Origin of the sequence: Pseudomonas sp. DCB_BI (assembly GCF_026240995.1) — a bacterium.
Lineage (GTDB): Bacteria > Pseudomonadota > Gammaproteobacteria > Pseudomonadales > Pseudomonadaceae > Aquipseudomonas.
Window position 1 is genome coordinate 55,383 of the sequence record NZ_JAPFCG010000005.1, and the last position, 113,111, is coordinate 168,493.

General features: G+C 63.0%; 105 protein-coding genes, 3 pseudogenes and 1 riboswitch (2 of these 109 cut by a window edge). Of the genes and pseudogenes, 40 read left to right on the forward strand and 68 right to left on the reverse strand.

What is annotated here, in order from left to right:
* Positions 1–405, reverse strand: partial view of a VOC family protein gene (locus OO258_RS07135; RefSeq protein WP_110743035.1) — the 5' portion only. It extends 63 nt beyond the left edge of the window; 405 of the gene's 468 nt are visible here — the first part of the coding sequence; its start codon is at positions 403–405; its stop codon lies off the left edge, out of view.
* A 110-nt stretch (positions 406–515) separates the two neighbouring features.
* Complete coding sequence (locus OO258_RS07140) at positions 516–2,135, reverse strand: NADP-dependent glyceraldehyde-3-phosphate dehydrogenase (protein ID WP_110743034.1); 1,620 nt, start codon at positions 2,133–2,135, stop codon at positions 516–518.
* Between the two features lie 452 nt (positions 2,136–2,587).
* On the opposite strand from OO258_RS07140, the gene OO258_RS07145 reads away from it, so the two are divergent.
* The 3 genes from OO258_RS07145 to OO258_RS07155 all read left to right on the forward strand — a co-directional run bounded on the left by OO258_RS07145 (position 2,588) and on the right by OO258_RS07155 (position 5,827).
* Entirely contained in the window at positions 2,588–3,742 is a 1,155-nt protein-coding gene (locus OO258_RS07145; protein ID WP_266029452.1) for a hypothetical protein, read from the forward strand.
* A gap of 73 nt (positions 3,743–3,815) precedes the next feature.
* Complete coding sequence (locus OO258_RS07150; protein ID WP_266029454.1) at positions 3,816–4,934, forward strand: glycosyltransferase 61 family protein; 1,119 nt, start codon at positions 3,816–3,818, stop codon at positions 4,932–4,934.
* A gap of 44 nt (positions 4,935–4,978) precedes the next feature.
* Positions 4,979–5,827, forward strand: a complete 849-nt coding sequence (locus OO258_RS07155) for a helix-turn-helix transcriptional regulator (RefSeq protein WP_266029455.1) — start codon at positions 4,979–4,981, stop codon at positions 5,825–5,827.
* Here OO258_RS07155 and OO258_RS07160 read toward each other — a convergent pair.
* On the reverse strand, positions 5,792–6,373 hold the full coding sequence (locus OO258_RS07160) for a LysE family translocator (RefSeq protein ID WP_110743029.1): 582 nt from the start codon (positions 6,371–6,373) through the stop codon (positions 5,792–5,794). The genes OO258_RS07155 and OO258_RS07160 overlap by 36 nt on opposite strands.
* Positions 6,374–6,786: 413 nt before the next feature.
* On the opposite strand from OO258_RS07160, the gene OO258_RS07165 reads away from it, so the two are divergent.
* On the forward strand, positions 6,787–8,358 hold the full coding sequence (locus OO258_RS07165; protein WP_110743028.1) for a TerC family protein: 1,572 nt from the start codon (positions 6,787–6,789) through the stop codon (positions 8,356–8,358).
* On the opposite strand, the gene rarD is transcribed toward OO258_RS07165, so the two are convergent.
* Positions 8,321–9,208 (reverse strand): EamA family transporter RarD, encoded by an 888-nt coding sequence (gene rarD, locus OO258_RS07170; RefSeq protein ID WP_266029458.1) that lies wholly within the window; start codon positions 9,206–9,208, stop codon positions 8,321–8,323. The two genes, OO258_RS07165 and rarD, sit on opposite strands and share 38 nt — an antisense overlap.
* A 33-nt stretch (positions 9,209–9,241) precedes the next feature.
* Positions 9,242–10,828: an EAL domain-containing protein gene (locus OO258_RS07175; RefSeq protein WP_266029460.1), complete on the reverse strand. Its 1,587-nt coding sequence runs from the start codon at positions 10,826–10,828 to the stop codon at positions 9,242–9,244.
* Positions 10,829–11,128: 300 nt separating this feature from the next.
* Between OO258_RS07175 and hppD the strand changes: the two genes are divergently transcribed.
* Entirely contained in the window at positions 11,129–12,205 is a 1,077-nt protein-coding gene (gene hppD, locus OO258_RS07180; protein ID WP_110743025.1) for a 4-hydroxyphenylpyruvate dioxygenase, read from the forward strand.
* A gap of 22 nt (positions 12,206–12,227) precedes the next feature.
* Here hppD and OO258_RS07185 read toward each other — a convergent pair whose 3' ends face one another.
* Both OO258_RS07185 and OO258_RS07190 read right to left on the reverse strand, forming a co-directional pair.
* Complete coding sequence (locus OO258_RS07185) at positions 12,228–13,034, reverse strand: CSS-motif domain-containing protein (protein ID WP_266029463.1); 807 nt, start codon at positions 13,032–13,034, stop codon at positions 12,228–12,230.
* A gap of 131 nt (positions 13,035–13,165) precedes the next feature.
* Positions 13,166–13,852 carry a type 1 glutamine amidotransferase domain-containing protein gene (locus tag OO258_RS07190; RefSeq protein ID WP_110743023.1) on the reverse strand — a complete coding sequence of 229 codons (687 nt, stop codon included), beginning with the start codon at positions 13,850–13,852 and terminating at the stop codon, positions 13,166–13,168.
* Positions 13,853–14,047: 195 nt separating this feature from the next.
* Between OO258_RS07190 and OO258_RS07195 the strand changes: the two genes are divergently transcribed.
* On the forward strand, positions 14,048–16,114 hold the full coding sequence (locus tag OO258_RS07195) for an ATP-binding protein (protein ID WP_416309196.1): 2,067 nt from the start codon (positions 14,048–14,050) through the stop codon (positions 16,112–16,114).
* Between the two features lie 6 nt (positions 16,115–16,120).
* On the opposite strand, the gene OO258_RS07200 is transcribed toward OO258_RS07195, so the two are convergent.
* The 7 genes from OO258_RS07200 to gspG all read right to left on the reverse strand — a co-directional run bounded on the left by OO258_RS07200 (position 16,121) and on the right by gspG (position 26,775).
* Positions 16,121–17,737 (reverse strand): response regulator, encoded by a 1,617-nt coding sequence (locus OO258_RS07200; protein WP_266029467.1) that lies wholly within the window; start codon positions 17,735–17,737, stop codon positions 16,121–16,123.
* A 78-nt stretch (positions 17,738–17,815) separates the two neighbouring features.
* A complete protein-coding gene (locus tag OO258_RS07205; RefSeq protein WP_110743020.1) occupies positions 17,816–18,871 on the reverse strand; it encodes a HEAT repeat domain-containing protein in 1,056 nt (351 codons plus the stop codon).
* A 226-nt stretch (positions 18,872–19,097) separates the two neighbouring features.
* The gene (locus OO258_RS07210; RefSeq protein ID WP_110743019.1) at positions 19,098–20,513 is read right to left on the reverse strand and encodes an efflux transporter outer membrane subunit; all 1,416 of its coding nucleotides are present in this window, start codon (positions 20,511–20,513) and stop codon (positions 19,098–19,100) included.
* Positions 20,510–23,689, reverse strand: a complete 3,180-nt coding sequence (locus tag OO258_RS07215) for an efflux RND transporter permease subunit (protein ID WP_110743018.1) — start codon at positions 23,687–23,689, stop codon at positions 20,510–20,512. The genes OO258_RS07210 and OO258_RS07215 overlap by 4 nt, the downstream gene beginning before the upstream one ends.
* 12 nt (positions 23,690–23,701) lie before the next feature.
* Positions 23,702–24,943, reverse strand: a complete 1,242-nt coding sequence (gene mexE, locus OO258_RS07220; protein WP_266029469.1) for a multidrug efflux RND transporter periplasmic adaptor subunit MexE — start codon at positions 24,941–24,943, stop codon at positions 23,702–23,704.
* A 204-nt stretch (positions 24,944–25,147) separates the two neighbouring features.
* The gene (locus OO258_RS07225; RefSeq protein ID WP_266029473.1) at positions 25,148–26,338 is read right to left on the reverse strand and encodes a type II secretion system F family protein; all 1,191 of its coding nucleotides are present in this window, start codon (positions 26,336–26,338) and stop codon (positions 25,148–25,150) included.
* Positions 26,339–26,349: 11 nt separating this feature from the next.
* Positions 26,350–26,775 (reverse strand): type II secretion system major pseudopilin GspG, encoded by a 426-nt coding sequence (gene gspG / locus OO258_RS07230; protein ID WP_110743299.1) that lies wholly within the window; start codon positions 26,773–26,775, stop codon positions 26,350–26,352.
* Positions 26,776–26,960: 185 nt separating this feature from the next.
* Here gspG and OO258_RS07235 point away from each other — a divergent pair, with 185 nt between their 5' ends.
* The 4 genes from OO258_RS07235 (at position 26,961) to OO258_RS07250 (ending at position 32,321) form a co-directional block, all read left to right on the forward strand.
* The gene (locus OO258_RS07235) at positions 26,961–27,554 is read left to right on the forward strand and encodes a transglycosylase SLT domain-containing protein (protein ID WP_266029476.1); all 594 of its coding nucleotides are present in this window, start codon (positions 26,961–26,963) and stop codon (positions 27,552–27,554) included.
* Positions 27,555–27,677: 123 nt separating this feature from the next.
* On the forward strand, positions 27,678–29,138 hold the full coding sequence (locus tag OO258_RS07240) for a sensor histidine kinase (protein WP_266029478.1): 1,461 nt from the start codon (positions 27,678–27,680) through the stop codon (positions 29,136–29,138).
* A 293-nt stretch (positions 29,139–29,431) separates the two neighbouring features.
* Complete coding sequence (locus OO258_RS07245) at positions 29,432–30,925, forward strand: sensor histidine kinase (protein ID WP_266029481.1); 1,494 nt, start codon at positions 29,432–29,434, stop codon at positions 30,923–30,925.
* Positions 30,894–32,321 carry a sigma-54-dependent transcriptional regulator gene (locus tag OO258_RS07250; RefSeq protein ID WP_266029483.1) on the forward strand — a complete coding sequence of 476 codons (1,428 nt, stop codon included), beginning with the start codon at positions 30,894–30,896 and terminating at the stop codon, positions 32,319–32,321. The genes OO258_RS07245 and OO258_RS07250 overlap by 32 nt, the downstream gene beginning before the upstream one ends.
* 19 nt (positions 32,322–32,340) lie before the next feature.
* On the opposite strand, the gene OO258_RS07255 is transcribed toward OO258_RS07250, so the two are convergent.
* The 3 genes from OO258_RS07255 to OO258_RS07265 all read right to left on the reverse strand — a co-directional run bounded on the left by OO258_RS07255 (position 32,341) and on the right by OO258_RS07265 (position 34,734).
* Positions 32,341–32,646 (reverse strand): hypothetical protein, encoded by a 306-nt coding sequence (locus OO258_RS07255; RefSeq protein WP_266029485.1) that lies wholly within the window; start codon positions 32,644–32,646, stop codon positions 32,341–32,343.
* A gap of 84 nt (positions 32,647–32,730) precedes the next feature.
* A complete protein-coding gene (locus tag OO258_RS07260; RefSeq protein ID WP_003253832.1) occupies positions 32,731–34,083 on the reverse strand; it encodes a GntP family permease in 1,353 nt (450 codons plus the stop codon).
* A gap of 111 nt (positions 34,084–34,194) precedes the next feature.
* Positions 34,195–34,734: a gluconokinase gene (locus OO258_RS07265; protein WP_110743010.1), complete on the reverse strand. Its 540-nt coding sequence runs from the start codon at positions 34,732–34,734 to the stop codon at positions 34,195–34,197.
* A 207-nt stretch (positions 34,735–34,941) separates the two neighbouring features.
* Here OO258_RS07265 and OO258_RS07270 point away from each other — a divergent pair, with 207 nt between their 5' ends.
* The 3 genes and pseudogenes from OO258_RS07270 to OO258_RS27610 form a co-directional block, all read left to right on the forward strand.
* On the forward strand, positions 34,942–35,961 hold the full coding sequence (locus tag OO258_RS07270; RefSeq protein ID WP_266029487.1) for a LacI family DNA-binding transcriptional regulator: 1,020 nt from the start codon (positions 34,942–34,944) through the stop codon (positions 35,959–35,961).
* 145 nt (positions 35,962–36,106) lie between these two features.
* Positions 36,107–36,889 (forward strand): annotated as a pseudogene (locus tag OO258_RS27605) (PAS domain-containing protein); the annotation flags it as partial.
* Positions 36,890–36,994: 105 nt separating this feature from the next.
* Positions 36,995–37,426 (forward strand): annotated as a pseudogene (locus OO258_RS27610) (methyl-accepting chemotaxis protein); the annotation flags it as partial.
* Here OO258_RS27610 and OO258_RS07280 read toward each other — a convergent pair.
* From OO258_RS07280 to OO258_RS07315, 8 genes are all read right to left on the reverse strand, one after another.
* On the reverse strand, positions 37,401–40,670 hold the full coding sequence (locus OO258_RS07280; RefSeq protein ID WP_266029490.1) for a transporter substrate-binding domain-containing protein: 3,270 nt from the start codon (positions 40,668–40,670) through the stop codon (positions 37,401–37,403). The pseudogene OO258_RS27610 and the gene OO258_RS07280 sit on opposite strands and share 26 nt — an antisense overlap.
* A 12-nt stretch (positions 40,671–40,682) precedes the next feature.
* Positions 40,683–41,297, reverse strand: a complete 615-nt coding sequence (locus OO258_RS07285; protein ID WP_266029492.1) for a response regulator transcription factor — start codon at positions 41,295–41,297, stop codon at positions 40,683–40,685.
* 219 nt (positions 41,298–41,516) lie between these two features.
* Positions 41,517–41,759: a DUF1272 domain-containing protein gene (locus OO258_RS07290; RefSeq protein WP_266029494.1), complete on the reverse strand. Its 243-nt coding sequence runs from the start codon at positions 41,757–41,759 to the stop codon at positions 41,517–41,519.
* Between the two features lie 66 nt (positions 41,760–41,825).
* Positions 41,826–42,578: a precorrin-4 C(11)-methyltransferase gene (gene cobM / locus OO258_RS07295; RefSeq protein ID WP_110743004.1), complete on the reverse strand. Its 753-nt coding sequence runs from the start codon at positions 42,576–42,578 to the stop codon at positions 41,826–41,828.
* 35 nt (positions 42,579–42,613) lie between these two features.
* The gene (locus tag OO258_RS07300) at positions 42,614–43,000 is read right to left on the reverse strand and encodes a cobalamin biosynthesis protein (protein ID WP_266029495.1); all 387 of its coding nucleotides are present in this window, start codon (positions 42,998–43,000) and stop codon (positions 42,614–42,616) included.
* Positions 43,000–43,686: a CbtA family protein gene (locus OO258_RS07305; RefSeq protein WP_266029496.1), complete on the reverse strand. Its 687-nt coding sequence runs from the start codon at positions 43,684–43,686 to the stop codon at positions 43,000–43,002. Before OO258_RS07305 ends, OO258_RS07300 begins: the two co-directional genes overlap by 1 nt.
* Positions 43,687–43,699: 13 nt before the next feature.
* Positions 43,700–43,888, reverse strand: coding sequence for a CbtB domain-containing protein (locus OO258_RS07310; RefSeq protein ID WP_110742999.1), 189 nt, complete (start codon positions 43,886–43,888; stop codon positions 43,700–43,702).
* A 93-nt stretch (positions 43,889–43,981) separates the two neighbouring features.
* A riboswitch (cobalamin riboswitch) is annotated at positions 43,982–44,204 on the reverse strand.
* A 113-nt stretch (positions 44,205–44,317) separates the two neighbouring features.
* Complete coding sequence (locus OO258_RS07315; protein WP_266029498.1) at positions 44,318–44,797, reverse strand: GNAT family N-acetyltransferase; 480 nt, start codon at positions 44,795–44,797, stop codon at positions 44,318–44,320.
* 133 nt (positions 44,798–44,930) lie between these two features.
* On the opposite strand from OO258_RS07315, the gene OO258_RS07320 reads away from it, so the two are divergent.
* From OO258_RS07320 to OO258_RS07340, 5 genes are all read left to right on the forward strand, one after another.
* Positions 44,931–45,551: a LysE family translocator gene (locus tag OO258_RS07320; RefSeq protein WP_110742993.1), complete on the forward strand. Its 621-nt coding sequence runs from the start codon at positions 44,931–44,933 to the stop codon at positions 45,549–45,551.
* 21 nt (positions 45,552–45,572) lie between these two features.
* Positions 45,573–46,445: an alpha/beta fold hydrolase gene (locus OO258_RS07325; RefSeq protein ID WP_266029500.1), complete on the forward strand. Its 873-nt coding sequence runs from the start codon at positions 45,573–45,575 to the stop codon at positions 46,443–46,445.
* A 94-nt stretch (positions 46,446–46,539) separates the two neighbouring features.
* Positions 46,540–47,406 carry a pirin family protein gene (locus tag OO258_RS07330; RefSeq protein WP_266029501.1) on the forward strand — a complete coding sequence of 289 codons (867 nt, stop codon included), beginning with the start codon at positions 46,540–46,542 and terminating at the stop codon, positions 47,404–47,406.
* 129 nt (positions 47,407–47,535) lie between these two features.
* Positions 47,536–48,462, forward strand: coding sequence for a DNA-3-methyladenine glycosylase family protein (locus tag OO258_RS07335; protein WP_266029653.1), 927 nt, complete (start codon positions 47,536–47,538; stop codon positions 48,460–48,462).
* A 186-nt stretch (positions 48,463–48,648) separates the two neighbouring features.
* Positions 48,649–48,906, forward strand: a complete 258-nt coding sequence (locus OO258_RS07340; protein WP_266029503.1) for a DUF1652 domain-containing protein — start codon at positions 48,649–48,651, stop codon at positions 48,904–48,906.
* A gap of 17 nt (positions 48,907–48,923) precedes the next feature.
* Here OO258_RS07340 and OO258_RS07345 read toward each other — a convergent pair whose 3' ends face one another.
* From OO258_RS07345 to OO258_RS07385, 9 genes are all read right to left on the reverse strand, one after another.
* Positions 48,924–49,538 (reverse strand): Yip1 family protein, encoded by a 615-nt coding sequence (locus tag OO258_RS07345; protein ID WP_266029504.1) that lies wholly within the window; start codon positions 49,536–49,538, stop codon positions 48,924–48,926.
* A gap of 86 nt (positions 49,539–49,624) precedes the next feature.
* A complete protein-coding gene (locus OO258_RS07350; protein ID WP_266029505.1) occupies positions 49,625–49,912 on the reverse strand; it encodes a hypothetical protein in 288 nt (95 codons plus the stop codon).
* A gap of 169 nt (positions 49,913–50,081) precedes the next feature.
* A complete protein-coding gene (alkB, locus tag OO258_RS07355; RefSeq protein WP_266029506.1) occupies positions 50,082–50,729 on the reverse strand; it encodes a DNA oxidative demethylase AlkB in 648 nt (215 codons plus the stop codon).
* Positions 50,730–50,915: 186 nt separating this feature from the next.
* Positions 50,916–52,361 carry a curlin gene (locus OO258_RS07360; protein WP_266029507.1) on the reverse strand — a complete coding sequence of 482 codons (1,446 nt, stop codon included), beginning with the start codon at positions 52,359–52,361 and terminating at the stop codon, positions 50,916–50,918.
* 16 nt (positions 52,362–52,377) lie between these two features.
* On the reverse strand, positions 52,378–52,851 hold the full coding sequence (locus OO258_RS07365; RefSeq protein WP_266029508.1) for a curlin: 474 nt from the start codon (positions 52,849–52,851) through the stop codon (positions 52,378–52,380).
* A 15-nt stretch (positions 52,852–52,866) separates the two neighbouring features.
* Entirely contained in the window at positions 52,867–55,098 is a 2,232-nt protein-coding gene (locus tag OO258_RS07370) for an Ig-like domain-containing protein (protein ID WP_266029509.1), read from the reverse strand.
* Between the two features lie 32 nt (positions 55,099–55,130).
* A complete protein-coding gene (locus OO258_RS07375) occupies positions 55,131–56,459 on the reverse strand; it encodes a hypothetical protein (protein WP_266029510.1) in 1,329 nt (442 codons plus the stop codon).
* A 286-nt stretch (positions 56,460–56,745) separates the two neighbouring features.
* Positions 56,746–58,812 carry a maltose alpha-D-glucosyltransferase gene (gene treS, locus OO258_RS07380; RefSeq protein ID WP_266029511.1) on the reverse strand — a complete coding sequence of 689 codons (2,067 nt, stop codon included), beginning with the start codon at positions 58,810–58,812 and terminating at the stop codon, positions 56,746–56,748.
* A gap of 87 nt (positions 58,813–58,899) precedes the next feature.
* On the reverse strand, positions 58,900–59,826 hold the full coding sequence (locus OO258_RS07385) for a LysR substrate-binding domain-containing protein (protein WP_266029512.1): 927 nt from the start codon (positions 59,824–59,826) through the stop codon (positions 58,900–58,902).
* A 141-nt stretch (positions 59,827–59,967) separates the two neighbouring features.
* Here OO258_RS07385 and gtdA point away from each other — a divergent pair, with 141 nt between their 5' ends.
* The 5 genes from gtdA to OO258_RS07410 all read left to right on the forward strand — a co-directional run bounded on the left by gtdA (position 59,968) and on the right by OO258_RS07410 (position 65,055).
* Positions 59,968–61,023: a gentisate 1,2-dioxygenase gene (gene gtdA / locus OO258_RS07390; protein ID WP_266029515.1), complete on the forward strand. Its 1,056-nt coding sequence runs from the start codon at positions 59,968–59,970 to the stop codon at positions 61,021–61,023.
* Between the two features lie 16 nt (positions 61,024–61,039).
* Positions 61,040–61,738: a fumarylacetoacetate hydrolase family protein gene (locus OO258_RS07395; protein ID WP_110742960.1), complete on the forward strand. Its 699-nt coding sequence runs from the start codon at positions 61,040–61,042 to the stop codon at positions 61,736–61,738.
* An 81-nt stretch (positions 61,739–61,819) separates the two neighbouring features.
* Positions 61,820–63,172: an MFS transporter gene (locus tag OO258_RS07400; protein ID WP_266029517.1), complete on the forward strand. Its 1,353-nt coding sequence runs from the start codon at positions 61,820–61,822 to the stop codon at positions 63,170–63,172.
* 18 nt (positions 63,173–63,190) lie between these two features.
* A complete protein-coding gene (gene maiA / locus OO258_RS07405) occupies positions 63,191–63,832 on the forward strand; it encodes a maleylacetoacetate isomerase (protein WP_266029518.1) in 642 nt (213 codons plus the stop codon).
* A 29-nt stretch (positions 63,833–63,861) separates the two neighbouring features.
* Positions 63,862–65,055, forward strand: coding sequence for a 3-hydroxybenzoate 6-monooxygenase (locus OO258_RS07410; RefSeq protein ID WP_266029521.1), 1,194 nt, complete (start codon positions 63,862–63,864; stop codon positions 65,053–65,055).
* Positions 65,056–65,072: 17 nt separating this feature from the next.
* On the opposite strand, the gene OO258_RS07415 is transcribed toward OO258_RS07410, so the two are convergent.
* Positions 65,073–65,990: a LysR family transcriptional regulator gene (locus OO258_RS07415; RefSeq protein ID WP_266029522.1), complete on the reverse strand. Its 918-nt coding sequence runs from the start codon at positions 65,988–65,990 to the stop codon at positions 65,073–65,075.
* A 120-nt stretch (positions 65,991–66,110) separates the two neighbouring features.
* Between OO258_RS07415 and OO258_RS07420 the strand changes: the two genes are divergently transcribed.
* The 3 genes from OO258_RS07420 (at position 66,111) to OO258_RS07430 (ending at position 68,811) form a co-directional block, all read left to right on the forward strand.
* Positions 66,111–66,869 (forward strand): 5-oxoprolinase subunit PxpA, encoded by a 759-nt coding sequence (locus tag OO258_RS07420; protein WP_266029524.1) that lies wholly within the window; start codon positions 66,111–66,113, stop codon positions 66,867–66,869.
* Between the two features lie 86 nt (positions 66,870–66,955).
* On the forward strand, positions 66,956–67,843 hold the full coding sequence (locus OO258_RS07425; RefSeq protein ID WP_110742953.1) for a 5-oxoprolinase subunit B family protein: 888 nt from the start codon (positions 66,956–66,958) through the stop codon (positions 67,841–67,843).
* The gene (locus tag OO258_RS07430) at positions 67,840–68,811 is read left to right on the forward strand and encodes a biotin-dependent carboxyltransferase family protein (RefSeq protein ID WP_110742951.1); all 972 of its coding nucleotides are present in this window, start codon (positions 67,840–67,842) and stop codon (positions 68,809–68,811) included. Before OO258_RS07425 ends, OO258_RS07430 begins: the two co-directional genes overlap by 4 nt.
* Positions 68,812–68,852: 41 nt before the next feature.
* Here OO258_RS07430 and OO258_RS07435 read toward each other — a convergent pair whose 3' ends face one another.
* Complete coding sequence (locus OO258_RS07435) at positions 68,853–69,701, reverse strand: TIGR03915 family putative DNA repair protein (RefSeq protein ID WP_266029527.1); 849 nt, start codon at positions 69,699–69,701, stop codon at positions 68,853–68,855.
* A complete protein-coding gene (locus tag OO258_RS07440; RefSeq protein WP_266029528.1) occupies positions 69,692–70,912 on the reverse strand; it encodes a putative DNA modification/repair radical SAM protein in 1,221 nt (406 codons plus the stop codon). Before OO258_RS07440 ends, OO258_RS07435 begins: the two co-directional genes overlap by 10 nt.
* Before the next feature lie 142 nt (positions 70,913–71,054).
* On the opposite strand from OO258_RS07440, the gene mqo reads away from it, so the two are divergent.
* Positions 71,055–72,632, forward strand: coding sequence for a malate dehydrogenase (quinone) (gene mqo, locus OO258_RS07445; protein WP_266029531.1), 1,578 nt, complete (start codon positions 71,055–71,057; stop codon positions 72,630–72,632).
* Here the strand turns inward: mqo and OO258_RS07450 are convergent.
* The gene (locus tag OO258_RS07450; RefSeq protein WP_266029533.1) at positions 72,629–73,990 is read right to left on the reverse strand and encodes a UDP-glucose dehydrogenase family protein; all 1,362 of its coding nucleotides are present in this window, start codon (positions 73,988–73,990) and stop codon (positions 72,629–72,631) included. The two genes, mqo and OO258_RS07450, sit on opposite strands and share 4 nt — an antisense overlap.
* A gap of 244 nt (positions 73,991–74,234) precedes the next feature.
* Here OO258_RS07450 and OO258_RS07455 point away from each other — a divergent pair, with 244 nt between their 5' ends.
* Positions 74,235–75,281, forward strand: a complete 1,047-nt coding sequence (locus OO258_RS07455; protein ID WP_266029534.1) for a class I SAM-dependent methyltransferase — start codon at positions 74,235–74,237, stop codon at positions 75,279–75,281.
* Positions 75,282–75,356: 75 nt separating this feature from the next.
* Here the strand turns inward: OO258_RS07455 and OO258_RS07460 are convergent, their stop codons facing one another.
* Positions 75,357–76,601: a saccharopine dehydrogenase family protein gene (locus OO258_RS07460; RefSeq protein ID WP_003248123.1), complete on the reverse strand. Its 1,245-nt coding sequence runs from the start codon at positions 76,599–76,601 to the stop codon at positions 75,357–75,359.
* A 33-nt stretch (positions 76,602–76,634) separates the two neighbouring features.
* Positions 76,635–77,732 (reverse strand): carboxynorspermidine decarboxylase, encoded by a 1,098-nt coding sequence (locus OO258_RS07465; protein WP_266029535.1) that lies wholly within the window; start codon positions 77,730–77,732, stop codon positions 76,635–76,637.
* Positions 77,733–77,926: 194 nt separating this feature from the next.
* Here OO258_RS07465 and OO258_RS07470 point away from each other — a divergent pair, with 194 nt between their 5' ends.
* Complete coding sequence (locus OO258_RS07470) at positions 77,927–78,136, forward strand: DUF2945 domain-containing protein (protein ID WP_110742938.1); 210 nt, start codon at positions 77,927–77,929, stop codon at positions 78,134–78,136.
* A gap of 48 nt (positions 78,137–78,184) precedes the next feature.
* On the opposite strand, the gene OO258_RS07475 is transcribed toward OO258_RS07470, so the two are convergent.
* The 4 genes from OO258_RS07475 to yghU form a co-directional block, all read right to left on the reverse strand.
* Positions 78,185–79,102: a pyridoxal-phosphate dependent enzyme gene (locus OO258_RS07475; protein ID WP_266029537.1), complete on the reverse strand. Its 918-nt coding sequence runs from the start codon at positions 79,100–79,102 to the stop codon at positions 78,185–78,187.
* Positions 79,099–79,773 carry a helix-turn-helix transcriptional regulator gene (locus tag OO258_RS07480; RefSeq protein ID WP_266029539.1) on the reverse strand — a complete coding sequence of 225 codons (675 nt, stop codon included), beginning with the start codon at positions 79,771–79,773 and terminating at the stop codon, positions 79,099–79,101. Before OO258_RS07480 ends, OO258_RS07475 begins: the two co-directional genes overlap by 4 nt.
* Positions 79,774–79,879: 106 nt before the next feature.
* The gene (locus tag OO258_RS07485; protein WP_266029541.1) at positions 79,880–81,583 is read right to left on the reverse strand and encodes an amidase; all 1,704 of its coding nucleotides are present in this window, start codon (positions 81,581–81,583) and stop codon (positions 79,880–79,882) included.
* Between the two features lie 192 nt (positions 81,584–81,775).
* Positions 81,776–82,615, reverse strand: a complete 840-nt coding sequence (yghU, locus tag OO258_RS07490) for a glutathione-dependent disulfide-bond oxidoreductase (protein WP_266029542.1) — start codon at positions 82,613–82,615, stop codon at positions 81,776–81,778.
* Between the two features lie 200 nt (positions 82,616–82,815).
* Between yghU and OO258_RS07495 the strand changes: the two genes are divergently transcribed.
* Positions 82,816–83,862, forward strand: coding sequence for an alpha/beta hydrolase family protein (locus OO258_RS07495; RefSeq protein WP_266029544.1), 1,047 nt, complete (start codon positions 82,816–82,818; stop codon positions 83,860–83,862).
* On the opposite strand, the gene OO258_RS07500 is transcribed toward OO258_RS07495, so the two are convergent.
* The 4 genes and pseudogenes from OO258_RS07500 to OO258_RS07510 form a co-directional block, all read right to left on the reverse strand.
* Positions 83,824–85,017 (reverse strand): MFS transporter, encoded by a 1,194-nt coding sequence (locus OO258_RS07500; protein WP_266029546.1) that lies wholly within the window; start codon positions 85,015–85,017, stop codon positions 83,824–83,826. The two genes, OO258_RS07495 and OO258_RS07500, sit on opposite strands and share 39 nt — an antisense overlap.
* 182 nt (positions 85,018–85,199) lie before the next feature.
* On the reverse strand, positions 85,200–86,786 hold the full coding sequence (locus OO258_RS07505; protein ID WP_016715632.1) for an ABC-F family ATPase: 1,587 nt from the start codon (positions 86,784–86,786) through the stop codon (positions 85,200–85,202).
* Positions 86,787–86,818: 32 nt separating this feature from the next.
* Positions 86,819–87,183 (reverse strand): annotated as a pseudogene (locus tag OO258_RS27475) (integrase).
* A gap of 331 nt (positions 87,184–87,514) precedes the next feature.
* Positions 87,515–88,234 carry an SOS response-associated peptidase family protein gene (locus tag OO258_RS07510; RefSeq protein WP_266029654.1) on the reverse strand — a complete coding sequence of 240 codons (720 nt, stop codon included), beginning with the start codon at positions 88,232–88,234 and terminating at the stop codon, positions 87,515–87,517.
* A gap of 102 nt (positions 88,235–88,336) precedes the next feature.
* Here OO258_RS07510 and OO258_RS07515 point away from each other — a divergent pair, with 102 nt between their 5' ends.
* Both OO258_RS07515 and OO258_RS07520 read left to right on the forward strand, forming a co-directional pair.
* Positions 88,337–88,765, forward strand: coding sequence for a LexA family protein (locus OO258_RS07515; protein WP_266029548.1), 429 nt, complete (start codon positions 88,337–88,339; stop codon positions 88,763–88,765).
* Positions 88,755–90,029: a Y-family DNA polymerase gene (locus OO258_RS07520; protein WP_266029549.1), complete on the forward strand. Its 1,275-nt coding sequence runs from the start codon at positions 88,755–88,757 to the stop codon at positions 90,027–90,029. Before OO258_RS07515 ends, OO258_RS07520 begins: the two co-directional genes overlap by 11 nt.
* Positions 90,030–90,276: 247 nt before the next feature.
* On the opposite strand, the gene OO258_RS07525 is transcribed toward OO258_RS07520, so the two are convergent.
* The 6 genes from OO258_RS07525 to OO258_RS07550 all read right to left on the reverse strand — a co-directional run bounded on the left by OO258_RS07525 (position 90,277) and on the right by OO258_RS07550 (position 96,166).
* Positions 90,277–90,837, reverse strand: coding sequence for a hypothetical protein (locus OO258_RS07525; RefSeq protein ID WP_266029551.1), 561 nt, complete (start codon positions 90,835–90,837; stop codon positions 90,277–90,279).
* A gap of 47 nt (positions 90,838–90,884) precedes the next feature.
* Positions 90,885–91,433 (reverse strand): PqiC family protein, encoded by a 549-nt coding sequence (locus tag OO258_RS07530; RefSeq protein ID WP_266029552.1) that lies wholly within the window; start codon positions 91,431–91,433, stop codon positions 90,885–90,887.
* Positions 91,434–91,449: 16 nt separating this feature from the next.
* Positions 91,450–93,105 (reverse strand): intermembrane transport protein PqiB, encoded by a 1,656-nt coding sequence (locus OO258_RS07535; protein WP_266029553.1) that lies wholly within the window; start codon positions 93,103–93,105, stop codon positions 91,450–91,452.
* A complete protein-coding gene (locus OO258_RS07540; protein ID WP_110742918.1) occupies positions 93,086–93,730 on the reverse strand; it encodes a paraquat-inducible protein A in 645 nt (214 codons plus the stop codon). Before OO258_RS07540 ends, OO258_RS07535 begins: the two co-directional genes overlap by 20 nt.
* Positions 93,727–94,323, reverse strand: a complete 597-nt coding sequence (locus OO258_RS07545; RefSeq protein WP_266029554.1) for a paraquat-inducible protein A — start codon at positions 94,321–94,323, stop codon at positions 93,727–93,729. The genes OO258_RS07540 and OO258_RS07545 overlap by 4 nt, the downstream gene beginning before the upstream one ends.
* Positions 94,324–94,528: 205 nt before the next feature.
* Positions 94,529–96,166 carry a mechanosensitive ion channel family protein gene (locus tag OO258_RS07550; RefSeq protein WP_266029555.1) on the reverse strand — a complete coding sequence of 546 codons (1,638 nt, stop codon included), beginning with the start codon at positions 96,164–96,166 and terminating at the stop codon, positions 94,529–94,531.
* Between the two features lie 425 nt (positions 96,167–96,591).
* On the opposite strand from OO258_RS07550, the gene OO258_RS07555 reads away from it, so the two are divergent.
* Positions 96,592–98,103: a sensor domain-containing diguanylate cyclase gene (locus OO258_RS07555; protein ID WP_266029655.1), complete on the forward strand. Its 1,512-nt coding sequence runs from the start codon at positions 96,592–96,594 to the stop codon at positions 98,101–98,103.
* 309 nt (positions 98,104–98,412) lie between these two features.
* On the opposite strand, the gene OO258_RS07560 is transcribed toward OO258_RS07555, so the two are convergent.
* On the reverse strand, positions 98,413–98,970 hold the full coding sequence (locus OO258_RS07560; RefSeq protein ID WP_266029556.1) for a GNAT family N-acetyltransferase: 558 nt from the start codon (positions 98,968–98,970) through the stop codon (positions 98,413–98,415).
* 453 nt (positions 98,971–99,423) lie between these two features.
* On the opposite strand from OO258_RS07560, the gene OO258_RS07565 reads away from it, so the two are divergent.
* Together OO258_RS07565 and OO258_RS07570 are read left to right on the forward strand one after the other, a co-directional pair.
* Positions 99,424–99,792 carry a hypothetical protein gene (locus OO258_RS07565; protein WP_266029557.1) on the forward strand — a complete coding sequence of 123 codons (369 nt, stop codon included), beginning with the start codon at positions 99,424–99,426 and terminating at the stop codon, positions 99,790–99,792.
* Positions 99,793–99,969: 177 nt separating this feature from the next.
* On the forward strand, positions 99,970–100,278 hold the full coding sequence (locus OO258_RS07570; RefSeq protein WP_266029656.1) for a hypothetical protein: 309 nt from the start codon (positions 99,970–99,972) through the stop codon (positions 100,276–100,278).
* Positions 100,279–100,344: 66 nt separating this feature from the next.
* On the opposite strand, the gene OO258_RS07575 is transcribed toward OO258_RS07570, so the two are convergent.
* The 3 genes from OO258_RS07575 to OO258_RS07585 form a co-directional block, all read right to left on the reverse strand.
* Entirely contained in the window at positions 100,345–100,560 is a 216-nt protein-coding gene (locus OO258_RS07575) for a hypothetical protein (RefSeq protein ID WP_266029558.1), read from the reverse strand.
* 158 nt (positions 100,561–100,718) lie between these two features.
* Complete coding sequence (locus OO258_RS07580; RefSeq protein WP_266029559.1) at positions 100,719–100,931, reverse strand: hypothetical protein; 213 nt, start codon at positions 100,929–100,931, stop codon at positions 100,719–100,721.
* Between the two features lie 97 nt (positions 100,932–101,028).
* A complete protein-coding gene (locus OO258_RS07585; RefSeq protein WP_266029560.1) occupies positions 101,029–101,343 on the reverse strand; it encodes a hypothetical protein in 315 nt (104 codons plus the stop codon).
* A gap of 248 nt (positions 101,344–101,591) precedes the next feature.
* On the opposite strand from OO258_RS07585, the gene OO258_RS07590 reads away from it, so the two are divergent.
* Positions 101,592–101,951: a hypothetical protein gene (locus OO258_RS07590; protein ID WP_266029561.1), complete on the forward strand. Its 360-nt coding sequence runs from the start codon at positions 101,592–101,594 to the stop codon at positions 101,949–101,951.
* A 51-nt stretch (positions 101,952–102,002) separates the two neighbouring features.
* Here OO258_RS07590 and OO258_RS07595 read toward each other — a convergent pair whose 3' ends face one another.
* The gene (locus OO258_RS07595) at positions 102,003–103,238 is read right to left on the reverse strand and encodes an NADH:flavin oxidoreductase/NADH oxidase family protein (RefSeq protein WP_266029562.1); all 1,236 of its coding nucleotides are present in this window, start codon (positions 103,236–103,238) and stop codon (positions 102,003–102,005) included.
* 131 nt (positions 103,239–103,369) lie between these two features.
* The gene (locus OO258_RS07600) at positions 103,370–103,570 is read right to left on the reverse strand and encodes a hypothetical protein (protein WP_266029563.1); all 201 of its coding nucleotides are present in this window, start codon (positions 103,568–103,570) and stop codon (positions 103,370–103,372) included.
* Positions 103,571–103,906: 336 nt separating this feature from the next.
* On the opposite strand from OO258_RS07600, the gene OO258_RS07605 reads away from it, so the two are divergent.
* Together OO258_RS07605 and OO258_RS07610 are read left to right on the forward strand one after the other, a co-directional pair.
* Entirely contained in the window at positions 103,907–104,707 is an 801-nt protein-coding gene (locus tag OO258_RS07605) for a lipopolysaccharide biosynthesis protein (RefSeq protein WP_266029657.1), read from the forward strand.
* A gap of 71 nt (positions 104,708–104,778) precedes the next feature.
* Positions 104,779–105,279: a methylated-DNA--[protein]-cysteine S-methyltransferase gene (locus OO258_RS07610; RefSeq protein ID WP_266029564.1), complete on the forward strand. Its 501-nt coding sequence runs from the start codon at positions 104,779–104,781 to the stop codon at positions 105,277–105,279.
* Positions 105,280–105,283: 4 nt separating this feature from the next.
* On the opposite strand, the gene OO258_RS07615 is transcribed toward OO258_RS07610, so the two are convergent.
* From OO258_RS07615 to OO258_RS07625, 3 genes are all read right to left on the reverse strand, one after another.
* Positions 105,284–105,526 carry a hypothetical protein gene (locus OO258_RS07615; RefSeq protein ID WP_266029565.1) on the reverse strand — a complete coding sequence of 81 codons (243 nt, stop codon included), beginning with the start codon at positions 105,524–105,526 and terminating at the stop codon, positions 105,284–105,286.
* The gene (locus tag OO258_RS07620; protein WP_266029566.1) at positions 105,523–106,266 is read right to left on the reverse strand and encodes a carbon-nitrogen hydrolase family protein; all 744 of its coding nucleotides are present in this window, start codon (positions 106,264–106,266) and stop codon (positions 105,523–105,525) included. Before OO258_RS07620 ends, OO258_RS07615 begins: the two co-directional genes overlap by 4 nt.
* 75 nt (positions 106,267–106,341) lie before the next feature.
* Positions 106,342–106,857, reverse strand: a complete 516-nt coding sequence (locus tag OO258_RS07625) for a DUF3016 domain-containing protein (RefSeq protein WP_266029567.1) — start codon at positions 106,855–106,857, stop codon at positions 106,342–106,344.
* Between the two features lie 75 nt (positions 106,858–106,932).
* Here OO258_RS07625 and OO258_RS07630 point away from each other — a divergent pair, with 75 nt between their 5' ends.
* A complete protein-coding gene (locus OO258_RS07630; protein ID WP_266029568.1) occupies positions 106,933–107,658 on the forward strand; it encodes a metallophosphoesterase in 726 nt (241 codons plus the stop codon).
* On the opposite strand, the gene OO258_RS07635 is transcribed toward OO258_RS07630, so the two are convergent.
* Together OO258_RS07635 and OO258_RS07640 are read right to left on the reverse strand one after the other, a co-directional pair.
* Entirely contained in the window at positions 107,606–108,220 is a 615-nt protein-coding gene (locus OO258_RS07635) for a LysE family translocator (RefSeq protein ID WP_266029569.1), read from the reverse strand. The two genes, OO258_RS07630 and OO258_RS07635, sit on opposite strands and share 53 nt — an antisense overlap.
* 96 nt (positions 108,221–108,316) lie before the next feature.
* Entirely contained in the window at positions 108,317–109,132 is an 816-nt protein-coding gene (locus OO258_RS07640; protein WP_266029570.1) for a helix-turn-helix transcriptional regulator, read from the reverse strand.
* 130 nt (positions 109,133–109,262) lie between these two features.
* Here OO258_RS07640 and OO258_RS07645 point away from each other — a divergent pair, with 130 nt between their 5' ends.
* Positions 109,263–109,886 carry a LysE family translocator gene (locus OO258_RS07645; protein ID WP_266029571.1) on the forward strand — a complete coding sequence of 208 codons (624 nt, stop codon included), beginning with the start codon at positions 109,263–109,265 and terminating at the stop codon, positions 109,884–109,886.
* Here OO258_RS07645 and OO258_RS07650 read toward each other — a convergent pair.
* The 3 genes from OO258_RS07650 to eco form a co-directional block, all read right to left on the reverse strand.
* Positions 109,883–112,387, reverse strand: coding sequence for an autotransporter outer membrane beta-barrel domain-containing protein (locus OO258_RS07650; protein WP_266029573.1), 2,505 nt, complete (start codon positions 112,385–112,387; stop codon positions 109,883–109,885). The two genes, OO258_RS07645 and OO258_RS07650, sit on opposite strands and share 4 nt — an antisense overlap.
* A 112-nt stretch (positions 112,388–112,499) precedes the next feature.
* Positions 112,500–112,775, reverse strand: coding sequence for a peptidylprolyl isomerase (locus OO258_RS07655; protein WP_009686637.1), 276 nt, complete (start codon positions 112,773–112,775; stop codon positions 112,500–112,502).
* 155 nt (positions 112,776–112,930) lie between these two features.
* Positions 112,931–113,111 carry the 3' end of a serine protease inhibitor ecotin gene (eco, locus tag OO258_RS07660; RefSeq protein ID WP_266029574.1) on the reverse strand. The gene runs 299 nt beyond the window's last position, so the window shows 181 of its 480 coding nt (coding positions 300–480); the start codon falls outside the window, past its right edge — the gene reads right to left on this strand; it ends in the stop codon at positions 112,931–112,933.

The following is a 113,111-nucleotide window of genomic DNA, read 5'->3' on the forward strand; positions in this document are numbered from 1 at the left end:
GTGGGTGGAAACGAACCAGATATTGCCGAACGGGTCCTTCAGGGTGCCGCTACGGTCGCCATAGAACTGGTCGGTAAGGGGGTGCAACTGGGTACCGCCAGCGGCCAGCGCCTGGGCATAGACTTTGTCGCAATCTTCGACATACAGGTGCAGGCCCACGCCTGCGCCACTGAGCTTCTGGCTGGCGGTGAGGCCCCCCTCCATGTCGCAGGGGTCGCCCAGCATCAGCGATGAATCGCCTATTTTCAGCTCGGCGTGGCCCACCCGCCCGCCGGGGCCGTCAAGGCGGAACACCTCTTGCGCGCCAAAGGCCTGCTTGTAGAACTCGATGGCCTTGGCGGCATCATTGATGGCCAGGTATGGGGTCAGGCTATGCTGGCCCTCGGGAATGGGTTTGGCTGCCATGTTCGACGCTCCTGTGCAGAGGGCGCCGGCCGGCGCCCTGTTGCTTAGAGTCGTTTGCGCAGAGGGAAAATCGACAGCGGTGCTAGATCGATTCTCTATAAGCGCGGCGTTCAGAAGATGTAGTCGGTCGTCAGGAAGGTCGATTCACGGTTGCGGATGATCTCGCTGATCAGCTGCTTGTTGGCTTCCTGGAAGCGTGTGGCGACCAGGGTGCGGATCGAGAACACGCGCAGTGCGTCATGTACCGAAAGGGTGCCTTCGGCGCTGTTCTTGCGGCCGTTGAACGGGTAAGTGTCCGGGCCACGCTGGCATTGGGCGTTGATGTTGATGCGCCCGACCTGGTTGGCAAAGATGTCGACCAGGCTACCGATGGTTGCCGGGTCGTTGCCGAACAGGCTCAGTTGCTGGCCGTAGTCGGAGTCCAGCACATAATCGATCACCGTCTGCAGATCGCGATAGGGCACCACCGGCACCAGGGGGCCGAACTGCTCTTCATGGTACACGCGCATGTTGTGATTCACCGGGTAGAGCAACGCCGGGTAGAAGAACGAGCCGCGGCTGCTCCCGCCACCCTCGTTCAGTACGCGAGCACCTTTGGCCGTTGCATCGGTGACCAGGCCGTCGAGGTAGTCGACCTTGCCGGGTTCGGGCAGCGGTGTCAGCGCCACGCCAGGTTCCCATGGCATGCCCGGTTTGAGCGCGGCGAGCTTGCGCTGGAATTTGTCGAGGAACGCCTCGACCACGTCTTCGTGGACGAACAGGATCTTCAGTGCCGTGCAGCGCTGGCCATTGAACGACAGCGCCCCGGTAACGGCCTCTTCCACGGCGTTGTCGAGGTCGACCTGAGGCAGCACGATGCCTGGGTTCTTGGCATCCAGGCCCAGCGCAGCGCGCAGGCGATGCGGGCGCGGGTGCAGTTTTTTCAGGTCACTGGCCGCCTTGTGCGTGCCAATGAAGGCAAATACATCCACCTTGCCGCTGGCCATCAGTGCGCTCACGGTTTCGCGGCCACGGCCGTAGATGACGTTGATCACCCCCGGGGGGAAGCTGTCGCGGAATGCTTCCAGCAACGGGCGGATCAGCAACACGCCGAACTTGGCCGGCTTGAACACCACGGTGTTGCCCATGATCAGCGCCGGAATCAAGGTGGTGAAGGTTTCGTTGAGCGGGTAGTTGTACGGCCCCATGCACAGTGCCACGCCCAATGGCGCGCGGCGAATCTGGCCAAGCGTACCCTGTTCCAGTTCGAAACGGCTGGAGCGGCGGTCGAGGTCCTTGAGCGCGTTTATGGTGTCGACGATGTAGTCGCAGGTGCGGTCGAATTCCTTTTCCGAGTCCTTCAGGTTCTTGCCAATCTCCCACATCAGCAGCTTGACTACAGCCTGGCGCTGTTCACGCATGCGGGCGAGAAAGGTTTCAACGTGCTGGATACGCTCTGCCACGCGCATGTTCGGCCAGGCGCCGCGGCCCTTGTCGTAGGCTTGCACGGCGGCATCCAGCGCGGTCAGCGCAGTGTCGGCATCGAGCAGCGGGGCACTGCCCAGTACCACCTGGTGTTCTTCGCTGCCGCCCTTGAGCCAGACCGGGCTGCGTACCGTGGCCAAGGGGCCGTCCCAGCGCCTGAGCTCTCCGTTTACCAGGTAGTCGCGTTGTTCCAGCGGGGCCCCCAGGCGCCAGATTTCCGGGATGTCCCCGGCGCTTGGGAAAAGTGAATCGAGCAGACGGTCCATGGGTACTGCACCTCACATTACAGGGCGGGTTTACGGCCAGGTGAATCGCTTCAGCCTGGAGCATGCACCGCCTGCGGAAAAAACACCAGTCTGGCTCAGGATCGCGCCCCGTGCCTCCGGGGAGTTCACCATGCATGCCTGTGCGTTATGCAAAAGGGCAATCAAAATGAATGGGCAAATAGCGAAATTGTAATAGGGTGCTGTGGGGGCGGCATGTTTATAGCAATAACTTATCCAGGCACACATTGTTGAAGGGAATTTGACGCCATTAAACGTATTCAAAATGGCCGTGAAGTGTGCTTGCCAAAGGGTTTGCGGGCATCTTAAATTGTTACTGGATGTGAGATGAAAGTGCTGGGTTAGTTGATCATTATCAAAGCGTTAAGTGCGCTTGCTGAGTTTTTCTCTTTTTCCGGTAGACCTTAGGGCTTTAAAAGGACGTTGAGGAATAAATGAAAGCGACCTTGACTGCAGCGGCGCGAAAATTCATCTCGCCCTCTATGCGATACGAAATCAGGCAGCTGGCCAGCATAGTGCGTGAGGTGATGGCGCGTGCCTGTTTTTGGCGCTGGGAAGTGGCGAGGTTCCGGCTGCAACAGGAAAGCCCCTACGAAATTGTCTATATCGGCAGGAAACAGCAACGCGAAATGGCCAAGCTGCTGATTGGCGGCAAGGGGCAGGGGAGTGCGTCGATCGTTGACAGCGCAAGCTCCACGGCGCCAGCCGATCACAGGGTGCTGATCAGCGAAATGCCCACGACCGGCGCGTTGTCAGTGCCCCATTATCTGAGTGCGGTAGTACCACTGGGGCGTTCGCTGGAAGACATCACCGCGCGCTACGACAGCGAACTGCGGCGCAGCATTCGCAAGAACCGCCCGTTGTACCAGATGCGCCAAGCCCTTTCGGACGAAGAGATCGCCATGGCGGACCGCGCCCTGCTGCGCCCTTACGCCAGCGCCAGGCAGGGCATCCATGCCGCACAGTTTCCCACGGAAGAAGTGTTCCGCATCGCCAGGCAGGTTGGTCGGCTCGACCTGATTACCGTCGATGGCGAGGTGATCGGTTGCCACCTCGGCTGCGAAGTCGTGCGTGCTGGCAAGCGTTACTGGAGCACATTGCGTTTCGGCTACTGCGAAGCGGTGTTCAGCGATGCCAAAAAGCTGCGCGAGGTGAATTCGATTACCACCTACATGGCCCTCGAATGGGCGCTGCAGCAGGGTTTTGACTATTACGATATCGGCCTCTGCCTGGCCCGCCCGGACGATGGTCTGCTGAAATGGAAGCGCCGCCGCGGCGGCGATATCGACTCGCTGGGTAACCATGCCTATCTGTTTGTTCGCCTGCCCAAAACCGGCACGGCGAAGTTTCTCTGGGACACGCCGATGTTCGCGGTGGAAGGCGACAAGCTCACGTTGCACCTGGGCTTGCCCGAGGGGCCGAGCGACGAGGAAGTGGCCAGCCGATACCACGAAATGGTCTTCGGCGGCTTGCACAAGATCTACCTCTACGGAGGTAACGGTGCAGGTGAGCCGTTCGTCGAGAACCTGCGCAGTCGTTACGCCAGTCTGCAGTCGCCGCCCACGATGGAGCGGGTCACCTGCAGTTGAGTCGTTGCCAGGGAGGCCTTGATCTGGTGCCAGGCGCCAGGCTTCACACCTCGTCATCAAGGGGGAGCGCTTCATGGGAGGCGACATTTCGCAGTTCAGTGCATCGTCCGCCGCCAGGCGGCACACCTGGACCTTGGCCGCCTACCGCTACATGGCGCGCAAGCGGCTGGGCAAGAACACGGCCATCGATCTCAAGAGCATCGCCAGCAAAAGCTGGGACATTGCCCCGGGCGAGACCACCGTGTCGCCGCCGGCCATCTATTTGCCTGGCCAGCTGGAGCGGGTGACAGGCTGGGAAGGCAAGCGTTTCTACCCCTACGTGCACCCTGCGCGCACCATGGAAGGCGGCATCAGCACGCTGCAAGGGGCTACTCGCGGCTACCTGATCAAAGATGTGTGGCTGGTCGATGGGGCGCTGTACAAGGGCAAGGCCAGTCACTGGCTATCGCTGAAGCCGAGTACCTTTCCGAGGATTGCGGTCGATCACGAGATCGACCGCGCGGCGATCTACTGCACGCAAAATGGCAACTCGTGGTTCGGCACCTGGCTGATGGAGGATTGCCCCACTTATGCACTGGCCTGTAACGAAGGCATACCCGTGACCACCGCACCCTCGGCCAGGTACCCGCTGTTTACCCAGGCGCCGGCCTATGAGGACTGGCTGGACATGAAGCCGCTGCGCCTGCGCAGTGCGTTCTTTCGCGAGCTGGTGCTGTTCGATGACCAGAGCAACAACCGCAGCCGGCATGCCCGCTACCGGGCCATGGGTGACAAGCTGCTGTCGCATGTGCCGCATGCGCCACACCCCGGGGTGTTCCTGCTGCGCGGTGGTGATGGTGACCTGCGGCTGCTGCGCAACGAGCTCGAGCTTGCCGAGCACTTGCGCGTTACCCGTGGTTTTCGCATCGTCAACCCGTTGAAATCCGATGTGCCGAGTATTGTTGCAGCCTGCGCCGGGGCCAAGGTGGTCGTCGGGGTGGAGGGTAGCCAGTTGGTGCATGGCGTGAACGTGCTACAGCCCGGCGGCTGCCTGCTGACCTTGCAGCCGCCGAATCGCTTCGTCAGCTACTACAAGTACCTGACGGATCGGGACAACCAGCATTTCGGCTTCGTGGTGGGTATACCGGAAGGGGATGGCTTTCGGATGGATATCGGTGAAGTGGAGCGCACGTTGGACCTGTTCCCGCGGTAAGTGTGTAGTATCCACGCTCATGGTTGCGGCGGGCGGGGCATGGGATGATCGAGGTATCACGGTTCTGGCGCGACCCTGCGTTGCCGTTTGTCGAAGCCCGAAGGGTAGGGGACGGGCGGCAAGTCTGCTACGCCGCGCACTCCCATGAGTCCTTTTCAATCGGGGTGATCACGGGTGGGCGCAGCACCTACCTGAATGGTGACCAGCGCGTCGAGGTGGCGGCGGGCATCACTGTGCTGATGAATCCAGGCGTCGTACATACCTGCAACCCTGTTGCCGGGGAGCCGTGGTCCTACCTGATGCTGTTTGTCGACTTGCCGTGGTTGCAGGCGCAGGGGTTCGCCCTGCCGAGGCAGACCTACAGCACCTCGGCGGTGTTGTACCAGCGCTTGTTGCAGGCCTTTGCCGACCTGTTCGATCCCAGCCTGCATGATCGCGAGTCCCGTCTAGCGGCCCTGTTCAGGGGGATGCCGGCGTTACTGGACGATGTTGCCCCGGTGCATGATGAGGGCAACCCGCGGCTGGATGCAGCGGCAGCTTTCATACGCGCCCATCGCAGTGACCCACTCAGCCTCGAGGACATCTGCATGGCCTGTGGCCTGTCCCGTTCCTACCTGATTCGTGCTTTTCGCCAACGCTTCGGCCTGACGCCGCATGGCTACCTGCTGGACCAGCGCGTGCAGTTGGCCCGGGCGCAGTTGCGCCAGGGCCGGGCGATTGCTGAGGTTGCGCAGGAGGCGGGGTTCGCTGATCAGGCACACCTGCAGCGGGCATTCAAACAGCACCTTGCGGCGACACCCGGGCATTACAGAAATGCCGTTGCTAGCTTGGGCGCTCCTGCAGAAGCCGTGCATGCCTTAAAGCACCAGGTAAACCGCGCTGGCGACCAGTAACACGGCCAGGCTCCGATTGAGCATGCGCAGGTGATGTGGGTTGTGCAGGTACTGGCGAATCACGCTGCCGGCCCAGGCCCAGGAGGCCACCGAGATGAAACAGATTGGGCCATAGATCCAGGTAAACAGCCACAGCAAGTGCTGTTCACCGCCGGTGTAGGCGCCCACCCCGGCAACGGCTGCCAACCAGGCTTTGGGGTTGAGCCACTGCATTGCTGCGCCGTGCCAGGCTGAAGAGGGTCGGCCGGGCTGTGCGTTGTTCAGGTTACCGTCGTCACTGGCCAGCTTCCACGCCATATACAGCAGAAACGCCACCCCGCCCCAGTGCAACATCAGGCCCAGCAAAGGCCAGCGCAGCAGCAGTTGATGCAGGCCCAGCCCAACCAGCACCAGCAGCAGGCAGAAACCCAGCGTGGCACCGGCTACATGCGCCATGCTGGCGCGCAGGCCATGGCGGGCACCGCTGCCAAGGGCGACGATGTTGACCGGGCCGGGGGAGATAGAGGCCGCAAGGGCGAAGGCGGCCATGGACAGGGATAGGCTCATGAGGAAGATCCGGGTGATGTGGGGAGCCGTCATCCTCGCGTGCCTGGCGCTTTGATGTATTGAACAAAAGTACCTGCTTCCGCCCGCCGTCAGTGCCAGTTTGTCTCAGTCTTGTTTCAGTGAGGCGGCAGGGCCCCATGGCGTGACACAGGCAGGCACGGAAGAAGTGTCACGATTGACCTTCTGAATCGTAACGGGCAGCAACGCTGCGACGATGAATGTGGGGTGGCGATGGAGGGGTACAGGTTTTGTAATAGTTTTGCGCTACAACAGCAACCTGCTGTCCTTGTAGCATCACTGTCCCAATCTGTTATCAAGGTCTATATGAGCACCTTCGCGGAGCCCCCCAGTCTTCGGCTTTTCTGGCCATCCTTCCCCCGTCCCCGTGACGTTTCCCTCGTGAGTACCCGCTAATGGAATGGCTAGCCGACCCCACGGCCTGGCTGGGCCTGCTGACGCTTATCGTCCTCGAGCTGGTGCTGGGTATCGACAACCTGGTGTTCATCGCCATCCTCGCCGACAAGTTGCCGCCACACCAACGCGACCGCGCGCGGGTGATTGGCTTGAGCCTGGCGCTGATCATGCGCCTGGGCCTGTTGGCCAGTATTTCCTGGATGGTCACCCTGACCGCGCCGCTGTTCGAGGTATTGGGCAAGAGTTTCTCCGGCCGTGACCTGATCATGCTGTTCGGCGGCGTGTTCCTGTTGTTCAAGGCCACCATGGAATTGCACGAACGCCTGGAAGGTCACGTGACCCAGGCCAGTGGTACCCTGCGCCATGCCGCGTTCTGGCCGATCGTTGCCCAAATCGTGGTACTGGACGCAGTGTTCTCGCTGGATGCCGTGATCACGGCGGTGGGCATGGTCGATGAGCTGTCCGTGATGATGATCGCGGTGATCTTCTCGATCGGTATCATGATCGTTGCCAGCAAGCCGCTGACCCGCTTCGTCAACGCCCACCCCACAGTGATCATGTTGTGCCTGGGGTTCCTGATGATGATCGGTTTCAGCCTGACGGCGGAAGGCCTGGGCTTCCATATCCCGAAAGGTTACCTGTACGCGGCCATCGGCTTCTCGATCCTGATCGAGCTGTTCAACCAGCTGGCGCGCGCCCGTCGCAAGCGCAGCCTGCAACAGCACAAGCCGTTGCGTGAACGCACTGCACATGCCGTGCTGCGCCTGCTGGGCGGCCGTCGGGTCGAGGCTGACGAGGTCGGCGAGGAAATCGCCGACCTGGTCGAAGGTGGCGGGGAGCAGGTGCTGTTCGACCGCCGTGAACGGGTAATGATCAGTGGCGTGCTGAACCTGGCCGAGCGGCCAATTCGAACGGTGATGACCGCACGTGCCGAGGTTGACCTGATCGACCTCGCACAGCCGGCAGAGGCCATCACCCAGGCCTTGGCCAATTCGCCGTATTCGCGCCTGCCGCTGATTCGCGATGGCCGGGTCGATGAACCGTTGGGCTTCGTGCACAAGAAGGAGCTGCTCAAGGAATTGCTGTCGGGCAGTCAGCCCGACCTGGAGGACATGGCTCGCGTGCCGCTGAACCTGCTGGAGAGCTTCAGCATTCTCAACGCGCTGGAGCAGATGCGCGGCCAGTCGACCCACATCGCCTTTGTGGTCAACGAATTTGGTGACTTCACCGGCCTGCTGACCATGACCGACATCCTCGAGTCGATTGCCGGTGAACTGCCGGATGCCAGCGAAGTGGAAGGCCCAGGCATTGTCCAGGAGGGCGCTGGCTTTGTGGTCAGTGGCGCATTGAACCTGAGCCAGGTGCAGGCACGTACTGGCTTCTGTGCCCGTGCTACCGAGGACTACCAGACCCTTGCGGGGTTGGTGATGAGCCTTCTCGATCGGCTGCCGATGGTCGGCGACCAGCTGGCCTGGAATGGCTGGACGCTGACCGTGGAGGCGATTGAAGAGCGACGGGTGCGCCAGGTGCGCCTTATACCGACCGGCGACGCTGACGCAGCAGGTGCCTGAAGCCCTCGAGGATTAGCACCAGCACTGCGGCCCAGATCGGCAGGTAGGTCAGCCACTGGTCCGGGCCGATGGTTTCGCCCAGCAGCAACGCCACGCCCACCAGCAGCACGGGCTCGACGTAGCTGAGCAGGCCGAACAGGCTGAATGGCAGCATGCGGCTGGCCAGCACGTAGGCGATCAGGGCCGAGGCGCTGATCGCGCCAAGGATCGGGATCAGCGCATAGAGTCCAGGGTGTGCCTGCAGGTCGGCACCGGAAAGCGGGCCCTGGGTGACGAAGTACAGCGCCCACGGCAGCAGCAGGCACATGTCGCACCACAGGCCACCCAGGTGGTCGGTGCGGCAACGCCGCCGCAGCACGAAGTAGATCGGGTAGCCGATCGTCACCAACAAGGTTTCCCAGGCAAAGCTGCCGTTCTGGTACAACTCGTGCCCCACGCCCAGTGCGGCGCAGCCCACGGCCACCTTTTGCAGGCGCGACAGGCGCTCGCCATACACCAGTCGCCCGGTCAGGACCATGGCCAGCGGCAGCAGGAAATAGCCCATCGACACTTCCAGGCTGCGCCCGTGCAGGGGCGCCCAGAGAAACAGCCACAGCTGCACGCCCATCAGCCACGAAGTGCCGACCATCCCCAGCAACAACACCGGCGTGCGCCTAACCCGCCCCAGTAGCTCGGCGACGCGTTTCCAATCTTTCGAGACGAGCATGAACAGGGTAAGGCAGGGCAGCGTCAAGAGGGTGCGCCAGCCGAAGATTTCTTCGCCATCGAGTGGCTCGAGCAGGGAGGTATAGAAGTACATCACAGCGAACAGACAGGACGCCATGACCGATGAAACAATGCCTTTTGACACGAGTGCCTCGAATACGGGAGTTGAGCGGGTGGATCAGCCGCGCATGATCTCAGGGGGCGCGGCTTGCGGCAACAGCGCTGCGCCTGGGCGGGCAGCCAGCGCCTCGAGAAACTGCGCGGCGGGCATGGGCCTGGCGAACAGGTAGCCCTGCTGGAAGTCCACCTCATGGCGGGCCAGGTAGTCGCGTTGGGCTTCGGTTTCCACGCCTTCGGCCACGATGCCCAGGCCCAGCTTGGCGGACAGCTCGATGATGGTCTCCAGAATGTGCACAGACAGCGCATCGGCCCCGATCATGGCCACGAAGCTCTGATCGATCTTCAGGTAGTCGACCTTGAACTGGCGCAGGTAGTTGAGGCTGGACTGGCCGGTGCCGAAGTCGTCCAGGGCGATCTTGACGCCCATGGCAGCGAGCTTCTCGAACAGCTCCAGGGCTATTGGCGTGGGCTCGATCAGCTTGCGCTCGGTCAGTTCCAAGGTCAGCACTACCCGGCCCGGCGGGAAGTGCTGCAGGAAAGTACGGCAATCATTCAGCAGGTTCAGGTCGCGGCAGTGGTCGGCGGTGATGTTGACGCCTATGTGGAAGCCGTCCTCGAGCAGCCCGGCGTAAGGTGCGAGGCTCTGTGCCGTGTGCATCATCAAGGCGCGAGTCATGGCGACAATCTGCCCGCTGTGTTCAGCGTAAGGGATGAACAGATCGGGGCGCACCAGCCCTTCCTGGGGGTGGTTCCAGCGCATCAGCACTTCGGCGCCGGCCCAACGGAAATCGCCCTTGCGCACCACTGGCTGGAAGTACGGCAGGAACTCATCGGCCTCCAGCGCCCTGCGCAGTTCGGCACGGGGTGAGCTGGCGCGGCGAACCTGCCAGCGGCATACCAGGGCCGCAACCACGCCCAATACAATCAGCAAGGCAACCAGGGCAGGGTAGTGGCTGCGCCACAACTGGCCTTGGTAGCTGGCGTCATAGCCGCCCTGCACGCTGAACGGGTAACGCGTCGAGCCAAGCAGCACGTTTGCATTGGCGGCGGGGGGCGGCAGGCCCTTGTGGACGATGCCATCCTTGCCCATCCAGGCGTTACCTACGCGGATGTGCAGGTTAACGTCGGGGCCGATCAGGCGCAGTGCTGTCAGCAGGTGGTCGCCATCCACCGTACTGATTGCCCCCTGGTCGCCGGCGCTGGCACGGTACACCAGCAGTGCGTGCCCAGGGGTGACTGAATTGCCGTCCATCAGCCACAGCTTGCCGTCGACGTAGTCGGCCGGGTTGACCGGCTCAGCAAAGGCGCCGAAAAGGGATGTGCAATACAGGCTGTTACCCCGGAACAGGTTGGTCGAACGCACGAACGCGTTGCGCGTGACCTCCGCGCGCAGCCTGAGCTGCACCTCGTCGCAAGGGCTGCGGGCCAGCGGCAGCAGAACATTGGCAGCCTTGGAAAGGCTGTCGAGGATGCGTTCGACATGCGCCACGACCTGGCGAGCGGTAGCCTGGCTGCTTGTTTGCATCTCCCGTTCGACCTGCCAGTTCATCACGATCAGGCCGCACATCAGCGGCAGCACACCGACGACCCAGGGTAGCAGGGTGCGCCAGCTGAGCGTGGCGCGGCGTTTGGCGTTAAGGGGCATGCGGACCTGGCTACGATAAGGGACAACGAGAGAATAGCCGCTTGTCGCTGTGTGCGAGCAACTAAACCGCGACAAACAATTTTACGCAATGTAGAATCCGTTTACGAATACAACAATAAGGTTCTTCACTTCCGAAGGATCAAGCCCGCCGAGAATGGGTCCATATGACACACCATGGGTTCAAGCTGATCATAGGTGACTTCCTCGCCCGCAGCGTGCGGGGCATCCCGTGCTCACCGCCGTTTCTGTTCCACATCCCACGCAATCAATACTATTTTCGCTGCAGATGAGGACACGAACATGGCTGATATCTTCGACAATCCAATGGGCCTGATGGGCTTCGAATTCATTGAACTGGCGTCGCCGACCCCCGGCGTGCTCGAGCCAGTGTTCCAGATCCTTGGCTTCACCAAGGTGGCTACCCACCGTTCCAAGGATGTGCACCTGTATCGCCAGGGCGGCATCAACCTGATCCTGAACAACGAACCCAAGAGCATCGCTTCGTACTTCGCCGCCGAACACGGCCCGTCGGTCTGTGGCATGGCGTTCCGCGTGCGCAATGCCCACGAAGCGTATGCCCGTGCCCTGGAGCTGGGCGCCCAGCCGGTGGAAATCGAAACCGGCCCGATGGAGCTGCGCCTGCCGGCGATCAAGGGGATCGGTGGTGCGCCGCTGTACCTGATTGACCGTTTCGAAGAAGGCAGCTCGATCTATGACATCGACTTCAATTTCATCGAAGGCGTGGACCGCAATCCGGTAGGTGCGGGCCTGAAGATCATCGACCACCTCACCCATAACGTTTATCGCGGGCGCATGGCTTACTGGGCCGGCTTCTATGAAAAACTGTTCAACTTCCGTGAAATCCGCTACTTCGATATCAAGGGTGAGTACACCGGCCTGACGTCCAAGGCGATGACTGCCCCAGACGGCATGATCCGCATCCCACTCAACGAAGAGTCGTCCAAGGGTGCGGGGCAGATCGAAGAGTTCCTGATGCAGTTCAACGGCGAGGGTATTCAGCACGTCGCCTTCCTGACCGATGACCTGCTCAAGACCTGGGATGCGTTGAAGGGCCTTGGCATGCGCTTCATGACTGCGCCACCGCAAACCTACTACGAAATGCTCGAAGAACGCCTGCCAGGCCACGGCGAACCGGTCGACCAGCTGCAAGCGCGTGGCATCCTGCTGGATGGGGCCTCGCAGCCTGGAGACAAACGCCTGCTGCTGCAGATTTTCTCGGAAACGCTGCTTGGGCCGGTATTCTTCGAGTTCATTCAGCGCAAGGGGGATGACGGCTTTGGTGAAGGCAACTTCAAGGCGCTGTTCGAGTCCATCGAGCGTGACCAGGTGCGTCGCGGTGTGTTGAGCACCGACTGACGGCCTTGCGCTGCCGACGCCGTCATGTCGCGTCGGCGGCGTTGCTGCGCCTGATGGCACGCGCCCTGAACAGGGCAAGGAAGACCATGGCCCCGGTCAGGATACCTACCAGTATCAGCGAAGGGAGGGTCTGCAGCATCGATTGGCGAATTTCCAGGGTGGTGAACCCTTCGGCATAGCCGCCCTTTACCCTGTATCCGTACTTCGCTGATACCGCGCTGACCGAAAACTCGGAGTGCGAGGGGCGCTGGCCGGTGCGACTGTCACCTTCGCTCCAGATGTAGCGGTCGCCAAATTCCAGCAACAGCGTCAAGCCGTCCTGGAAACCGTCGAGCTCGTTACGAAGCTGGGAGGCGTAGGCGGTCGCGATGACGCCCCGGTTGTTGCCAGGCAAATAGAAGTTGACCAGCAGTCTGCGGCGTTTGTCAGCTGGCCCATAGGAAATTTCCACCTGCCGACCCGACAAGGCGAAGGACGACAAGTGCGCCAGCGAGTCCGAGGTGGTGCTGCAATAGGCCTGGTTGTCCTCTAGCAAGGTCAGTGACCTCAGCATCGAGCGACTGGCGACCTGGTCCTGCAAGGTGCTTTTGACGGTGCCGCAGGATTGGCCGGCAAGTGGCAGGGCCAGCACCGCAGCTTCCTGCAATCGGTCCAATGCCTGGTCGACGCTGTAGACCGCTTCCTGTACTGAAATTGCCGCGTTTTCCGCGAGTTTGGACTCCAGTTGGAAAACCATCACCAGCAACCCGGACACCACAGGCACCAGCCCCACCGCCATGAGCAGCAGCACCTCCAGCAGGCTGCGCCCGGCGTGCACAATCTTCGACATAGGCCAATCGCTCCGCTACAACGCTGTTCGAGGTGAACAGCCGAGCCCAGAGCCTATGTGTTCAACGGCCGGTCAACTGTAGGCCGAAGGTAACGTGCGCTACAGGAAAACCGGAAATCTGGGGTAGGCCATTAGCTGGCTCTGAGCCTGGCGAGCACTGCCTTCGCCAGAGCGGACGTAGAGGCAGGGTTTTGCCCGGTGATCAGCCGGTCATCGGCAACCACGAAGGGCTGCCAGGGATCATCATGCTTGCTGTATGTTCCGCCGCGGCCAACGAGTTCGTTTTCCGTCAGGAATGGCACTGTCTTGTCCAGCTCGACCAATTTTTCTTCGGTATTGGAAAAGCCGGTCACCTGCCGGTCCTTCAGCAGCAAGCTGTTATCGCTGAGCTTGATGTTCAGCAAGCCGACCACGCCGTGGCATACCGCTGCCACAATGCCCTTGTTCTCGTAGATCTTGCGCGCCAGTTCCTGCAGGGGCTGATTGTCGACGAAGTCATACATCACCCCATGCCCGCCGGTGTAGTAGATGACACTGTAGTCCTCGGCCTTGACCAGGCCGGGGCTGAGGGTGCTACCCAGTCGCGTCATGAACTGCTTGTCGTCGTACCATTGCCAGTCCAGGTCGGGTGCCATTTGCAGGCTGTGCGGGTCGATGGGAACATACCCGCCCAACGGGCTGACATAATCGACGCTATAGCCGGCCTCTTCGACCTGCTCGACAAAGTGCACGGCCTCACCCAGCCATAATCCGGTCGCCCGCTTGAGGGTTGGATACTTGGCTGTATTGGTCAGTACCACCAGCATTTTCTTGCTCATGACCACGCTCCTGTCGGCAACCTGAAGAGGCCGTTGCTTCCCGGCCCTAGGGAAAACCTAATGAGCATAGCTGCCGGCTGCAAGTCCGCCATGGATGGCAACGCGTGCTGTGCTAACTTGAACAAGGCCCACAGGGCAGGCCTTGGATAGCCTGCCAGCACCGTGGCCAACCCAGAGCCTTGCAGGAGCACGATATTGGTCGCACATGGAACACCATCCGGGCCTGAGACGCAGGTCGGCTCGCCGCCGCCAGCTGTACTTGGGCGCGAGCGTATGGCGGAGCGGATTGCGCAGTTCGACTGGGGGCGCACGTCCCTCGGGCCGCTGGTACGCTGGCCGGCTTCACTGCGAATTGCCGTCGACATGATGCACCTTTCACCGTTCCCCTGTGCCGTGGTTTGGGGGAGCGACCTGTGCGTGGTGCACAATGATGCCTACCGGGCACTGCGGGCCGGGCCCAGGGACGGCCTGGGCATGGCCTTCGATGCGCTGTGGAGCGACGTGTGGTCGGCAGTGGGGCCATGGGTGTTCCAGGCTCTCGAAGGGCGTGCGAGTTACGTCGAGGACCCGCCCCTGCGCATCACGTGTGGCGAGCACGCCGAGCCGCTCTGGTGCGCGTTCGGCTACGCGCCCTTGCACGATGAGCAGGGCAGCGTCGCGGGTTTTTTGCACACGGTGATCGAGAGCACTGCCAGCGTCGAGGCACACCACCGCTGGCGTGAACAGGTGCAAGGCTTCGAGCGGCAGATCGAGCGACATGTGGCGGAGCGCGAGCAGATCTGGCGGTTGGCGCGCGATCCCATGATGACTGTCAGCGCTGACCTGAAGGTTCAGGCTGTCAACCCCGCCTGGTCGCGCATCCTGGGTTGGACCGAAGCACAGGTGCAAGGGATGCCGGTGTTGGACCTGGTGCATCCGGCCGATGCCGCGGAAGTTCACGTGGCTATTTCCGGGCTGCTGCAATACTGCGATGCCGACCTGGTCGAAACCCGCCTGCGTCACCGCGACGGGCATTACCACTGGTTCAGCTGGAGTGCGCGATTCGATGGGCACCTGATGACAGCCGTTGGCCGGGACATCACCGATGAGCGCGAGCTGGCCGCGCGTCAGTCTGAGGCGCTGATGCGCAGCAATGAGCGCATGGAGGTGGTCGGCCAGCTGGCCGGCGGCATGGGCCATGAGATGAACAACCTGCTGTCCGGTATCGGGGGGAGCCTGGAACTGTTGCAGCGGCGCCTTCAGGAGGGGCGGCTGGAGCGGTTGGAGGCCTATGTGGACGTAGCCCGGGATTCGGTGCTGCGGGCCATGGAGCTGACCCATCGCTTGCTGGCGTTCTCCCGCCACCAACCGCTCGCGCCGAAGCCGCTGGATTTCAATCGGCAGCTGCGCCTGAGCGAGCCGCTGCTGTGCAAGACGCTGGGCGCAGAAATGCGTCTGCACTGGCAGCTGGATATCGCGCCGTGGGCGGTGAACCTGGACGTACCGCAGCTTGAGAATGCGCTGATCAACCTGTGTGCCAATGCCCGTGAAGCCTGCCTGGAACGCGGCAATGTCACCATCCGCAGCGTCAATGAACGCCTGACCGACAGTTTCCCGGATCAGGACGGTCTGCCGCCAGGTGATTACCTGGCCCTGCATGTCGAGGATGATGGCCACGGTATGCCGGCTGCGGACATTGCCAGAGCATTCGAGCCATTTTTCACCACCAAGCCCATCGGGCGGGGGTTCGGGCTGGGCTTGTCGATGGTGTATGGCTTTGTCCGTCAGTCGGGAGGGTACGTGTGGATTGATTCGACCCCGAACCTGGGAACCAAGGTTTCCATGCTCTTCCCGCGCTGGCCCGAGCCGTTGGCCGAGGAACCAAAGCCCGTGCAACGGTTGCAGCGCGCCGCCCGGGGCGAGCGGTTGTTGCTGGTCGATGACGAACGCAACCTGCGGGCTGTCATGCGCGAATACCTGACCGAGCGCGGCTTTCAGGTTGTCGACGTGAACGATGCCAATAGCGCGTTGGAGCGGTTCCGCCATGATGGCCCGTTCGACCTGGTGATTACCGACATCGGCTTGCCGGGCGGCTTCAGCGGCCGGCAGGTGGCCAAGGCCATGCGCATGCAGCTGCCACTGCAGAAGATCATGTTCATTACCGGGTATGCCGAACATCCGATCGAAGCTCAGTTGCTCGAACAGCCGGGCACTGCATTGCTGAACAAGCCTTTTTCGCTGGCAGACCTTGCCGATGAGGCGCTGCGAATGCTCGAAGAGTAGCGCCCTTCAGGGCTTGCCGAGAATCTCCGTCACCTGCGCCTGCAGCTGTTGCAGTTCGAAGGGTTTGCAGATCAGGTGCATGCCTGCGCCCAGAAAGCCTTCCCGGGCCATTGCCGTTTCCGCGTAGCCGGTGATGAACAACACTGGCAAGCCTGGGCGCAGCGTGCGCGCGATCTCGGCCAGTTGGCGGCCGTTCATGCCGGGCAAGCCGACATCGCTGACCAACAGGTCCACTGGCTGCGACGAGCGCAGCACCGCGAGCCCGTCGCTGGCATTCGCTGCGCTGTGGCATGAAAAGCCGTGGTCGCGCAGGGTCTGGCACAGCAACTGGCGCACATGCGGGTCGTCCTCCACCAGCAGTACCCGATGGCCCCTGCTTGCTTGTCTGGGGGAGGGCGGCAAGGCGGTTTCCTGAGCCTGCCCAACATGCCGCGGCAGGTACAGGTCTACCCGCGTTCCCTGGCCAATCTGGCTACGCAGCGTGACATGCCCATGGGACTGCTTGCTGAAACCGTACACCATCGACAGACCCAGGCCGATGCCCTGGCCCGTTGCCTTGGTACTGAAGAACGGTTCGAAAGCGTGTTCCAGTGTGCTTTGGGCCATGCCTTGGCCGTCGTCGATGATGCTCAGGCGCAGGTAGTCCCCGGGGCACAACGCGCCCCCTGCCCATTGCCTGCTGTCGATGTGCTGGTTGCTTGCCTCGATACGCAGCAGGCCGCCGCTGGGCATGGCTTCGCAGGCGTTGAGCAGCAGGTTGTCCAGGGCTTCCTGCAATTGCTGGTCGTCGGCTTCCACCGGCCACAGGCCCCTGGCGAGCTGCACCTGCAGGGTTATCCTGGGGTTCAGGCTGGCCTTCAGGCGCTTGGCCTTGAGCACACCACGCAGGTCGATGCGCTGGTTGCGCAACGATTGCCGGGAAGAAAAGGCCAGCAGGCGATGAGTCAACTGGGCGGCGCGTGACACCGCCTCGCGGCCCATGCGCAAGACACCGTCCAAGCTGTCGGCGCGGCCCTGACTCAGGCGTCGCTCGATCAGCTCGAAACTGCCGCCGATGCTGGTGAGCAGGTTATTGAAGTCATGGGCCACCCCACCCGCCAGTTGGCCGATGGCTTCCATCTTGCGGGTCTGATGGGCGGCGAACACCCTGCGCTCCTGCTCCTCGCAGGGCTGTGGAAGCTGGGCGTCCAGGCGCTGCTGCAAGCATTGGAGCTGATCACGCGCCCGGTACTGCCTGCGGCGGTTGCGCAGGGCGGATCGGGTCATGTGCAACAGCTGGGCGTTTTCAAAGGGTGCGACCAGCAATACCAGGTTGCCGACCGGGTGATTACCGGCGCCAGCCGCCGACCAGGCACTTTGGGTGAGCAGCACGATCGGTAGATCCGACCAGTTCGGCTGCTGATCGATGAATGCCTGCAGCAACGCGCTGGGGCCCTGGTTGAACACCTGCTCGGCAATGATCGCCAGCCCCGCACCCTCGCTCAGGCGCGCCTGCAGGTTGTCCAAGTCGACCGCGCACAGGCTATCGATGCCGGCCGAGGCGAGCAGGCGCGAGGTCTCCGCAGCTAACGGCGGGGGTGCCAGGATCAAGGCACGTTCATCCAGCGCCAACGAACTCGCCACAACGACTCTCCTGCAAGGTGGGCTGATAACCACTGGACCCTGGCGTAAACCCAGGGTTCAACAATGTTCAGAGAATGCCTACAGGCCCTGTTGCAGCACGGGGTCGTCAGGGTTCTGCCGCTCCAGCTCGGCGAGTAGCACCTGTACGTTCTGTAATTGGCCAGACTCTTTCCAGTACTGGATCAGCAATACCCGCGCCCGGCGATTGGCCGGCTGCCGGTTGAGCACGGTTTCCAGCTGTTTCTGGGCGGCATCGAGTTGGTCCAGGTCATGCAGGGTGAGCGCCAGTGTATAGCGGTAGTCGGTGTTGTCAGGGTCTAGCTCGACGGCGCGGGAAAGGGCCAGCAAGGCGTATTCGCGCTGTTCATGGCGGTTCAGCCAGCGCCCCAGTTCATACTGTAGAAAGGCGGAGTCGGGGCTCAGCGCCAAGGCTTTGCCCAAGACCTGGCGCGAGGCATCGTGATGCCCCTGGCGCTCCAGCAAGCGTACCTGGGTGGCCAGGGCGTCGAGGTTGCCGGGGGCGACCGCCAGTGCTCGCTGCAGGGCCGCAGCGGCCTGGGTGTAGTCGCTTTCGTGCAGGTACAGGCGCGCCAGGTGCACCTGGGCGTCGGCATCCTCGGGTTGTTGCTCGAGAGCCTGCTGGTACTGTTCCAGTGCTGCCTGCAGCGGGCCGAAGTACAGGCCGATGTCGTCCGGGGCAAGCCCGAGCAGGGCATCTACTGCGCCAAAGCGTACGCTTTGCTCATCGTCGTCCAGCAGCGGGCCGAGCACCAGGCTGCGTTGCGCCGCCGGCAGCAGGCGGCGGATGCTGGTGATGGCCGCACGGCGCACCAGCGGGTCGGCATGTTCCAGATCCTGGCGGGCGAGTTTCAATGCCTGCGGCGAGGGGTAGTTGGGCAGCTCGGCGTACAGCGCCGCCCGACGAATGGCGGGCAGGTCGTTACGTTGCAGTTGCTGGTACAACACCCGGGCAGCGCCGGGCTGGCCCTCGTGGGCCTGGCGTAGGGCCTTGGCATAGCTGTGCGCGGGCAAGGTCGGCTGGGCGGGCGGAGCATCGCGCCACAGGTAGCCGAACAGGGCCGATACCAGGATCAACAGCAGCACGGCGATCAGGTAGCGGTTGCGTCTGGGCATCGGGCGGTCCGTGGCGGCGGGAAGGGCAGAGCTTGGGGCAGGCAGGGGGTAAATGCAACCGAGGGGGCCAGTTGTCATCAGGGAGTCTGTGCGGTGGCGATGCGTGCACGGCTGGCGATTGCCCTGTGCTGCAACTGCCGAGGCATAAAAAAGCCCCGCAAACCAGAGCCTGCGGGGCAAACGGTTGGGGGAGGAGCCAACCAAAGGAGTCGTTGAAGCAGTGGGATCAGGGTGCGCTGGCCACCGTCTCCGGTTGCCAGCCGCCACCCAGGGCCTTGTAGATCGAGACAATGCCGCGGTACAGCTCGACCTCGCCCTGGGCCTGTGCATCTTCAGCGCTTAGCCGCTCACGCTCGGCATCGAGCAGCACCAGGTAGTCCACCGTGCCCTCGCGATAACGAATCGAAGCCAGCTCCGCCGCCTTGCGGCTGGCGTCACTCTGGCGCATCAGCGAGAGCAGTCGCTGTTGGGTTTTGTCGTAATCACTGAACGCGTTGGCCGATTCTTCCAGGGCCAGTAATACCTGTTGCTCGTAGTTGGCCAATGCCCCTTCGGCATCAGCCTTGGCACCGCGTAGACGGGCGCGCACGCTACCCAGGTCGAAGGCCGCCCAGGTAATGCTCGGCCCCAGTGCCCAGGCATTGGCCGCCGACGAGCCGATCTGCGAGCCCCGTGCGGCAGTAAAGCCGAGGAAGCCGCTGAGGCTCACGCGGGGGAACAGGTCGGCAGTGGCCACGCCAACGTTGGCGGTGGCGGCTGCCAGCTGGCGTTCGGCGCTGCGGATGTCCGGGCGCCGGCGCAGCAGCTCGCCCGGGTCGCCTACCGGCAACGCTTTGGCGATGGCCGGCAAGGCTTTGGGCGACAGGTCGATGCTGAGCGCATCAGGTCGTTGACCGAGCAAGGTGGCGATACGGTGCCGTGCCCGCGCCTGTTCGGCCTGCAGTTGCGGCACTGTGGCTTCGACCCCGGCCAGGCGGGCATCGGCACGCACCACGTCGAGGTCGTTGCCCACGCCGGCATCGCGCAGGGTCTCGGTGATGGTGCGCGATTCCTGCTGGGTCTTGAGGTTGGCCAGGGCGATCTTCTCGCGCAATTGCGCGCCACGCAGCTGCCCATAAGCATCCACCAGCTCGGCGATCAGGCTGACTTGCAACTGCTGCAGGTCGGCGGCGGCCACTGCTTCCTGGGCTTCGCTGGCTTCGATCTGGCGCTGAATGCGCCCGAACAGGTCAAGCTCCCAGGCCATGTCCAGGCCCAGGTCGTAGCGCTCGCTATTGACCCGTTCGGTGGTCTGGCCGGGGATCTGGCCCTTGCCGATGTCACTGCTGGCCCTGCTGGTAACCACTGGGAACGGGTCGTTCTCGGCATCTTCCCGAATCGAGCGAGCCGACTTCAGGCGGGCAAAAGCCACGCGCAAGTCACGGTTGCCGTCCAGCGACGCCTGCACCAGCTGGTTCAGCACGGGGTCGTCGAACTGCTTCCACCACAGGGTCTCGAAACGGCTAAGGTCGTAGGCCTTGGCCTGCGCGTCGCTACTCAGCCGGGCAGGCTCGGTGGCCGGGGCCTGGTAGTCCGGGCCCACCGCACAGGCCGCCAGGGCCAGTGCCAGCAGGCTTGGGGTCAGCGGTTTGAGCAGGTTCATGCATGGTTCTCCAGCACTTGGGCGTGCGCAGCCTTGCGGGCCTGGCGACGCTCGACGAAACGGCGAATCAGGAAGAAGAACACCGGGGTCAGGAACAGGCCGAACACGGTCACGCCAATCATCCCGGAGAACACCGCCACACCCATGGCGTGACGCATTTCGGAGCCTGCACCGGAGCTGAAGACCAGCGGCACCACACCCATGATGAAGGCGATGGAGGTCATCAGGATCGGCCGCAGACGCAGGCGGCAGGCTTCCAGTACCGCCGCCAGCGGGTCCAGGCCCTTGGCCTGTTCATCCTTGGCGAACTCGACGATCAGGATGGCGTTCTTGCACGCCAGGCCGACCAGGACGATCAGGCCGATCTGGGTGAAGATGTTGTTGTCTCCACCCGACACGATCACCCCGGTGATCGCCGACAGCAGGGTCATCGGCACGATCAGGATCACCGCCAGTGGCAGGCTCCAGCTTTCGTACTGGGCGGCCAGTACCAGGAAGGCCAGCAGCACGCACAGGGGGAACACGAACAGCGCGGTGTTGCCCGAGAGGATCTGCTGGTAGGTCAGGTCGGTCCACTCGAAGGTCATGCCGTTGGGCAGTTCCTCTTTCAGCAGCTTCTCGATCGCCGCTTCGGCTTGGCCGGAGCTGTAGCCCGGGGCAGCAGCGCCGTTGATCTCGGCGGTGATGAAGCCGTTGTAGTGCATGACGCGGTCCGGCCCGGAGGTGTCGCTGACCTTGAGGAAGGTCGCCAGCGGGATCATCTCGCCCAGGTTGTTGCGCACCTTCAACTGGCCGATCTGCTCGGCATCCAGGCGGAATTGCTGCTCAGCCTGGACGTTGACCTGGTAGGTGCGGCCAAAGCGGTTGAAATCGTTGGTGTACAGCGAGCCCAGGTAGACCTGCAGGGTGTCGAAAATATCGTTGATCGCCACGCCATGGGTCTTGGCCTTTTCCCGGTCGATGGCGGCATCGACCTGCGGCACGTTGACCTGGTAGCTGGTGAACAGGCCCGCCAGCTCTGGCACGTTATGGCTCTTGGCGATGATGTTCTGGGTTTCCTTGTACAGCGCTTCATAGCCCAGGTTGCCACGGTCTTCGATCTGCAGGCGGAAGCCGCCGATGGTGCCCAGGCCTTGTACCGGCGGTGGCGGGAAGATCGCGATGTAGGCGTCCTGGATGTCGGCGAACTGGGCGTTCAGCGAGGCAGCGATGGCGGCGGCTGACTGGCTCGGGTCCTTGCGCTCGTCGAACGGCTTGAGCGGGGTGAACACGATGCCGCTGTTGGGGCTGTTGGTGAACCCGTTGATCGACAGGCCAGGGAAGGCCACCGAGTCGGCCACGCCAGGCTGTTTCAGGGCGATTTCGCTCATGCGCTTGATCACCGCCTCGGTGCGGTCGAGGCTGGCGGCATCCGGCAGTTGGGCAAACGCCACCAGGTACTGCTTGTCCTGCGCTGGCACGAAGCCGGTCGGTGTGGACGAGAAGCCCAGGTAGGTCAGGCCCATCAGCCCGGCATACACGAACAGGGCGATGCCACTGGAGCGGATGACCCGGCGCACGCCACCGACGTAGCGGTTGGACGCACGGTCAAAGAAGCGGTTGAACGGGTTGAACAGCCAGCTGCCCAGCAGTTTTTCCAGGAACCGCGAGAAACGGTCCTTGGGCGCGTGGTGGTCCTTGAGCAGCACGGCAGCCAGTGCCGGCGACAGGGTGAGCGAGTTGAAGGCCGAGATCACCGTGGAAATGGCGATGGTCAGGGCAAACTGCTTGTAGAACTGCCCGGTCAGGCCGGAAATGAACGCGGCAGGGACGAACACGGCGCACAGTACCAGGGCGGTGGCGATGATCGGCCCGGTCACTTCACCCATGGCCTTTTGCGTCGCCTCCAGCGGTTTCAGGCCCAGCCCGATGTTGCGCTCGACGTTCTCCACCACGACGATCGCATCGTCCACCACGATACCGATGGCCAGCACCAGGCCGAACAGCGACAGCGCGTTGAGCGAGAAGCCGAACAGGTGCATGACAGCGAAGGTACCGATCAGCGATACCGGTACGGCCATCAGCGGGATGATCGAAGCGCGCCAGGTCTGCAGGAACAGGATGACCACGAGGACCACCAGCACCAAGGCTTCGAACAGGGTGTGCACCACTGCCTCGATGGAGCCACGGACGAACACCGTCGGGTCATAGACGATGCTGTAGTCCATGCCTTCGGGGAAGTCCTTCTTCAGCTCGGCCATTTTCGCCCGCACTTCGTCGGAGATTTCGATGGCGTTGGAGCCCGGGCGCTGGAAGATCGGAATGGCCACCGCCGGCTGATTGTTCAGCAGCGAGCGCAGGGCGTACTGGCTGGAGCCGAGTTCGACCCGGGCAATGTCCTTCAGGCGGGTGATTTCGCCATCGGCACCGGCACGGATGATGATGTTTTCGAACTCTTCCTCGTTGACCAGTCGCCCTTGGGTATTGATCGACAGCTGGAAGCTGGTCGAACCCGGGGCGGGCGGTGCGCCGAGCTGGCCGGCGGCGACCTGGCGGTTCTGCTCCCGGATGGCGGCTACGACATCGCTGGCGGTAAGGTTGCGCGAAGCGGTCTTGTTCGGGTCCAGCCACACGCGCAGCGAGTAGTCACCCATGCCGAACAGTTGCACATCGCCCACGCCGCCGAGGCGCGCCAGTTCGTCCTTGATGTTGAGAATGGCGTAGTTGGACAGGTAGAGCATGTCGTAGCGGTTGTCCGGCGAGGTCAGGTGCACGACCATGGTCAGGTCGGGCGAGGCCTTGTCGACGGTGATACCGATACGGGTCACTTCCTCGGGCAGCTTGGGCTGGGTGCGGGTGACGCGGTTCTGCACCTGCACCTGCGCGTTGTCCAGGTCGGTACCCAGGGCGAAGGTGATGGTCAGCGTCAGCTTGCCATCAGCGGTGGACTGGGAGGACATGTACAGCATGTTCTCCACGCCGGTAATGGCTTGCTCCAGGGGGGCGGCGACGGTTTCGCCGATGACCTTGGGGTTGGCCCCAGGGAAATTGGCGCGCACCACCACGGTAGGCGGCACCACCTCGGGGTATTCGCTGATCGGCAGCTGGAACAGCGAGATAGAACCCGCAATCAGCAGTACCAGGGACAGCACCGCGGCAAAGATCGGCCGGGTAATGAAGAATTTCGAGAAGTTCATCGGTGTGGTCCCTTAACCGCGTGGCGCCTGGGCGCTGGCGACTTTCACGTTGTTGCCCGCCACCTTCGGCGCCGGGGTGCTGGCCTCCAGGGCCTGGCGCTGCTGGGCGAGGGCGGCGAGGGTCTGCTCACTGGCCATCGGGGTTTCCTCGGGGGTGACCGCCGAGCCAGGCCGTACCCGCTGCAGGCCCTTGACCACGATGCGGTCTTCCTTGCCCAGGCCGCTGCGCACGATCCGCAGGCCTTCCAGCTTCGGCCCCAGTTCCACGGCGCGGTAGGCGGCCTTGTTGTCCTTGTCCATGACCAGTACGAACTTCTTGCCAAGGTCGGTGCCGACAGCCTCGTCGTTGATCAGCACGGCATCGTACTGGGCGCTGCCGACCAGCTTCAGGCGTGCGTACAGGCCCGGGGTGAACTGGCCGTCGCGGTTGTCGAACACCGCACGGCCGCGGATGGTGCCGGTGCGCGGGTTCACCTGGTTGTCGACGAAGTTCATCTGGCCCAGGTGCGGGTTGCCGGTTTCGTTGGTCAGGCCTAGGTACACCGGGGTGGTCTGGCCGCGCTGGCCTTCGCGGGCCAGCTGGGTGTACTTGAGGTACACGCGCTCGTCGGCGTCGAAGTAGGCGTAGACCTTGTCGGTCGAGACCACACTGGTCAGCGGCGTGACATCGGCGCTGACGATGTTGCCGGCGGTGAACTCGGCACGGCTGACGCGGCCACTGATGGGCGCGGTCACACGGGTGAAGCTGAGGTTGAGGCGGGCCAGGTCGAGTTGGGCCTGGATTGCGTCCACCCCGGCACGGGCTTCGGCGGCGGCACTGCTGCGCGATTCGGCCAGTTCGGCGGAGATGGCGTTGCTGTCACGCAGGCGCTCACCCCGGCGGGCTTCGTTGGCGCTGCGGATGGCGGTGGCCTTGGCCTGTTGCAGCTGGGCTTCAAGGCGGCGGACTTCAGCCTGGAACGGGCGCGGGTCGATCTGGAACAGCAGGTCGCCTTTCTTGACCTGGGCGCCTTCGGTGAAGGCGACCTGGTCGATCTGGCCGGAGACCCGTGGGCGCACTTCGACGGTTTCAGGGGCTTCGAGGCGGCCGGTGAACTCGTCCCATTCGTTGATCGGTTGCTCGATCACCTTGGCCACACTGACTTTGGGCGCGGCGGGAGCCTGCACGGCGTCGGGGGTTCGACCGCAAGCGCTGATCACCACCACTGCCAAAGCAGCGAGGGGGAAGCGCAAGGGTTTGAGTGATTGTTCCATGGAGAACTCCGCCAATGTATTAGTAGTGGGCGGAGTGTGAGTGTGTTGCGCGTGAGGCACGAATCGAACGGGACGAAGGTCATTATCACGCTGAATGATATGTGCGGATCCATCATCGATTGGCGGCATGGTAGAGGATTTCAGGGCCGCAAAGCAGCCCGTCGCGACACAAAGGCGCTCCGCCAGGTGAACGTGGTCACCTGGTCAGTGAATGCTTGAGGCCAGCTCGAAGATGGGCATGTACATGAGGATCACGATCAGGCCGATCAGCAAGCCGATGAAGGTCATCAGCAACGGCTCGAACAGCTTGACGAACCATTCCACCCAACGGCCGATTTCCTGGTCGTGGAAGTCGGCGCAGCGCTCCAGCATCTCACCGAGGTTGCCGGACTGCTCGCCGGCCCGCAGCAAGCGCAGTGACACCGGCGTGACCAGGTGGCCGGCTTCCAGTGCATCGGACAGCGGCAGGCCTTCGCCGACCCGCTGGCTGGCTTGTTCCAGGCCCTGGGCTGCCGCGCTGCCGAGCAGGCCACGGGCCATGCCCATGGCGGTAAGGATGGGAATGCCACCTTGCAGCAGGATACCCAGCGAGCGGTAGAAGCGCGCCAGTTCATACATCATCAGGCGCTGGTGCAGGGCCGGCAGACGCCGCAGCTGGCAGGATGCCCAGTGCCGTACCCGGGGGTGCCGGCGCAGCAGCCACAGCGCCGTTACGCCAGCGACAGTGGCCAACGCCAGGGGCAACTGCTCGGCATGCAGGAACAGGCCGATCTGCATCAGCATCCGCGACAGCCAGGGCAGCTCGGTGCCCATGCCTTCGAATACCTGGCTGAACCGCGGCACCACGTAGCCAAGCAGGAACAGCACCACGCCACCCCCTACCAGCAAGAGCAGCAAGGGGTATACCGAAGCGCCCACCAGCTTCTGCCGGACCAGGTCCAGGCGCTGGCGATAGCTGATGTAGCGGGCGAGAGCATCACCCAGCGCCCCGGTGCGCTCGCTTGACTGCACCAGTGCCACGTACAGCGGCGGGAACACGCGGGGTTGTTGGCCCAAGGCCTGTGACAGCGAGCGGCCTTCGTACAATTGGCGTACCAGTTCGCTCAGCACTTTGCGCGCGGCTGAAGCCGGTGCCTTCTCTGCCAGGCTCTCCAATGCATCGATCAGCGGCAGGCCGGCATTGAGCAAGGTCGACAGTTCCTGGCTGAACAGGACCAGGTCGAACGCCGCTTCGCGCCGCCAGGCCATACCCCGCAAGGCACCGCCGCTGCCGCGCAGGCTAAGTACGCGCAGGCCTTGGTCCTCGGCCAGGCGGCGCGCCTGGTCAGCGTCCTCGGCGTCAATCTGCAACTGCACCACGCCCTGCCTACCCAGGGCCTTCAGGCTGTAGCGCATGGCGGCTCTCCCTATTGCCAACTGGTGATTTCGGCATTTTCCCCGTCACCGCCCGGCTGGCCGTCCTTGCCCATTGACAGCAGGTCGTATTCACCGCCGTTCTCGCCAGGCTGCCGGTAGATATACGGGCGCCCCCACGGGTCTTGTGGCACGGCTTTTTGCAGGTAGGGACCGGTCCAGCGAGGTTCGCCATTGGGGGCAATCACCAGAGCCTGCAAGCCTTGCTCGCTATTGGGGTAGTGGCCGACCTCCAGGCGGTACAGGTCCAGGGCCTTGCTCAGCCCCTCAATTTGCGCCCGCGCTACCTTGGCCTCGGAGCGGCCCAGCTGACTGAAATACTTGGGCGCGACGATGCCGGCCAGCAGGCCGAGCACCACCAGTACCACCAAAAGTTCAAGCAGGGTGAAGCCACGTTGGGGGTTGGATCTGCGCTGCATGGTGAAGCCCTCCACTGCATGGGAACACAGGTTGCCAGGCAGCATGCAACAGCCGTGCACGTCTGCCTCGGGGCCTTGCGCCATGCGGCACAGGAAGCGGCACAGTGCTTGCGTCGTGGTCTGCGTCCTCGGGTTTTCCGGGGGATTTCCCCCACATCGGGGGCCACGACGAAGAGGCGGCCGACATGCGTGGACTCATCCTTGGCTTGTTCTGGCTGGCGGCAGGTACTGCCCAGGCCGATATGTACATCTCCATCGATGCCAAGGGCGGCTACGTATTGAGCAACGTCCATCGACCCGGGCGCCACTACGAGAAGGTGATCAGCGAACCGCTGGCCCAGGCCGGTCCGGCCAAGGCGCAGATGATCACCGGGCGCCCGTACGCCGAAGTGGTCGCCACGGCGGCCCGCATCCACAATGTACCGCCGGCGCTGCTCCATGCGCTGATCAAGGCTGAGTCCGGCTACAACCCCAAGGCGCGTTCCCGGGCGGGGGCAGTGGGGCTGATGCAGCTGATGCCGGATACCGCGCGCGAAATGGGCGTGGAAGACCGCCTGGACCCGGAAGACAACGTGCAGGGCGGAGCACGCTACATCAAGCAGATGCTCAAGCTTTTCGACAATGACATCACCCTGGCCGTGGCGGCCTATAACGCCGGCCCGGATGCCGTGCTGCGGCGCGGCGCGGTACCACCGTTCGCCGAAACCCGGCGTTATGTGCCCACGGTGTTGCGGGAGTATCGCAAGTTGCAAGGGCTGGCGGATGATTCGCCGTTGTAAGCGACAACCCATGGCCGCGCTCACGACAGGAATGACCCTTCGGCGGATGCTATCAATTTAGCACTATGGTTTCCCCAACTCTGGGCTATAACCATCTGAAGGTGCCCAGCAGTGGAGTCCATCATGGACCTCGCCCCTCGTTCCGACGCCATTGAAGTGCCTGCCGGTAGCGAGCTGGCCGCCCCGCGCAAGCCGTTCAACCTGCTGCGCTGGTACGCCTGGGTCAGCCTGGCGATCATCCTGTCGGTAGCTGCGGGGCTGGGGCTGATTTCCAGCCGCTTCATCATCGACGAAAGCGTCGAACGCGACGCCTTGCTCACCGCGCAATTCATCACCTCCATTGCCGATGCCGAAGTACGCCATGTGTCTATCCCCAACGTGCGCACCATGGGCGAGCTACTGGACCCGCGCACCGATCGCGCCAACCTCCCTGATGTCGACCCGGATGCCCGGCGCAAGGCCCGCGGTGAGTTCCTCGACCACATCGCCCACCTGCCCGACATGCTGCTGGCCAACATCTACGCCCCGGACCGCACGGTGATCTGGTCCAGCAACCCGGCGTTGATCGGCAGGCTGATCGAGGGCGACGACGACCTGGACCGGGCGTTCCAGTACAAGATGCGGGTGTCGGCCAGCTACCACAACTTCGAACAGGCCCGCTCCGAGCAGAAGTTCGTGACCCCACCCGAGCAGTTGTTCATCGAGAACTACATTCCGCTGTTCGATGCCGATGGCGAGCAGGTCACGGCCATGGTCGAAATCTACAAGGAGCCCCATGACCTGATCGTGCGCATCGAGCATGGCCTGGTTCTGATCTGGCTGGCGATCACCGTGGGCGCCGCGCTGGTGTATGTCGGCCTCTACGGCATCATGCACCGCGCCGCCCGGTTGCTGGCGGTGCAGCAGAAGCGCCTGATCAACAGTGAAACCTACGTGGCACTGGGCGAAGTGTCATCTGCGGTGGCCCATAGCCTGCGCAACCCGCTGGCCAGCATCCGCTCCAGTGCAGAGCTGGCCCAGGCATTTGACGAAGGCCCGGCGCAACGCCAGGTCAATGACATCATCAGCCAGGTCGATCGCATGTCGCAGTGGATCCGCCAGATGCTGCAGTCCCTGCGCCCGCTGAACGATGAGGCGGTGGCAGTGGACTTGTCGCAGGCAGTGCAGGAAAGCCTGCAAACCTACGCGGTGCCGCTGGCGCGCGGCGGGGTGACCCTGGACTTGCAACCGTTACCGGCCGTGCAGGTGCTAGGGCACCCAGCGCTACTGCGCCAGGTGTTCAGCAGCCTGATCGCCAATGCCCTGGAATCGATGGAACAAGGTGGCCGACTGCGCATCGAGGTCGTGCGGCAGAAACGGCGCAGCCTGATCTTGCGTTTGTCCGACAATGGCAAGGGCATGAACGAAGAACAACTGCGTATGGCTTTCCGGCCGTTCTTCACCACCAAACAAGGTGGGCTGGGGGTGGGGCTGGTGCTGGTGAAGCGCATCATGGAGAGATTCGGCGGTACGGTTCGGCTTAGCAGCAGTGAAGGCCATGGCACGCGGGTTTCGCTGATTTTTCGCCTGGCAGAAAGCTCATAATCTAATTTCACTTGTACTCATAAGCTATTGATGTGAAACGATTTGATTAAGATGGGTAAAAGGTACCCAATAGTGGGGGAATATCCGCTATTGGGGGTGAAGTATGTTCAGTAAGCGACTGATATATATAGAATTGTCTTTTGTTTAATCGATTGGCTGGGTTTTTGCTTCGTATCTGTGGAGCACCACACGCGACAAATGGCAGCCATGGCTGCCTAGGTGGAATGTCATCCAACGGCGGCATGCCCGGGTCGATGCATTTCTGAACGGACGCCCTGCGCGGGAACCACGCGATGCAGATGCTGGAAAACGAAGCGCCCGACAAGGCCAGTGCGACCGCCAGCGGTCTCGCTCTACCCCTGCATGAATTCAACCTGTTGCGCTGGTTTTCGGTCATCAGCTTGTTGATCATCGCCTCGGTCGCGGGTGGACTGGGGTATGTCTCGACTCGATTCGTGGTCCGTGACAGCGTTCAGCGGGACGCAATGCTCACCGCACAGTTCATCCAGGCCATGGCCCAGGCCGAGGTGCGCCATTCGCAGTTGCCGCCGGGTACCACCATGGGCGAATTGCTCGACCCGCGCCTGGACCTGCAGCACCTGCAGTTCAGCCCGGCACTGGCTGAATCTACGCGGATCGAGTTCCTCGACCATGTCGAGCACCTGCCGGACACCTTGCTGGCCAATGTCTACGCCCGCGACCGCACCATCGTCTGGTCCACCAATTCCGAACTGATCGGCAAGCGCATTGATGCCGATGACGACCTCGACCGCGCCTTCCGCTCGCGCAAGGCTGTATCGGCCAGCTATCACAAGGCCGAGGAAGACCGCGAGGAACAGAAGTTTCAGCGTCATCCACGCTATCTGTTCATCGAGAACTACATCCCGCTGTTCGACAGCCAGGGCGAGCAGGTGCTGGCCATGGTGGAAATCTACAAGGAGCCGCAGGACCTGATTCGGCGCATTCAGCGCGGCTATGTGCTGATCTGGGCCTCGACCCTGGTGGGGGGCGCGTTGATCTACTTCGGGCTGTTCTGGATCGTGCGCCGGGCGGCGCAGATGCTGCGCCTGCAGCAGGACCGGCTGGTGGCCAGTGAAACCTACGTGGCGTTGGGCGAAATGTCGTCGGCGGTGGCCCACAGTTTGCGCAACCCGCTGGCCAACATCCGCTCCAGTGCCGAACTGGCCCAGGACATCGCCAACCCCGCCGCGCAGAAGAACATCAGCGACATCATCAGCCAGGTCGACCGTATGTCACGCTGGGTGCGCGACCTGTTGGTGTCGTTGCGCCCCAGCAGCGACGAACCCGAGCCAGTGGACCTGGTGGCGGCCATCGAGGATACCCACCTGGCCTTCGCCCAGCAGATCGAGCGCAACGGCGTACGCTTCCATTTCGAAGGGCCGGACGTGCAGTGGGTGGCCAGCCAGCCGCTGCAGCTTACCCAGATTCTCAACAGCCTGTTCGCCAATGCCCTGGAGGCCATGCCCACCGGCGGCATGCTCAATGCCCAGGTCATCGTGCAGGAGGGCCTGCGCGCCGAGTTCGTGCTCACCGACACTGGCAAGGGCATGAGCAAACAGCAGGAACAGAAGGTATTCAAGCCATTCTTCACCACCAAGCAGGGCGGCCTTGGTGTCGGCCTGGCCCTGGTCAAGCGCATCATGGAACGTTTTGGCGGCTCGGTCAGCCTGAGCAGCCGCGAAGAGGAAGGAACCCGCGTCAGCCTTACATTCAATATCGCAGCGGGAGGGGACTATGGAGCACAACATCCTGGTAGTCGAGGATGATGAAATCCTCGCCGACAACATTCGCACGTACCTGAGCCTGAAGGGCTACGAGGTCACCGTGTGCCACAGCGCGGAGCTTGCCCTGGAGCAAATCAGCCGGTTCCAGCCCGACGCGGTGCTGACCGACAACTCGCTGCCGGGCATGAGCGGGCACGACCTGCTGCGCAACCTGGTGGTCCAGGCGCCGGACCTGAAAGTGATCATGATGACCGGCTACGGCAATGTCGAAGATGCCGTGCAAGCCATGAAGGAGGGGGCCTTCCACTACCTGACCAAGCCGGTGGTGCTGGCCGAGCTCAAGCTCACCCTGGACAAGGCCTTGGCGACCGAGCGCCTGGAGCGCACGTTGTCGTTCTACCAGGAGCGCGAAGCGCAAAAGTCCGGGCTACAGGCAATGATTGGCGAGTCGCCCACCATGCTTACCCTCAAGCACACCCTGCGCCAGGTGCTCGATGCCGAGCGGCGCATGGCCAGCGACGACTTGCCGCCAGTGCTGGTCGAAGGTGAAACCGGCACTGGCAAGGAACTGGTGGCGCGCGCGCTGCATTTTGACGGCTCGCGCAGCAAGGGGCCGTTCATCGAGTTCAACTGCGCCTCGATCCCTGCCAACCTGCTGGAAGCCGAACTGTTCGGCCATGAGAAGGGCGCGTTCACCGATGCCAAGGAGCGCCGTGTCGGGCTGGTAGAGGCTGCCGATGGCGGCACCCTGTTCCTCGACGAGATCGGCGAGATGGACCTGGTGCTGCAGGCGAAGCTGCTGAAACTGCTGGAAGACCGCAGCATCCGCCGGATTGGCGCGGTGAAGGAGCGCAAGGTCGATCTGCGGGTGATCAGCGCCACCAACTGTAACCTGGAACAGATGGTGCAGCAGGGCAAGTTCCGCCGCGACCTGTTTTTCCGCCTGCGCATCATTGCTGTGAAAGTGCCACGCCTGTCTGCGCGAGGGCAGGACATACTGCTGCTGGCGCGTCACTTCCTGGCCCACCATGGCCGGCGTTATGGCAAGCCCAACCTGCGCTTTTCTGCCGAGGCGGAAAGCCTGATGCTCGGTTACAGCTGGCCTGGCAATGTGCGCGAGCTGCGCAACATGCTGGAGCAGACAGTGCTGCTGGCCCCCAACGAGGTGGTGCAGGCGCATCAGCTCAACCTGTGTATGGCCTTGGTTGATGAGCCTTTGGTGCAGCAACCGGCGCCGGCCATGTTCGAAATGCCCCGGCATGAACCGGAGCCCGGTACCAGCCTGCCGGACATGGAGCGCGACCTGGTGTGCAAGACCCTGGACCGCACCGACTGGAACGTGACCAAGTCGGCGCGCATGCTCGGGCTGTCACGGGACATGCTGCGGTACCGGATCGAGAAACTGGGCCTGACCCGGCCTGACAAGCGCCAGTGGTGACGGGGTAGCAACGATGGCTTCAGGGGCGATTACCCGGGTTTGTGCCGGTGTCACCTTGGCCCTGAGCCCCCTCCGAGCCACTGCCGCCCATCCCGGGCAAATCGCGGTCGTCAGTCTGCTCCGCAGGTGGGCTGTCCGGGTCGTTACCCTTTATGCGCGGGTCGGTATCCCGCGGCATGGGTTTTTCGATGGGGTTGAGGGTGCTATCCGCGCCAGGTTGCGGCGCGGAGCTATGCGGGTCGTCGGGGTAGGTCGGGCCGGTGCCGACGGCCAGCGCCAACGGCGAGGCGAGGAGGGCGATCAGCAGGATGCTGGAACGGGGCATGGCAAGCTCCTTTGCTTCGGTCAGGACTCATATTTCCCTTCGGCCCTAGCCGGAACGTCATGGTGCCATTACCCCGATCAACGGTTACACCACCAGCGACAGCAGCATGATGAAGATGATCCCCACGATGGAAAGAATGGTCTCCATCATGCTCCAGGTCTTGAAGGTTTCCGCCACGGTCATGTTGAAGTACTGCTTGACCAGCCAGAAGCCGGCGTCGTTCACATGCGACAGGATCAGCGAGCCGGCACCGGTGGCCAGCACCAGCAGTTCACGGTTCACCCCCGGTACCAGGTCGATCACCGGCGCGACGATGCCCGCGCCGGTAATGGTGGCGACCGTGGCAGAGCCGGTGGCGATGCGGATCACCGCCGCCACCAGCCACGCCAGCATGATCGGTGAAATTTCAGCCTGCACGGCCATCTGCCCGATCACATTACCCACCCCGGTGTCGACCAGCATCTGCTTGAAACCGCCGCCGGCACCGACGATCAGGACGATGGCGGCGGTAGGCGCCAGGCTCTGGTCGAGCATTTTCATGATCTGCTGGCGGTTGAAGCCGCGCGCGGAACCAAAGGTATAGAAGGCCAGCAGCAGGGCGGCGAGCAGGGCGGTGATCGGGTGGCCGATCAGGTCCATCCACTGGCGCACGATGTGCTCGGCAGGCAGCACCACGTCGGCAAAGGTTTTCAGCAGCATCAACGCCACCGGCAGCAGCACCGTGATCAGGGTGATGCTGAAGCTCGGCAGGTTGCCCTGATCGGATTCCTTGGCGATCTGGTCCATCAGTTCCTGGGACGGGTTGCCCGGGATATAGCGGGAGATGAAGTTCCCGAACAGCGGACCGGCAATGATCGCGGTAGGCAGCGCAACGATCAGGCCGTAGAAGATGGTCTTGCCGATGTCGGCGTGGAAAATGCCGATTGCCAGCAGTGGGCCTGGGTGGGGTGGCACCAGGCCGTGTACCACCGACAGGCCGGCCAGCAGCGGAATGCCTATCTTCACCAGCGACACCCCGGAGCGCCGGGCGACGATGAACACCAATGGAATCAACAGGACGAAACCGATTTCGAAGAATAGCGGGATGCCCACCAGGAAGGCGGCGAACATCATCGCCCAATGCACGTTCTTCTTGCCGAAGGCGCGGATCAGGGTTTGCGCGATCTGGTCGGCCCCGCCGGAATCAGCCATCAGTTTGCCAAGCATGGTGCCCAGGGCGAGCACGATGCCGACGAAGCCAAGCACGCCGCCAAACCCGTCCTGGAACGATTTCATGACCTTGGCCACCGGCATGCCGGAAGTCAGGCCCAGGAAACCGGCCGCGAGGGTGAGGGCGACGAAGGGGTGCACCTTGAAATGGGTGATCAGCAGGATCAGCCCGACGATGGTAACCAGCGCGTCGAGCAGCAGGAAGGTATCAGTAGCCAGTCCGAACATGGTTTGAAGGCCTCGGTCTTATCGTTGTTTTGGGCGGAGCTATGTGGAACTTTGCCCGCGTTCGCGGGTCGGGGTAGCGCTGTCTTTGGTGAGCCGGGAAAACCGCCAGGTTCAGGCGGTTTGCGCCAGGCCCTGCTCACCGCAGTGCTTTAGCCAGCGGTCTACCGCTTCGGCCAGTGCATCGATGGGCTGGGTGGCGTCCAGTGCCAGGGTCAGCGGTTCGCCGCGTGGCGATTCCAGGGCCGCGAACTGGCTATCGATCAGGCTGGCCGGCATGAAGTGGCCGGGGCGGGCGAGCACGCGCTTTTCGGCCTCGGCAGGGGTCAGTTCGAGGAACACGAACACCAGCCCTGGCATCGCCTCGCGCAGGGTTTCGCGATAGCGGCGCTTGAGTGCCGAGCAGGTCAGGATGGGACGCTCACCGGCCTGGGTAGTGGTTTGCAGCTCTTTACCAAGGCGCACCAGCCAGCCGGCTCGGTCGCTGTCGTCCAGCGGGATGCCAGCGCTCATCTTGCGAATGTTTTCGGCAGGGTGGAAAGCGTCGCCTTCGATCAGGCGGCCGCCGCTTCTGGCAGCGATGGCGGCACCGATGCAGCTTTTGCCGCAACCGGCCACGCCCATCACCACAATGGCGGACAGGGGAGAATTCATCAGTACCTCCTGCGGGGTGAGATAGCGCTGTCTCGTCTCAGACGTACAGCCACCTCCCCGGTGTTATTGGTCTTGTCCTTACGCAGTATGGACGCCTGGTGGCGAGCGCGTGATGGCTGCTACCAAAGATTACATTGCCTGCGTCCTGAGACAGCGCTACCTTAGTGGCCGTTCCCTCTCCTTGCAAGTAGTAAAATTACAACATCCATGTCCCGCACCGGCTCCCGAACTACAGGTCGTCCCACGCTGGCAGAAGTTGCCAGACTTTCCGGGGTTTCCCCGATTACCGCTTCGCGCGCCCTGCGCGGGGTCAGCACAGTGGCGCCGGAGCTTGTCGAAAAAGTCATTGCCGCAGCCGCAAACCTTGGCTACGTGGCCAACCATGCCGCCCGGGCGCTGGCCTCGGCACGCAGCCAGTCGGTGGTGGTGCTGATCCCGTCGCTGTCCAACCAGTTGTTCATCGACACCCTGGAGGCGATTCACGAGGTCATGCGCCCGCGTGGGTTTGAGGTGCTGATCGGCAACTATCACTACGACCTTGCCGAAGAAGAGAACCTGATCCGCAACTACCTGGCGTATCAGCCTTGCGGCATGCTGCTGACCGGTTTCGATCGCAGCGATACGGCCCGGCAGATGTTGGCCGCCAGCGGTGTGCCGTGTGTGCACATGATGGAACTCAACGGTGAGCCGGGGGCGTTGTCGGTCGGCTTTTCGCAGCAGCAGGCCGGGCGCGCAGCTGCCAGGCACTTGATCGAGCGCGGGCGCAAGCGCCTTGCCTTCATTGCTGCACAGCTCGACCCGCGGGTGATGCAGCGGGCCGAGGGCTTTCGCCAGGCGCTGGCCGAGGCCGGCCTGCAGGCGGCCGAGCTGGAAGTGCTGGCACCGGAGCCTTCGTCGATCGCGTTGGGCAGTACGTTGTTCAGCCAGTTGCTGCAGCAGGCCCCGGATGTCGACGGTATCTTCTTCTGTAACGACGACCTGGCCCAGGGTGCAGTGCTGCAGGCATTGCGCCAAGGGGTGGAGGTGCCACGCCAGGTGGCGATGGTTGGCTTCAACGACCTGCCGGCTTCGGCCCACATGGTGCCGCGCCTGACGTCGATCCGCACACCGCGGGCTGCCGTCGGTCGGGGCGCGGCGCAGGCGCTGCTGGCGTTGCTGGATGGCAAGCGGGTGGCGAATGCGCAGCAGGACCTGGGCTTTGAGCTGATGGTGCGGGAAAGCTCCTGAAGGCCCTGCGAGGTCGCAGCGACAGCGACCGCAACAGCCTGCGGATTTGGTGAACAGGTAGTAGTCACAAAGTGATAGCACTGTGCTTGCACGGCGCCTGCGGCGATCTATGCTCAGAAAACCGCGCATAAGGGAGCCCTGCGTCATGTTCGATTTCCACCGCAAAGCAGATTTGGTCGAGATCCAGCGCAGTCATCAGGCGTTGGCCAATGCACAGGCCAAACTGGCCGCCATCAGCCGTTCCATGGCAATGATCGAGTTCACGCCCGACGGCACCATCCTCGATGCCAACGAGCGCTTCTGCCAGGCCATGGGCTACAGCGCCGACGAGCTGCGGGGCAAGCATCACCGGCTGTTCTGTGAGGCGGACTACGCCAAAAGTGCCGAATACCAGCAACTGTGGCGCGAGCTGGGGCAGGGCAAGGCCATCAGCGGTACCTTCGAGCGGGTGGACAAGGCCGGGCGCGAAGTCTGGCTGGAAGCCAGCTACATGCCTGTGCTGGATGACCAGCGCCAGGTCACCAGCGTGATCAAGGTGGCTGCCGACATCAGCCAGCGGGTGATGCTCGAACACGAAAGTGAAAGCCTGCTCAAGGCCATCGGCCGCTCCATGGCGGTGATCGAGTTCACGCCGCAAGGCCGCGTGATCAAGGCCAACCAGAACTTCCTCGATACCATGGGCTACCGGCTCGATGAAGTGGTCGGCCGGCACCACGGGCTGTTCTGCCTGGCGCATGAGCGCGAGTCGGCCGAATACCGGGAGTTCTGGGCATCGCTCAACCGTGGCGAATACCACTCGCACCGTTTCGAACGCGTCAACAAGCAGGGCCAGACGGTCTATCTCGAGGCCTCCTACAACCCGATCTTCGACAGCAAGGGCCGCCTCTACAAAGTGGTCAAGTTCGCCAGCGATATCACCCACCAGATCTGTACCCAACAAAGCGCTGCCGATGCCGCCCATGCCAGTTCGGTGCAGACTGACGCCTGCGCACGCAAAGGGACCGAGGTGGTACAGCAGACGGTGCAGGTGATCGAGCAGATTTCCCAGGAACTGAACGACGCGGCGCGCAGCATCGATGCGGTCAGCAAGCAGTCGGATGTGATCGGTCAGATCGTGCTGACCATTCGCGGCATTGCCGACCAGACCAACCTGCTGGCGCTCAACGCGGCCATCGAGGCGGCCCGGGCCGGCGAGCACGGGCGCGGCTTTGCCGTGGTCGCCGACGAGGTGCGCAACCTGGCGGCGCGCACCAGCAAGGCCACGCTGGAAATCGTCGATGTGGTGCGACAGAACCACGACCTGTCGCTACTGGCGGTGGCCAGCATGCAGTCGAGCCTGAACCGTACCGGCCATGGGGTGGCGTTGGCCAACGAGGCCGGGACGGTAATCATGGAAATCCAGCAGGGCTCACGGCACGTGGTAGATGCCATCAGCCAGATCAGTTCGACGCTGCAATTGCATTGAGCGCGTCGCGCATCTCGTCCAGCAGCACCTGCAGGCTGGCCTCCAGGTGCGCACGCTGTTCCACCGTCGATAGACCCTCTGTGTGGGCCTGTTCGATGGCTTCGCAATCCCTGACCACGGTGCGCACCCTGATCATCTTGGCGCCACCCTTGATGCGATGGGCCAAGGTACGCACGGCTTCATCCGAGGCATCCGGGCCCAACGCGCGCAACGTGGCCAGGTCTTCGCCAACACTCACTGACAGTTGCTCCAGCAGGTGCCGAGTCAGTTGCTCGTCATCCTGAGTCAGGTGGCGCAGTTCGGCCAGGTTGAGCGCCCCACGGCCTGCTACCGCCTTGTGTTGCCGGGGGCGGGCCTGAGGCAGGTGGGTCTTGAGCGTGCGCAGGCCGATCGGTTTGAACAGGCATTCATCCATGCCACTGGCCAGGCAGCGGGCGCGTTCCTCGGCCTGGGCGTTGGCCGTGACACCCAGGATCCAGCACGGTAACAGGCCGCGTTCGCTTTCCATGGCGCGAATGCAGCGCGTGAGTTCGTGCCCGTCCATGACGGGCATGCTGCAATCGGTTATCACCAGGTCGAAGCGCCCGGCCTGCCAGTGGGCAAGGGCGACTTCGCCGTTCTCCGCCAGGGTAACGTGGTGCCCCAGGGTGTGCAGTTGCCGCTCCAATAGAAGCAGGTTGGCGGGATAGTCGTCGACCACCAGAATGTTCAGCGGTTCGCTGCGGGTTTCCGGCGGCAGCATCTGTGTGGCTTGGGCCGGCGCAGCGCAGGTGGGCAGTTGCAGGTTGACCTGTACCCGGGTACCAACGCCTTCGACACTCTGCAGGGTCAACACGCCGCCCATCAATTCGGCCAGGGTGCGGCTGATGACCAGGCCCAGGCCAGCACCTTGCCGTGCCCTCGGCCCTTCAGCCTGGACGAAGGCATTGAACAACCGCGCCTGGTCGGCGGGGCTGATCCCGATACCGGTGTCGCGCACATTCATCTCGATGGCCAGCATGTCGTGCCCGGCGACCTTGGGCAGTAGCAGGCTGGCCTGCACTTCACCACGGTCGGTGAACTTGATGGCATTGCTGATCAGGTTGGACATGACCTGCTTGAGCCGCAGCGGGTCGGCTAGCACCCAGAGCGGTTCTGACGGCAGTTCGCTGTGCAGGTGCAGCCCCTTGGCCCGGGCATTACCGTCGAACACCCGCAGCGTCGCGCGCACCAGTTCGACCAGGTCGGTGGGCACCGGCTGCAGGGTAATGTGGCCGGATTCGATGCGGGAAATATCGAGAATGTCGCCAATCAGCTCAAGTAGGCCGATGGCCGAATCGTGTGCGGTCTGCAGGGTCTGGGTATCGCTGCGCCCGCTGCGACAGTCTTCCAGGGCCAGCTCCAGCAGACCGATCACGGCATTCATCGGGGTGCGTATTTCATGGCTCATGGTGGCCAGGAAGGTACTTTTGGTCTGGCTGGCCTGTTCGGCGTCGTCCTTGGCTTGACGCAGCTGCTCAAGTAGCCCGCGGCTCAGCGCCAGCTGGGCCTGCAGCGCATGCTGGGCCTCGGTGCGCTGGTTGATCAGCTTGCGCAGGTAGCTGTTCCAGAACACCACCCCGGCCAGCAGCAGTGCCGACAGCACCAGCACCTGCAGGGCCAGGGTGCGGTAATCGCGCCATGGGCTGTCGCTGACCAGGGTGCTGGTGCGCCAGCGGTTGATCAGCTGGTCGAGCTCTTCGGGCGGAATGCTCAAGAGCGCCTTGTCGAGAATGGCCTGTAGCTGCGGCTGGTCGGCGGCCACGGCGAAAGCGGCAATGGCCGGCTCGTCGTCAAGTACGCTGGCGATGCGCAGGCGGTCCTTGAACACATGGTTGATGTAGTAGGCAGCATTGATATGGCTGCTCAAGGCAACGTCGGCGCGGTCATTGGCCACGGCCTCCATCAGCCCGAGGGGGTTGTCCACCTCCACCAGGCGGGCTTGCGGGTAGCGTTGTTGCAGGGCTGCCCGTTGCGGCGATCCTCGAACCAGGGCGATGCGCTGGCCGTCCAGCGCCTTGGTTTGTGCGGGGGAGGGATGATCACTGCGTGTGACCAGTACTCGTGGGCTGATCAGGTAGGGCCGGGTGTAGCGCAGTTGCTTCAAACGGTCTGCGCTGTAGCCCAAGGCGCCGATCATCATCGCATCACCTTTGCGCAGGCGCTCGACCATGGCGGAGGCCGAAGTGCTTTCGACAGGCTTGAATTGCAACCCGGTACGCAGGGCGATCTGCTTCAGCAGGTCGAGGGTTATACCGCTGGGGTGGTGCTTGGCATCGTTGAACGTCAGGGGCGCCAGCGAAGTATTGACCAACACGCTGACGACGGGGTGCTCGGCAATCCACGCTTCCTCTTCGTTGCTGAGGGCGGTCAAGTGGCGTTGTAGCAGCAAGCTGGTGTTGCCGCTGCTCCAGCGGCGCAGGATGTTCAAGCGTTCGCTCTCGCTGATGCGCGCCAGCGCCTTGTCGACCAGCTGGCGCAAGCGCAGGTTGTCGCGGGCCAGGGCAAAGGCGAAGGGTTCGGGGGATGCAGGGGAAAAGTGATCGATCTTCAGCGTACCCTGAAAGCTCTTGCCGATGATGAAATCGGTGCTGATGGCATCGCCCAGGTACGCGTCTGCCTCGCCCAGCTCGACAGCCGCGAGCCCGGCCAGGGTCGAGCGGTACAGGCTGAGCTGCGCGTTGGGGTACAGGTTGCGCACGCTGCTGGCCGGCAGGTAGTGATCGACCATGGCCAGGCGCAGGCCACCGAGGTCGGGTGTGTGCTTCAGGCTGCGCCCTTCACGGGTGATGATCACCGGCAGGTCGTCGGCATAGGGCGTGCTGAGGGTGAGCTGGGCGTCCGCGGCCTCGAAGGCGTTGGAGCTGCCCAGCAGGTCAATGCGCCCCTCGCGCAGCGCAGTGATGGCTTCGTGACGGCTGTTGTAGCGACGTACCTCGATGGCAATGCCCAGTTGTTCGCCGATGATGCCGGCATAATCGGCACTCAAACCCTCGTAGTCATGCTGGCTGACGTTGATTTCGAACGGTGGGTAGTCGGGGCGCGAACTGCCCAGTACCAGCCGTTGGTGTTGTCGTAGCCAGTGGCGGTCGTCACTGGACAGCACCAGCGGGGCTGCGGCACTGACCGAGCGCGCCAGTAACTGGCGGGGTTCGCTATCGGCCAGCAACGCGCTGCAATGGACCAGGGCAATGGTCACCAGGGCGCTCGCCATCAGGCGCTTCATGCGTTTAGGCGCTCAGTAGACGCTGTTGCGCTTGGCCAGGTCGACCATTTCCACCAGTGATTCGGTCTTGAGCTTTTCCATGATGCGGCCCCGGTAGGTGCTGATGGTCTTGGCGCTGAGGTTCATGCAGGTGCCGATATTCTTGTTGTTCTCGCCACGTGCCAGGCGCCGCAACACTTCCATTTCACGGTTGGACAGGCTGGCCAGGCGAACCGGCTCGCTGTCGAGCGAATTGCTGTTGACCGACATCTGCGGAAAGGTCGAATAGCCCTTGACCAATGCCTTGAGGGCGAACAGCAGGGCGTCGTGATCTTCTTCTTTGGTGACGAAGGCGCCGATGCCGGCATCCAGGCAACGGCGTACGTACAGGTCGGTGGCCTGGCCGGTGAGCACCATGATCTTCGGTACAGGCTCCAGGCATTGCAGGCGTTTGATGACCTCCATGCCGTCCAGCCCTGGCAGACCAATGTCGAGAATGACGACGTCCGGGCGCAGTTCGCGGGCTACCTGTGCCACTTCACTGCCATTGCCCACCTCGCCAACCACATGAAAGCGTTCGCGTTCGAGCATCATGCGCAAAGACAGCCGGACGATGGGGTGGTCGTCGACGATCAGCACGGTTGTCATGAAGAAAACTCCTGTCGGGATGTGGTCCGTTTCCTGGAACACTCAGGAATACGTCTGCAAGTAGGATTATCGGAAGCGCTGCACGATACGACCATTCCCGAGGTTTGGTAATGCCGAGTATAGAAGTGTTGAAAGTACCTGCGGCTGTTGTTGAAAAGTCCTACAAAAAACGGGAAACATCACCCTGTAGAAGCGGTGATGTCGTTTTCTTGAGGCCGATCACGCGCAGGCTGAGTGTGCTTTGTTGATGCGCTGGGTGGAGGCAGGGTTGTTGGCCAATGCCTGCCCGACCCGCGTTGGGCGCGCGACCAGTTGGCCGCTGCAGTTCGGGCAGCGGCCCTGGAAACGGGTTTCGGCACAGGTACGGCAGAACGTGCATTCGAAGGAGCAGATCAGCACGTCAGGGCTGTCGCCCGGCAGGTCGGTATCGCAACATTCACAGTTGGGGCGTAATTCCAGCATGGGCATGGCTCCTGTACGCGGGCGGGAACCCGGAGTCTGCTATGCCCGCGGTCTGGCTGGCAATGCTCAGTCACCTGGGCGATACAGGTGGGCGTGCCCGGCGCGGTACAAGGCGGATTCGGCGAACGGCGTATCGCCCAGTACATGGCCCACCAGGATCAGCGCCGTGCGGCGAAAGTCTTTGGCTGCTACACGCTCGGCAATATCGCCCAGCGTGCCGCGTACCCAGTCCTGGTCTGGCCAGGTGGCCCGGTGTACCACTGCGACCGGGCAGTGCGCGCCGTAGTGCGGCAACAGCTCGTCGACGATGCGCGCGAGGTGCTTGACCCCCAGGTGAATCGCCAGGGTACTGCCATGGCGCGCCAGGTCGTGCAGCTGTTCGCCGGGCGGCATGGGGGAGCTGTCGCCATAGCGGGTGAGAATCACCGTTTGCGCGACCTGCGGCAGGGTCAGTTCGCAGCCGAGCAGGGCGGCGCTGGCTGCTGTGGCAGTGACCCCGGGGATGATCTGGTAATCGATGCCCAGTGCCTGCAGGTGGCGGATCTGCTCGCCGATGGCGCCGTACAGGCTGGGGTCGCCACTGTGTACCCGGGCCACATCCTGGCCGCGCTCATGGGCGTCGTGCATGGCCGCAATGATCTGCTCCAGGTGCAGTTCGGCGCTATTGATCACGGTGTCGGCCTGATGCCCTTCGAGTACGGCGGCAGGCACCAGCGAGCCGGCGTAGATGATCACCGGGCATTGGCGAATCAGCCGTTGGCCCTTGACCGTGATCAGTTCCGGGTCGCCGGGACCGGCGCCGATGAAGTAGACGGTCATGGAAAGTCCTTGCAGTGAAGAGGGTAATGAAGCGTTCAGCAGGCCAGGGCGAGGGTCGCCTGGCCCAGTACCTGGCGGGGCAGCAGCAGGCTGGCGGTGCCCAGTCGTTGGCTGGCCAGGGCCAGTGCCGCGCTCTCGGCCACACCCCAGCAGCCAGTGTGGGCATGGGCCGTGGCTGAACGGTGGCTGAGCAATGGCGCGTAAGCTTGCAGTTGCGTGCCATGGTACAGCACCAAAGGCACGCCGAGGCGTTCGGCCAGCAGCTGCAAGCCAGGTTCGTCGGCCTTCAGGCTGATGCTGGCGATGCCGCGCAGGTCGGCCAACGCCAGGCCCTGGTGATCCAGCGCCTGGCGCAGCAGGTGGTGCAGGGTATCCGCCGGGCAACCCCGGCGACAGCCGATGCCTGCGTAGAAGGTCTGCATCAGGCCTGGCTGGAGCGGCGGAACAGCCACGCGCTGAGCAGGCCCAGGGCCACCCAGAAGGCGGCATTGGTCAGCCAGGAGGCCAGCTTGAACTGGGTTTCCAGCGCTTCGGGGGCCAGGCTTTCGTGCACCTCGGGTTGTGGTGCACCGATGACGTGGGGAATGACCAGCAATACGGCACCCAGCGCCTTCAGCAGCCAGTGATGGGCGAACACCAGCAACGCCAAGCCCAGGGCTGTAGCACTGGCGGTGCCGATCCACCAGGCCTGACGTTGCCCCAGGTCGGCAGCCGCAGTACCTGGCAGTTCCGGCGGCAAGCCCAAGGTCGGGGCCAGGCAGAACACGGCGAATCCGGCCAGGCCCCACCAGGCGCCAGTGCCGATGCGCCTTGGCTCGCGCAGGCTGTACAGGGCGGCGAGGATCAAGGCGAAGCCGACCGCGACTACCAGATTGCCGCCGGTGGTGGACAGTACGCGCTGCCAGCCGTCTTCCGGCGACCAGGCTTCGGCGCTGTGTTCATGGGCAGGTGCTTCGCTGCCATGTTCGTGGTGGGCGGCCGGGGCCGAGGACTCGTAGGTTTCCGCCTGGAGAATAAGCGGGGCGACCCAGAAACTTTGCAACAGCGTCAGCAACAAGGCCGCAAGCAGCCCGCTGAAGCCCGCGGTACGGGCAATGCGCGTGATCATCGGGCGTACTCAGTCAGTGGCAGGGGAAGGCGGCGCTGTGGCGGGTGTCGTGGGCGGCGTTGTGCACGGCCTCGATGTGCGAGAAACCGGCGAAATACACCAGGCACAGGCCCAGCAGGCTGGCGCCGACAGCGATGACTACGCGCTGGCTGAGGGTAACGGGGGTGGCAAGGCTGTGTGGCTTGGCGCTGGTGACGGGCATGACGCGGTCCTCTGCTTTTTTGTGGGCAATGGGCAAGCGCGGCAGCCCCGGGCACGCTCGCCCAGGGGAATGCAACAGCGCCCGCCCACCGCGGGGTGTTCATGAACGCCAGGCCGGTCTCCGGGCTTGCGAGGAAGAGCTGGGCTCCTTGAAAACGTCACCTTCCCATGCCGCATTACAAGGCACAGTGGTACAGACGTTTCACTCGCTTACCGTTGCGGGGGCAGCACCGGCATTGTCCGGCCCTGTTGGAGGGCCTGCGACGCACCGGTTTCCCGTTTCACCCCAAAGGGGCACCTGAACGCGAGGCATAAGGAGAGCATGGGGCGGGCGTGGCGTCAATTGCCAGATCCTGCAGGCGCGGCCTTGTGCTGCGAAAGGGTGGATCGAGCCGAAGCGCTTTCAGGCAGGGTTTTATACCCTCGCCAATCAACCCCGGGCGAACGCGGCCAGTTTTTCCCCCTCCAACCGGTAGCGGACCCACTCATCCTGCGCCTCGGCCCCGAGCTTCTGATAGAAGCCGATCGCCGGCTCGTTCCAGTCCAGCACGCTCCACTCCAGCCGCCCACAGTTGTTAGCCACCGCCTCGCGGGCAATGTGCTGCAGCAATTGCCGGCCAGCACCGTCACCGCGCTGCTCGGGCGTGATGTACAAGTCTTCCAGGTAGATGCCATTGCGTCCGAGCCAGGTCGAGTAGCTATAGAAATACACGGCATAGCCGATTGCCCGGCCATCGCGTTCGCACATCAGGCTGTGCACTGTGCTGCCCTCGTCGAACAGGCTGTGCTCGATGTCAGCCAGGGTGGCGACCACCTCGTGGCGGGCACGTTCGTACTCGGCCAGTTCGGTGATGAAGGCCAGAATCTGTTCGGCATCGGTACGGATGGCAGGGCGAATGGTCAGGGTCATGAGGACGGCTTCCTTGATTCACGATAACGATACAGTGATGTGTATCTGCATAATTTAATTGAACTGTATCGGTCGCAGGGGGGGCGACTCCGTTAGTGTGACAGCACCTATAACGAAAGTGGAATGCCCCGCCATGCTTGCCTCTGCCGACCTGCTGACCGCCTTCGTGCTGTTCGCGTTCGTGTCTTCGATCACTCCAGGTCCCAACAACACCATGTTGCTGGCTTCGGGCGTGAACTTCGGCGTGCGCCGTTCGATCCCCCATGCCTTGGGCATCAGCTGCGGCTTCATGGTGATGGTCCTGGCCGTGGGCCTGGGCCTGGGCGAGGTTTTCAAGGCTTGGCCAGCGCTTTATACGGTGCTGCGTTACACCGGCGCAGCGTACCTGCTGTACCTCGCGTGGAAAATCGCTACGTCAGGGCCGGTCGGCACGGCCTCGTCCAGCGCCCGCAAGCCACTGGGCTTCTGGGGCGCGGCGGCATTCCAGTGGGTCAACCCAAAGGCATGGGTAATGGCGGTCGGGGCGATCACCACCTACACCCCCGCGCAAGGCTATGTCACCAACGTGATCGTGATCGCCGCCTTGTTCGCCTTGGTCAACCTGCCGAGTGTGGGGATATGGGTCATGTTCGGCAGCGCCCTGCGCAACCTGTTGCAGAATCCCCGCTGGCTGATGCTGTTCAATGTCCTGATGGCCCTGCTGCTGGTGATTTCTTTGTACCCGCTGCTGTTTGTAGAATCTGCGTTCTCCTAGTTCTGCGAGTACAGCGAACCCATGCAGTTGATTCCCTGGTCCCACGAATGCGCCGAAGGCTTCACCCTGCGTGGCTGGCGGACGCCGGCCAGTGGCAAGCCGTTGCTGCATTTCCTGCATGGCAATGGTTTCTGCTGCCTGGCCTACCAACCGTTACTGATGCGCCTGGGCGAGCATTTCGACCTGTGGCTGTGTGATGTCCAAGGCCATGGTGACAGCGACCACGGCGGGGTGTTTCGGGGTTGGAACCGCACCGCCGCGCTGGCCGTGGAGGCGTTTGAAGCCGGCCGTGGCGAGTACGGCGAGGTACCGCGTTTTGCCGTTGGCCACAGTTTCGGTGGTGTGCTGACCGGGCTGATCCTGGCCAGCGACCCGCAGTTGTTCGCCCGTGCAGTACTGCTCGACCCGGTATTGTTCAGCCGGCGCATGCTCGGGGTGATGGGCGCGGCCGCCTTGGTCGGCCTGCACCAGCGCCATGCGCTGGCGCGCAAGGCTGCCGGCCGGCGCAGTCACTGGCCTGACCGTGAAGCGGCGCTGGCATCGCTGCACGGCCGTGGCATCTTCAAAGGCTGGACCGATGCGGCGCTGCAGGCTTACGTGGAGCATGCCATCGGCGACTGTGGCGAAGCCGTGGTGCTCAAGTGTCGACCCAGCCGTGAGGTGGAAATCTTCAGCTCGTTCCCAACGCGCATGTGGGCCAGCCTTGGCGCAATCCGCACGCCGACGCGGGTGTTGTATGGCGAGCATACTTACCCGTTCGTGCCGCGCTCGGTGAACCGGTTGGCGGCACTCAACAGTCATGTCAGTGCGCAACAGGTCGCCGGTGGGCACTGTTTCATGCAGGAAGACCCGGCGATGGCTGCCGAGCAGGTGCTGAATTTCTTGCAGCACTGACTGTTCCATCCATGGAACGATCTGGCCTGTTTCTTCTGTCTATCGATAAATTGGCATCATTGATAAGGTTATCCCAGCCAAGAGGAGCCTTCTCATGAAAAAGATCCTGGGTACCTACAGCAGCCCTCACGCCCATTGGGTGGGCGATGGTTTTCCGGTGCGCAGCCTGTTCACATACGACAACCTGGCCAGCCGCATCAGCCCGTTTCTGCTGCTGGACTATGCTGGCCCGCATGATTTCGCCCCAACCCATGCCCGCCGCGGCGTTGGTCAGCACCCGCACCGCGGCTTCGAGACAGTGACCATCGTCTATCAGGGCGAACTGGAGCACCGTGACTCGACGGGGGCGGGTGGCTTGATCGGCCCTGGGGATGTGCAGTGGATGACCGCTGCCAATGGCATCATCCATGAAGAGTTCCATTCCCCGGGGTTTGCCAACAGTGGCGGTACGCTGGAGATGGTTCAGCTGTGGGTCAACCTGCCGGCGCGGGACAAGCGCGCAGCGGCCGGCTACCAGACGTTACTGGCCAATGATATCCCGGTGGTGGCACTGGACGCGGGTGCCGGTAGCCTGCGGGTGATTGCCGGTGACTACCGTGGCCATCAAGGGCCGGCGCGAACCTTTACCCCCATGGATGTCTGGGACTTGCGGCTGAACGCTGGCGCCAACCTGCAACTGCCGGTGGCCGCCGGGCGCAATGCGGCGTTGGTGGTGTTGCGCGGCAACTTGCGGGTCAATGGCGAGCGCGAGGCCGGGCCGTCCAGCCTGGTGTTGCTGGACCGGGCAGGTGAGAACGTTAGCGTTGAAGCGCTGGACGGTGCCAGTGTGCTGCTGCTCAGCGGTGAACCGATCGATGAGCCGATCGTTGGCTATGGCCCGTTCGTGATGAACAGCCAGGCGGAAATCGCCGAGTCGTTCGACGACTTCCATGCCGGGCGCTTCGGGCAGATGCAGGGTTGAAAGCTGGGCCGCTGCCACAGGAATGCGCGTTTACCTGGGGCAGCGGCCTTGCATCGCGTCTGGGACCCGGCGCGCGCCTGCGCCCTTGAACAGGAACTGGCCCCCGGCGATTTCTGGCATGATCGGCCCATGCCCAAGCTATCACCCCTGCACGCCGTACGCCGGTCGTCCACCACCCTCAGCCACCACACCCTGTGGCTGCGTTACCGTGCCCCATACCACTGGCCCTCGACCCTGGCCTTTCTCGCCGCCCGCTGCATCCCTGGCATCGAGACCTGCGACGACGGCACCTATCGCCGCACGCTGGTCGTCGCTGGCCGCCACGCTGTGCTGCACGCCACCCCTGCGCGCGACCAGTTGCGTATCCACCTTGAAGGCGTTCCATCATCGGCGTTGCCAGGCCTGATCGCGAAGCTGAGGCGGGTGTTCGACCTGGACGCCGACCCCGCGCGCATCCGTGCCGATCTGTCGCGGGACCCTTTGATGGCAACCTTGCTTGATTACCGACCAGGCCTGCGCGTGCCACAAGGGTGGGACGCGTGTGAACAAGCCATGCGTACGGTGTTGGGCCAGCAGATCAGCGTAGCCGGCGCCATGACCCTGGCTGGCCGCCTGGTACAGCGCCACGGCGTGCCCCTGCGCTTTACCGCGACGGGTCTGAGCCATGTGTTCCCGGCATTGGCAACCTTGGCCACTGCGCAGTTCGAAAACATGGGTATGCCCAGGGCACGCGCCGCGACCCTAGGCACCCTGGCCAATGCCTTGCTTGCTGCACCAGGACTGCTGCGTCCCGGCCAAATGCTGAATGACCTGCTGAGCAACCTGTGCAGGGTGAAAGGTATCGGCCCATGGAGTGCACAGTACCTGGCGCTGCGCCAGGCTGGCGCAGCCGATGCCTTGCCGTTGGGTGACGTGGCCCTGATCAAGGCATTGCGCCTGCTCGAAGGTGAACAGGCTCGACTCGCCGAACGGTCACTGGCGTGGCGCCCCTGGCGGGCCTACGCGGCACAGCACCTGTGGGCATCGCTGAGTCCTGTTGGGACCACTCGTCGCTAAGTTCGCCATTCCATTCGAACACCCAGCCGTGGCGAGCGATCTTCCACTAAGGTGCTAGAGGATTCCCCGCATGATCATTGCCCTGGCGCATGGACGTCCAACAGGGCATGGGCATTATCAATTGGCGCCCCGCCCGAAAAAGGCGTACTTACACATAACAGGCCATCCCACAGAGAGGGTCGTACCATGTCGTTGATTGGAGTTTCGATGCTAGAGATGCGGCAGATGATCGAGCAGGCCTGCCTGCCGGATCGCTGTGAAGTCAGCTGCCCGGACGGCACCACCCTGACTATCCGCCTCGGCCAGGGCCAGAGTCTTGACGAGGGTGTGACGCTCGGGATTCCGCTGCAAAACCTCAACAGTTGCCGTGACGTGGTAAACCTGGTCGGGCAACTGCATGCGCTGCGTGACACCCGCCCGACGCCGGTCAAGGCGATTGCCTGAACGCGCGCGTGCCCCGGTCAGCCCAGGCTGGCCGGGCGTACGTATTCCGGCATCAGGCCATTGAACCAGAACAGGATCATCGCGACCAGAATGGTCACCATCACCAGCAAGCCCACGCCCCAGACGCATGTCGCGAATAGCATGGCCTGCTCCTTCTTCAGCCGCAGGAACGTCTGCAACCCGCCATACAGCAAAACACTGGCATAGGCCGAGGCGGCCAGCAGCGCACTGAACGCCACCCAGCGAATCGGCACCAGGCCGACCACCCCGGCAAAGAACCACGGTGTCGCGCAGTAGGCGGCAAAGCCGATGCACTGGTTAAGGCTGGGTTGCGCATCGAACCCGCGTGACATCCCGCGGATGATCACCCCCATCAGCATCACGCCGATGACCGTGGAGGCATACAAAAGCCCCGCCAGTTGCGCGGCGCTGCCCATGCTCAGACGTACCCGCTCCTCGGCCGCGAGGCTCCAGCCAAAGGTGGTGGTGCCGACAAACAGGCATACGGCAGGGATCAGCGCCAGCATCAGCAGGCGCGGCAGGTATTGCTGTGGGTGATCTTCCTCGGCCCGGCGGATCTCCAGCCAAGCGTCGGCCGGGTGGGTAAAGAGCTTGAGCAACGGACTGTTCATGGCGTACTCCAGCAGGTATTGGCCCTTTTGCTATGGAGACACGCGGCGCGCAGCCGGTTCAGCCGGGATGGTGTCCGTTGATCGGCTTACTGCAGCTCCAGCAGCAGGTTCATGCCGCCGTCGCCACATTTGCCTTTGTCGCGGACTACACCGTGGTAGCTGCGCCCATCCCACATGAACGCCATGCTGTGGGCACGGTCGACTTTGTCGGGCAACGGCGGACAGATATGCAGGCGCAGTGCCGGCCGGCCTTGCAGGTTGAGCGGTGCAAGCTGGCACTGGCATTCCACGCTCTGCGCCACCGGGCCGAACAAGGTGTCGCGGACGTAATCGAGTTGCAACGAGGCATTGGGTGCACGGCCGGGCATCTTCATCAGTGCGGGGCTCCGTTGCGACGGTTCGACAGACTGGGCGGATTGGGCATGGCTGGCTCCAGGCAGAGTAAGGCGCGGCTTATCATTTGAAGCTTGCCTGGCGAAGATGTTCAACGTGTTTCATCAGCGGTCATCGTATTTGCGCCGAGCGGCACATGACCGGCCTTGTTCAGGGCCCGGCCTTGCGCAAGGTCAGGTTGATGCGCCGTTCGCCCAGTCGCGGATGCACGCCTGGCTTGATCGGTAGCACGCCGTGGAAGCGCAAGCGGTCTTCGCCACCCCACACCAGTACATCGCCGTGGCTGAGTGGTACGCGTCGGGTCTTGTCGGCGCGCTGCAGCCCGCCGAGCAGGAACACCGCCGGCAGGCCCAGCGACACCGAAACGATGGGCTGGCCAAAGTCCTGCTCGTCGCGGTCCTGGTGCAGGCTCAGACGGGTACCGGGCAGGTAATGGTTGACCAGGCAGGCGTCCGGGACGAAGCCATCGAACCCCGCCAAAGCAGCGGCACGGGCGGCCAGGCTGAGCAAAACCTGGGGCAGGGCGGGCCAGGGTTGGCCGCTGAGCGGGTCGCTGGCGCTGTAGCGATAGCCCTGTTCGTCACTGACCCAGCCCAGTGCGCCGCAGTTGGTCAGGCCTACCGCCATGCGCAAGCCTCCCGGGGTGTGCATGTGGCGCAATGGGGCGGCGCGCAGCACCGGGCGCAGGGCGTCGAGCACCGGCTCGATTTCGGCCAGGGCGAACCCCGGCAGCAGCACCGTGTGGCTGGCCAGGCGTTGCGGCTGATGGCCGAACAGGTCGAGGTCGGACTGGATCATGGGCAGGGCATCGGTTCAGGTAGGCCAATTGTAATGCGCTTTTCGCGGCTGGCCTATTTGCGGGATCAGCGACAATTACATCACGTTCGCAGCACGGGTTGCTTCAACAGGCCGTCGTTTGTCGAGCCCCAGAAAAAGGAACCGCGGCACCAGGGAGAGGAGCACCGCGGTTCAAGGGGGAAAGGTTTACTTCTGGGTCACAGTGGCCATGTTCGCGCTGCCCAGCTGGGTGATAGTGGCGGTTTGCGCGATACCGCTCTGGTCGACGAACGCCTTGTTGCCCTGACCTCCCTGGGTCACGTAAGCGACGTTGATGCTGTCAGTCTGCTTGATGGTGGCTTCGTTGCCGCTACCGTACAGCTGGTTGGTATAGCTCTGGTTGCTGTAGCCCGACTGGTCGAGGTTGATCGCGTTACCGGTGCCCTGGCTATTGCCGTAGGCATAGTTATCGGTGCCGCGCTGGTCAGCGATCAGGATGTTGTCGGTACCGTTCTGCTCGAAGTACAGCTCGTTGTTGCTGTCGGCCTGCTTGGTCTGCATCTGGTTGCCGGTACCTTTCTGGTTCAGCGTGGCCACATGGTTTTCACCGTTCTGGGTCAGGTTCACGCCGTTGCCGTTGCCGTTCTGGTTGATGGTGGCGGTCTGGTTGGTACCGAACTGGCCACCCATCTTGGCGCCTTTCCAGTTGCTGGCGGTGATGGTGTTGCCATTGCCCTTGGTGTTGATGGTCAGGTTGAGGTTCTCACCATTCTGGTAGGTGTAGTGCAGGTTGTTGTTGCCGGTCTGGGTAATGGTGGTGTTCGAATTGTTGGTCTCGAACTGGTCCGACCAGCTGGCGTTGGCGCGGCCTTGTTGCGAAAGGCTGACCTTGTTGTCGGTACCGAAGCTCTGGTCGATGTAGCCCTCGTTGAGCTGCCCTGATTGGATGACCGAGGCCTGGCTGCCAAGCTGGTTGTCCTGCCACACTTCGACCGAGTTGCCAGTCCCGTACTGGCCAATACCGATGGTGCCGCCGGTGCCGTCGCGCTGGTCGCCGTAGGCCCAGTTTTCGCGGCCATCCTGGTACACCTGGATATCGCCATCGATGTAGTTGAGGTGCTCTGCCGCCGCGTAGTTGTCCTGGCCGGTCTGGTTGACGGTGCTGCGGTTATTGGTACCGCCGAATGTCTGCTCGACGAAGGCTTCGTTACGTTGGCCGGATTGCCAGGTGGTGGCTTTGCTGCCTTCCTGGCTGTCCTGCCACACGGTCGAGCGGTTCTCGGCGCCTTGCTGGGTTTGCAGGGCCTCGTTGCTGGTGCCCAACGACTGGCTGGCGAAGGCATCGTTGTAGTTACCGCTGGCCTGCTGGGTTATCTGGCTGCCGTTTTCGAACAGCTGCTCGGCGTACCCAGCGTTGTACGAGCCATTGGCACTTTGCTGGATGTCGCTGGTGCTCTCGGATTGCACCGCGAGGTGGTTATGGCCTTTACCTGTCTGGTTCTGGGTGGCTGAAGCAAAGGGGGCAGCGGTCTGGCTGACCTCGGCGATGTTTTCCTTGCCGTCCTGGGTCTGTGACGAGGTGCTGTCAGCAGCCATGGCCTGGCCTGCCAAGGCCAGGACGATAGCGGCACTTAAGGGAGCGAGCTTGTACATGGTGGTGCCTCCAGGTCTATCGGAATTGGGTGATCTGAACATGCTGGCCATTGCCGGCCTGGGTCACGGAGCTGTTGAGGCCCGAGCCGGACTGCACGATGCTGGCGCTGTTGTCGTTGCCGATCTGCTCGATGGCAGCGCTGTTGCTGCTGCCGCTCTGGCGGATCGACGCGCTGTTGCCATTGCCCTGCTGGCTGATGCTGGCCATCAGGTCACTACCTTCTTGCAGGATGTAGGCTTCCTGCGCACCGCCGGCCTGGACGATACGGCCCAGCAAGGCTTGGCCGTTCTGGTCGAGGGCGGCGCGGTTGCCCGATCCTTGCTGCTCGATCACCGCGGCCTGGCCAGCGCCGACCGGCAGCAGGCGGATGATCAGCGGTTCGCCGAGGTCGTTGCCGGGTGCAAGGTCGGCATTGTCCATCAGGTCGTCGGCCCAACTGGCCTGGCCCACCAGGGCCAGGCTGAGCAGCACTGGATACAAGCGTTTCATCGCGTTACCCCGCCGTTACTGCACGACCACGTTGACGGTGCGGGTGGTCCCCGTGCTGGTGGTGATGGTCGCCGTCGGCGCGGCGGTCGGGATTATCGTGGTGCTGTTACTGACCGCCAGGCGCCAGCGGCCGGTGACCGGGACGGTGGTGGTGCCCAGGGTCTGCACGCCGGTGGTGGTGGTGACCCGCACGGTGACGACGTTGCCGGTAGTCACCGATGAGGTGCCACTGATGTCCCAGTTGTAACGGTTGTTGGAGCGCGCCGTGACCGTGGCTGCCGTGACTGTGAAGGTTTCCGCGGCAGGCCGTGGCGACACGTTGACGGTGACCGTACCCGGCGTCGACAGCGCGCCGAGCGAGTCGCGTACCTGGTAGGTAAACGTGGTGCTGAAGGCAGTGGTCACGGTGGCTGGAGGGGTGTAGGTCACGGTGGCGCCGTCGGTACTGACCGTGCCACGGCCGGCGGCTGGCTGGGTTACGGCCGCCACGGCCAACGGCAGGTTGCCTTCCGGGTCGGTATCGTTGGCCAGCACATTGATGGTCAGTGGTACGCCCAGGGTAGCGACGGTCTCCGGGTTGGCGGTGGGTGCCTGGTTAGGCGCAACGTTGATGGTGACCGTGGCCGGTGTCGACTTCAGGCCTTTGGCATCCATCGCCTGGTAGCTGAAGGTGGCTACCAGCGGTTGCGTGGCGCCGGGTGGCGGTGTGTAGGTGATCGATGTGGTGCCGTTGAGCACCACCCCGCCCAGGCCAGTGCCTGGTTGGGTGAGGTCGCTGATGGTCAACGGTACGTTACCGTCCGGGTCGCTGTCGTTCTGCAGCAGGTTCAGGGTAATCGGTACTCCGACACTGGTGCTGCCGATATCGGCCTGGGCCAGCGGTGGCTGGTTGGCAGCCTCGACCGGTGCGTTGCCGACCACGATCACCGGCTCGACATCGCTACCGCCGCGTGCGGACTTGACTGTGACGGTGGCCGGTGGCTGCGCCACGTCGTTGACGGTCAGGCTTTGCAGCGTGCCCGACTTGGACATGCGGCCATAGCCTTGGGCAAGCAGGTCCGGGATCGCCACTTCATCGCTGGAACTGGCCTCGATCAGCAGGCGCTTGTTGGCCCAGTCGTAGCGTGCGGTGCTGACCTTGACCACGTCGGTGAGCTTGCTCGACAGCGCGGTCGGCTGGGTGCCGCCCGCCGTGTTGCTGGCGGTGACCACAACCACCGTTGGCGGTGCGTCGGTACTGGGTTGCTGGTGGAAGAACAGCCCGTTGTTGTCGGCGGTGAGGGTGAACTGGCAGGGCGAAGGTGGGGTGCCGACCAAGGCGATACCGTTGCGCATGCACAGGCTGGCCTCTTTGGGGGCCTTGGCGAACACTTCGGTACGCGTACCGGTTGCGTTGCGCGAGTAGGTGGCACGTTCCAGGGATACCGGCGTTTGCGCGCGCTGGTCCAGCACTTTGCCCGAGACTGTGAACAGTGCTGTCTCGATCCGCCCGGGAGGGCCGTCGATGCGGATGAAGTTGGTGTTGAACGGGCTGCCGACCACGGCTTCAGGGCGGTTCGGGTCACCGATGAAGGTTTCGCTGGCACCAGTGTCGGGGTTGACTTCGGTGTAGGGCCCGCCCACGCCGCGCAGCCATGGCCCCAGGGCGCCGTTGAGGGCCCCGGTGAAGTTGCCGGGAGCGCCGATGCCGACGTCGCGGGTGATGTTGATCGCACGCCGCCCGGGCGTGGCGACGTTGACCGTCTCCACACCATAGGGGTGGGTGATCGTGTAGACGCCTGCAGTCGGTACCGAGACCCGGATCCGTATGCGCGCGAAGCTCTGTTGGTCGCCGTCTACCGGGTTTTCGGCGGCGAAGGCCGCTTCCAGGCCGGCGACGTAGGCATCGAGCTCGTAGCCACTGTTGCCGACGGCGGGGATGGTAGCTTCGGCCAGGAACCAGAACATCTCCGGCGGCCAGTTGTCGGGGAACACCAGGGGCAGCGCGTCATCGTAGATGCCGGGTTCGGGCAGCAGGGTGCACATGTAGGACGGGGCAGCCGGGGTGCCCGGCACCCGGGTGCTGGTGGCGCGTGACTGGCACAGCTCCAAGGACTGGTCCAGGCCGTCCTTGTACCACATCGGGTAGCCACCGGTGGCGAAGGTGTAGGGCCCCGGGTCGACATCAGACAGCGCGGCAAACGCGGCGCTGGTAACGGTGAGGGAGAAACCGGCGGCCAACAGCGCACGGCGCGACCAAGTGTTCATGCTGCCTCCTTGAAGGCTGAGCCTTTGTCTGTTCATGGCACCAGCACCACGTCTTCGGTGTCGCTACCACCGTTGGCGCTGGTGACTTGCACCTTGGCCGGCGGAATGGGCGAGAGGGTCGTGCTCAACGTCTTCACTGCGCCGCTGCCGCCCAGGTTGCCGATCAACGTGCCGTTGCCGGTATGAGCGGTGAGGACCGGTGGGGTGGTTTCGTCACTGGTGCTGGCGACCAGGGTCAGTTCGCCGGTGGACAGGCGGTACTGGGCCTGGGTGATGGTGACCAGGTCGGTCAGCGGCAGGTTGCTCGTGGTCAGGCTGCTGGTGGGGATGGCCACGCTGTTGTCGGCAGTCAGCGTGACGAGGGTGCCAGCGGCGGGGTTAAGCGCCGACTGGGCGTACCAGGCGCCGGTCCCGTTGGCCTCGGTGAGGTTGAGGTTGGGTGTCTGGCTGGTCAGGGTGACGCTGGCGGGCGGCGGCGGGGCCATCACGAAGATATCCTGCTGGGCGCGCAGGTCGCCGTCCTCGCTGTGCCGTGAATACGTACTGCGCTGTGGCATCAGCGGGGTCGGCAGGGCGACGGTCGAGAGCTTGCCCGAGATCGAGAACAGCTCGGTGCGCAGGTCGATGCCACCCGGGCCTTCGATGCGTACATAGTTGGTGTTGAACGGGCTGCCTGTGACCCTTTCTTCCAGGTTCGGGTCTCCAATGAAGCGCTCGCTGCCTTCGGTGTAGGGGCCATTGACACTGCGCAGGAACGGCCCGACGTCACCCTTGAGGGCGCCGGTGAAGTCGCCGGCGCCGGCGATGCCGATGTCGCGGGTCATGTTGATTGCCCGGCGTCCGGCGGCGGGAACGTCAAATACCTCGACGCCGTACGGGTGGGTGATGACGTAGGTACCGGCGGTCGGCACATCTACCCGGATGCGTACCCGGGCGAAGCTGACCTGGTCGCCTTCGACCGGTTCCTCGGCGGCAAATGCCGCTTCGATCGCCGTGCCATAGCTGAGGTCGATACCGCGGGTGGCATCGACAATGGCGGCGTCGGCAGTGAACCAGAACGCTTCGTCCGGGAAGTTGGTGGGGAACACGATGGGTTGGGTATCGTCGAACACGCCGGGGGTGGGCAACAGTGTGCACATGTACGACGGGGCGCCGGGTGCGCCGGCTACACGTGAGCTGACCGCTTTGGTCAGGCACAGGTCGAGGGTACGACCGTGACTGTCCTGGTACCAGGCGGGAAAGCCACCGTTGGCGGGGACATAGGCGCCTGGATCGACAGCATTCAAGGCAGCCTGCGCCGGGAGCTGGAGCATGCCGGCGAAAATCGCCACTGCCAGCGGGTGGGGTATCGGTCGGTGCATGAGTCAATTCCTCCTGCAAACGGGCCCATGGACTTGGGGCGTCTGGGAGGTAGTCGGCAAGAGCTGTGCCAAAACCTGATAATTGCGTTGCAGGCCTTGTAGAACGGGGCGTGCGGTTTTTCGGCAGGGCTGCCGCCCGCGTGTTGCCGGTGGGCAGCGTTCCCCAAGGTTGGGGGATTGGGGCAGCCATTTCCAACCCGGTCAGGGCCAGGGCGCCTGCAAGGCTTCATCGCTTGGGCAGGCAGTGGCAGGCTGCTCCCACACCGTGGAGCAGCCTTACCGACAGTCAGACATGGCCGCTGCTGTTGACGATGCGCAGGCACAGCGCTTCGTACGGGTCCAGGTTCACCATCAGCCGGCCATCTTCGGTCAGGTCGCCCTCGACCGTCTCGTTGATCATGTCCACCACCGGGCCCGGCGTGAATCCGGTCAGATGCAGCTCCTCGGCGATCACGTCCTGGCCAAAGTTCAGGGCGCTGATCTGGATGCCGCGCCCCGCCGGCAGCTCATGCACCATGACCAGCAAACCTGGGCTGCTCACGTCGGGCACCAGTACCTGGCGGCTGGTGGCGATGCCATAGGCCTGGCGTACCGCGAGCAGCTTCTTGACCTTGCTGGCGAACGAATCGGCGTGCTCCAGCTGGTTATCGAGGCTGCCATACAGCGCCCGGGCGCGGGGCATGCCGCGCACCGATGTCTCGGCCTGCGGGTCCAGCCCGGCCAGGTCGTAGCCACCGCGGTGAATCCAGCGGGTATCGCCGTCCAGCATGCGCTCGGCCACGGCTTCGGCCGGCAAGGGCAGGGCGCCGACCATGTCCCAGCCAGACAGCGCGACCACCCCGGGCTGCATGGCGTTGTACATGACCAGCAGCAGGTGCACCTTCTGGATCAGCTCGATGTCCGCTGCGCCAATCTGTTCCAGGTCGCGAATACCCAATGCCGCCGCAACCAGGCTGGCGGTGGTGCAGGCGATGCCGTTGGTGACGAAGCGCAGGTTGTACGGAGCATGCTCGCCCGACAGCCGTTCGTAGATTTCTTCGCGGATATGTTCCCGCAGAATGCTGCCTGGCAGGGTCTGGCCCTTGTACAGGTACATGTCGTGAGCATGCAGGGTCCAGAAATGCACCAGCTCCACGGTCAGCTCGTCGTGGTTCTGCAGGGCATGGATCAGCGAGGCCGGGTCAATGCCGAAGGCGTGCATTTCCTTGAGCATCAGGCGCAGGAACTCGGTGTCGCCGGTCAGCAATGCATGCTGGTAGGCCGGCCGGGTGATGAAGTCGTAGGACAGGTCGGCACCGCCCTTGGACATCTGGGCGATGTCGTCGAGGGTCAGGTTCAGCTCCTGGAAACTGAAGCCACCGGCCTTGCGGATCATGCCGCCGAGCAACTGGTTGCCGACGATCGACAGCGGGTGGCTTTCCGACCAGGCGGTACCGCTGGCGCGGGTTTCCACGCCGAGAAAGCCGTTGGCGTCCAGGCGCAGGCCGCGTGCGCCCAGGCAGTCCAGCGCGTGCAGGGCGTCGCCAATGATCATCTGCTGGGCGGCAAAGGTCGGGTCCAGCCAGTTCAGCGATGGCTGGCCTTCCTTGAAGTAGTGCAGGTACACCCAGCGCCGGGTCTTGCCGTCGACACCGGTGATGGGCGGTGTGGCGCTCCAGTCGGTTTCCTTCACCCCAGGCTCGAAGAAAATCACCCGCTGCAGTTGGCCGACGATGTAATGGCGGGCCTTGAGTTCGTCGCACTGGGCGGGCAGCAGGTTGACGGCATCACGGCCTCCCGGCACCTCCGGCAGCAGCGGCCAGTCTTCCTCGCGAATTTCGACCATGTGGTACAGCCCCGGGTAAGGCGCGTGGGCCATCTCGGCCAGGCGGAAGTCGGCGCCTTTGCCGGTGTGTGAGGGGATCAGGTCGTCGATGGTCACGGCATTGTGCGCGGCGGCCATGCGGCTCATCTGGATCAGCTCCGGCTCGCTGCCGTAAAGCGGGTCGATGTCGAAGCTGATACGGTCGAAGTTGCCGTCCACGCTGGGGGTAAGCTCGCGGCCGCGAATGCCGCCGGACAGCTTGATCGGGCCGGTGTGCAGGCCCTGCACGCCGATTTCCGACAGGCGCTTCCACAGTGCTTCGTGGGCCAGGGCGCCAAGGACTGAGCAGCCCTCAGGGGCGATGATGGCGTCGGGGTAGACGGTGAGCCAGACGGAGGCGATTTCCGTGGCTCGGCGGGGCTGGGCTTCGGCATAGGGTTGTTGCCACAGTCGCGACTGGCCTGAGTACAGGCTGGCCCGGTCCTGGGAGGCCTTGAGCATGGCGCGGTCTTCGAGCCATTTGACGTACGACGGGTCGGGCTGGGTCATTTCGCGTCCTCTTTGCGTGTCGGCACCGGCTCAGGTTATGACGGCGTCGCGGCCTGAACGTTCGGCCCGCGCAGAAACCAGCACCGGTCAAGGCTTGCGAATGGGGCTGCGGGCCGCTTCGCGCAGGCTCTCCAGCAAATCCAGCACTGCCCCTTCGATATGCGGTTCATCACGCCAGCACATACCGATCGAGCCTTCGGCCTCGAGCTCGAAATCCAGCTGGCGCAACAACCCGCGCCCATGGAAATGCTCGGCCACCCGCCCGGACGCCACCGACAGCATGTCGCTGTTCTGCATCAACCACAAATTGGCCATCAGCGACGACGATTCGATGCGGCACGGCAACGGCTTGCGCCCGGCGTTGCTCAGGGCCGTGTCCAGTCGGTTGCGGATCGGCGTGGCAGGCGGCCACAACAGCCAATCGTACTCATACAGGTCATCCCAGCTCAGGCCCTTGCGCGCGGCCAGCGGGTGATCGGGGCGGGCGACTACCTGCATGGGTTCGCGAAACAGCATCTCGCTATGCAGGGCCTGGCTGGGCTGGTAGTTGTCGACCCGCCCGACCACCACATCCAGTTGGCCCAGTTGCAGGCGTTCGAGCAGCACGTTCATCGTGCTTTCCTGCAGCGATACCTGCGCTTTCGGGTGTTTTTCCAGGAAGTACAGGATGGCGTCAGGCACCAGGCTTGGCGCCGAAGCCGGTGAGGTGCCTATCGCCACGTTGGGTGCGCTGCCTTCGCGCAAGGCATCCAGATTGCTTTGTGCGCGCTCCATCTCGCTGAGTATGCGCCGCGCATGGTTGACCAGCAGGGTACCTTCGGCGGTCGGCCGCAGGCCCCGCGCATGGCGCTCGAACAGTAGGGCGCCGGCATCTTCCTCCAACTCCTTGAGGAACTTCGACAGCCCAGGCTGGGTGGTGTAGGCCTGCCGAGCGGTGTCGCTGAGGTTACCGGTTTCGGCCAGTGTCACCAGCAGTTGCAGGTGCCTTGGGCGCAGGCGGCGGGTCCAGTGCATGGCGTGCCTCTCATCATCTTTTTGGTATGGATGCATATGAAAATATCATTTTTTTTGTATGCCTGGCGGGCGTTTAATCGATCGCACAACGGGGCGCTGCCACTGCCAATCGCCCCTTCCCAGCCCACCGAAGGTGAAGCGATGAATAACAACGACAACATCGGCACGGCCCGCGCCGACTTCTATCAACGCATCGACAGCCAGGCGCTGTTCCCCCTGTGGGAACAGCTGCACAACCTGGTACCGCCGCAGCCCACCACCACCTGCGTGCCGGCGCTGTGGCGCTTCAGTGAAGTGCGCCCGTACCTGATGGAGGCCGGTCAGCTGATCAGCGCCGAAGAGGCGGTGCGCCGGGTGCTGGTGCTGGAAAACCCGGGTATTCGCGGCCAGGCCTCGATCACCCCCAGCCTGTATGCCGGGCTGCAGCTGATCCTGCCGGGCGAGATTGCCCCCAGCCACCGCCACAGCCAGTCGGCGCTGCGTTTCGTGGTCGAAGGCAAGGGCGCCTACACCGCAGTGGACGGCGAGCGCACCACCATGCACCCGGGCGACTTCATCATCACCCCGTCCTGGACCTGGCATGACCACGGCAACCCCAGCGAAACCGAAGGCGGCGAGCCGGTGATCTGGCTCGACGGCCTGGACATCCCCACCGTGCGCTTCTATGGCGCCGGTTTCGCCGAGAACTACCCGCAGGCCGTGCAGCCGGTCAGTCGCCCGGACGGCAACAGCCTGGCCCGCTACGGCGCCAACATGCTGCCGCTGCGCCATGAGGTGCAGGGCGCTACCTCACCGATTTTCAGCTACCCGTATACGCGTACCCGCGAAGCGCTGGCCACGCTCGAGCAGCAGGGCGAGGTGGATGCCTGGGATGGCGTGAAGCTGCGGTATGTCAACCCGGCCACTGGCGGCTGGGCCATGCCCACCATCGGTACCTGCATGCAGCTGCTGCCACGCGGGTTCGTCGGCAAGACTGCCCGCTGCACCGATGCCACCGTGTACTCGGTGGTCGAGGGACGGGGGCGCGCCATCATCGGTGGGCAGACCTTCCATTTCGAGCCCAAGGACACCTTCGTCGTGCCGAGCTGGGTAACGCTGAGCCTGCAGGCGGACGACGCGTGTGTGCTGTTCAGCTATTCCGATCGGCCGGTGCAGGAAGCCCTCGGGCTGCTGCGCGAAGCCCGCGAACATCATTGATCCAAGGAGCCCTGCCATGACTTACCTGTTTGCACCTGCCGCCACCACCAGCCTGCCGATCGCCGGCAGCGACCAGCGCTTTCCTGTACGCCGCGTTTACTGCGTGGGCCGCAACTACGCTGCCCACGCTCGTGAAATGGGCTTTGACCCGGACCGCGAGCCGCCGTTCTTCTTCTGCAAGCCGGCCGATGCCGTGGTACCCACGGCCGACGGCCAGACCCTGGAGCTGCCATACCCGGCACAAACCAGCAATTACCACTACGAAATCGAACTGGTCGCAGCCATCGGTAAAGGCGGGCGCGACATCGCGCCCGAGCAAGCCAACGAACACGTGTTCGGTTATGCAGTGGGCCTGGACATGACCCGCCGCGACCTGCAGATGAAGATGCGCGAAATGGGCCGCCCATGGGAGATCGGCAAGGCATTCGACGCCTCAGCACCCATCGGGCCGCTTCACCCGGCCAGCCAGGTTGGCCATCCGGCGCAGGCCGGCATCTGGCTGCAGGTCGAAGGCCAGGACCGCCAGCGTAGCGACATCGACAAGCTGATCTGGTCGGTGCCGGAAACCATCGCCTACCTGTCGCGCTTCTTCGAGCTGCAGCCGGGTGATCTGATCATGACCGGTACCCCCGAAGGCGTGGGCCCGGTGATCGCTGGCGAGCTGATGGTGGGTGGCGTCGAAGGCCTGGGCGAAATCTGCGTTCGCGTCGTCTGATTGCCGTGGGCCAGCGCAGCTGGCCTTTCATCCCGGTTCAACACGTGGCCTGCGCCTGGCGCCGGCCCGGAGGTTTCGCTCATGTCTTCCACCGATAAAAACAACACCGTGGATGTACAAGCCTTCATCGATAGCCAGCCGGTGACGCGCTTTCAGTGGCGGGTCTTGCTGCTGTGTTTTCTGGTCACCGCCATCGATGGCCTGGACACGGCCGCCATCGGCTTCATTGCCCCGGCGCTGCGCGAACACTGGCAAATCGGCGCCCCCGAGCTTGGGCCTGTGCTGGGTGCAGCACTGGTCGGGCTGATGCTGGGAGCGTTCATGGCCGGGCCTTTGGCCGACCGCTTTGGCCGCAAGCGCGTGCTGTTGCTGTCGGTGGCCTGCTTCGGCGTCTTCAGCCTGGCTGCCGCATTCGCCCAGGACCTGCACAGCCTTGCACTGTTGCGCCTGCTTACCGGGCTGGGCCTGGGCGGGGCGATGCCCAACGCCATTACCCTGACCTCCGAATACTGCCCGCAACGCCGACGCTCTTTGATGGTGACCGGCATGTTCTGCGGCTTCACCCTCGGCTCAGCCCTGGGCGGGGTGGTCGCTGCGCAGTTGTTACCAGTCTTCGGCTGGCGCAGTGTGCTGGCCCTGGGAGGGGTGCTGCCGCTGGCGTTGCTGCCGGTATTGTGGTTTGCGCTGCCCGAGTCCGTGCGTTTTCTGGCGCGCCGTAATCCGGCCGATAGCAAGGCGCTTGCCATTGTGCGGCGCATTGGTGTGTTGCCCGTGGGCTGCCAGGGCCTGCGCATCGATGACGCGGTAGAAGGCCATTCGCCGGTGCGGCAGATTCTTGCCGCGCCGTTGCGCCGCGGCACCCTGGCGCTTTGGCTGGCGTTTTTCATGAGCCTGCTGATCATCTACGGCATGACCAACTGGCTGCCGTTGCTGGTGCGTGACACCGGCCTGAGCCTGAGCCAGGCGGCGCTGATCAGCGCGCTGTTCCAGGTCGGTGGCACCGTTGGCGCATTGTGCCTGGGGGCGGCCATGGACCGCTTCGAGCCACATAACGTGCTGATGCTGGCCTTGCTCGGCGGAGCGGCGTGCCTGTTCGCCATTGGTCAGTGCCATGGCGACTACGTACTGCTGGGGCTGAGCGTGGCCGGCATGGGCTTTTGCATCAGCGGTTCGCAGGTCGGTGCCAATGCCCTGGCTGCAGCCTTCTACCCCACCAGCAGCCGCGCCACGGGTGTGAGCTGGGCACACGGGGTAGGGCGAATCGGCTCGGTGTGCGGCACATTCGGCGGTGCATTGCTGATGGATGCCGGGCTGTCCTTCGAGCTGCTGTTCAGCGTGCTCATGCTGCCTGCGGTACTGGCCGCTGCAGCGATCTTCCTGAAGGGCGTGCGACCTGCCCCTGCGTTGCACGCCAACACCCACCTCATGCCCTGAACCCGCAGGAATACTGCCATGCATCTCTACAGCTTTTTCAACAGTTCCACCTCGTACCGTGTGCGCATTGCCCTGGCCCTGAAAGGCCTGGAAGTGGCTTACCACGGCGTCAACCTGCGTGCCGGAGAACAACGCCAGGCGCCGCACCGTGCGCTCAGCCCCCTGGGTGGCGTGCCGGTGCTGGTGGATAACGATGGCGTCACCCTGACCCAGTCGCTGGCGATCATCGACTACCTCGACGCGCGCTATCCGCAGGCGCCGTTGCTGCCCGGCGACCCCTTGCTGCGTGCCCGGGTGCTGGAGGTGGCGCAACTGATCGCATCCGACATCCACCCGCTCAACAACCTGCGCGTGCTTGGTTACCTGCAAGGTGTGCTGAACGTAGGGCCTGAGGAAAAGGACCGGTGGTACGCGCACTGGGTGGCCGAGGGGCTTGGCGCTCTCGAAGCCCTCCTGCAACGCCATGGCCAAGGCCCCTACTGCTTCGGTGCACAGCCGACCCTGGCCGACTGCTGCCTGGTGCCGCAAGTGGCGAACGCTGAACGCATGGGCTGTGACCTGCACGCTTACCCGCGAGTGATGGCGGTATACGACCACTGCCAGGCGCAACCAGCCTTCCAGCGTGCTGCGCCCGGCCGCCAAGCTGATTTCAGCCAATAAGAACCGCAGCCTGTACGGAGACCCCAACCATGACTGCCCAACAACAAAAAATCATCATCGTCGGCGGGGGCATCGGTGGCCTTGCTGCCGCCCAGGCCCTGACTGCCCAAGGTATCCAGGTGCTGCTGCTGGAACAGGCCGAGCACATCGGTGAAATCGGCGCCGGTATCCAGCTGGGCCCTAACGCCTATGCCGCGCTGGATGCGCTGGGCGTCGGTGATGCTGCGCGCAATCGCTCGGTGTTTACCGACCACCTGATCATGATGGACGCCATCGATGCCCATGAGGTGGGGCGGGTTGAAGTCGGCGAGCGTTTTCGCCAGCGTTTCGGCAACCCGTATGGTGTGATTCATCGTGCCGACATTCACCTGTCGATCCTTGAAGCCGTGCAGCAGAACCCGCTGATCCGTTTCCAAACCTCGACGCTTATCGTTGGCATGGAGATGGACGACCATGGTGTGACCCTGACTGACAGCAAGGGCAACCGCTACCAGGCCGACGCGGTGATTGGCTGTGACGGGGTAAAGTCAGTGATCCGCGAACGCATGGTTGGCGACCCGGCGAGGGTCACCGGGCATGTGGTGTACCGCGCCGTGGTGGATGTGCAGAACATGCCCGAAGATCTGCGCGTCAACGCGCCAATGCTGTGGGCCGGCCCGCGCTGCCACCTGGTGCACTACCCACTGCGCGGCGGCCAGCAGTACAACCTCGTGGTCACTTTCCATAGCCGTAACGAGGAGCAGTGGGGTGTGACCGACGGCAGCAAGGAAGAGGTACTGTCCTATTTCGAGGGCATTCACCCGCGGCCCCGGCAGATGCTCGACCGGCCAACCTCCTGGCGCCGCTGGGCCACCGCCGACCGCGACCCGGTGGAGCAGTGGGGAGAAGGGCGGGCGACCCTGCTGGGCGATGCTGCTCACCCGATGACCCAGTACCTGGCCCAGGGCGCGTGCATGGCGTTGGAGGACGCCGTGGTGCTAGGGGAGGCGGTGAAGGCCTGTGAGCATGACTTGCAGGCGGCGTTCCGCCTGTACGAATCGATCCGCATCCCCCGTACCGCACGGGTGCTGTGGTCGGCGCGGGAAATGGGGCGGCTTTACCATGCCAAGGGTGTCGAGCGGCTGGTGCGCAACCAGCTGTGGGCAGGCCGTTCGCAGGAGCAGTTCTACGATGCCGTGCAGTGGTTGTATGGCTGGAACATCGATACCTGCCTGAAACGCTGATGACAGGCCCGGCAGGCTCAGCGCCGGGCCGACAACTGCTGCGGTGCCAGAAACGCATCATGGAAGTAATTGCGCACCGCTTGCATCGCCGGGCTGAACGCCCGTTCCCGGTGCCAGGCCAAGCCCACGCTCATCGGCGTCACCGGGTCGCTGATGGTCACTGTCTCGATGCGTTTGCCCTCCAGCGACCACGGGCGGTGCACCAGGTCTGAAAGGATCGCCACGCCACTGCCGTTGGCCACCATGCTGCGCACGGCTTCCACCGAACTGGTCCGCACCCGCACGCTCGGCCGCTGCCCGGCCTGTTCCCAGTAACGCATGGCACTTTGCTCGGCCTCATCCACGGTCAACAGGATGAACGGTTCGCCTGCCACATCGGCCAGGCTCACCGCTGAGCGCTCGCACAGGGGATGATGCCCGGGCAGCCACAGCCGGCGCTCGGAGTTGAACAGTGTTTCCGAAACGATGTCCGGGTGGGTGAGATTGGCGGTGAGCACCACAGCCATGTCGAACCGCCCCTCCAGCAGCCCTTGTTCGATGGCACTGCGCTCCTGCTCGTACAGCTCCAGGGTCACATCCGGGTGCCAGTGTTCCAGGCGCTGCAAGTGGTGCGGCAGGAAGTAGCCGATCACCGTATAGCTGGCCGCCAGGCGCAGCAGGCCACTGGCGCGCACGTCTGGTAGCGGGCTGTTGAGGGCATCGTCGACGCTGCGCAGGATGACATAGGCGCGGTTCAGGAAATGCCGGCCAGCCTCGGTCAGGCTCATGCCTTGGGGCGAGCGTTGGAACAGCAGCACGCCGAGCATCGCTTCGAGCTCTTTGATGGCCGTGGTGACCGCCGACTGGGAGATGTTGAGGTGGATCGCCGCCTGGGAAATCTGGCCAATTTCGGCGGTGGCGACGAAGTAGCGTACCTGGCGCAGGGTCAACGACACAGTGAACTCCGGGGGTATCTGTTTTTCAGAAGGAACCCTATCTGTTTATAGATCTTCCCAAGGGGGTGCGGAGAATCTAACGTGGCTTGCATGCAGTCACAAGTGCCAGGAGACGCCGTCATGCAAGCAGTAGACTTCAACTCGGACATGGGCGAGGGCTTTGGCCCTTGGACCATTGGCGATGGCGTCGACCATGAGCTGATGGGTTACATCAGCAGCGCCAACATCGCCACCGGTTTCCATGCCGGCGACCCCGGCACCATGCGCCGCACTGTCGAGCGTGCCAAGGCACTGGGCGTTGCCGTGGGTGCCCACCCGGGCTTTCGTGACCTGGTCGGCTTTGGCCGCCGGCACATCAATGCGCCAGCACAGGAACTGGTCGACGACGTGCTCTACCAACTGGGCGCGCTGCGCGAAATAGCCCGTGCCCAAGGCGTGCGCCTGCAGCACATCAAACCGCACGGGGCGCTGTACATGCACCTGGCGCGTGACGAAGAAGCCGCTCGCTTGCTGGTGGAAAACCTACGGGCGATCGAGCCGGAACTGCTGCTGTTCTGCATGCCAGGCTCGGTGATCTGCCGCATTGCCCAGGCCCTCGGCCAACCGGTGGTTCGCGAGTTCTACGCCGACCGCGAGTACGACCTGAGCGGCTCGATCGTGTTCACCCGCAACGTGCGGGGCTACCAGCCACAAGCGGTTGCCGAGCGTGTTCTGCGCGCTTGCCGGCAAGGCGTGGTGCGCACTGTCGAAGGCCAGGACCTGGCCATCGAATTCGACTCCATCTGCCTGCACAGTGACACCCCCGGGGCGCTCGACTTGGTCGAGGCCACGCGCAAGGCACTGGACACGGCCGGTATCGCGGTACGTGCGCCACGTTGAGTGAGGCATCCGGCCAATTGAGCCCGGAGCCTGTGTATGTTGTTTTTGCCTGCCTTTCTATAAAGATTCCAAGAAAAGGAACAGTCATGGCCGAATCGCTTGCTACCACCCCGATCCGCTACAGCTTCGGCGCCGACGAGCATCTGTTTGCCGAGGTCAGCGAAAGCATGTCGCTGGAAGCCTTTTTCAAGGGCATGGCCGTCACCCGCGCGGTAGAACGCCTGGCGCTGGAGGGTGTACTGGACGTGTGCCTGGCCAACGCGTCGTTCCAGATTCGTTTCGACCCCGACCGCATTGCCCCTGAAACCCTGCTCGAAGCCGTGCGCGGCGCCGAAGCGCAGGCGGTGGCCGAACGTTCGTTGCACACGCGGATCATCGAGATTCCGGTGCTGTACAACGACCCCTGGACCCATGAAACGCTGATGCGTTTTCGTGATCGCCACCAAGACCCGGCCAGTACCGACCTGGAGTATGCCGCACGCATCAATGGCCTGGCCGATGTCGACGCATTCATTGCCGCGCACAGCGGTGCGCCGTGGTTCGTGTCGATGGTCGGCTTCGTCGCCGGGCTGCCGTTCATGTTCCAGATGGTCGAGCGCCAGCGCCAGTTGCAGGTGCCCAAGTACCTGCGACCGCGTACCGACACGCCCAAGCTCACCCTCGGCCATGGCGGTTGCTTCGGCTGCATCTACTCGGTGCGCGGGGCTGGCGGCTACCAGATGTTCGGCGTAACCCCGGCACCCATCTACGATCCGCAGCAGACCTTGAACTACCTCAAGGAGCACATGGTGTTCTTCCGCCCCGGTGACATCGTGCAGTTCAAACCCATTGACCGCCGTGCCTATGACCAGGCGGTGGCGGATGTGGAGGAGGGCCGTTTCGACCTGCGCATTCGTCCCGTGGAGTTTTCCCTGGACGCCTTTCTCGCCGACCCGGTCGGCTACCCGAAATCGCTGCAGGAGGTGCTGGCATGATCAAGGTACTCAAACCGGGCCTGGCGACTTCCGTGCAGGACCTTGGCCGCGAAGGTTACTACCACCTGGGCATACCGCCCTCCGGTGCCCTCGACCAGTACGCCCTGAGCGCCGCCAACCACCTGGTGGGCAACCCGGCGGGCGCCGCGGGGTTGGAGTGTGCGCTGGTGGGGCCGGAACTGGAGTTCCAGCAGGATACGCTGGTGGCGGTGTGCGGTGCACAGATGCCGGTGCTGCTGGATGGCCGCGAGCAGCGCCCGGACACGGCGTTTGCCGTGCGCGCCGGGCAAGTGCTGCGTTTCGGCTTCCCCACGGCAGGCGCCCGGGCTTACCTGGCAGTGGCTGGCGGTATTGCTGTGCCGGAGGTGCTGGGTAGCCGTTCGACCTATGCGCTGGGGGCCTTGGGTGGCTTTCAGGGCCGCAAGTTGATGGCCGGTGACCTGTTGCCGGTCGGGGTGCCCAGCGGCAAGAGCCGGGCTGGCGCAAGCCTGCCGATGGCGCTGCGCCAGGCCTTGGGCGGTGAGGTGGTGTTACGGGTGGTGCCGGGCTTGTACTTCCACCGCCTGACTGAATCTGCAGCGCAAAGCTTCTTCACCGAGGCGTGGACCGTCGGCTCTGAAGCCGACCGTATCGGCTACCGCTACAAGGGCGGCAGCGCCTTGGGCTTCCAGCCGCGGGAGCAGCCGTTCGGTGCAGGCTCCGACCCATCGAACATTGTGGACAGCTGCTACCCGATTGGCTCGATCCAGGTACCGGCCGGGCTGGAGCCGATCATCCTGCACCGCGATGCCGTGTCGGGTGGTGGCTACGCCATGATTGGAACAGTCATCAGCGCCGATCTGGACCTGATCGGGCAGATGCAACCCAACCAGCAGGCGCGGTTCCTGAAAGTGAGCATGGAGCAGGCGCTGGAGGCGCGACGGTCGTACAAGAAGAAGCTCGGCTGCCTGGCCAGGCTCTTCACCTGACCCTCAGCACAGCGCCTTGCTCGGCTGGCCCCCACGTTGCCTTACGCCGACGGTGTGGGTTTGCTGATTTTTTTTCCGGCCTGAGTGGCCACTTCCAGGGCCTGGCCGTCCCGTTGCTTGCCTTGGCGTGCCAGGCCTTCGAGCTGGGGAATCAGCATGCCCTCCGGCAAGTGTCGCCAGAACCGCCCGGGCATGTGCAGGCGCAAGGCATCGGGGTTCAGGCGGGCAGGGTTGAAAGTGTGGCGATAGTAGGTGCGCCATAGCTCCGCGCCCGGGTCTTCGGCGTTGCGGGCCCAAAGCCGCCAGGTTTCGGGGCAGTGCCGCTGGTAGTCGAACCCGGTACCGTCGAAGCGAATGCCATCCTGTGGCGTGGCGATCAACCAGCGTAACCGCCCCAGGCGGTCAGCAAAGTGCGGGCTGGCACTTTGCAGAATGTCGTGTGCCGGCTCGTGATACGCCACCAGATCAAGCTGTAAATGTTCAACCAGGTCATCAGGCAGCGGCACGAAGCGTACAAAGGCATGCAGGTGATGCGCTTCACGTGTCACCTGCTTGATACGCCGTTGCAGCTCACTGCCCAGGCGGTCGCCAGCCAGCATGGCCGTACGGTCGCCATGGGCCACGCGCCACAGCACTTCGTACAGCAAATTCCAGCGTTGTTCGCCACGGTAGCGCGAGGCCTGCTCCAACTGGCTCAGCAGTGCTGCCGGGACTTTGGCCCGGAAAGGCCCAGGCCCTTCAGGCGGCGCGGCCGGCACGGCCAGCAGGTCCGCCATGGGGCCTTGCGACCAGGTGACTTGCGATGGGTCGATGCCATGCCCCAACAACCCCCGGGCCTGGTCGCGCCAGGTGGCAAACAGGTCGTCGCAATCGAGCGCAATCACCCCCACAACCCCATCTGTACCGGTGCCTGCGGCTCACGCAAGCGCGCCCGCAGCAGGCTGCTGCGCAATTCGGCTTGTGCGGGGCGGTAGTCGCTGGTGACGATGAACGGGCGCGCCTTGTCCAGCACGCAGCGCAACTGAATCAGGTCGTCATAACGGATCCGCCGCTCCCGCCGCAGGGCCACCAGGCGCTGTACGCTGCGCAGACCGATACCCGGGATGCGTGCCAAAAGCGCTGGCTCGGCGCGGTTCACGTCCAGTGGGAAGACTTCACGGTTGGCCAGCGCCCAAGCCAGCTTGGGGTCGATATCCAACGCCAGGTTACCGCTCGGGCCCAGCAGTTCACCGGCCTTGTAGCCATACCCGCGCAGCAGGAAGTCAGCCTGGTACAGCCGATGTTCGCGCAGCAACGGCGGTGCGGCCAGCGGCACGCTGCCCGGGCTGTCGGGGATCGGGCTGAAGGCTGAATAGTACACGCGCTTCAGGCCATAGCCCTGGTACAGCGACTCGGCATTGCGCAGCAAGGTGCTGTCGTCGGTGCTGTCGGCACCGACGATGACCTGAGTGCTTTGCCCCGCCGGGGTAAAGCGTGGCGCCTTGGGCTCGTTGGCCACGGCTTGCTGGCCTTGGTGGATCACACCCATGGCCTGGCGAATGGTGTGCGCCTGTTTCTCGGGTGCCAGTCGCTTGAGGCTGGCGTCGGTCGGCAGTTCGATATTGACGCTGAGCCGATCGGCCAGGCGGCCGGCCTCTTCGATCAGCAGCGGGTCGGCATCGGGGATGGTCTTGAGGTGGATGTAGCCGCGAAAGTTGTGCTCCTCGCGCAGCAGCCGGGCGACGCGGATCAGTTGCTCCATGGTGTAGTCCGCCGAGCGGATGATGCCAGAGCTGAGGAACAGGCCGCTGATGCAGTTGCGCCGGTAGAAGTCCAGGGTCAGACGCACCACTTCCTCGGGGCTGAAGCGTGCGCGCGGCACGTTGCTGGAGCGGCGGTTGACGCAGTACTGGCAGTCGTACAGGCAGAAGTTGGTCAGCAGGACCTTGAGCAGCGATACACAGCGGCCGTCCGGGGTATAGCTGTGACAGATACCCATGCCGTTGGTGGCACCCAGGCCGTCAGCGCCGCGCGAATTGCGCTTGGGCGCACCACTGCTGGCGCAGGAGGCGTCGTACTTGGCTGCGTCGGCAAGAATCCCGAGTTTGGCGATGAGTTGCATGGTGGCTGACCTGCGATACTGAGTATTCATACAGTATTTTGAGATGTGGCCGATTGCAAGTGTTTGCGTCGTCATACCCAACTAAATGCGTCGGCTAAGCTTGTGGCTGAACCACGGACAGCAACGAGGCGCGGGAGAGGTTATGAAGATCACCATCAAGCCAAAACTGGCGATGGCCGGGCTGGCCCTGGCCATCGGCATGCTCAATGCTCAAGCGGCGGAAACCAGGAAGGTCGATGTGCTGCTGGTGGGCGGCGGCATCATGAGCTCTACCTTGGCCGTGTGGCTCAATGAGCTGGAGCCGGGCTGGTCGATGGAAATGGTCGAGCGTCTGGACAAGGTTGCCGAGGAGAGTTCCAACGGCTGGAACAACGCCGGCACCGGCCACTCGGCCCTGGCAGAGTTGAACTACACCCCGGAAAAAGACGGCAAGATCGACATCAGCAAGGCGGTGGAAATCAACGAGTCGTTCCAGGTAACGCGCCAGTTTCTCGCCTGGCAGGTCAAGCAGGGTGTGCTGAAAAATCCGCATTCGTTCATCAATACCACCCCGCACATGAGCTTTGTCTGGGGCGATGACAACATTCGTTTCCTTAAAAAGCGCTACGAGGCGCTGCAAGCCAGCCCGCTGTTCAAGCCCATGCAGTATTCCGAAGACCATGAGCAGATCCGCAAATGGGTACCGCTGATGATGGAAGGCCGCGATCCCAATCAGAAGCTGGCCGTGACCTGGACGCCGATCGGTACCGACGTCAACTTTGGCGAGATCACCCGGCAGTACGTGGGCTACCTGCAGACCCGGCCGAATTTCGACCTCAAGCTGTCGACCGAGGTGCAGGACATCACCCGCAACGACGATGGCTCCTGGCATGTCGAGTACAAGAACCTGAAGGACGGTAGCAAGGCGGCCACCGACGCCAAATTCCTGTTCATTGGCGCTGGTGGTGCGGCATTACCGCTGCTGCAGAAATCGGGGATAGACGAAGCCAAGGACTATGCCGGCTTCCCGGTGGGGGGGTCGTTCCTGGTCACCGACAACCCGGCCATCGCCCAGCGCCACATGGCCAAGGCCTACGGCATAGCCGCCACCGGTGCGCCGCCGATGTCGGTGCCGCACCTGGACACCCGGGTGCTCGACGGCAAGCGCATGATCCTGTTTGGCCCGTTTGCCACCTTTTCGACCAAGTTCCTCAAACAGGGCTCGCTGCTTGACCTGCTCGCCAGCACCAGTGTGCACAACGCCTGGCCGATGGTACGGGTTGGGGTGCGCGAGTTCGACCTGGTGCAGTACCTGATTGGCCAGGTGCTGCAATCCGACAACGACCGTTTCGAGGCGCTGCGCACCTATTTCCCCGCAGCGAAGCAGGAAGACTGGCGGCTGTGGCAGGCCGGCCAGCGGGTGCAGATCATCAAGAAGGATGAGGCCTTGGGTGGTGTGCTCAAGCTCGGTACCGAAGTGGTAACGTCCAGAGACGGCAGCATCGCTGGCTTGCTGGGCGCCTCGCCGGGGGCCTCGACCGCCCCGCCGATCATGCTCGATGTGTTGAACAAGGTGTTCAAGGACAAGGTGGCCTCGCCCGCGTGGCAGGCAAAGATCAAACAGATCATTCCGTCCTACGGCATGCGCCTGAACGACCACCCGGACCAGGTGCAGAAGGAGTGGGCCTATACCAACGAGGTGCTGCAGCTGAACCCTCCCGAGAGCGTTGTGAAGCCTTAGCAGGCCTGCGGGCGGTCCTTCGCGGGCGCCCCCGGTGCCTGCACCTGGCCGCGGCCGATGCCGTAGTAAGTCAGGCCGGCGGCGGCCATGTGTTCAGGTTCGAACAGATTGCGCCCGTCGAACACCACCCGGTCGGTCAGCTGTTGCGGCACCTTGTCCAGGTTGAGCACGCGGTATTCCTGCCATTCGGTAACGATTACCAGGGCATCGGCACCCTCCAGGGCATCGTCCTTGCAGGGCACCAGTTGCAGGTCGGCCCGCGGCCCGTAATGGCGCTGGATTTCTTCCATGGCCTGCGGGTCATGGGCCTGCACCCGGGCGCCAGCGGCCCACAGCGCTTCCAGCAAAACCCGGCTGGCGGCCTCACGAATGTCGTTGGTGTTGGGTTTGAACGACAACCCCCACAGGGCAAATACCTTGCCCTGCAGGCCCTCGCGATAGTGGCGCTGGATTTTGCTGAACAGCCGGTTCTTCTGCTGCTCGTTGACCGATTCCACCGCGCGTAGCAACTGTGGCTCGAAGCCTTCGGCCTCGGCACTTCGGCGCAGGGCTTGCAGGTCTTTGGGGAAGCACGAACCGCCAAAGCCGCAGCCGGCGTAGATAAAGTCGTAGCCGATGCGCGAGTCTGAACCGATGCCACGGCGCACCATTTCGATATCGGCGCCCAGATATTCGGCGAGGTTGGCAATTTCGTTGATAAAGGAAATCTTGGTCGCCAGCATGCAGTTGGCCGCGTACTTGGTCAGCTCGGCGCTGCGCGCATCCATGACCATGAATTTTTCGCGGTTACGGCTGAAGGGCAGGTACAACTCGCGCAGCAACTCCAGTTCGGCAGGGCCCGCGCCGCCGACGATGATGCGCTCGGGGCGCATGCAGTCGGCCACTGCCGACCCTTCCTTGAGGAATTCCGGGTTGCTGACCACCTGGAAGCGGCTGCCATCGGCCACGGCTTGGGCGATGCGCGCTTTGAGGCGATGTACCGTACCCACCGGCACGGTGGACTTGTTGACGATGACCTTGGGGCCGTCAGCATGCTGGAGGATGCTGTCGACCACGGCGAACACGTGCTTCAGGTCGGCACTGCCATCGGCTTGTGGCGGGGTGCCGACTGCAATGAACTGTAACCTGGCATAGTTGGCAGCCTGGCCGGCATCCGTGGTGAAGCGCAGGCGACCGCAGGCCAGGTTGTTCTCCAGCATGGGCGCAAGGCCGGGCTCGAAGATCGGGCAGTGTCCGGCGCCGAGGGCGGCGACCCGCTCGGCATCGACATCCATGCACAACACCGAGTGCCCCACTTGGGCCAGGCACACAGCCTGGGTGAGGCCGACATAACCGGTACCGAAAACCGTGACCTTCATTTCACCGCTCCTTGATTAGAAAGCTGAAAAAAAATGTCACATCGGTGTTTAGGAATTGTTACCTGCTGGCTGATTTCGCTGGCTATTCAGCCTGGATTGCTTTGCCTACAGGCAGACCATCTAAACTTACTTATGGCTTGCAGGTAACCGTTCGTACAGCGAGCCGAAACCCTTGAACCGACCACCGTCACCCGGAGCGGACCCTCAGCGCTGGCGATGGCCTTCTTGCAGAGGAGGACAGGTCATGGACGAGGCAAGGCTTCACGATTTCATGGGCAAGCTGGTGGGCGACATGGGCGCGGCGGCGACCCTGGCCAATGTCATTCTCGGCGATGAACTGGGGCTGTACCGGGCCATGGCTGACAGCCAGCCGACTACCCCCGAGGCACTGGCGCAGAAGACCGGCTGCCACCCGCGGCTGGTGCGCGAATGGCTGAACGCCCAGGCGGCATCGGGCTACATGGTGCATGACCAAGGCCGCTTCGTGCTGCCGGAAGAGCAGGCCATGGCCCTGGCACTGGAGGATTCGCCAGCCTACATGGCCGGCGGCGCGGCAGTGGTGGCGGCGCTGTTCCATGACAAGGACAAGCTGGTTGCAGCCATGCGTGGTGACGGCGGGTTGGCCTGGGGCGACCATCACCCGTGCATGTTCAGCGGCACCGAGCGGTTCTTTCGACCGGGTTACCGCACCTTCCTGGTGGCTGAATGGCTCCCGGCACTCGAGGGCGTGGTGGCCAAACTGCAGGCGGGCGCCAAGGTGGCGGACGTGGGTTGCGGCCATGGCGCCTCGACCCTGGTCATGGCCCAGGCGTTTCCGGCGTCCACCTTCGTGGGCTACGACTACCATGGGCCATCCGTTACCACGGCCAGCGAACGTGCTCGCGATGCAGGGTTGGCAGGGCGGGTGAGCTTTCAGCAGGCCAGCGCCAAGGATTATCCGGGGCATGACCATGACCTGGTGTGTTTCTTCGATTGCCTGCACGACATGGGCGACCCGGTGGGGGCCGCGAAACATGCTTACCGCGCGTTGAAAGACGACGGTACGGTGATGCTGGTGGAGCCTTACGCCGAGGATTCGCTGGAGGGCAACCTGACGCCGGTCGGGCGCTTGTTCTATGCAGCGTCGACGTTTATCTGCACGCCGAATTCGTTGTCGCAAGAGGTGGGTCTGGGTTTGGGGGCACAGGCCGGGGAGGGGCGGTTGCGGGCAGTCTTCGAGGAGGCGGGGTTCCGCAGCTTCCGGCGGGCGACGCAAACGCCGTTCAACCTGATTCTGGAGGCCCGTAAGTAGCGCTTGCTGGCTTGCTTGTTCGCGGGCCTGAAAAACAGACGGGGCGCCTGGTTGGCGCCCCGTCTGCGTGACTGCTTAGGCTTCAGCGTCCCAAGGACGATCACCTTTTTCATCCTTGACGCGGGTCGGCAGGCCCATCACGTCCAACGCCTTGAGGAACGGCTCGGCTGGCAGTTCCTCGACGTTGACCATGCGCTTGGCATCCCATTCGCCCCGGGCAACCAGCAGGGCGGCAGCCACTGGCGGTACACCGGCGGTGTAGGAAATACCCTGGCTGTCAGTCTCGGCGTAGGCTTCTTCGTGGTCGGCCACGTTGTAGATGAACACTTCGCGCGGCTGGCCATCCTTGGTGCCTTTGACCAAGTCACCGATGCAGGTCTTGCCGGTGTAGCCAGGGGCCAGCGAGGCTGGGTCCGGCAGCACGGCCTTGACCACTTTCAGCGGTACCACTTCCAGGCCTTCGGCGGTTTTCACCGGCTGCTCACTGAGCAGGCCGAGGTTTTTCAGCACGGTGAACACGTTGATGTAGTGCTCGCCGAAGCTCATCCAGAAACGCACGTTCGGCACGTTGAGGTTCTTCGAAATCGAGTGAACTTCATCGTGGCCGGTCAGGTACAGGTTTTGCGAACCTACCACGGGCAGGTCGTCGGTACGCTTGACTTCGAACATGGTGTTGCTGGTCCACTGGCTGTTCTGCCAGCTCCATACTTGCCCGGTAAACTCGCGGAAGTTGATTTCCGGGTCGAAGTTGGTGGCAAAGTATTTGCCATGCGAACCGGCATTGACGTCGAGAATGTCGATCGAATCAATGCTGTCGAAATACTGCTGCTGCGCAAGTTTGGCGTAGCTGTTCACCACACCCGGGTCGAAACCGACGCCGAGAATGGCGGTAATGTTCTTTGCCTGGCACTCTTCGAGGTGTTTCCACTCGTAGTTGCCGTACCACGGCGGGGTCTCGCAGATTTTGCCCGGCTCTTCGTGGATGGCGGTGTCCAGGTAGGCGACACCGGTATCGATGCAGGCACGCAGCACCGACATGTTGAGGAAGGCGGAACCCACATTGATCACGATCTGCGATTCGGTTTCGCGGATCAGCGCCTTGGTTGCCTCGACATCGAGGGCGTTGAGCGAGAAGGCCTGGATGTCGGCGGGTACCTTGAGGCTACCCTTGGCCTTGACGCTGTCGATGATGGCCTGGCATTTGGAGATGTTCCGTGACGCGATAGCGATACGACCCAGTTCGTCGTTATGCTGCGCGCACTTGTGGGCCACCACCTTGGCGACACCTCCTGCACCAATGATAAGAACGTTCTTCTTCAATTTACCTTTCGCTCCTTACTCTGAAAGCCGGTCTTACGACAGGCTGGAAACGTAGTCTTCGAAACCGAACTCGCGAACCACTTCGACGCTGCCGTCGAGTTGCTTGACCACGATGGATGGCATTTTCAGACCGTTGAACCAGTTTTTCTTGACCATGGTGTAACCGGCCGTGTCGATGAACGACAGGCGGTCGCCAATGGCCAGCGGACGATCGAATTGGTACTCGCCGAAGATGTCACCGGCCAGGCACGACTTGCCGCAGACCATGTAGGTGTGCTCGCCGTCGTTGGGGGCCATCTTGGCGTTGAGGCGGTAGATCAGCAGGTCGAGCAGGTGCGCTTCGATCGAGCTGTCGACCACGGCCAGGTGCTTGCCGTTGTACAGGGTGTCGAGCACGGTCACTTCCAGCGAGGCGCTGTTGGTGATGGCGGCTTCGCCAGGCTCCAGGTACACCTGCACGCCGTAGGTTTGCGAGAAGGCCTTGAGGCGCGCGCAGAAAGCATCGACCGCATAGTCTTCACCGGTGAAGTGGATACCACCACCCAGGCTGACCCATTCGACCTTGTGCAGCAGGTGGCCGAAGCGCTCTTCGATGTGGCTGAGCATCTTGTCGAACAGGCCGAAGTCACCGTTCTCGCAGTTGTTGTGGAACATGAAGCCGGAGATCTGCTCGATCACTTGCTCGATCTTGGCCGGGTCCCATTCGCCCAGGCGGCTGAACGGGCGCGCCGGGTCGGCCAACAGGTAGTCGGAGCTGCTGACTTGCGGGTTGACGCGCAGGCCCCGCACCTTGCCTTCGGACTGTTCGGCAAAGCGTTGCAGCTGGCCGATCGAGTTGAAGATGATCTTGTCGCAGTTCTCGAGCATTTCCTCGACCTCGTCGTCGGCCCAGGCCACGCTGTAGGCGTGGGTTTCGCCGGCGAACTTCTGGCGGCCGAGCTTGAGCTCGAAGAGGGAGGACGAAGTCGTGCCGTCCATGTACTGCTGCATCAGGTCGAATACCGACCAGGTGGCGAAGCACTTCAGGGCAAGCAGGGCCTTGGCACCGGAGTGTTCGCGCACGTAGGCGATCTTCTCCATGTTGCTGAGCAGCTTGGTTTTATCGATGAGGTAGTACGGCGTCTTGATCATTTAAAGGCCCCCGGCCAGGCCGGCCAAAAAAAGGACACGCATTGTGCCTTCACTTGCCGCAGACCGAAAGGGTGGGATATGCATTTCGTCAGGGTTGACGTCATTGCGAGGGGATTTTCCGGTTGCGGCGGGCTCAGTAGAACAGCGGCATGTGACTATCGTAATCAGCAACCGTGTACCGTGAGGAGAATCCGATGAGCAACGTGTACAAGCCAGGCGACAACGTGCGCTGGAATTCCGAGGCCGGGATCATCCACGGCACGGTGGTCAAGGTGCATACCCGTGACGTCGAGTTTTGCGGGCGGCACCGGCACTGTTCGCAGGATGAGCCGCAGTATGAGGTGAAAAGCAGCAAGACCGGGCACCTGGCGATGCACAAGGAAACGGCGCTGGAGAGGGACTGAATGACCCTCGCGGCGTCGAACCGCAGCGAGAGGTCGGTACAGGTAACCTCAATCGGCGTGTTGCAACCAAGCCTGGATCTGCTCCAGCGTCGCCGTAGCCCCGCCACACACCACAACCAGCACATTCTGCAAGTCGGCCAGTGCGCTTGAATCATAGGCTAACGCCAATGCCGCCCCACATGCGGGCTCCACCAGCAGCCGATGGTCGAGCAGGAACCGCTCGCAGGCCTCCAGCGCCGCCCGGTCACTGACCAGATGGCTGTGCACCGGATGCGCAAGCGTGCAGGCCAGCGCCTGTTCAGCCACCCGCTTGGCACCGAGCGAGCTGGCGATCGAGGCAATGCGCTGCAGTTCGACCGTGTGCCCGGCTTGCATGGCAGCGTGCAGCGAGGCAGCGCCGGTGGTTTCCACCGCCAGCACCGGCACATCTCCCCAGCCATTGCGCTGTAGCCCCTCGACCACTCCGCTAAGCAACCCGCCACCGCCCACTGACAGCACCACCGCATCGGGCTTGACCCCGGCTGCTGCCACCTCGTCGACCAGGCTGGCATGCCCGGCCCACAGCAACGGGTCATCGAACGGATGAATAAAGGCATCGCCAGCGCCGACCAGGGTCAGTGCCAGTTCGTTGGCCTCTTGCCAGGAGCTGCCGTGCACCACCACCTTGGCGTCCTCCAGGCGCAGCAGCTGCTTGGCCCGTTCAGTGGTGGTTTCGGGCACTACCACCGTCACCGGTACCCCCAGCTTGCGCCCGGCGTAGGCTACCGCCAGGCCGGCGTTACCGCCCGAGGACGACACGAAGTGCCTGGCGCCACGCGCCTGATGGACCTCGCAGGCGTGGCCCACACCGCGCAGCTTGAACGACCCGCAGGGTTGCAGGGCATCGAGCTTGAGCCAGATGTTGCGCCCGGCAGCCAGCGACAGCGGGCGCGATTCGATCAGGGGGGTCTGAATGTGCAAGGTCATTGGCTGGCTCCGCGCAATTGCTCGAGGTAGTTGTAGATGGTGTAGCGGGTGACGCCGAGGGCGCTGGCGGCTTTCTCGACCCCGCCCTTGACGATGAACAGGCCACGCTCCTGCATTACCCGTACCGCTTCGACCTTGGCCTGCTTGTTCATCCGCCCCTGGCCGCTGCGTTGCAGCGAGGCCTGGATGATTTCGCTCATCAGCAGCTCCATGTCGGCCGGTTCGCTGGCGGCTGGCGTGGCGCCCAGTGGCTGGAACTGCTGAAGGAAGTTCATGGCAGCGTCCAGGCCTGTGACGTCAGTGTTGACGCACAGGCTGGCGAACGGGTGGCCGCTGCTGTCACGGAAGATGGCCGTTGCGCTGCGTAGCGTGCGGCCTTTGAGCGTGGTGGGGTAGTCGGGCAGCACCACCGGCTCACGGCCTTGCTGGTCGGCTGAGGCCTGCATCAGGGCCTTGAAACCCTGGTCCTGTTCCGGTGCTGCAAGGATGGGGCTGCCGATGCTGCGCCCTGAAAGATGGCCATTGACGATCGCCACCACCGAGTGTTCGGGGTGGTCGAGGTCGTGCAGGAGGATTTCCATGTTGCGGGCGGCAACGCTGCCCAAGGCCTGGATAGCGGCCTTGAGCACGGTGAGGGTGAGCTGGCGTTCTTCGAGGGGGGCGATGGACATGGCAGATCGATAATTCAACATTTTGTGCATTCTTACACATGATGTTGAATTATGCGATCTGTGTCGGGCCTGCCGGCATCATGGCTGGCAAGCCAGCCCCCAGTACTCAGCCGAGAGCCGGCGTACGTGGCGGGATCATGCGGCGCGAGCCGGTCGCCTCGAAGGCGGCACCATAGCTCAGCAGCGCGTTGTCGCTGTAGGCCTTGCCGGCAAAGGTCAGCCCCACTGGCATGCCGATATCGGCCATCACGCCCATCGGCACGGTCACGGTCGGCACGCCCAGGTGACGAATCGCCAGATTGCCATTGGCCACCCAGATACCATTGCTCCAGGCAATGTCTGCCGATGCCGGGTTGACGTCGGCATCCGCCGGGCCCACGTCGGCCACGGTAGGGAACAGCACCGCGTCCAGGCCCAGCGAGTCCATCCAGTCTTCCAGGTCCAGCTTGCGCGTCTGTTCCAGGCCACGCAGGCCATCGGGCAGGGTCTCGATCTGGTCCCAGGTCTTCAGGCCGCGCTTGGCCATGTTGACATATTCGTCCATGCCGGCCGCCAGGTCGTCTTCACGGTTGGGCAGGGTGCCCGGGTCGTGCGGGAAGATCTGTGGGCCATCGACATCCGCCAACTGGTTGAGTTTGGGGTCGCCGTTAGCGCGCAGGAAGTCGTCGAAGCCCCAGCCCGACAGCTCCCACAACTCATCATGCAGAAACGCCTTGCTGACGATGCCGCGGTTGTACACGGTCGGCGCACCCGGGCGGTCACCTTCGCAATTGGACACCAGCGGGAAGTCCACTTCCAGCACTTGGGCGCCGGCCGCTTCCAGGGCCTGACGGGCCTGCTGCCAAAGGTCGATCACCGAGGCGCGGGTGTTGATGCGCTGGCCGGTCGGCCCGCCGATGCCTGGTTTTTCCGAGGTGCCGGCTTCGGCGTCGGCATTGATATACATGCGTGGCACGCCAAAGCGCTTGCCTTTGAGCGCGCTGGCATCCACGGCCAGGTCCAGGTACGAAGCAGGTCGCACCGTGGAGGCTGCGGGGATCGGTACCCAGGGTTGCAGGCGCCACAGGTCGCCGCGTTTGTCGGCGTCATCGGCGACAACGACGTCGAGAATTTCCAGCAGGTCGGCCATGGTGCGCGCATAGGGCACGACCACGTCCATGGTTGGCGTCAGCGGCCAGTTGCCACGTACCGAAATCACCCCGCGCGACGGGGTATAGGCGCACAGGCCATTGTTGGACGCCGGGCCACGGCCGCTCGACCAGGTTTCTTCGGCCAAGCCGAAGGCGCTGAAGCTGGCAGCGGTAGCCGTGCCGGCACCGTTGGACGAGCCCGAGGCAAAGGGTGCGGTCAGGTAGTTGGCGTTGTACGGGCTTTCGGCGCGGCCATACACGCCACGCTGCATACCACCGTTGGCCATGGGCGGCATGTTGGTCTTGCCCAGGCACACGGCACCGGCGGCGCGCAGGCGCTCGATGGTGAAGGCGTCGCGCTGGGCCACCAGGTCCTTGAAGGCTGGGCTGCCGGACGCAGCGGTCAGGCCCTTTACCAGGTAACTGTCCTTGGCGGTGTAGGGGATACCGTCCAGCGGGCTCAGCACCTGGCCGTTGGCGCGACGCGCATCGGAGGCCTCGGCTTCTTTCAGCGCTTCTGGGTTGCGCACCACGACAGCGTTCAGGGCGGTGGCAGTGTCAGCGCCATCGTAGGCGTCGATACGTGCCAGGTAGGCCTTGACCAGCTCGACCGCTGTGGTGCGGCCCGACTCGAGCGCTGCGCGCAGCTCGGCAATGGAAACCTCGGTTACCTCGATCATGCGTTCACCAAAAAAATGTACAGGTGGGGGCTATTGCGAGGAGTGTACAAGAAGGGCTGGGCGGACGCAGGTTTGCGCGGGGGCAAATGGTTTTATGCAGGCGGGCATTGTCGGGGGCTGAACCGCCCCCTTCAAGGACGACGCGGTCCCCCTGCAGGGCCGCGTCCACTCGCCTGGGCGACCTTGGACAGGTCAGTCCAGGTCTTGCGCCGCATGCCGCTCCGGCACCTGGCTGGCTTCATCGCCCCATGTACGGTTTACCCGGGTGCCACGTTGCACCGCTGGGCGCGTGGCAATTGCGTCGGCCCAACGCCGCACATGCGGGTACTCGTCCACCGCCAGGAATTCCGCTGCGCCATACAGGTTGCCGCGCACCAGCTCGCCGTACCATGGCCACACGGCGATATCGGCGATGCTGTAGTCCTCGCCACCCAGGTAGCGGCTTTCGGCAAGCCGGCGTTCAAGCACATCCAGCTGGCGCTTGGCCTCCATGGTGAAGCGGTTGATGGCGTACTCGAACTTTTCCGGCGCATACACATAGAAGTGGCCAAAGCCGCCGCCAAGGTAGGGTGCCGCTCCCATTTGCCAGAACAGCCAGTTCAGGCTCTCGGTGCGCGCCGCTGGCGAGTTGGGCAGCAAAGCGCCGAACTTGTCCGCCAGGTACAGCAGGATCGAGCCGGACTCGAACACCCGCACTGGCGGCTCGACGCTGCGGTCGAGCAGGGCGGGGATCTTCGAATTGGGGTTGACCTGGACGAAGCCGCTGGAAAACTGGTCGCCTTCGCCAATGCGAATCAGCCAGGCATCGTATTCGGCACCGGCATGGCCCAAGGCAAGTAGTTCTTCAAGGGCAATGGTCACCTTGACGCCGTTGGGCGTAGCCAGCGAATACAGCTGCAGCGGGTGCTTGCCCAGCGGCAGCGCCTTGTCGTGGGTCGGGCCGGCAACCGGGCGGTTGATGCTGGCGAACTGGCCGCCGGAGGCTGCGTCGTTGCGCCAGACCTTGGGTGGCACGTAGGCGTGTTTGCTCATGCATGAAGCTCCTCAAAGGCGCGAAATCGGTCACGTAAAGACGTGGACCTGCATCTATGCCACGGGTTCGACGCAATGCGCAAATGCACAGGGCGCGCGCACGCTTTGCATGACGCGGTTTTCATCCAGTTTTCATCCGGCACGGGGCAGGCGGGTTCTATGCTGGGCTCTCCCTTCGCCCTGCACGGAACCGCCGGCCGATGACTCTCCTTCGCAGCCTGATGGCGTTGGCCTTGCTCGGCGGCCTGTTGGCCCATGCCGAAGCTGCGCCATGGACCGTCGGGCTGCACCACATGACCCTGGCCGACCCGGTCGACCGCCGGCCCATGCAGGCGCTGGCCTTTTATCCGGCCGCTGGCCAAGCCCGCAGCACCCGCATCGAGGGTTACCCGCTGGAAGTGGCCGAAGAAGCGCCAGTCGCCATGGGGCGATTCCCGCTGCTGCTGCTGTCGCACGGCAATACCGGCAGCCCATTGGCCTTGCATTACCTGGCGACCTCGCTGGCGCGCCAGGGGTTCGTAGTGGTGGCGGTGGTGCATCCAGGCGACAACGCTCGCGACCCTAGTCGCCTGGGTACCCTGAGCAACCTCTATGGCCGACCGCTGCAAGTCAGTGCTGCCATCACTGCAGCCCGCGATGATGCGTTGGTCGGGCCTTACCTGAATGGCGGCAAGGTCGGTGTGATCGGCTACTCGGCGGGGGGTGAAACCGCGTTGATCCTGTCTGGCGCACGCCCGGACCTGGACCGCCTGCGCCAGTACTGCCTGGAGCGCCCGAACGACGCCGATGCCTGCAAGACCCACGGCATACTGATTGCCGACCGTAGCGAACTCGCGCCCGAGGCTGACCCGCGGGTGGGCGCCGCCATGTTGATGGCACCTTTGAGCCTGCTGTTCGGGCGCCATGCGCTACTCGGGGTTCACGTGCCGGTGCTGATCTATAGCGGTGACAGTGACCAGCTGGTGGCCGTAGAGCGTAATGCCGAACCCCTGGCCCGAAAACTGCCCATCACGCCGGACTACCGCTTGTTGGCCGGTGCCGGGCATTTCGTGTTCATGGCCCATTGCGATACCGAGCAGTCCGCGCGGATGCCGGTGTTATGCAAGGATGCCGCCGGCGTCGACCGTCGGCATATCCATCATTCGCTGCAACGCGAGACGGCGGCATTCTTCCGCCAGGCCCTGGGGGCGCCGGAGCCGGCTGAGCAGTCAGCTGCGGCGGGCGCGCCGCGACAACAACAACGTTAGACCCACCCCGGCCAGGGCCAGCAGGGCGGCCACACAGAAGATCGAGGCATAGCCCAGGTGCACAGCCACGGCCCCCATGACCGGCCCGGCGATGGCCAGCGCCATGTCGAAGAACACCGCATAGGCCCCCAGCCCTGCGCCGCGGCTGCTGCTGGGCACCTGCTTGATCGCCTCGACACCCAACGCCGGGTACACCAGCGACAGCCCGAACCCGGTCAGCCCGGCACCCACCAGCGCCCACGGCGGTGAAGGCGCAAGCCACAGCAGGCCAAGACCCAGTACTTCCGTGGCCATACAGGCGACTGCCACGTTGTAGCCCCCAAAGCGGTTGACCGCGTTGACGAACAACAACCGCGAAATGATGAAGCAGACGCCAAAGACACTCAGGCACCAGGCCGCGCCGGCCCAGCCGCGTTCAAGGTAGTAAAGGGTGACAAAGGTGGTGAGGGTACCGTAGCCGATCGAAGCCAGGGTCAAGCCCAGGCCGCACGGCGCCACCCGGCCGAACGCTGACCAGAACGGCAGGCGATCGCCGCGTACCACGACCACGTCGGGGCGCTTGCGTAAAACCAGCAGGGCGAGGGTTGCCAGCACCAGCAACGCCGGCCCCAGCACGCTGAAGTCCAGCACGTCCACGGCCAGCACCCCGAGGGGCGCACCAATGGCGATGGCGCCATACGAGGCGATACCGTTCCAGGAGATTACCCGGGCAGTGTGCTCCGGCCCCACCTGGCTGATACCCCAGCTCAGGGTAGCCACACCAATAAGCCCTTGGGCGATGCCCAGCAGCAAGCGCCCGCCTAGCAGCAGGGCCAGGCTCAGCAGTGGTGCGCTCAGGGTCCAGGCCGACAACAGCGTCAACACCCCGCAACTGGCAATCCCCAGCAAGCCAAAGCGGATCGCCTGTTTACCACCCAGGGTGTCCGCCACCTTGCCGGCGAATGGGCGGCTGAGCAGGGTGGCCAGGTACTGCAGGCCAATGGTAACCCCGGCGACCACTGCGCCGAAGCCGAGTTGGTCGTGCACGTAGCTGGGCAGCACCGCAATCGGCAAGCCGATACAGAGGAAGGCAATGAAGGTGTAGAAAACGATCGACAGGATCTGCAGGGTGATGTGCAGCGTGTTGCTGGCGGGGGCAGGTTGTTGCGCGGTCATGGGCTCTTTCGCGGGCGGGCGGTTGGGCGTGGTCCCATCATGGCCGTTGCGCGAAGGAAAAGAAAGCAGGCTAACGAATTATTCGTCGGGTAGTACCAGTGGGTGGGACTGGTGGTCGGTTCTTTGCAGGCAAGCTCGCGAAGAAGCCCGGCCACACACGGTGGCCAGGCTTTGCGCTGCAATCAGACCAACACGCCCTGGCTACGCAGGTAGTCATCGTAAGTGCCGCTGAAGTCGACCACGCCATCGGCTGACAGCTCGATGATGCGCGTGGCCAGCGACGACACGAACTCGCGGTCGTGGCTGACGAACAGCAGAGTACCCGGATAGTTTTCCAGCGCCAGGTTCAGTGCTTCGATCGATTCCATGTCCAGGTGGTTGGTCGGTTCGTCCATCACCAGCACGTTCGGCTTCTGCAAAATCAGCTTGCCGAACAGCATGCGGCCTTGCTCACCGCCGGAAATCACCTTCACCGACTTGAGGATTTCGTCGTTGGAGAACAGCATGCGACCCAACGTGCCGCGGATCACCTGCTCGCCGGAGGTCCACTGGCCCATCCAGTCGAACAGGGTCATGTCGTCTTCGAAGTCGTGGGCGTGGTCCTGGGCGTAGTAGCCCACTTCGGCACTGTCGGTCCACTTCACCGAGCCGGCATCCGGGGTCATTTCGCCGACCAGGGTGCGCAGCAGGGTGGTCTTGCCGATACCGTTCGGGCCGATGATCGCAACGCGCTCGCCTGCTTCAACCGTGATGTCGAAGTTCTTGAACAGCACTTTGTCGTCAAAGGCTTTTGCCATTTTCTCGACGACCACTGCCTGACGGTGCAGTTTCTTGGTCTGCTCGAAACGGATGAACGGGCTGACTCGGCTGGACGGCTTGACCTCGGCCAGCTGGATCTTGTCGATCTGCTTGGCACGCGAAGTCGCTTGCTTGGCTTTCGAGGCGTTGGCCGAGAAACGGCTGACAAAGGTCTGCAGCTCGGCGATCTGGGCTTTCTTCTTGGCGTTGTCCGACAGCAGCTGCTCACGCGACTGGGTGGCGGCGGTCATGTACTCGTCATAGTTGCCCGGGAACAGGCGCAGTTCGCCATAATCCAGGTCGGCCATGTGGGTGCAGACGCTGTTGAGGAAGTGACGGTCGTGGGAAATGATGATCATGGTGCTGTTACGCGCCGTGAGGATCGTTTCCAGCCAACGAATGGTGTTGATGTCCAGGTGGTTGGTCGGTTCGTCGAGCAGCAGCACGTCCGGGTCCGAGAACAGTGCCTGGGCCAGCAGCACACGCAGCTTCCAGCCTGGCGCTACTTCGCTCATCGGGCCGAAGTGCTGTTCCAGCGGGATACCCAGGCCCAGCAGCAGTTCACCGGCGCGGGATTCGGCGGTGTAGCCATCCATTTCGGCGAATTCGGTTTCCAGCTCGGCGACGGCCATGCCGTCTTCCTCGGTCATTTCCGGCAGCGAGTAGATGCGGTCGCGCTCGGCCTTGACCTTCCACAGTTGGCCGTGGCCCATGATCACCGTATCGATCACGGTGAATTCCTCGTAGGCGAACTGGTCCTGGCGCAGTTTACCCAGGCGGGTGTTCGGCTCGAGCATGACCTGGCCACCGGACGGCTCAAGGTCACCGCCGAGGATTTTCATGAAGGTCGACTTGCCGCAGCCGTTGGCGCCGATCAGGCCGTAGCGGTTGCCGTTGTTGAACTTGACGGAAACGTTTTCGAACAGTGGCTTGGAGCCGAACTGCATGGTGATGTTAGCGGTAGAAATCAAGTGCTTGTCCTGCGGGGGTTCCAGAGGTGTATTTAGGCCCTCGGGTCCGTTTTGGGCCAATGTCGGACCAATACGACTCGGGGCGGCAGGTTCTCCAGCTCCCTCCAGTCCAAGGAGGAGCTGATCCATTTCGCGCAAGTAGAGGGCACCATTTCCACGCTGTGGCCGAGCTGGTCGCAATGAACGGGGGTTCATAACAGGCATCAGGCACATGGTGGCTAGGTGTGGCGGGTGTCGTCCTGCCGGCGTTTTCGGATGGTCAGCGCCTTGAGCGCCGATTTTAGGCGGCGGATTGTAACACTTGGCTCGTTGAACCACAGCCCACCTTTGCGTCGTTGGAACCTGAAAGGGCTTACAGTTGGGCTAATTTGGAAGCCATACGACGAAGGGTCGCCATCCGCGGGGGGGAGGCGTTGGGCATGGGGGTGTCAGCCTCGATATTTTCAGCGTTTGTCAGATCGAGCGCCGCCCGCGCGGCGCATCGCGAGCTGCGCTCGCTCCTACATTTGTTTCGGGCCAGTTATTCCTGTGGAATTTGTGCGCGAACGCTTTGGCGCATGGCTCGGTATCGTGTCGTACAAACCAGGCGGTCGCGCGCGCCCGCACAGGCGTTACTGGCCCGAAACAAGCGTAGGAGCGAGCGCTAGCTCGCGATGCGCCGCGCGGGCGGCGCTCGATCTTGCAAGCGCCAACACTGTCATGACGAACACCTCCAGCCACACCCTAACTCAACGCCATAAGTTGCCCTGGCGGCCCTGCTCATCGAGAGGTTCAATCAGCTCCGGTCCTTGATTGCGGACATTGCCGACTGCTTTTCCTACCGGGAACCAGCGGAAATCCTGAGCAGGCCGGCATCCCGCTTCGATAATCTCCGCTGCGCGCTCGGGCGTCGTGGCCGGGTTCACCCATTCCCGGGCAACTTCAGGGGCCAGCACCAAGGGCTTTCTGTCGTGGATGTCGACCAGCCCCTGATCGGCTGCTGCAGTGATGATCACGAACCCGTCGCGCTCGTCCGGTTCAATGCCGTGGTGCACTTCGGCCAGCGCCGCGAAGAAGAGCGGGCCGCCGTCGGCGCTGGTGATGTAGCAGGGCTGCTTTCGCTTTGCGTCCGCTGGATCGACGATCCACTCAAACCAGCCATTGGCAGGCGCCAGGGCGCGGCCGTTCGGCCAGAGGCCTTTGAAGAACTTCCCCGTCGCTACCGTCTCGGCCCGGGCATTGATCGGATCCGGGCGTGTGCCTTTCGCCCAGAACGGTGACCATCCCCACTTGACGCGATCCACGCTCAACCCATCCGCTACCTGGCGAACGATTTCCACGCGCGTGGAGGGCGCTATGTTGTAGCGGTTGATCGGCTCATGGTCGTAACCATTGATCACCACCAGGTCCAGCGACAGCTGGCGCAGGTAGTGATCCATCGACTCATACATCGAGTACCGTCCGCACATTTTCCACCTCTCGCCCGTCAGAAATTTCATCACCCAGGATTGACCGGGCACCCGATGCCAGATTTACTGTATATGCATACAGTTTGCACTGGACCTTCCGTCATGACCATCACATTCCTGGGTACGCCAACCGGCTTCACAGAACCGCTACCGCTCTATGCGTTCCACGTCCCGGCCGGCTTTCCATCACCGGCTGCAGACCACCTGGAAGGCCATATTTCCCTCGATGAGCTATTCGACCTCCGGGCACCCCATGTGTATCTGGTGAAAGTGGAGGGCGACAGCATGCAGGGGGCAGGGATCTATTCGGGTGATATCGTCATCGTAGACCGCGGCCGCGAGGCCGAGCACGGCGATGTGGTGATTGCTGCCGTCAACACCGAGCCGGTCTGCAAGCGGCTTCACCGTCGCGATGGCGTGGTGATCCTGCAATCGGAGAATTCCGCCTACCCACCACGGTACATCATGGAGGGCGACGAGCTCGTCATTTGGGGCGTTGTGCGTTACAGCGTTCGCGACCATGCGCAGTGACCCGGTTTTCGCGCTGATCGACTGCAACTCGTTCTATGCGAGCTGCGAGCGGGTGTTCCGGCCGGACCTGGCCAAGACCCCGATTGTCGTGTTGAGCAACAACGACGGCTGCGTGATCGCCAGGTCGTACGATGCTAAGCCATACGTGAAGATGGGCGAACCGTATTTTCAGGCAAAAGACAAGCTGCGTCGACACGGCATCATGGCCTTCAGCAGTAATTACGCGCTGTACGGCGACATGAGCGAGCGTGTCATGACGCTGATCGAGTCGTTGGTGCCAGCCACAGAGGTCTACAGCATCGACGAATGTTTCGCCGATCTCTCCGGCGTCCAGGGCAACCTGACCCACTTCGGGCGCAAGCTGCGGGCCAGGGTCTTGCAGTGCACCGGTATACCGGTAGGGGTTGGAATCGCCCGCACAAAGACCCTCGCCAAACTGGCCAACCACATGGCCAAGCGCCTGCAAGCCCAGACTGGCGGGGTGGTCGACATTACCGAACCGTTCAAGCGCGACTGGGTGCTGCGCAACACCGAGGTGAAGGAGGTGTGGGGCGTTGGCCGGCGCATGACCGCCCACCTCGAGGCGATGGGCATCCATACGGCGATGGATCTGGCCAAGGCTGATGCCTGGACGCTGCGGCAGAAATTCAGTGTGGTGGTGGAGAAGACGGCTCGCGAACTGGCCGGCACGCCCTGCCTGGAGCTGGACGAGGTCGAACCGCCAAAGCAGGAGATCTGCTGCAGCCGCATGTTCGGCAAGCGCCTGACCGAGCTGGCGCCTATCAGGCAGGCCGTGGCCACGTACGTTGGCCGCGCGGCGGAAAAGCTTCGGGCCCAGGGATCGGTTTGCAAGCGCATGCGCGTCAGCATTCGTACCGGCATGTTCAACCCGGATGAGGCCCACCATGCCCAGGGCGCGTTGGTAGAGCTGCCATACCCTACCTGCGACACGCTGTTGATGACCCGGTTGGCCACCGATGCGGTTGGCCGGATTTTCAGGCCTGGGTTCCGGTACAGCAAGGCGGAGGTGTTGCTGATGGACTTGCGGCAACCGGGTGAATTTTCAGAGGACCTGTTTGCGCTCAAGCAGTCGGTGGCCTGTGGTCGACTGATGCAGGTGATGGATGACATCAACGGGCGCTGGGGGAGGGGGACAATGCGCGCCGCCAGCGTGCCGGCAGCCCCGGACTGGGGGATGAGGAGGGAGATGATGAGCCAATCCTATACGACGCGTATCGATCATTTGTGGACGGTCAAATGTTGAGCTTGCCATCGGCCTGGCTGGCCGAACTCAATGATCAGCCCAGACAAGGTCTCTGTGGGAGCGGGCTCGCCCCGCGAACACGGGCATAGCCCGTGCCAGACATCTCTATTTTTTGGGCCGGCCTCTTCGCGGGACAAGCCCGCTCCCACAATGGTCACTGCTGCCCTCACAGGCGACGTACCTCTGCCGCCAAACCCTTGAAAATGTTGAACCTGCCATCGGCCTGGCTGGCTCAATGCAGGTCTGCCTATGAGTTCAATGACACAGCGATATCGAATACCGACAACAGTAGATAGGCCAGTGTAAGAGGCGCATAGAGCCGGCGAGACTTTGCAAAGAATGCTGCCAGGGGCACTGTAATCATGACCAGATCCAATACTGCCCATAGCTGAAAGGGTGAGGCATTGAAGAGCAAGACATTGATCACGCTACCTAATCCGAGGTACATACAAGTCGCCAATAAAGCGTACCGCCCATCCTGCTCAAAGTAGACCTTGAGGCCGTTCAGTTCGTCCTCGCTGCGACTTGGAAGGATCAACGCCGCAGCGCTGAATAGCGCAAGGGTCAGACTGACCAGAAGCAGGAACTCGCCGAATGAAAATTCCTTCTTGATGGTGGAGAGGTCATTGAGGGCCCACCAGAATTGCAGCTGAAACAGAAACAGCGTGAAAGCCCACACAAGCGCTACCCAGTCTGGCCGGGCCGTGCGGCGGATCCGAAAAACGGTGATGAGGCCCAACAGAATCCTGGTTATGGACAAACCCAGCACCATCGAAAGCACAGTCACCAGAACGGTGAAGTTGGCCACGAAAGCCTCCTCGAATGTACGCTAGCGTTCGTAAAACAACGCAAAGTTCACTGGGCTGAAGGACAGCTGCTTTGGTCGCCGCTGGCCGCCCGGCTGATCAAGCTGGCGAGGCGTTTGACATTGTGCTGTTGTGCGCTCACCACGTCATCGATGGAAGGGCCGGCGGGCGTCTGCAGGGTGCTACGGCAGGTAAGCAGCTCACTGGCATCCGCCGCGCGCAGGCGCCACTTGACGTCGATCAGGCCGTACTGGCCGGGGATCGAATCAAAACGCTGCACCTCCAGCCGTACGGAGGCTTTGCGACGCGCGCCGGCATGGCTCAGTTGATCGGTCAGGGCACTGCGTAGCTCATCGGCCAGGCTGGCGCCCCACCATTGGGTTTCGAGGATTGCCAGGCCGCTGTTGCCCTGGCGGATGACCATTTGCGGCCGGTCCACTTGCGGCGGAACACTCAAGCCCTCGATGACAACATCCGCACCACCTTGGGCGTCGCCCGGTTGCGCGGGCGTCAGGGTGTGAAAGTGGATCGGATCGCTGCGGCAGGCGGCCAGCAGCGTACACGCCAACAGCAGGGTGATCTTGAAGGGTAAGGCCATGGCTCAGCTCCTTTGCTCAATTGCGCGGCGGCCCTTGTAGATCCATCGGCGCAGCGTTGTTGGGGCGCCCGCGAATCAGCGATTCGGGGTTGCGTCCCAGGTAATCCGAAAGCTCCCGCAGTGAGCGCGACATGCGCCCGAGCTCGTCGAGGGTTTCGGTCAGCTTTTCCCGTTGAGGAGAGTCTTCGGCCAGGGTCGAGTTTGCCGATTGCAGGGTCTTGCTGACATCCGCCAGCGTGTTCTGCACGCCAGGCAGGGTTTTCGAATTGAACTGAGCCAGGCTTTTGCGCAATTCCACCAGGTTGCCGTCCAGGTTGCTTGCGATGCGCTCCACCGGCAGTTTGTTTATCTTGTCGACCATTGCCTGCAGTTGCTCCTGCAACTGTTCGAGGCTGCCGGGGACGGTCGGGATCGCGATGGGCCTGGCGCTGGTATCGAAGGAGGCTTTGGGCGCTTTGGGGAAGAAGTCCAGGGCGATGTAAAGCTGCCCGGTCAAGAGGTTGCCGCTGCGGGCTTGGGCGCGCAGGCCGTTAGCGACGAAGGTGCTGAAAATCTGTGCAGTGGCTGCTATATCCTCAGGATCATGGTGAAGCGCTTTGAGCAGCTTCTGGTGTGCCCGACCAAGGCGTTGGGGGTAGACCACAATACCAACGTTGAGCGGGAAGCTGCGTTTTGCCTCATCGAAATCCAGATCGACCGACACAACCTTGCCGATTTCCACGCCCAGAAACTCGACCGGTGCGTCCACCTTGAGGCCTCTTAGCGCCTGGTCGAAACGCAGGGCCAGGTAATGCGCCTTGCCATTTGGTGGGGCCAGGGCTGTTTGCTGATCAGCGAACAGGTCGAAAGCTCTGTCTTCGGCGGCCGCGGTGTCGTTAGGGCTGTACTCCGGCGCGCGGAAGGCGATTCCCCCCACCAGCAACGTGGACAGCGATTCGGTCTTCACCGCGAAACCATTGGCGTCGACGTTCACATCAATGCCGCTGGCATTCCAGAAGCGGGTATTTTCGGTAACGTAGGCATCGTTCGGGGCATGGATGAATACCTCGATGCTGACGCCTTTGCCGTCGGCATCCAACGCGTAGGCTACGACCTGCCCAACGGGGATCTTGCGGTAGTAGACAGGGGAGCCGATGTCCAGTGACCCCAAGTCCTGGGTGTGCAGTGTGAAGCGTTTGCCTGGCTCACCGTAGGTAATCGGCGGTGGGTTTTCCAGGCCTTTGAATTGCCTGACACGGTTGTTGGACTGGCCGATGTCGGCGCCGATATAGTCACCGGAAAGCAGCGTGTCGATGCCGGATACGCCCCCGGCGCCGATGCGTGGCCGCACGACCCAGAATTTTGAATCTTCCCGGGTGAATCCTTCGGCCTGCTTGGCCAGCTTGACTGTGGCATTGACGCTCCTCTGGTCGGCGCTGAGCTCGACTTCGGATACGTGGCCGATGACCACACTGCGATACTTGACTTCGGTTTTATTGGCGGTAAGGCCATCCCCTGTCTTGAAGGAAAGGATAATGGTCGGGCCTTCCTGCATCTTGCTGTGGATGACCAATGAAAGGCCCACGAGCACGGCGACGATGGGGACGATCCACACCAGCGATACGCTGAACCTGCGAGTCTTGACCGGGGCATGCCCCGGATCTTGCGGTCCTTCATTGATGGATGGTTTCATCCATGGGCTCCTCGGAGGCTGGGCTTTCCCAGATCAGACGCGGGTCGAAACTCATTGCTGAAAGCATGGTGAAGACCACCACCAGGCCGAAGAACAAAATGCCGGGTCGCGGCTCGATGTCACCCAGGGCCTGGAATTTCACCAGTGCGGCCACCAGGGCAACCACCAGCACGTCCAGCATCGACCAGTACCCGATCAGCTCGACAAAGCGGTACAGCTTAGAACGCTCTTTACGCGCCCATTGGCTGCCACGTTGCACGGTGATCAGCAGCATCGAAAGAGCAACGAACTTGATGCCGGGTACTGCGATGCTGGCAATGAAGATAATCAGCGCGATGTCCCACGCGCCATGCTCCCAGAACTCCAGCACGCCGCTCATGATGGTGCTGTCGGCCCCATCACCCAACATCGTTGTGTTCATCACCGGCAACAGGTTGGCCGGCACATAGAACGCCAGGGCGGCAAGCATGTATGCCCAGGTGCGCGTCAGGGAGTTGGTCTTGCGCCGGTGCAAGGGGGCATCACACCGTGGGCAGTGGTGCGGCTCGTCAGTCATGTCGCAAGCCAGGCCACAGCTGTGGCACAGGCACAGGTGGAGCTGGCTGGCCGTTGGTGGCGGATTCATAGGATGTCCCATAACTCGCGGATGTCGCGCCCGGCGATGCGGATCATCAGCAGGCTGAGCACGGCCAATGCGAAAAGGCCGATGCCGGGCAAAACGTCGAGCATGCCGGCTAATTTGAATACCGCTACCATTGCGCCAAGCAGGCACACCTCGAGCATGCTCCACGGCCGCAATGTTTCCAGCCAGCGCATCGCCGGTTTGAAGCCAGGTGCGCGACGGGAGGCCAGAGCGAAGCTCAGTACCCATACCAGCAGCACCAGCTGGAACCCCGGGGCGATGATGATCGATATGGCTGCGACCATGGCCATGAAGGTGATCGGCCCTTGGCTCAGGGCAACCACCGAATCCCATAGTGTCGCGCTGTTCTTGAGGCCTTTCAGGCTGATGCTCATCACCGGATAGAAATTCGCGAACAGCCACAATATTGCCGCGGTGAACGTGAGCGCCAGGCGCTGCTGCACGGTCAAACCGTTGTAGCGCTCCAATACCCCACCACACCTGACACAGATAGTTTTCTGGTGCTTGCCGAGCGTGGATTTTTTATACACGCAATCGCAGTGCTCGCAGATAATCAACGCGTCCGTTGTCGGCATGGGCTCGCTCAATGAAATGCACTGATTCAGGGTCTAGGTGAATATAGAAGCGCTGGGGCATTCGGCAACTAATTCAGATTTTTTCAGCCGCCGACAGCAATGCGCCGGTCATCGGCTTTACCCTGTGCTATGCCATCTCGAATGTGCTGCTGGCGGTCTGTGGGCCGGTGATCATTGCGCTGACCACCCCCTGAGCAAACAGTCCTCAAGTGGTGTTTTCAGGCTTGGATGGGGCGGCATGCCACTGCTCCTTGGGTACCCATTTGGGTTGCTCCGGATCGCCGAGGTAGTGGGGCGACATGATCTGCACGCCAAACTCGTTGAACACATCCTGGATATTGGCGTGCAGCAGGCTCAGCAGCAACGCGCGTGGTCTGGGTTCTGAAGGGATGGCTTGGGCCACCAAGCGATATTCTGGGTAAAAGTCCGAAAGTGCCGTCTGGAATACCTGGGGTTGGGGCTCCTGCAACACGCCCTCGGTGCGCCGCGCCGCTTCCAGCAGCATCGCTTCGACCTGGCGCCAAGGCGTGTCATAGCCGATGGTCACAACGGTATCGACCACATAGCCTGGCCCTTGCACGATGCGTGAATAGTTCTTCGTGACCGAGCCGGTAATCATGGAGTTGGGAAGTGTCAGGACTTCGCCAAGCCCGGTGCGAATCGTCGTGGTGAACATGCCCACCTCGGTCACTGTGCCCTCGTAGTCGGCTACGCGCACAAATTCACCGACGCGCAGCGTGCGGGTGTAGGTGAGGATCAACCCCGCAGCGCCTTGGCCGATGACGCTGGTTGCACCCAGCGAAATCATCAGACCGAGCAACACTGACAGCCCCTTGAAAGCATCGGTACCTGACCCTGGCAGGTAGGGGTAGGCCATCACCAGCGCGAATAGCCAGATCGCCAGCGAAGTCAGGCGCATGGTCGGTTGCAAGGTTTCGGTGGTCAGCCACTTCAACGTGCCCGGGCGTGCCATGCGCCGTAGCACGCGCTTGGAGAAAGCGCTGATGCCACGGGCGATGAAGAAGATCGACAGTGCAACCGCCAGGCCGGGCAGGGCACGCAGAATGCCGCTGATCAGGTAGTCGAGCAGATCCATCAGGTGGATATTGAGGCTTTCACCCCAAGACCGGGTATAGGGGAACTGAGAGAGTACGAAGCCGAGCCACTGGTAGCACAGCAACAACAGTACCAACCAGTACAGCAGCCACAGCGAGCGGTCGATCAGGTAGTAGAGGTTTTGCAGGTCGAACAGTGGCGTGTGGCCGACCTTGAAACGCTCGGAGTGTTTGCCCATCAATGCAGGTAACAGCCCCAGGAGCTTGCGTCGACAGTAGCCTGCGGCCTTGGCCAGAATGAAAAAGATCAAAGTGGCTGCAGCGCTGTAGCCTATCGCGGTGAGCAAAAAGCGCAGGCTACGCGCCTGACGGGTTTCCTCCACAACCAAACGCAGATTCTCGGCCGCCTGCTCGGCTGCCTCGCCCGCTGTGATGCTATCGGCCGCAGCATCCAGTGGCGTCACAATGAAGGCACGCCGCCCGCCCAGCAGCACCAGGTAGCTGTGCAGAATAGGGTCGAGGCGGACCTCCAGGTCATTGGTTTCCTGGAGCGTGTCCTCGATGACCTTCTTGGCGCGCTGGGCACGCACCGCAGGTGTTTCGCCCAGCAGGGACGCACGAAACACCAACACCGTGCGGTTCATGACGGTCAGGGGGGCGGGCTCGGCAACGACACCCTCTATCTCGGGTACGGCCCCAGGTGTGTCCGCATGAAGCAGAGGGGAAAACAGCACGTGGATAAGCAGCGTCAGCCAAGCAACCCGTCCGAACCTGCGCTGCCTGCTCATTTATCAGCCTCTGTGCCTGCGAGTGAGTTGCTTCCAGCATAGTCGGCTTCAGGCAGCATTCAGTTGCCGGCATAAAGTCTTTGTGCACCTTTGATCTAGCCTCAATGATCGTGTTCCACGACGTCAGCCGAGGCACCGGTTTCGTCAGCCATGGCCCGGTATGATCGAGCGGCGCACAGTTGCGGGTAATCCGGGATTGGCTATGGTTAGCCCAGGCCAGCGGGCCTGCTGGGGAGGCAGTCAAGGAGAGGGCATGAAGCTGTCAACAATCGTAGCGGCGCGATGGCTTGAGGGGAGGGCGCGCAGCCGTGATTAACCAGCCTGGCGAACAGCAACCACCACCCGACACACAATTGGGCGGACCCCGCAGCTTGGCGAAGGTACTCGACTTGCGGCTGCTGATTCTTGGCCTGGTGCTGGTGGCCATGCTGGCGACCTTGGTCAACGGCCTGGTCACCGCCTATCGGGTGCAGCGTGAAGCACTGATCGAACACGCCTTGCTATCGAACAGCGCGTATGCAGCCAAGCTCGCATCGAGCATCGAGGAATTCATCCGTGGGGCGCAGAGCCATTTGCAATTCAGTGCCGAACGACTGGGCAGCCACTGGGGCAGCGCTGAAATCATGCATGCCGAGACGCTGCGACTGCAGCAACAGGACGCTGATTTCAACGCTATCATCATCGTCGACGCCACCTCCAAAGTCTTGGATGTGTTCCCTGACACCCTACAGATGAATGGCTCGACATTGGGCTCTGAGGCGGTCAATCAGGCACTTGCAGCGCGCCAACCCTACGTCAGCTCTGCCTATATGTCGGCTGCTGGCAACAGGGTGGTATTCGTTGCCGTACCGGTCTTCGACGCTACCCACCGCTTTGTCGGCATTGTGGGTGGCTCCATTTATCTGCAGCAGGAAAGTGCACTGCATACGTTGATCAGCCAGCACTTTTACCATGAGGGCACTTTTGCGTTCGTTGCCGACCGGGATCGGCAATTGCTCTATCACCCAGACAGTGCGCGGATTGGCGAAAAGCTTGGCTACAGCAAGACAGTCGACGCCGCGTTACTGGGCCGTAGCGGCTCCATGGCGGTGCGCAACTACAAAGGCATCCCGATGCTGGCGGGATATGCCCAGGTATCGGGCGCGGGTTGGGCAGTGGTTGCCCAGCAGCCGCAGGACGTAAGTCTGGCACCACTGAGTACGTTGATGCGCGACATGGTAATGGGCATGGTCCCGGCTGCGATCATCGGCATCGTCTTGATTGGTGCCGGTGCCCTGATGATCTCACGGCCCTTGCGTGAGCTTTCCAGGATTGCCGGCCAGCTGGCCGCCCCGCAAACCACCGAGGACCTGCGTCGGGTCAATGCTTGGTACCGTGAAGCAGCGGCCATTCGCCAGGCCATGCTGGCAGGGGTGCAGTTGCTGCAGGCGAAGATGGGCCGGCTCAACCGCCAGGCCCTTACCGACCCGCTCACCGGATTGGCCAACCGCAGGGCAATGGACGATGAGTTGCAAGGCTTGCAAACGGCCGGGCGAAACTACTCGGTGTTGTCGGTAGACATCGACCACTTCAAGCGGGTCAATGACACTTTTGGCCACGACAAAGGCGACTTGGCAATCAGGCAGGTCGCACAGACGCTTATGGAGCATTGCCGGGCCGCTGATCTGGCGTGCAGGGCCGGTGGCGAGGAGTTTCTGCTGATACTGCCCGACGCAGGCACGGATGTCGCGAACCTGATTGCAGAACGGGTTCGTGAGGCTGTCGCGAACAGCGAGATCCCGATCGTGGGCCGCATCACCGTATCGATTGGAGTGGCAAGTTGCGACGATGCCACCATGGCGTGCGAGACAGTTCTCAAACGTGCGGATGAATGCCTTTACCGGGCTAAAGAAACGGGGCGAAACCGAGTGGAATGCTTCGTGGGGGTGACGACCTGACAGGCACAGATGACCCAATGCGGGTGAATTGTTTATTACCCGGATGAGGTACCGCTATGGGTCGCTAGCCTCCGGACGCGGACGTCAGCTTTCGACCCCAAGTTGCCAGTGAGGGAGAGGTGATAATTGTGGGAGCGGGCTTGTCCCGCGAGGAGGCCGGCCCCAAAAATAGAGATGTCTGGCACGGGCTATGCCCGTGTTCGCGGGGCGAGCCCGCTCCCACAGAGACCTTGTCTGGCCTGCGAATCACAGGGCGAGCCAACCAGCATTTCAGAAACCCATAGCTGCCGATACCCGAACCGATGAGAACTAATGGCTGACTATCGACCGGCCAAGCCACTCAGCGCGTGTCATCTCCCAAATTTCGACGCGCATCAGCCCACAGACAAATTCACCTTCTCGTACGCCCACCAAGCGCATACCTTCAGATTCTGAGACCCTGCGGGACGCGTGGTTGGCGACCGCTTTAGGCACCTGCATGACCGGGCGCGACAATGTCTCGAACCAATACGCGTTGATGATCCTGCATGCTTCACGCATATAGCCTTTCCCCCACCACTGCGGGGCAAGCCAGAAGCCTCTGTTGTTACCAGGCTGTTCAAACAAACTGATGCTGCCAATGGTGCGCTCGGCATCGGTACGCAGGCGGATCATCCAATGCCATTCACGGCACGCGGCCATGGCCGGCAGGGCGACATCGCGCACATAAGCAAGTGCTCCATCTTCTGGGTACGGCCAGGGGACACGACGGTCCAGATAACGGACTACCTCCCATTGGGGAAACAACGCCTGGATGATGGGTGCATCCTGCAATCGGAGTGGCGTGAGAACAAGACGATCGGTGAACAGCGTCGGAAGGCAATCCATGGCATTTGTTCCTGGGCATCCTTGTGGGTGGCTTTAGAGGGTCTGCGATGGATTCGTCTGTGTCGAGCGTTATCTTAAGTAGCGATTTTGGCAGCGCTGGAACGGTTATTGCTGCGACCCAGGGAAATAGACCGAGGGGAGTACGCAGCAATGACCCAGGATGACCGCTATTACATGATCTTCAGCGTGGTTGCCGTACTGGCACTGGATTTGGCAGCTACCTTTGTGTTTCTCAATTTCATCGGCTAACCCCGGTTATGGGGAAAGCCCCGCGGCATCGGGGGCACTGGCACTGTCAGTTCTGCGCCACAAACATGACGCGAAACCTATATAGCCAACCGAGCTAATGGGCGGTTGTGATTGGGCAGTAATATAGGCCTACGAAAACTCAAAAAGGGCAGGTTATGTGGCAATCCTTTGCCGGACTTCGAGGGGGCGTAAGGAGTGTGTCGCGTGAAGAGCTCAAGATCGCTTGCAGGTGCAATACTGGTGTCGGGGTTCGTCATGTTGTTCATGGCGGGCTGCGCGCATGATCCTGATGTGCGTGGCAGCCATGACAACACCTCTGGCACTACCGCGAAAAGCCCACCCGCGTACCTGGGGTGTGTAAAAAGCGAACTTCCAGGCCATGTGAAAACTTACGAAGTCGAGGGTGAAAACTCGGTCAGGCTGTTCATCGAGAGTACCGACCCTGACCAGGCTGACGGGCTTGTCGAATTACGCAGCACGGGTACCCGCCAACAGTTCTCGGCCTATCAGCGTGATGCGTGGTATGACCATGGCAGGTTGCTGGATGCCGCACTGATGTGCTCAAAAGCATGAGGGGCCAGCCTTGAAGCACAAGAAGCCCGCCGTCGAGAGCGGGCTTTTTGTAGGCAGTTGAGTGACGGCTAATTGTTCGCCACGGCACTGGGGTTTTGCATTTGCCGGCTTCGCCCGCAATAATCCGCTCATTTGGATGGAGAACAGCGGGTGGAAGCAAGAAGCGTTGTTGCCGAAATGTTCATCGGGATGCCGACGCATTTCTGGGTGCTGCCGGTTGCTGGCCTGGTCGCCTTCTATGGCCTGAAGTTGTCCGCAAGGTTCCGCAGCCGCGCCACCTTGCTGCAAGCCTCTACGTACCTGTTGCTGGTGGCGCTGGCTGTGTTGCCCAACGGCTTGTATGCCTTGTTTCCGCCAGCGCCCGAACCTGACGTGCTGTTGAATCACGCACCGTTGCCCAACTATGCAGGGCGCTTTTACCTGGATGCGTTCTATGTATTCAGCGGCTGGGCGCTGAGCAAGGTCGTGAAGCTCAAGTTCAGTTAAGGCAAGGCATCTGCCCGCGTATGGGGGATGCGCCCCCCATACCGGGTAGATCAGCGCTGTCGGGGATCAAACTCCCTCGATGTCATCGATGCGTGCGGCGACGGTGCGCAACTCGTCCGCAACCCCATCGATTGACTTGATGTGCGCCGTGACGTCGATTTGACTTTGTGAACTTCCGCGGGCCTCCATGAATTTGGCGTGGCCGCTCATGGCCTGGCTGAGCTGTTCCAGGTGGTCAGCAGTCTTCACCAGGTCCGACTTGATGCTGTGAAGCGTTTCCATGGTGCTAAAGGCCTTCCTTGATAGTTGCTTCAACGAGCCTGTGAGCATCGCCTCAGGGCAGGTGCGGGCGCAACTATTTTGTACAAACCTTCAGCATTGAATAACCCGCAGCGAAGTCATTGGCGATGCCCCCTATCGGCGGGGCTCGGCCCCAGCATTCAAGGGCGCGGGTCAGGGGAAAGGTCATTGTCCAGCACAGCGGTAACAGAGCTGCTGCCATCAATCGCCAGCAATCCAACGCTTGGCTTCGCTTGTGTTTTCACTTCGGCTACGGGGATGTTGTCCAGCCCTCTGAACACAGTGACGTCACCCACCGTTGCGAGACTGTCGTTGTTATAAAAAAAACGCGTCATCTTGGGTTCAGTATTCATGCGCGGGGTCCTGGGCAGGTCAGTGGAGCTACCACTTTCCCAGGCGTTATGGGTCTACGCTACTGGCAGAAATATCAGGTGGCCGTGTCACACAGGCTCAGGCTTCGTCCAGCAGTCGCTCTGGGCTGAAGAAAAACGAGGCGACCATCACCGCGCTGATGACACCCAAGGCATCGGCAAGGAACAGCCGCAGGGCGTTGGTATCGCCAGGCACCAGGTGCTTGCCCAACGCAAAGTCCACGCCATGCGGGAACCCGGCAATCAGCAGCAACATGGCGGCCAGCAGGACTGAGAGCAGCTTCATGTAGGTGCTGCCGAACGCCAGGCAAAAGGCCCAGAATACGAAGATGCAGCACACGGCAAGGCCGGTGGCGGTTGCATATTGGGCGAGTAGTTCCAGCCACCACAGCATGGGATTCTCCTGGGAAACGAGCGCGCGGGTCGATGAAATCACCAGGCTGGCCAGCCATTGCCTGGAGCTATTGCTAATCAGAAACAGGGCAACTTCATTTCGTTCCCAACGTTGAACCAAATAATGGCTGTTTCAGGGTTGTAGTGAACTCGCCGCGGTGTCGTCAGGTGGTCGGTTTTATGTGAATTGCGCGCAAAGGTTGCAGTAAGACATTGGTGGATTAGAAACTTGGCGCAACCCCCGCTAGAATGCAGCCTATTCTTGACGGCCAATTGCAAATGTCTATTTTTCGTATCTGGATTGCTTCTGCACTCATCACCAGCCTTGCCGGCTGCGCAACCCCAGGCAAACCTACTGCCAGCAAGCTAACCAAAAAGTCACCCCAGCAGTACGCCGCCTGTGTCCTGCCAAAATGGCAGGCGCTGGCCCCCCAAGCCACGCAAAAGTCGATTGCCCACGGCTATCGGCTGACCGCCTCCAGTGCCGTGGCAAGTGACGATGTGCTGGACGTGGTCGACGCTCGCGAGGGTAGCCGCGCGACCTTCTATAAGGGCAGCTTCCTGTCTGGCGACAAACTGCGCCAGGCTGCCAAGGAATGCCTGGACTGAGGCAGGCGGGGGTTGCGTCGCGATCGGGGCGCAGAGCGCCCCGGTTTCTATTCAACCGACTCGGCTTTTCATCCTGTGCCTGTACTGCCTTACCCGCAGCCAGGTGCAGGTCTGCTCTAGCAGCAAGGCCCGCAGGGGCGACGCCTGCGCCTTGGGCCTGTTGCCTGCGGCCAGCCGGCGCATGTGCAGCTTCACCAGGGCCATGTAGGCCAGGGCAGCCAGTGCCTTGCGTTTCCAGCGAATGGGTTGCAGCCCAGCGCTGGCGGTCGTCTCGCCATTGTGCCAGCGCCGGGGCAGGGCAGGCTCGACAGCCAGTGCCGTGGCCATGCCGGCCATGGCCACGCCGCTCGCGAGCACCTGTTCGACCACCGCCAGGCGGCGAATACCGCCGGTGACCATGACCGGCATCCTGGCGATGGCGGCGATTTCCCGGGCAAACTCCAGGAAGTAGGCTTCGCGCGCCAAGGTGCGGCCATCGCGTGCGTCGCCCTGCATGGCCGGTGCTTCGTAGCTGCCGCCTGAGAGCTCCACCAGGTCCACCGGCAACTCATTCAGCCACACCACCACCTGGCGCGCATCCGCCGGTTCGAAGCCACCACGCTGAAAGTCTGCCGAATTCAGCTTCACTGCCACGCCAAAACCGGGTGACACCACCTTGCGGACGGCCCTGACCACTTCCAGCAGTAGTCGTGCGCGGTTTTCCAGGCTGCCACCCCAGCGGTCCTGGCGCTGGTTGCTCAAGGGCGACAGGAACTGGCTCAGCAGGTAGCCGTGCGCGGCATGGATCTGCACACCACTGAAGCCGGCCTGTTCGGCCAGTGCAGCGGTCTGCGCGAAACGCTGGATCACGGCTGAGATCTCGACCTCGTCCAGCGCCCTGGGCAGTGGGAACAACCGGGACAAGCCGCCCATATCGAGGGCAACGGCCGATGGCGCCACGGTGGGCTGGCCAAGGTTGGCCTGCATCTGCCGCCCTGGGTGGTTGATCTGCATCCAGAACTGCGCGCCGTGGGCGCGGCCTATCCGCGCCCATTCGCGAAAACGCTGCAGCGGCTGGCTGGCGTCGAGCACCACCCCGCCAGGGCCAGTCATTGCACTGGGGTCGACCATCACGTTGCCGGTCAGCAACAGCCCGGCACCGCCTTCGGCCCAGGCCTGGTACAGGCGCAACAGTTGGTCGGAAGGGGTCTGGTCCGGGTCGGCCAGGTTCTCTTCCATCGCCGCCTTGGCGATGCGGTTGGGAATGATACTGCCATTGGGCAGGTGCAGCGGCTGGAACGGCGTCATGGCGATCTCCGGAAAAGGGCTGCCACGCAGTGCGTGGGCCAGGTTCCGGAGAAGGCTAAGCTTGAAGTCAACTTCAAGGTCAATAGGTAAATGAACCGTGGCGCCCATCATGTGGGCGCTCCGACGGTTGATCACCTGTCCCGTCTGTTCATCTGCTCACACTGTACCTGCGCATCCGTCCGACTCGGATAGCTGGGTTTGAGTCGTTCCTTGGCTTGATTGTCGTAGATGTCGAACCCGCCACAGACAGTCGCGGCGTAATACCGGCTGCCGATCCGGAACGACTCCTTTTCGATCGGCACAGCGGGAACGATAACGAATCTTGGTTGCATGTTTCGTGCCTCCCCAGGCAGAGACTTAAGTATTAGTCTCACCCTGGGTAGGCATCAAGCTGGCTCATGAATAATTGACGGCTTCGACAGGCGGGTCAGCTGGATGGCGCTGAAAATAACGGGTTGCCAGCGGCCGTCCGTCGCCTGGCTGGGGGTTGTCGGCCTTCATCACCCACAAATCCCGCCAATCAAGGAATTGGCGGTTGATTAACGTCCAGCCTGGTAAAGTTGGGTAAAAGCGGCCACGGCATATACACGGCACACCACTGCGGTTTGCACTGCCCAGTTCAAGATGCCATGATTGTGGTTTGCACTGTGCTGTTGAAGATGCCATTGATAAACATACTTCCGTCGCAGCCACGTGCTGAACGCGGGGCGTTCTCCAGTTTCGAGGCGTGTCGTAATACTCAGCAGGGCCCCGTGGTCATACTGGCCTCGGGCGCTTCTGCCAAGCATTTCCCATTGCGCGAGTTCGCGCATCTGCCCATCATCGCCATGAATGGCTCGGTCGCCATGACCGCCGAACATGGCATCAAGCCGTTCTTCTATGTGTGCACCGACAAGAGCTTCCGCGAACAACAGCCGGCCCTGTTCGCCACTGCCGTGCGCGACAGCGAACGCCTGGCACTGTGGCCCGAGCAGTATGCGGGTATCGAAGTGCCAGCAGCCACTGAGTGTTACGCGTTGCACAAAGCCGAAACGCCGGGCCTGCTGGACGGTTTGCGCGGCCATGGTGACAGTTGCGTCTGCAACCGCGCGCTGTGGAGCAAACGCAGCCGCTCGATTGCCTTCAGCAAGGACCTTGCCCAGGGTTTCTTCGATGCCCGTACGGTGGCGTATGTGGCCTTGCAACTGGCCTATCACCTGGGCTTCGAAAAAGTGTTGCTGGTGGGGGTAGACCTTGACCAGAGCGCCGGGCGCTTCTATGAAAACAACCAGGGCCAAAGCTCGCCCTGCGGGCTTGACCAGCACTGGGACAGCCGCATCCTGCCTTCGCTGACGCTGATGGCCCGCGAGGTGGTCAACGAGCACTTTCATGTCTACAACCTGTCGGCGACTTCGCGCATTCCCGCCGAGTTGATCCCCAAGGTCAACCTGAGCCAGGCGCGACGCATCGCCGGCTGCGCGATGGGTTGAGCAAGAAAGCGGATGCAGGAAAGACTGTGGATGCGTACAGTGGGTTCATCGCAACCTGCGGGAGCCCGCCGATGTCCAGCGCATTCACCTTCATGCAATCACCGGTCGGTACGCTGACCCTGGTGGCCCGCGGCAATTGCCTGGCTGCCGTACTGTGGCAGGAGGAGCGGGAAAACCGCGTGCGCCTGGGCGCGCTGCACCGTGACGACGGGTGCCCGGTACTGCTGGAAACTGCTCGCCAACTGGGTGAATACTTCGCCGGCAAGCGCCAGCGTTTCGAGTTGCCACTGGACTTTGCCGGCACTGGCTTCCAGCGCCAGGTGTGGGCCGCGCTGCTGGCGATACCCTTTGGCGAAACCCGTAGCTATGGCGACATCGCCCGGCAGATCGGCAACCCCAGCGCGGTACGTGCGGTGGGCGCTGCCAATGGCCGCAACCCGATCTCGATCATCGCACCCTGCCACCGTGTCATCGGCGCGTCGGGCAGCCTGACCGGCTTTGCCGGTGGCCTGGCGGCCAAGCAGTACCTGCTGGCGCTGGAGGGCCGGCAAAGCCTGGCACTGGACCTGTAAGCCGTCAGCCGAACCCGCTGGCGAGCAGGCAGGCCACGATCGCCAGCGCCGAGCCTGCCATCAGGGTGTATTGCCGGTGGGCCCGCCTGGCATGGGCACTGACTTCGCGCAGGTATTCGCCAGGCGTGGGCGCATCGGGCCGGTGGCGCAAGCCATCGGCCACATCGGCCAGTTGCCCCTGAATGATCAAGCCGACCAGGTAGTAGGTACAGGCATAACTGAGCAACGCCAGAATCAGATAGATCATGCCGGGTGCGGGGCCATGGGCAGGGCCACTGCGCTGGCAGCGGTGGTGTCGAGCATGACCAGCCCTTCATTCTGGTCATCCAGGCTGGCCAGCAACCGGCCCTGGCTGTCCCAGGCCGCCGAGCCGCCCGCGCCAATGAACGTGTCGGCCGGCCCCACGCAGTTCGCCATCAGTACCGGCATGCCCAGCTCGCGCGCCACCTCGGGGTAATGCGCATATCCCTCGTGTATGCCCTTGGCGGTTTTTGCCACGCTGACCAGGTACAGGTCGGCGCCGTGTTCATGCGCCGCAGCAGCATGCGCCATGAACATGGATTCGTAGCAAATGGCAGGTGCGATGCAGTGCTGGCCCACGGTCAGCAGCAAGGGTTGGTTACCAGGGGTGAACCAAGGCAACTCATCGTCATGCAGGCGCCGCTTGGTATAGGCCTGACGCGGCGCGCCGGGGCTGAATATCGGCATGCCGATACGTATGCCGTCGAGTGATGGCAGTGGCAGGCCCGCCGCAATGGTAATGCCCAGGCGATCACAGGCTGCCTGCAACGGGTCCAGACGTGTGGACGTGATCGGCAACGCGACCTGGCGCGCGATGCCTGGTTCATAACCGGTCAGCGACAATTCGGGGAATACCACCAGTTCGGCCCCCAGTGCTGCTGCCTGCTCGACGCAAGCCAGATGGCGCTGCAGGTTGCCAGGCAAGTCGCCTTTGAGCGACGCCAGTTGTACGGCGCAAAGTTTCATGTGGACCATTCCCTGGTACAGGTTGAAGGGCCGAGCATACTATCGGCACCAACACCTGTTCCAGTGAAGGCTTTTTCAGGAAGCCGCGTGGGCGCCGAAGCGTTGGCGGAACCAGTCGTCGAGCATGGCCTTTTCCGCAAACAGCCGGTCGCTGCTGCTGGCAGCACGGCCCGGGCGGCTCAGGTACATCTTGTCGCTGACGCGTTCCTCAGCCTGCTGGTCGGGCTTGCCTGGCTGGCTGAGGGTGTAGCTGAGCTCGATGGTCGGCCAGGTGATCTCGCGCATGAAGCGTACATCGTAGGCCTGGCTGTGCCATGGCTCGAAGCGCCCCGCCAGGTCGATGTCGCGGATCACGATGACCAGTCGTTCGTCGGCGGGGAGATAGCGCTGGCCGAGCTTCTGCAGGTATTGGCCAAGGGTTTTCATGACATAGTCGTCGGCGCCGCGGGCGTATCCGTGGCTGTCGAGGCTGGCATCACGGAATGTTTCCGGGTGGTCGAAACGCACCTCGACCTGCGCGGGCGGGGCAGCTTGTGCCATGCTGTCCAGTGACAGCGCCAAGAGCACGGCACACACGAAGGCGGTACGCATGATGCACCTCCGGGGCAGATTGCGTGAGCCTTCATTTTACCCCTGCCGTGGTGGCGCCAGCAGAGGAAGATTGTAATGGGACGGTTTCGGCGTCTGATGGCCAACCTGCGCGGAAGGGACCTTGCAGTGGGCGATATCCATGGCCACTTCCAGCGCCTGCAGCAATGCCTGGATGCGGTGGGCTTCGATCCGGCCGTAGACCGCCTGTTCAGCGTGGGCGACCTGGTTGACCGTGGGCCGGACAGCGGGGCGGCACTGCAATGGTTGGCGCAGCCGTGGTTCCACGCCGTGCAAGGAAACCATGAGGCGCTGGCCATTACCCGCGTACGCGGCGGGCGGCTCGACCTGGACATGTACCGCGCCGCAGGGGGCGGATGGTTTCTTGACCTGCCGCGCAGCGAGCAATTGGGTTTCGTCGAGCGCTTCGAGCAGTTGCCGGTTGCGATAGAGGTTGAAAGTGCGGCGGGGCTGGTGGGCCTGCTGCATGCCGATAGCCCGTTTGCCGATTGGGCCGAATTGCGACACTGGCTTGAACTGCATGACGACCCCAAAGTAAGGGAAGTGTGCCAGTGGTCGCGACGACGCCTGAAGGTGGAGGATAGCGCGCCGGTGCAGGGGCTGCGCGCCTTGCTGGTTGGCCACACGCCGGTGCGGGAGGCCAAGCTGCTGGGTAACGTTTGGCACCTGGACACCGGTGGCTGGGCCAGTGGGCATTTTACCTTGATGGACATGCGCACCCTGCAGCTGGTCACCCCAGGGCCAGGTGACCCAGCAGCACCACCGCCAACAGCACCAGCATGACCCCGGAGGCCCGCTCCAGCCACGCCAGGCTGCGGGCGAAACGCGTAAGTACCCGCTGGTTGCCGATGGCCATGGCCACCAACAGGTCCCACAGCAGCACGACCCCGAACATCCACAGGGCGTAGGTCGCTTTCCAGGCGACGCTGGCACTGGCGACCATGCTGGCCAGGCTGGCATAGAACAGCGCGTTCTTGGGGTTGAGGATGCCAGACAGCAAACCCATGGCAAACCCTTGCCACCAACCCTGAACCGCTTGCTTGCCGGCGACTGCCCCCAGGCTGGTCTGCCCGGCATGGCGCAGGAACAGCACGCCGATGTACAGCAAGTAAGCGGCGCCGGCCAGTTGCAAGGTGGTGAACAGCAGGCTGCCCTCTTGCAGTACCGACAGGCCGGCAAAGGCCATGGCGATGAACGCGGCATTGGCCAGGGCGATCCCCAGGCAGGCGCCGCTGGCGATACGCCAGCCGCTGTTGACCGAGGTGCGTGCGACCAGGAAAAAGTCCGGGCCTGGCGAGAGCAGGGCGAGGAAGTGGGCGAGGGCGATGATCAGGAACTGTTGCATGGGCCGGGCTGCTCTGCGGAAAAACCGCAGTCTGCTGCCCGGCCGGTTGGGTGTATTGAAGAAAATTGCATGGGGTTGCGCGGCGGCTGCGCAGCCCTATCGAGGTAAACCCCGATACTGCCCCGGCGTTACGCCCACATGCGCCTTGAACACCCGCTGGAAATGGCTCTGGTCGGCGAACCCGAGCTGGCAGGCCACATCCGCCAGGGCCTGCCCCTCACCCAGCAGCTGCCGACCACGGTTGATCCGCGCGTTCAGGAGGAAGGCATGCGGGGTAAATCCGGTGGCCGCACGAAACGCACGGATCAGCTGATAACGTCCAAGCCCGGCGCCCCGTGCCAAAAGCTCCAGGCTGAGCTGCGCCGGGTCCTGGCCTTCGAGCCGCGCGATCATCCCGCTCAAGGCCGTCGCCGCCAATGCCGGCGCAGGCGGCAGCGGCGGCTGTGCGGAATAGTCCAAATCCCCTAGAAAGGCAATCAGCGCGGCGTCTTTCTCGCTGTGGCTGGCGCCGGAAAACAGCAAGCTGTTCAGCTCACAGAACTGCCTGTACACGCCGGGCTCCCGGCAGATACGCGCTGGCTCGCCCGCCCCGGCACCGCGCAACCCCGACTCCAGGCGCAATTGCGTCAGCCACGCGGCATCCACATGCAGCATCTGATAGCTCCACGCGTGCCCAGGGGCAGGGTTGCAGGCGTGCACACGGTGAGCCGGAACCAGCACCAGGGTGCCGGGTGTCAAGCGCTCCTGCCCGTCGCCCGCACCGCTGAAATGGCTCAGGCCAGCATCCACCGCGCCGATGGAAAATGTTGGGTGGCTGTGGGCCTTGTAGCAGGCGCGGCTGTGGCAGGCGCGACGGCTTTCGACATGCGGCAGGGCTGGGTCACGCCAAAGCAAGGCATGGGAACGGGGCATCATAGGGTCCTCGGTGGCGTTGCCAGCGTAACAGCTACCAGGTACCCGTACAGTTTTTGTCGCTGGCTGTAGCTTGACCCCATGGCCCGGCAACGCCGAAATAGACGCCTGTTGCACGAGGAAAACAACAATGGACCTTTCAAGCCTGCTGCTCTTCATCCCTGCCTGCTTTGCCCTGAACATGGCGCCGGGGCCGAACAACCTGCTGTCGCTGCACAACGCCAGCCGCTACGGCCTGCGTACCGCCTGCGTGGCCGGCGGCGGGCGCATCCTGGCCTTCAGCGGCATGATTGCCCTGGCGGCCATGGGCCTGGCGGTGGTGCTGCACACAAGCGAATACCTGTTCCTGGTCATCAAGGTGGCGGGCGCGGCGTACCTGTTCTATATCGCCTGGCAACTGTGGCGCGCACCGGTCGGTGAGGCCGTGATCGCAAGCGATCACCCTCGCGGCACCTGGCGCCTGGCACGTCAGGAATTCTGGGTAGCGGCTGGCAACCCCAAGGCTATCCTGATCTTCACCGCCTTCCTGCCACAGTTCGTTTCGGTTGGCAGTGCCACCCCTGTGGGTGAGCAGTTCCTCTGGCTGGGCGTGCTGTTCCTGTTGCTGGAGTGGGCGGCCATCGCTATCTACTCGGGCCTGGGCGCCTACCTGCAGCGCTGGTTCAGCCAGCCTGGCCCACGGCGCATGTTCAACCGGGTCAGCGCCGCCCTGCTGGGCTGCGCCGGCCTCGGTCTGCTGGCAGCGCGTCGCTAGAACTGCCAGCGCAGGCCCAGGTTCACGCCGCTGGCTTCCTGCTGGCGGCTGTCCAGGTTGGCGGTGTATTGCACGCCGCCCTGTAGGCTAAGCGCCGGATTGACCTGCGCCACTACACCGCTTTCCAGTTGCACCGAGGTGTAGCGGTAGTCGGTCTTGATCTTGTCGACGTCATCGAAGGTCAGGGTGTCGCGGCCACCGTCGGCGTGCCACAGGTTGACCTGCGCATAGGGCTGCAACAGGCGGTCGCTGCTCCCTTTGAACGTGCCCTCCAGGCGCATCCCCAGCCGGCCGGTCAGCTCCACCTGCGCATCATGGCTGACGCGCGAGACGCTGTCGTTGGCGCTGTCGAGCGAGACCTTTTGCGCAATCAACTGGGCCTGCGGTTCCAGGCTCCAGCGTTCGGACAAGGCAATGGGGTACCCGGCCTCCAGCGAAGCGGTCCCGGCATGGCCGTCGATGTTCAGCTTGTCGCCCCGCTCGGAACGGGCCCGGCCGTCGAGGCGGGTGTACTGCACCACGGCATCCAGGTACGCGCCTTGCGGCCCGACCAGCGTCCAGTAGCCACCAACGCTGTCGCCCTCGAGCTTCAGGTCGCCGACACTGCGGTCCTGTACGGCCAGCGCGAACCCTTTGACGTCGGCGTCCAGGCGGCTATGGCTGACATAGAGACCGACGTGCTGGCGATAACCGCTTTCGCCAACCTTGGCATACAGGTCCTGGCCGACCTTGAAGCCGTACAGGTCGCCATCCAGGCTCGGGCTGACCGTGCCGCTCCATTTCTGGCGCAGCGTGCCGCCGTACGCCTGGCCCCAACTGGCGGGCAGAGCGCCTTGGCCTTGCATTAACTGTTGGTCGCCCTGGCGCTGGTGGAACGTGCCCAGTGCCTGGCGGGCGATGATCGCGGCGCCCCTTGGCGCAGCGGCATACACCGGCACTTCCGGGCGATACAGCGGCAGGCTTTCGCCGGGTACCGGAGTCGGCAGGTCGGCCTGGCCGGGTGCCGGTGCCGCGACCGGTGGGGTGACGGCTGGGGCGATGACGGGGGGCTCGCCCGGTTCGGTCGGCTGGGTCGGCTCGCCCGGTTCGGGCACTGGGGCAGGGGCGGGAGTTGCGACCAGGGTCGAGCGCAGGTACCAGCTGTTTTCGCTGCCCGCGGTCACGCCCCCTTTGAACAGCCGGTAGTCGTAGGCCCCAGCCGACAGGGTCTGGGTCTGGACGAAGGCCGTGGTGGTGCTGGTGGCGCCATCACGGGCTTCGACCACCTGGATGCCATTCTGAGCAGTCGCTGCACCAGCGCCATTGAGGTTGTTGATGAGCAGCTGGGTGGTGCCGCCAATGGCACCGCGGCTGACGACCAGGCGGTCGGAGGCGGCGCCATCACCGGCCAGCACGCTGTTCAGGCGCAGGGTGCCGTTGTTGCCGGTGTAGTCGCCCTGGATGTTCAGGCGGCCTTGGGCATCATTGCCGCTGGTAAGGTCGAGCGTACCAGCGTTGCTGACCGAGACACGCGCCCCCGTGGCGAACGGGGTGATTGCGCCTTGTCGCGAGGTGAGGGTGCTGCTGGCGTCGATGGCGATACTGCCAGTGCCGCTGTTGCTGTCACCCAGCACCAGCGTGTCATCCAGTGCGAGCTGGCTGCTGTCGTTCAACGCCAGTCGCTCCCAGTTCGCATAGCGGGCGCCCCCCGTTGCCTGGCTGGCCGCGAAGGTGAGGCTGTCATCGCCGTCGCCGCCATCGAGGGTGATAGCAAGCGCCTCAGTGTCGAGCCCTTTGAGCAGGGCCGTGTCATCACCCGGCCCGGCATCAACTCGCCCGGCGATGCGACCACCGTCCCAGCTGAAGCGGTCATTGCCGGTGCTCAGTAACACATCGCCGCCTACCTGGCCGCCATGTACCAACACCTGGTCATCGCCGCCGCTGACGCTGATGTTGCCGCCGATGCTGCCGTCGAAGATTTCCACGTAGTCTTTGTCGAAGGCGGTGATGACGTTCCGGTCCACGCTGCCGCCCCGCATGATGAAGGTGTTCTCGTCGAGGCGCATGTTGACGTTGCCGATTCGACCGCCGTCCATTTCGGCATGGTCGCCGCTGTCGAACGTACCTTTGATCCAGCCACCGCTCATGTGAAAAGTGTCCAGGCCATCGCCCTGGTTGAGGTTACCTTCGATGACGCCGCCGCTCATGACGAAATCATCGATACCAGAGCCCTGGGTGACACTGCCACCGACACTGCCGGCGGCCATGTCGATGCTGTCTTTGCCAGCACCGAAGGTGACATCGCCGGCAATTGTTCCGCTACCGGATGCCGGGAACACCAGGCGGTTATCGCCATTGGTGTCCACCAGCGAGGGTGTACTGCCGCTGTCACAGGTGTACGTATCGTTACCGGCGGTGGGCGTAAAGGTACAGGCCGCTTGAGCGGCAGGCAGGGCCATGCCCAGCAATGGGAGTGAGCCAAGGGTCAGCATCAGGCGTAGACGCATCGGGAAAGCCTCCATTCTCCAGAGAATCCCGCGCGTCATACAGCGCACGCAGGGTTAGCGGGGTTGTATAGAGGTGTGCGTCAAGGCCACAACTGGCAAAAATGTCAGGTGGCACAGGGCCAGTGCGTTAGTCGCGGTAAAAGGTTTGCACCAGGTGGTAGCCGAACTTGCTTTTGATGGGCCCGTGTACCACGCGCAGCGGCTTCTTGAAAATGACCTGGTCGATGGCTCCGACCATCTGCCCGGGGCGGACTTCACCCAGGTCACCACCACGCTTGCCCGAGGGGCAGGTGGAGAACTTTTTCGCCAGCACGTCGAAAGCCTCGCCGTTGGCGATGCGCTGCTTGAGCTTTTCGGCTTCGTCAGCGGTCTTTACCAGGATGTGGCGGGCTTGGGCTTTCATTGGGGTACCTGTGCTTCTTGGGGCAGAAAAGGGGGCATTATGCCTAATCCCGCGCCCAGCGGCATCCCACCGCCAAAGCGCAGGCGTACAACCTTGCAATCTCCTGCGGGGCGGGCGGGTCGCGTAGACGCCCGCCGGTCACGGGGGGCTGCGCGTTACTCTACGTTAGCCTGTTGCACGTCCTGCGATGCCGACCACACGCGATAGCGCACCTCGATGTCCTTGGGCACATACACCACCACGGGCAGCTTGCTGTTGTAACGCAGCATGAAGCCTTCGCCAACCACCGGGACGAAGGCTTTGGACTTCTTGCTGTCCGGGCAGGCCATCAGGGTG

Bases quoted from the DNA above. Each gene is read 5' to 3' on its own strand.
- mexE (WP_266029469.1), bottom strand. From the start codon at position 24,943: ATGGAACAATCACTCAAACCCTTGCGCTTCCCCCTCGCTGCTTTGGCA.
- OO258_RS07635 (WP_266029569.1), bottom strand. From the start codon at position 108,220: ATGCAACAGTTCCTGATCATCGCCCTCGCCCACTTCCTCGCCCTGCTC.
- OO258_RS07155 (WP_266029455.1), top strand. From the start codon at position 4,979: ATGATCGAGGTATCACGGTTCTGGCGCGACCCTGCGTTGCCGTTTGTC.
- OO258_RS07260 (WP_003253832.1), bottom strand. From the start codon at position 34,083: ATGTTCGGACTGGCTACTGATACCTTCCTGCTGCTCGACGCGCTGGTT.
- cobM (WP_110743004.1), bottom strand. From the start codon at position 42,578: ATGACCGTCTACTTCATCGGCGCCGGTCCCGGCGACCCGGAACTGATC.
- OO258_RS07340 (WP_266029503.1), top strand. From the start codon at position 48,649: ATGTCGTTGATTGGAGTTTCGATGCTAGAGATGCGGCAGATGATCGAG.
- OO258_RS07190 (WP_110743023.1), bottom strand. From the start codon at position 13,852: ATGAGCAAGAAAATGCTGGTGGTACTGACCAATACAGCCAAGTATCCA.
- OO258_RS07420 (WP_266029524.1), top strand. From the start codon at position 66,111: ATGCAAGCAGTAGACTTCAACTCGGACATGGGCGAGGGCTTTGGCCCT.
- OO258_RS07410 (WP_266029521.1), top strand. From the start codon at position 63,862: ATGACTGCCCAACAACAAAAAATCATCATCGTCGGCGGGGGCATCGGT.
- OO258_RS07255 (WP_266029485.1), bottom strand. From the start codon at position 32,646: ATGCCCCGTTCCAGCATCCTGCTGATCGCCCTCCTCGCCTCGCCGTTG.
- OO258_RS07265 (WP_110743010.1), bottom strand. From the start codon at position 34,734: ATGAATTCTCCCCTGTCCGCCATTGTGGTGATGGGCGTGGCCGGTTGC.
- OO258_RS07160 (WP_110743029.1), bottom strand. From the start codon at position 6,373: ATGAGCCTATCCCTGTCCATGGCCGCCTTCGCCCTTGCGGCCTCTATC.
- OO258_RS07570 (WP_266029656.1), top strand. From the start codon at position 99,970: ATGTTCATCGGGATGCCGACGCATTTCTGGGTGCTGCCGGTTGCTGGC.
- yghU (WP_266029542.1), bottom strand. From the start codon at position 82,615: ATGAGCAAACACGCCTACGTGCCACCCAAGGTCTGGCGCAACGACGCA.
- OO258_RS07610 (WP_266029564.1), top strand. From the start codon at position 104,779: ATGTCCAGCGCATTCACCTTCATGCAATCACCGGTCGGTACGCTGACC.
- OO258_RS07290 (WP_266029494.1), bottom strand. From the start codon at position 41,759: ATGCTGGAATTACGCCCCAACTGTGAATGTTGCGATACCGACCTGCCG.
- OO258_RS07375 (WP_266029510.1), bottom strand. From the start codon at position 56,459: ATGCACCGACCGATACCCCACCCGCTGGCAGTGGCGATTTTCGCCGGC.
- OO258_RS07210 (WP_110743019.1), bottom strand. From the start codon at position 20,513: ATGAACCTGCTCAAACCGCTGACCCCAAGCCTGCTGGCACTGGCCCTG.
- OO258_RS07545 (WP_266029554.1), bottom strand. From the start codon at position 94,323: ATGCCGACAACGGACGCGTTGATTATCTGCGAGCACTGCGATTGCGTG.
- OO258_RS07300 (WP_266029495.1), bottom strand. From the start codon at position 43,000: ATGCAGACCTTCTACGCAGGCATCGGCTGTCGCCGGGGTTGCCCGGCG.
- OO258_RS07470 (WP_110742938.1), top strand. From the start codon at position 77,927: ATGAGCAACGTGTACAAGCCAGGCGACAACGTGCGCTGGAATTCCGAG.
- OO258_RS07560 (WP_266029556.1), bottom strand. From the start codon at position 98,970: ATGGATTGCCTTCCGACGCTGTTCACCGATCGTCTTGTTCTCACGCCA.
- OO258_RS07280 (WP_266029490.1), bottom strand. From the start codon at position 40,670: ATGAAGCGCCTGATGGCGAGCGCCCTGGTGACCATTGCCCTGGTCCAT.
- OO258_RS07645 (WP_266029571.1), top strand. From the start codon at position 109,263: ATGGACCTTTCAAGCCTGCTGCTCTTCATCCCTGCCTGCTTTGCCCTG.
- OO258_RS07400 (WP_266029517.1), top strand. From the start codon at position 61,820: ATGTCTTCCACCGATAAAAACAACACCGTGGATGTACAAGCCTTCATC.
- OO258_RS07250 (WP_266029483.1), top strand. From the start codon at position 30,894: ATGGAGCACAACATCCTGGTAGTCGAGGATGATGAAATCCTCGCCGAC.
- OO258_RS07240 (WP_266029478.1), top strand. From the start codon at position 27,678: ATGGACCTCGCCCCTCGTTCCGACGCCATTGAAGTGCCTGCCGGTAGC.
- OO258_RS07165 (WP_110743028.1), top strand. From the start codon at position 6,787: ATGGAATGGCTAGCCGACCCCACGGCCTGGCTGGGCCTGCTGACGCTT.
- OO258_RS07575 (WP_266029558.1), bottom strand. From the start codon at position 100,560: ATGGAAACGCTTCACAGCATCAAGTCGGACCTGGTGAAGACTGCTGAC.
- OO258_RS07510 (WP_266029654.1), bottom strand. From the start codon at position 88,234: ATGTGCGGACGGTACTCGATGTATGAGTCGATGGATCACTACCTGCGC.
- OO258_RS07350 (WP_266029505.1), bottom strand. From the start codon at position 49,912: ATGAAGATGCCCGGCCGTGCACCCAATGCCTCGTTGCAACTCGATTAC.
- OO258_RS07515 (WP_266029548.1), top strand. From the start codon at position 88,337: ATGACCATCACATTCCTGGGTACGCCAACCGGCTTCACAGAACCGCTA.
- OO258_RS07245 (WP_266029481.1), top strand. From the start codon at position 29,432: ATGCAGATGCTGGAAAACGAAGCGCCCGACAAGGCCAGTGCGACCGCC.
- OO258_RS07285 (WP_266029492.1), bottom strand. From the start codon at position 41,297: ATGACAACCGTGCTGATCGTCGACGACCACCCCATCGTCCGGCTGTCT.
- OO258_RS07535 (WP_266029553.1), bottom strand. From the start codon at position 93,105: ATGAAACCATCCATCAATGAAGGACCGCAAGATCCGGGGCATGCCCCG.
- OO258_RS07580 (WP_266029559.1), bottom strand. From the start codon at position 100,931: ATGAATACTGAACCCAAGATGACGCGTTTTTTTTATAACAACGACAGT.
- mqo (WP_266029531.1), top strand. From the start codon at position 71,055: ATGAAGATCACCATCAAGCCAAAACTGGCGATGGCCGGGCTGGCCCTG.
- OO258_RS07335 (WP_266029653.1), top strand. From the start codon at position 47,536: ATGCCCAAGCTATCACCCCTGCACGCCGTACGCCGGTCGTCCACCACC.
- OO258_RS07455 (WP_266029534.1), top strand. From the start codon at position 74,235: ATGGACGAGGCAAGGCTTCACGATTTCATGGGCAAGCTGGTGGGCGAC.
- OO258_RS07305 (WP_266029496.1), bottom strand. From the start codon at position 43,686: ATGATCACGCGCATTGCCCGTACCGCGGGCTTCAGCGGGCTGCTTGCG.
- OO258_RS07345 (WP_266029504.1), bottom strand. From the start codon at position 49,538: ATGAACAGTCCGTTGCTCAAGCTCTTTACCCACCCGGCCGACGCTTGG.
- OO258_RS07395 (WP_110742960.1), top strand. From the start codon at position 61,040: ATGACTTACCTGTTTGCACCTGCCGCCACCACCAGCCTGCCGATCGCC.
- OO258_RS07520 (WP_266029549.1), top strand. From the start codon at position 88,755: ATGCGCAGTGACCCGGTTTTCGCGCTGATCGACTGCAACTCGTTCTAT.
- OO258_RS07365 (WP_266029508.1), bottom strand. From the start codon at position 52,851: ATGAAACGCTTGTATCCAGTGCTGCTCAGCCTGGCCCTGGTGGGCCAG.
- OO258_RS07440 (WP_266029528.1), bottom strand. From the start codon at position 70,912: ATGCAACTCATCGCCAAACTCGGGATTCTTGCCGACGCAGCCAAGTAC.
- OO258_RS07625 (WP_266029567.1), bottom strand. From the start codon at position 106,857: ATGCGTACCGCCTTCGTGTGTGCCGTGCTCTTGGCGCTGTCACTGGAC.
- OO258_RS07145 (WP_266029452.1), top strand. From the start codon at position 2,588: ATGAAAGCGACCTTGACTGCAGCGGCGCGAAAATTCATCTCGCCCTCT.
- hppD (WP_110743025.1), top strand. From the start codon at position 11,129: ATGGCTGATATCTTCGACAATCCAATGGGCCTGATGGGCTTCGAATTC.
- OO258_RS07320 (WP_110742993.1), top strand. From the start codon at position 44,931: ATGCTTGCCTCTGCCGACCTGCTGACCGCCTTCGTGCTGTTCGCGTTC.
- OO258_RS07495 (WP_266029544.1), top strand. From the start codon at position 82,816: ATGACTCTCCTTCGCAGCCTGATGGCGTTGGCCTTGCTCGGCGGCCTG.
- OO258_RS07475 (WP_266029537.1), bottom strand. From the start codon at position 79,102: ATGACCTTGCACATTCAGACCCCCCTGATCGAATCGCGCCCGCTGTCG.
- OO258_RS07600 (WP_266029563.1), bottom strand. From the start codon at position 103,570: ATGCAACCAAGATTCGTTATCGTTCCCGCTGTGCCGATCGAAAAGGAG.
- OO258_RS07235 (WP_266029476.1), top strand. From the start codon at position 26,961: ATGCGTGGACTCATCCTTGGCTTGTTCTGGCTGGCGGCAGGTACTGCC.
- OO258_RS07385 (WP_266029512.1), bottom strand. From the start codon at position 59,826: ATGCACTGGACCCGCCGCCTGCGCCCAAGGCACCTGCAACTGCTGGTG.
- OO258_RS07315 (WP_266029498.1), bottom strand. From the start codon at position 44,797: ATGACCCTGACCATTCGCCCTGCCATCCGTACCGATGCCGAACAGATT.
- OO258_RS07550 (WP_266029555.1), bottom strand. From the start codon at position 96,166: ATGAGCAGGCAGCGCAGGTTCGGACGGGTTGCTTGGCTGACGCTGCTT.
- OO258_RS07595 (WP_266029562.1), bottom strand. From the start codon at position 103,238: ATGACGCCGTTCCAGCCGCTGCACCTGCCCAATGGCAGTATCATTCCC.
- OO258_RS07215 (WP_110743018.1), bottom strand. From the start codon at position 23,689: ATGAACTTCTCGAAATTCTTCATTACCCGGCCGATCTTTGCCGCGGTG.
- OO258_RS07370 (WP_266029509.1), bottom strand. From the start codon at position 55,098: ATGAACACTTGGTCGCGCCGTGCGCTGTTGGCCGCCGGTTTCTCCCTC.
- OO258_RS07590 (WP_266029561.1), top strand. From the start codon at position 101,592: ATGCAGCCTATTCTTGACGGCCAATTGCAAATGTCTATTTTTCGTATC.
- OO258_RS07185 (WP_266029463.1), bottom strand. From the start codon at position 13,034: ATGTCGAAGATTGTGCACGCCGGGCGCAGCCTGCTGGAGGTGCTGCTG.
- OO258_RS07650 (WP_266029573.1), bottom strand. From the start codon at position 112,387: ATGGAGGCTTTCCCGATGCGTCTACGCCTGATGCTGACCCTTGGCTCA.
- OO258_RS07325 (WP_266029500.1), top strand. From the start codon at position 45,573: ATGCAGTTGATTCCCTGGTCCCACGAATGCGCCGAAGGCTTCACCCTG.
- OO258_RS07205 (WP_110743020.1), bottom strand. From the start codon at position 18,871: ATGCCCAGACGCAACCGCTACCTGATCGCCGTGCTGCTGTTGATCCTG.
- OO258_RS07630 (WP_266029568.1), top strand. From the start codon at position 106,933: ATGGGACGGTTTCGGCGTCTGATGGCCAACCTGCGCGGAAGGGACCTT.
- OO258_RS07585 (WP_266029560.1), bottom strand. From the start codon at position 101,343: ATGCTGTGGTGGCTGGAACTACTCGCCCAATATGCAACCGCCACCGGC.
- OO258_RS07640 (WP_266029570.1), bottom strand. From the start codon at position 109,132: ATGCCCCGTTCCCATGCCTTGCTTTGGCGTGACCCAGCCCTGCCGCAT.
- OO258_RS07620 (WP_266029566.1), bottom strand. From the start codon at position 106,266: ATGAAACTTTGCGCCGTACAACTGGCGTCGCTCAAAGGCGACTTGCCT.
- OO258_RS07465 (WP_266029535.1), bottom strand. From the start codon at position 77,732: ATGATCAAGACGCCGTACTACCTCATCGATAAAACCAAGCTGCTCAGC.
- OO258_RS07330 (WP_266029501.1), top strand. From the start codon at position 46,540: ATGAAAAAGATCCTGGGTACCTACAGCAGCCCTCACGCCCATTGGGTG.
- OO258_RS07615 (WP_266029565.1), bottom strand. From the start codon at position 105,526: ATGATCTATCTGATTCTGGCGTTGCTCAGTTATGCCTGTACCTACTAC.
- OO258_RS07480 (WP_266029539.1), bottom strand. From the start codon at position 79,773: ATGTCCATCGCCCCCCTCGAAGAACGCCAGCTCACCCTCACCGTGCTC.
- maiA (WP_266029518.1), top strand. From the start codon at position 63,191: ATGCATCTCTACAGCTTTTTCAACAGTTCCACCTCGTACCGTGTGCGC.
- OO258_RS07270 (WP_266029487.1), top strand. From the start codon at position 34,942: ATGTCCCGCACCGGCTCCCGAACTACAGGTCGTCCCACGCTGGCAGAA.
- OO258_RS07530 (WP_266029552.1), bottom strand. From the start codon at position 91,433: ATGGCCTTACCCTTCAAGATCACCCTGCTGTTGGCGTGTACGCTGCTG.
- gtdA (WP_266029515.1), top strand. From the start codon at position 59,968: ATGAATAACAACGACAACATCGGCACGGCCCGCGCCGACTTCTATCAA.
- OO258_RS07540 (WP_110742918.1), bottom strand. From the start codon at position 93,730: ATGAATCCGCCACCAACGGCCAGCCAGCTCCACCTGTGCCTGTGCCAC.
- OO258_RS07655 (WP_009686637.1), bottom strand. From the start codon at position 112,775: ATGAAAGCCCAAGCCCGCCACATCCTGGTAAAGACCGCTGACGAAGCC.
- OO258_RS07175 (WP_266029460.1), bottom strand. From the start codon at position 10,828: ATGCCCCTTAACGCCAAACGCCGCGCCACGCTCAGCTGGCGCACCCTG.
- OO258_RS07430 (WP_110742951.1), top strand. From the start codon at position 67,840: ATGATCAAGGTACTCAAACCGGGCCTGGCGACTTCCGTGCAGGACCTT.
- OO258_RS07360 (WP_266029507.1), bottom strand. From the start codon at position 52,361: ATGTACAAGCTCGCTCCCTTAAGTGCCGCTATCGTCCTGGCCTTGGCA.
- OO258_RS07500 (WP_266029546.1), bottom strand. From the start codon at position 85,017: ATGACCGCGCAACAACCTGCCCCCGCCAGCAACACGCTGCACATCACC.
- OO258_RS07140 (WP_110743034.1), bottom strand. From the start codon at position 2,135: ATGGACCGTCTGCTCGATTCACTTTTCCCAAGCGCCGGGGACATCCCG.
- OO258_RS07485 (WP_266029541.1), bottom strand. From the start codon at position 81,583: ATGATCGAGGTAACCGAGGTTTCCATTGCCGAGCTGCGCGCAGCGCTC.
- treS (WP_266029511.1), bottom strand. From the start codon at position 58,812: ATGACCCAGCCCGACCCGTCGTACGTCAAATGGCTCGAAGACCGCGCC.
- alkB (WP_266029506.1), bottom strand. From the start codon at position 50,729: ATGATCCAGTCCGACCTCGACCTGTTCGGCCATCAGCCGCAACGCCTG.
- gspG (WP_110743299.1), bottom strand. From the start codon at position 26,775: ATGCAGCGCAGATCCAACCCCCAACGTGGCTTCACCCTGCTTGAACTT.
- OO258_RS07425 (WP_110742953.1), top strand. From the start codon at position 66,956: ATGGCCGAATCGCTTGCTACCACCCCGATCCGCTACAGCTTCGGCGCC.
- OO258_RS07150 (WP_266029454.1), top strand. From the start codon at position 3,816: ATGGGAGGCGACATTTCGCAGTTCAGTGCATCGTCCGCCGCCAGGCGG.
- OO258_RS07225 (WP_266029473.1), bottom strand. From the start codon at position 26,338: ATGCGCTACAGCCTGAAGGCCCTGGGTAGGCAGGGCGTGGTGCAGTTG.
- OO258_RS07555 (WP_266029655.1), top strand. From the start codon at position 96,592: ATGCTGGCGACCTTGGTCAACGGCCTGGTCACCGCCTATCGGGTGCAG.
- OO258_RS07310 (WP_110742999.1), bottom strand. From the start codon at position 43,888: ATGCCCGTCACCAGCGCCAAGCCACACAGCCTTGCCACCCCCGTTACC.
- OO258_RS07450 (WP_266029533.1), bottom strand. From the start codon at position 73,990: ATGAAGGTCACGGTTTTCGGTACCGGTTATGTCGGCCTCACCCAGGCT.